General features: G+C 67.7%; 109 protein-coding genes, 4 tRNA genes, 1 other RNA gene, 2 pseudogenes and 1 riboswitch (2 of these 117 cut by a window edge). Of the genes and pseudogenes, 65 read left to right on the top strand and 51 right to left on the bottom strand.

Translation table 11 applies throughout. From position 1 onward, the window contains the following. Positions 1–523, bottom strand: the 5' portion of a protein-coding gene (gene hutG / locus QK291_RS01185) for a formimidoylglutamase (protein ID WP_282378296.1). It extends 428 nt beyond the left edge of the window; 523 of the gene's 951 nt are visible here — the first part of the coding sequence; it begins with the start codon at positions 521–523; the stop codon falls past the left edge of the window. A gap of 170 nt (positions 524–693) precedes the next feature. Continuing rightward, the gene (locus QK291_RS01180; RefSeq protein WP_282378929.1) at positions 694–2,136 is read right to left on the bottom strand and encodes an NCS2 family permease; all 1,443 of its coding nucleotides are present in this window, start codon (positions 2,134–2,136) and stop codon (positions 694–696) included. A 119-nt stretch (positions 2,137–2,255) separates the two neighbouring features. Between QK291_RS01180 and QK291_RS01175 the strand changes: the two genes are divergently transcribed. After that, positions 2,256–2,849, top strand: a complete 594-nt coding sequence (locus QK291_RS01175) for a copper resistance CopC family protein (protein WP_282378294.1) — start codon at positions 2,256–2,258, stop codon at positions 2,847–2,849. Between the two features lie 128 nt (positions 2,850–2,977). Here QK291_RS01175 and QK291_RS01170 read toward each other — a convergent pair whose 3' ends face one another. Then, a complete protein-coding gene (locus QK291_RS01170) occupies positions 2,978–3,580 on the bottom strand; it encodes an FAD-binding protein (protein WP_282378927.1) in 603 nt (200 codons plus the stop codon). A 481-nt stretch (positions 3,581–4,061) separates the two neighbouring features. On the opposite strand from QK291_RS01170, the gene QK291_RS01165 reads away from it, so the two are divergent. The 5 genes from QK291_RS01165 to QK291_RS01145 all read left to right on the top strand — a co-directional run bounded on the left by QK291_RS01165 (position 4,062) and on the right by QK291_RS01145 (position 11,035). Then, positions 4,062–5,099: a universal stress protein gene (locus tag QK291_RS01165; RefSeq protein ID WP_282378292.1), complete on the top strand. Its 1,038-nt coding sequence runs from the start codon at positions 4,062–4,064 to the stop codon at positions 5,097–5,099. Between the two features lie 142 nt (positions 5,100–5,241). Then, positions 5,242–7,950 (top strand): PEP/pyruvate-binding domain-containing protein, encoded by a 2,709-nt coding sequence (locus tag QK291_RS01160; RefSeq protein WP_282378925.1) that lies wholly within the window; start codon positions 5,242–5,244, stop codon positions 7,948–7,950. Positions 7,951–8,033: 83 nt separating this feature from the next. Beyond that, a complete protein-coding gene (locus QK291_RS01155) occupies positions 8,034–9,161 on the top strand; it encodes a hypothetical protein (protein WP_282378290.1) in 1,128 nt (375 codons plus the stop codon). 43 nt (positions 9,162–9,204) lie between these two features. Further along, entirely contained in the window at positions 9,205–10,194 is a 990-nt protein-coding gene (locus QK291_RS01150; RefSeq protein ID WP_282378288.1) for an ATP-binding cassette domain-containing protein, read from the top strand. Then, positions 10,184–11,035, top strand: a complete 852-nt coding sequence (locus QK291_RS01145; RefSeq protein WP_282378286.1) for an ABC transporter permease — start codon at positions 10,184–10,186, stop codon at positions 11,033–11,035. The genes QK291_RS01150 and QK291_RS01145 overlap by 11 nt, the downstream gene beginning before the upstream one ends. Before the next feature lie 34 nt (positions 11,036–11,069). Here the strand turns inward: QK291_RS01145 and QK291_RS01140 are convergent, their stop codons facing one another. The 4 genes from QK291_RS01140 to QK291_RS01125 form a co-directional block, all read right to left on the bottom strand. Next, complete coding sequence (locus QK291_RS01140; protein ID WP_282378285.1) at positions 11,070–11,990, bottom strand: cation diffusion facilitator family transporter; 921 nt, start codon at positions 11,988–11,990, stop codon at positions 11,070–11,072. Between the two features lie 10 nt (positions 11,991–12,000). Then, positions 12,001–12,453, bottom strand: a complete 453-nt coding sequence (locus QK291_RS01135) for a metallopeptidase family protein (RefSeq protein WP_282378283.1) — start codon at positions 12,451–12,453, stop codon at positions 12,001–12,003. Positions 12,454–12,474: 21 nt separating this feature from the next. Continuing rightward, a complete protein-coding gene (locus QK291_RS01130) occupies positions 12,475–13,467 on the bottom strand; it encodes a DMT family transporter (protein WP_282378281.1) in 993 nt (330 codons plus the stop codon). 97 nt (positions 13,468–13,564) lie between these two features. After that, positions 13,565–14,446 (bottom strand): ArgP/LysG family DNA-binding transcriptional regulator, encoded by an 882-nt coding sequence (locus tag QK291_RS01125; RefSeq protein ID WP_282378279.1) that lies wholly within the window; start codon positions 14,444–14,446, stop codon positions 13,565–13,567. 69 nt (positions 14,447–14,515) lie between these two features. On the opposite strand from QK291_RS01125, the gene QK291_RS01120 reads away from it, so the two are divergent. The 15 genes from QK291_RS01120 (at position 14,516) to QK291_RS01050 (ending at position 23,867) form a co-directional block, all read left to right on the top strand. Next, positions 14,516–15,118 (top strand): LysE/ArgO family amino acid transporter, encoded by a 603-nt coding sequence (locus QK291_RS01120; protein ID WP_282378278.1) that lies wholly within the window; start codon positions 14,516–14,518, stop codon positions 15,116–15,118. Between the two features lie 55 nt (positions 15,119–15,173). Beyond that, entirely contained in the window at positions 15,174–15,812 is a 639-nt protein-coding gene (locus QK291_RS01115; protein WP_282378276.1) for an FMN-binding negative transcriptional regulator, read from the top strand. A gap of 158 nt (positions 15,813–15,970) precedes the next feature. Next, positions 15,971–16,043: transfer RNA gene (locus QK291_RS01110), tRNA-Glu, on the top strand. Between the two features lie 96 nt (positions 16,044–16,139). Beyond that, a tRNA-Asp gene (locus QK291_RS01105) sits at positions 16,140–16,213 on the top strand. A gap of 48 nt (positions 16,214–16,261) precedes the next feature. Next, positions 16,262–16,337 (top strand) — tRNA-Phe (locus QK291_RS01100). Between the two features lie 207 nt (positions 16,338–16,544). Then, positions 16,545–17,009, top strand: a complete 465-nt coding sequence (locus QK291_RS01095; protein ID WP_282378275.1) for an Asp23/Gls24 family envelope stress response protein — start codon at positions 16,545–16,547, stop codon at positions 17,007–17,009. Further along, on the top strand, positions 17,006–17,197 hold the full coding sequence (locus QK291_RS01090; RefSeq protein ID WP_024367397.1) for a hypothetical protein: 192 nt from the start codon (positions 17,006–17,008) through the stop codon (positions 17,195–17,197). Before QK291_RS01095 ends, QK291_RS01090 begins: the two co-directional genes overlap by 4 nt. Continuing rightward, positions 17,194–17,574: a hypothetical protein gene (locus tag QK291_RS01085; RefSeq protein ID WP_282378271.1), complete on the top strand. Its 381-nt coding sequence runs from the start codon at positions 17,194–17,196 to the stop codon at positions 17,572–17,574. The genes QK291_RS01090 and QK291_RS01085 overlap by 4 nt, the downstream gene beginning before the upstream one ends. A gap of 107 nt (positions 17,575–17,681) precedes the next feature. Then, on the top strand, positions 17,682–18,245 hold the full coding sequence (locus QK291_RS01080) for a DUF6286 domain-containing protein (RefSeq protein WP_282378922.1): 564 nt from the start codon (positions 17,682–17,684) through the stop codon (positions 18,243–18,245). After that, positions 18,242–18,853, top strand: a complete 612-nt coding sequence (locus QK291_RS01075; RefSeq protein WP_282378269.1) for a hypothetical protein — start codon at positions 18,242–18,244, stop codon at positions 18,851–18,853. The genes QK291_RS01080 and QK291_RS01075 overlap by 4 nt, the downstream gene beginning before the upstream one ends. 232 nt (positions 18,854–19,085) lie before the next feature. Then, the gene (locus QK291_RS01070) at positions 19,086–20,372 is read left to right on the top strand and encodes an ABC transporter substrate-binding protein (protein ID WP_282378267.1); all 1,287 of its coding nucleotides are present in this window, start codon (positions 19,086–19,088) and stop codon (positions 20,370–20,372) included. A gap of 6 nt (positions 20,373–20,378) precedes the next feature. Then, positions 20,379–21,416 (top strand): sugar ABC transporter permease, encoded by a 1,038-nt coding sequence (locus QK291_RS01065; protein WP_282378265.1) that lies wholly within the window; start codon positions 20,379–20,381, stop codon positions 21,414–21,416. Next, a complete protein-coding gene (locus tag QK291_RS01060) occupies positions 21,413–22,300 on the top strand; it encodes a carbohydrate ABC transporter permease (protein WP_282378263.1) in 888 nt (295 codons plus the stop codon). Before QK291_RS01065 ends, QK291_RS01060 begins: the two co-directional genes overlap by 4 nt. A 10-nt stretch (positions 22,301–22,310) precedes the next feature. Continuing rightward, positions 22,311–22,565 carry a hypothetical protein gene (locus tag QK291_RS01055; protein ID WP_282378919.1) on the top strand — a complete coding sequence of 85 codons (255 nt, stop codon included), beginning with the start codon at positions 22,311–22,313 and terminating at the stop codon, positions 22,563–22,565. Positions 22,566–22,721: 156 nt separating this feature from the next. Beyond that, the gene (locus tag QK291_RS01050) at positions 22,722–23,867 is read left to right on the top strand and encodes a LacI family DNA-binding transcriptional regulator (RefSeq protein ID WP_282378261.1); all 1,146 of its coding nucleotides are present in this window, start codon (positions 22,722–22,724) and stop codon (positions 23,865–23,867) included. A 52-nt stretch (positions 23,868–23,919) separates the two neighbouring features. Here the strand turns inward: QK291_RS01050 and QK291_RS01045 are convergent, their stop codons facing one another. Both QK291_RS01045 and QK291_RS01040 read right to left on the bottom strand, forming a co-directional pair. Then, complete coding sequence (locus tag QK291_RS01045) at positions 23,920–24,816, bottom strand: hypothetical protein (RefSeq protein WP_282378260.1); 897 nt, start codon at positions 24,814–24,816, stop codon at positions 23,920–23,922. A 31-nt stretch (positions 24,817–24,847) separates the two neighbouring features. Continuing rightward, positions 24,848–25,654, bottom strand: coding sequence for an exodeoxyribonuclease III (locus tag QK291_RS01040; RefSeq protein ID WP_282378259.1), 807 nt, complete (start codon positions 25,652–25,654; stop codon positions 24,848–24,850). Between the two features lie 163 nt (positions 25,655–25,817). On the opposite strand from QK291_RS01040, the gene QK291_RS01035 reads away from it, so the two are divergent. The 4 genes from QK291_RS01035 to QK291_RS01020 all read left to right on the top strand — a co-directional run bounded on the left by QK291_RS01035 (position 25,818) and on the right by QK291_RS01020 (position 30,238). Beyond that, positions 25,818–27,317, top strand: a complete 1,500-nt coding sequence (locus tag QK291_RS01035) for a CoA-acylating methylmalonate-semialdehyde dehydrogenase (protein WP_282378257.1) — start codon at positions 25,818–25,820, stop codon at positions 27,315–27,317. Next, positions 27,317–28,390 carry an enoyl-CoA hydratase/isomerase family protein gene (locus tag QK291_RS01030; protein WP_282378255.1) on the top strand — a complete coding sequence of 358 codons (1,074 nt, stop codon included), beginning with the start codon at positions 27,317–27,319 and terminating at the stop codon, positions 28,388–28,390. Before QK291_RS01035 ends, QK291_RS01030 begins: the two co-directional genes overlap by 1 nt. Further along, complete coding sequence (mmsB, locus tag QK291_RS01025) at positions 28,383–29,396, top strand: 3-hydroxyisobutyrate dehydrogenase (RefSeq protein WP_282378250.1); 1,014 nt, start codon at positions 28,383–28,385, stop codon at positions 29,394–29,396. Before QK291_RS01030 ends, mmsB begins: the two co-directional genes overlap by 8 nt. A 62-nt stretch (positions 29,397–29,458) precedes the next feature. After that, a complete protein-coding gene (locus tag QK291_RS01020) occupies positions 29,459–30,238 on the top strand; it encodes an enoyl-CoA hydratase (protein ID WP_282378248.1) in 780 nt (259 codons plus the stop codon). Between the two features lie 140 nt (positions 30,239–30,378). On the opposite strand, the gene QK291_RS01015 is transcribed toward QK291_RS01020, so the two are convergent. After that, positions 30,379–30,807, bottom strand: a complete 429-nt coding sequence (locus tag QK291_RS01015) for a DUF1761 domain-containing protein (protein ID WP_282378246.1) — start codon at positions 30,805–30,807, stop codon at positions 30,379–30,381. A 172-nt stretch (positions 30,808–30,979) separates the two neighbouring features. Here QK291_RS01015 and QK291_RS01010 point away from each other — a divergent pair, with 172 nt between their 5' ends. Continuing rightward, positions 30,980–32,377 carry an MFS transporter gene (locus tag QK291_RS01010; RefSeq protein ID WP_282378244.1) on the top strand — a complete coding sequence of 466 codons (1,398 nt, stop codon included), beginning with the start codon at positions 30,980–30,982 and terminating at the stop codon, positions 32,375–32,377. Between the two features lie 113 nt (positions 32,378–32,490). Here the strand turns inward: QK291_RS01010 and QK291_RS01005 are convergent, their stop codons facing one another. From QK291_RS01005 to QK291_RS00995, 3 genes are all read right to left on the bottom strand, one after another. Beyond that, positions 32,491–33,345, bottom strand: a complete 855-nt coding sequence (locus tag QK291_RS01005) for a LuxR C-terminal-related transcriptional regulator (protein ID WP_282378243.1) — start codon at positions 33,343–33,345, stop codon at positions 32,491–32,493. Positions 33,346–33,423: 78 nt separating this feature from the next. Further along, a complete protein-coding gene (locus QK291_RS01000) occupies positions 33,424–33,930 on the bottom strand; it encodes a MarR family transcriptional regulator (RefSeq protein ID WP_282378240.1) in 507 nt (168 codons plus the stop codon). Between the two features lie 36 nt (positions 33,931–33,966). Next, positions 33,967–35,718, bottom strand: a complete 1,752-nt coding sequence (locus QK291_RS00995) for an AMP-binding protein (RefSeq protein WP_282378238.1) — start codon at positions 35,716–35,718, stop codon at positions 33,967–33,969. 263 nt (positions 35,719–35,981) lie between these two features. On the opposite strand from QK291_RS00995, the gene QK291_RS00990 reads away from it, so the two are divergent. Then, positions 35,982–37,148, top strand: a complete 1,167-nt coding sequence (locus QK291_RS00990) for an acyl-CoA dehydrogenase family protein (RefSeq protein ID WP_282378916.1) — start codon at positions 35,982–35,984, stop codon at positions 37,146–37,148. Between the two features lie 118 nt (positions 37,149–37,266). Here QK291_RS00990 and QK291_RS00985 read toward each other — a convergent pair whose 3' ends face one another. Together QK291_RS00985 and QK291_RS00980 are read right to left on the bottom strand one after the other, a co-directional pair. Continuing rightward, positions 37,267–38,454: an acyl-CoA dehydrogenase family protein gene (locus QK291_RS00985; RefSeq protein WP_282378236.1), complete on the bottom strand. Its 1,188-nt coding sequence runs from the start codon at positions 38,452–38,454 to the stop codon at positions 37,267–37,269. 135 nt (positions 38,455–38,589) lie between these two features. Then, positions 38,590–39,498: a LysR substrate-binding domain-containing protein gene (locus QK291_RS00980; RefSeq protein ID WP_282378234.1), complete on the bottom strand. Its 909-nt coding sequence runs from the start codon at positions 39,496–39,498 to the stop codon at positions 38,590–38,592. Positions 39,499–39,742: 244 nt separating this feature from the next. On the opposite strand from QK291_RS00980, the gene QK291_RS00975 reads away from it, so the two are divergent. From QK291_RS00975 to QK291_RS00945, 7 genes are all read left to right on the top strand, one after another. Then, positions 39,743–40,921, top strand: coding sequence for a CoA transferase (locus QK291_RS00975; protein ID WP_282378232.1), 1,179 nt, complete (start codon positions 39,743–39,745; stop codon positions 40,919–40,921). Next, positions 40,914–41,378, top strand: a complete 465-nt coding sequence (locus QK291_RS00970) for a thioesterase family protein (RefSeq protein WP_282378230.1) — start codon at positions 40,914–40,916, stop codon at positions 41,376–41,378. The genes QK291_RS00975 and QK291_RS00970 overlap by 8 nt, the downstream gene beginning before the upstream one ends. A gap of 38 nt (positions 41,379–41,416) precedes the next feature. Further along, a complete protein-coding gene (locus tag QK291_RS00965; RefSeq protein WP_282378913.1) occupies positions 41,417–42,571 on the top strand; it encodes an acyl-CoA dehydrogenase family protein in 1,155 nt (384 codons plus the stop codon). Between the two features lie 83 nt (positions 42,572–42,654). Beyond that, a complete protein-coding gene (fabG, locus tag QK291_RS00960; protein WP_282378227.1) occupies positions 42,655–43,431 on the top strand; it encodes a 3-oxoacyl-ACP reductase FabG in 777 nt (258 codons plus the stop codon). After that, positions 43,431–44,624 carry an acetyl-CoA C-acyltransferase gene (locus tag QK291_RS00955; protein WP_282378225.1) on the top strand — a complete coding sequence of 398 codons (1,194 nt, stop codon included), beginning with the start codon at positions 43,431–43,433 and terminating at the stop codon, positions 44,622–44,624. The genes fabG and QK291_RS00955 overlap by 1 nt, the downstream gene beginning before the upstream one ends. Beyond that, positions 44,625–45,077 (top strand): MaoC family dehydratase, encoded by a 453-nt coding sequence (locus QK291_RS00950; protein WP_282378222.1) that lies wholly within the window; start codon positions 44,625–44,627, stop codon positions 45,075–45,077. It abuts the gene before it with no gap. A gap of 87 nt (positions 45,078–45,164) precedes the next feature. Continuing rightward, positions 45,165–46,541: an MFS transporter gene (locus tag QK291_RS00945; RefSeq protein WP_282378219.1), complete on the top strand. Its 1,377-nt coding sequence runs from the start codon at positions 45,165–45,167 to the stop codon at positions 46,539–46,541. A 153-nt stretch (positions 46,542–46,694) separates the two neighbouring features. On the opposite strand, the gene QK291_RS00940 is transcribed toward QK291_RS00945, so the two are convergent. Further along, complete coding sequence (locus QK291_RS00940; protein ID WP_013599688.1) at positions 46,695–46,898, bottom strand: cold-shock protein; 204 nt, start codon at positions 46,896–46,898, stop codon at positions 46,695–46,697. A 158-nt stretch (positions 46,899–47,056) separates the two neighbouring features. Here QK291_RS00940 and QK291_RS00935 point away from each other — a divergent pair, with 158 nt between their 5' ends. Beyond that, positions 47,057–47,800, top strand: coding sequence for a glycosyltransferase family A protein (locus QK291_RS00935; RefSeq protein ID WP_282378218.1), 744 nt, complete (start codon positions 47,057–47,059; stop codon positions 47,798–47,800). Positions 47,801–48,186: 386 nt separating this feature from the next. Here QK291_RS00935 and QK291_RS00930 read toward each other — a convergent pair whose 3' ends face one another. The 8 genes from QK291_RS00930 to QK291_RS00895 form a co-directional block, all read right to left on the bottom strand. Further along, complete coding sequence (locus QK291_RS00930; RefSeq protein ID WP_282378216.1) at positions 48,187–49,125, bottom strand: alpha/beta fold hydrolase; 939 nt, start codon at positions 49,123–49,125, stop codon at positions 48,187–48,189. Between the two features lie 59 nt (positions 49,126–49,184). Next, positions 49,185–50,318 (bottom strand): alpha/beta hydrolase, encoded by a 1,134-nt coding sequence (locus tag QK291_RS00925; RefSeq protein ID WP_282378213.1) that lies wholly within the window; start codon positions 50,316–50,318, stop codon positions 49,185–49,187. 115 nt (positions 50,319–50,433) lie between these two features. Continuing rightward, positions 50,434–53,094, bottom strand: coding sequence for a PEP/pyruvate-binding domain-containing protein (locus tag QK291_RS00920; RefSeq protein ID WP_282378211.1), 2,661 nt, complete (start codon positions 53,092–53,094; stop codon positions 50,434–50,436). Between the two features lie 9 nt (positions 53,095–53,103). Further along, positions 53,104–53,421, bottom strand: a complete 318-nt coding sequence (locus tag QK291_RS00915; RefSeq protein WP_282378209.1) for a hypothetical protein — start codon at positions 53,419–53,421, stop codon at positions 53,104–53,106. Between the two features lie 88 nt (positions 53,422–53,509). Next, a complete protein-coding gene (locus tag QK291_RS00910; protein WP_282378207.1) occupies positions 53,510–54,565 on the bottom strand; it encodes a zinc-dependent alcohol dehydrogenase family protein in 1,056 nt (351 codons plus the stop codon). Between the two features lie 269 nt (positions 54,566–54,834). Next, a complete protein-coding gene (locus QK291_RS00905; protein ID WP_282378205.1) occupies positions 54,835–56,031 on the bottom strand; it encodes an acetyl-CoA acetyltransferase in 1,197 nt (398 codons plus the stop codon). Continuing rightward, positions 56,028–56,738: a CoA transferase subunit B gene (locus QK291_RS00900; protein WP_282378203.1), complete on the bottom strand. Its 711-nt coding sequence runs from the start codon at positions 56,736–56,738 to the stop codon at positions 56,028–56,030. Before QK291_RS00900 ends, QK291_RS00905 begins: the two co-directional genes overlap by 4 nt. A gap of 32 nt (positions 56,739–56,770) precedes the next feature. Then, positions 56,771–57,508 (bottom strand): CoA transferase subunit A, encoded by a 738-nt coding sequence (locus QK291_RS00895; RefSeq protein WP_282378201.1) that lies wholly within the window; start codon positions 57,506–57,508, stop codon positions 56,771–56,773. A gap of 198 nt (positions 57,509–57,706) precedes the next feature. Here QK291_RS00895 and QK291_RS00890 point away from each other — a divergent pair, with 198 nt between their 5' ends. Continuing rightward, complete coding sequence (locus QK291_RS00890; RefSeq protein ID WP_282378200.1) at positions 57,707–58,483, top strand: IclR family transcriptional regulator; 777 nt, start codon at positions 57,707–57,709, stop codon at positions 58,481–58,483. A gap of 211 nt (positions 58,484–58,694) precedes the next feature. Here QK291_RS00890 and nadE read toward each other — a convergent pair whose 3' ends face one another. Continuing rightward, entirely contained in the window at positions 58,695–59,516 is an 822-nt protein-coding gene (gene nadE, locus QK291_RS00885; protein WP_282378199.1) for an ammonia-dependent NAD(+) synthetase, read from the bottom strand. Between the two features lie 215 nt (positions 59,517–59,731). Here nadE and QK291_RS00880 point away from each other — a divergent pair, with 215 nt between their 5' ends. The 5 genes from QK291_RS00880 to QK291_RS00860 all read left to right on the top strand — a co-directional run bounded on the left by QK291_RS00880 (position 59,732) and on the right by QK291_RS00860 (position 64,350). Continuing rightward, a complete protein-coding gene (locus QK291_RS00880) occupies positions 59,732–60,973 on the top strand; it encodes an FAD-dependent oxidoreductase (protein WP_282378197.1) in 1,242 nt (413 codons plus the stop codon). A 100-nt stretch (positions 60,974–61,073) separates the two neighbouring features. Further along, the gene (pyrE, locus tag QK291_RS00875; RefSeq protein WP_282378196.1) at positions 61,074–61,658 is read left to right on the top strand and encodes an orotate phosphoribosyltransferase; all 585 of its coding nucleotides are present in this window, start codon (positions 61,074–61,076) and stop codon (positions 61,656–61,658) included. Between the two features lie 92 nt (positions 61,659–61,750). Then, entirely contained in the window at positions 61,751–62,524 is a 774-nt protein-coding gene (locus QK291_RS00870) for a GAF and ANTAR domain-containing protein (RefSeq protein ID WP_282378195.1), read from the top strand. Between the two features lie 95 nt (positions 62,525–62,619). Then, positions 62,620–63,225, top strand: coding sequence for a hypothetical protein (locus QK291_RS00865; RefSeq protein WP_282378193.1), 606 nt, complete (start codon positions 62,620–62,622; stop codon positions 63,223–63,225). 84 nt (positions 63,226–63,309) lie between these two features. Next, positions 63,310–64,350 (top strand): thioesterase domain-containing protein, encoded by a 1,041-nt coding sequence (locus QK291_RS00860; RefSeq protein WP_282378190.1) that lies wholly within the window; start codon positions 63,310–63,312, stop codon positions 64,348–64,350. A 10-nt stretch (positions 64,351–64,360) separates the two neighbouring features. Here QK291_RS00860 and QK291_RS00855 read toward each other — a convergent pair whose 3' ends face one another. After that, entirely contained in the window at positions 64,361–65,215 is an 855-nt protein-coding gene (locus tag QK291_RS00855; RefSeq protein WP_282378187.1) for an HAD-IIA family hydrolase, read from the bottom strand. 94 nt (positions 65,216–65,309) lie between these two features. On the opposite strand from QK291_RS00855, the gene QK291_RS00850 reads away from it, so the two are divergent. The 3 genes from QK291_RS00850 (at position 65,310) to QK291_RS00840 (ending at position 67,594) form a co-directional block, all read left to right on the top strand. Next, positions 65,310–65,966, top strand: a complete 657-nt coding sequence (locus tag QK291_RS00850) for a TrmH family RNA methyltransferase (RefSeq protein ID WP_282378911.1) — start codon at positions 65,310–65,312, stop codon at positions 65,964–65,966. A gap of 177 nt (positions 65,967–66,143) precedes the next feature. Next, positions 66,144–67,163, top strand: coding sequence for a class II fructose-bisphosphate aldolase (fbaA, locus tag QK291_RS00845; RefSeq protein WP_282378184.1), 1,020 nt, complete (start codon positions 66,144–66,146; stop codon positions 67,161–67,163). Positions 67,164–67,165: 2 nt separating this feature from the next. After that, a complete protein-coding gene (locus QK291_RS00840) occupies positions 67,166–67,594 on the top strand; it encodes a DUF3151 domain-containing protein (protein WP_282378181.1) in 429 nt (142 codons plus the stop codon). Positions 67,595–67,752: 158 nt separating this feature from the next. Here the strand turns inward: QK291_RS00840 and QK291_RS00835 are convergent, their stop codons facing one another. Further along, on the bottom strand, positions 67,753–68,385 hold the full coding sequence (locus QK291_RS00835) for a uracil-DNA glycosylase (protein ID WP_282378176.1): 633 nt from the start codon (positions 68,383–68,385) through the stop codon (positions 67,753–67,755). A 171-nt stretch (positions 68,386–68,556) separates the two neighbouring features. After that, positions 68,557–69,372 (bottom strand): annotated as a pseudogene (locus QK291_RS00830) (epoxyalkane--coenzyme M transferase); the annotation flags it as partial. Positions 69,373–69,435: 63 nt separating this feature from the next. Further along, positions 69,436–69,540: riboswitch (SAM riboswitch) on the bottom strand. A gap of 286 nt (positions 69,541–69,826) precedes the next feature. Between QK291_RS00830 and QK291_RS00825 the strand changes: the two are divergent. The 4 genes from QK291_RS00825 to QK291_RS00810 all read left to right on the top strand — a co-directional run bounded on the left by QK291_RS00825 (position 69,827) and on the right by QK291_RS00810 (position 73,305). After that, positions 69,827–71,116, top strand: a complete 1,290-nt coding sequence (locus QK291_RS00825) for an adenylosuccinate synthase (protein ID WP_282378173.1) — start codon at positions 69,827–69,829, stop codon at positions 71,114–71,116. Between the two features lie 347 nt (positions 71,117–71,463). Next, positions 71,464–71,955, top strand: coding sequence for a hypothetical protein (locus QK291_RS00820; protein ID WP_282378170.1), 492 nt, complete (start codon positions 71,464–71,466; stop codon positions 71,953–71,955). Positions 71,956–72,046: 91 nt separating this feature from the next. Then, the gene (locus tag QK291_RS00815; RefSeq protein WP_282378168.1) at positions 72,047–72,595 is read left to right on the top strand and encodes a sigma-70 family RNA polymerase sigma factor; all 549 of its coding nucleotides are present in this window, start codon (positions 72,047–72,049) and stop codon (positions 72,593–72,595) included. Continuing rightward, positions 72,592–73,305, top strand: a complete 714-nt coding sequence (locus tag QK291_RS00810; protein ID WP_282378166.1) for a hypothetical protein — start codon at positions 72,592–72,594, stop codon at positions 73,303–73,305. Before QK291_RS00815 ends, QK291_RS00810 begins: the two co-directional genes overlap by 4 nt. Before the next feature lie 133 nt (positions 73,306–73,438). On the opposite strand, the gene QK291_RS00805 is transcribed toward QK291_RS00810, so the two are convergent. The 7 genes from QK291_RS00805 to QK291_RS00775 form a co-directional block, all read right to left on the bottom strand. Next, on the bottom strand, positions 73,439–73,936 hold the full coding sequence (locus QK291_RS00805) for a CoA-binding protein (RefSeq protein ID WP_282378164.1): 498 nt from the start codon (positions 73,934–73,936) through the stop codon (positions 73,439–73,441). Beyond that, entirely contained in the window at positions 73,933–75,342 is a 1,410-nt protein-coding gene (locus tag QK291_RS00800; protein ID WP_282378162.1) for an O-acetylhomoserine aminocarboxypropyltransferase/cysteine synthase family protein, read from the bottom strand. The genes QK291_RS00805 and QK291_RS00800 overlap by 4 nt, the downstream gene beginning before the upstream one ends. Then, the gene (sfnG, locus tag QK291_RS00795; protein ID WP_282378160.1) at positions 75,342–76,583 is read right to left on the bottom strand and encodes a dimethylsulfone monooxygenase SfnG; all 1,242 of its coding nucleotides are present in this window, start codon (positions 76,581–76,583) and stop codon (positions 75,342–75,344) included. Before sfnG ends, QK291_RS00800 begins: the two co-directional genes overlap by 1 nt. Then, positions 76,580–78,571 carry an acetate--CoA ligase gene (gene acs / locus QK291_RS00790; protein WP_282378157.1) on the bottom strand — a complete coding sequence of 664 codons (1,992 nt, stop codon included), beginning with the start codon at positions 78,569–78,571 and terminating at the stop codon, positions 76,580–76,582. Before acs ends, sfnG begins: the two co-directional genes overlap by 4 nt. Then, the gene (locus QK291_RS00785; RefSeq protein ID WP_282378155.1) at positions 78,562–79,374 is read right to left on the bottom strand and encodes an ABC transporter permease; all 813 of its coding nucleotides are present in this window, start codon (positions 79,372–79,374) and stop codon (positions 78,562–78,564) included. The genes acs and QK291_RS00785 overlap by 10 nt, the downstream gene beginning before the upstream one ends. After that, positions 79,374–80,417: an aliphatic sulfonate ABC transporter substrate-binding protein gene (locus QK291_RS00780; protein WP_282378152.1), complete on the bottom strand. Its 1,044-nt coding sequence runs from the start codon at positions 80,415–80,417 to the stop codon at positions 79,374–79,376. Before QK291_RS00780 ends, QK291_RS00785 begins: the two co-directional genes overlap by 1 nt. A 138-nt stretch (positions 80,418–80,555) precedes the next feature. Beyond that, positions 80,556–81,410, bottom strand: coding sequence for an ABC transporter ATP-binding protein (locus QK291_RS00775; RefSeq protein ID WP_282378150.1), 855 nt, complete (start codon positions 81,408–81,410; stop codon positions 80,556–80,558). A 392-nt stretch (positions 81,411–81,802) separates the two neighbouring features. Between QK291_RS00775 and QK291_RS00770 the strand changes: the two genes are divergently transcribed. The 8 genes from QK291_RS00770 to QK291_RS00735 all read left to right on the top strand — a co-directional run bounded on the left by QK291_RS00770 (position 81,803) and on the right by QK291_RS00735 (position 85,654). Then, the gene (locus QK291_RS00770; RefSeq protein WP_282378148.1) at positions 81,803–82,228 is read left to right on the top strand and encodes a CoA-binding protein; all 426 of its coding nucleotides are present in this window, start codon (positions 81,803–81,805) and stop codon (positions 82,226–82,228) included. A gap of 129 nt (positions 82,229–82,357) precedes the next feature. Continuing rightward, complete coding sequence (locus tag QK291_RS00765; protein WP_282378145.1) at positions 82,358–82,768, top strand: MmcQ/YjbR family DNA-binding protein; 411 nt, start codon at positions 82,358–82,360, stop codon at positions 82,766–82,768. Next, on the top strand, positions 82,765–83,310 hold the full coding sequence (locus QK291_RS00760; RefSeq protein ID WP_282378143.1) for a DUF1990 domain-containing protein: 546 nt from the start codon (positions 82,765–82,767) through the stop codon (positions 83,308–83,310). The genes QK291_RS00765 and QK291_RS00760 overlap by 4 nt, the downstream gene beginning before the upstream one ends. 13 nt (positions 83,311–83,323) lie before the next feature. Further along, complete coding sequence (locus QK291_RS00755; RefSeq protein ID WP_282378141.1) at positions 83,324–83,572, top strand: hypothetical protein; 249 nt, start codon at positions 83,324–83,326, stop codon at positions 83,570–83,572. Continuing rightward, positions 83,566–83,817 carry a hypothetical protein gene (locus tag QK291_RS00750; RefSeq protein ID WP_282378139.1) on the top strand — a complete coding sequence of 84 codons (252 nt, stop codon included), beginning with the start codon at positions 83,566–83,568 and terminating at the stop codon, positions 83,815–83,817. Before QK291_RS00755 ends, QK291_RS00750 begins: the two co-directional genes overlap by 7 nt. 140 nt (positions 83,818–83,957) lie before the next feature. Beyond that, positions 83,958–84,275 (top strand): putative quinol monooxygenase, encoded by a 318-nt coding sequence (locus tag QK291_RS00745; protein ID WP_282378137.1) that lies wholly within the window; start codon positions 83,958–83,960, stop codon positions 84,273–84,275. 79 nt (positions 84,276–84,354) lie between these two features. Next, positions 84,355–84,648 carry a DUF503 domain-containing protein gene (locus QK291_RS00740; RefSeq protein WP_069950535.1) on the top strand — a complete coding sequence of 98 codons (294 nt, stop codon included), beginning with the start codon at positions 84,355–84,357 and terminating at the stop codon, positions 84,646–84,648. Positions 84,649–85,039: 391 nt separating this feature from the next. Further along, positions 85,040–85,654 carry a hypothetical protein gene (locus QK291_RS00735; protein ID WP_282378131.1) on the top strand — a complete coding sequence of 205 codons (615 nt, stop codon included), beginning with the start codon at positions 85,040–85,042 and terminating at the stop codon, positions 85,652–85,654. 93 nt (positions 85,655–85,747) lie between these two features. Here the strand turns inward: QK291_RS00735 and purL are convergent, their stop codons facing one another. From purL to purS, 3 genes are read right to left on the bottom strand one after another with little or no spacing between them, the layout of a single operon-like run. Beyond that, positions 85,748–88,087, bottom strand: coding sequence for a phosphoribosylformylglycinamidine synthase subunit PurL (gene purL / locus QK291_RS00730; RefSeq protein WP_282378129.1), 2,340 nt, complete (start codon positions 88,085–88,087; stop codon positions 85,748–85,750). Then, positions 88,084–88,836 (bottom strand): phosphoribosylformylglycinamidine synthase subunit PurQ, encoded by a 753-nt coding sequence (gene purQ / locus QK291_RS00725; RefSeq protein ID WP_282378127.1) that lies wholly within the window; start codon positions 88,834–88,836, stop codon positions 88,084–88,086. The genes purL and purQ overlap by 4 nt, the downstream gene beginning before the upstream one ends. 1 nt (position 88,837) lies before the next feature. Next, on the bottom strand, positions 88,838–89,089 hold the full coding sequence (gene purS / locus QK291_RS00720) for a phosphoribosylformylglycinamidine synthase subunit PurS (RefSeq protein ID WP_011690410.1): 252 nt from the start codon (positions 89,087–89,089) through the stop codon (positions 88,838–88,840). Between the two features lie 285 nt (positions 89,090–89,374). On the opposite strand from purS, the gene QK291_RS00715 reads away from it, so the two are divergent. Then, complete coding sequence (locus tag QK291_RS00715) at positions 89,375–89,560, top strand: hypothetical protein (protein ID WP_282378125.1); 186 nt, start codon at positions 89,375–89,377, stop codon at positions 89,558–89,560. A 471-nt stretch (positions 89,561–90,031) separates the two neighbouring features. Next, positions 90,032–93,097 (top strand): S8 family serine peptidase, encoded by a 3,066-nt coding sequence (locus tag QK291_RS00710; protein ID WP_282378123.1) that lies wholly within the window; start codon positions 90,032–90,034, stop codon positions 93,095–93,097. 122 nt (positions 93,098–93,219) lie between these two features. Here QK291_RS00710 and QK291_RS00705 read toward each other — a convergent pair whose 3' ends face one another. Genes QK291_RS00705 through QK291_RS00690 form a run of 4 tightly spaced genes read right to left on the bottom strand, consistent with a single transcriptional unit; the run spans position 93,220 to position 95,586 of the window. Continuing rightward, positions 93,220–93,582 carry a serine protease inhibitor gene (locus tag QK291_RS00705; RefSeq protein WP_282378121.1) on the bottom strand — a complete coding sequence of 121 codons (363 nt, stop codon included), beginning with the start codon at positions 93,580–93,582 and terminating at the stop codon, positions 93,220–93,222. Next, the gene (locus QK291_RS00700; protein WP_282378908.1) at positions 93,579–94,532 is read right to left on the bottom strand and encodes a 3-methyladenine DNA glycosylase; all 954 of its coding nucleotides are present in this window, start codon (positions 94,530–94,532) and stop codon (positions 93,579–93,581) included. The genes QK291_RS00705 and QK291_RS00700 overlap by 4 nt, the downstream gene beginning before the upstream one ends. A 1-nt stretch (position 94,533) precedes the next feature. After that, on the bottom strand, positions 94,534–95,085 hold the full coding sequence (locus QK291_RS00695) for an SSI family serine proteinase inhibitor (protein ID WP_282378119.1): 552 nt from the start codon (positions 95,083–95,085) through the stop codon (positions 94,534–94,536). Between the two features lie 27 nt (positions 95,086–95,112). Beyond that, positions 95,113–95,586, bottom strand: a complete 474-nt coding sequence (locus QK291_RS00690; RefSeq protein WP_282378117.1) for a MarR family transcriptional regulator — start codon at positions 95,584–95,586, stop codon at positions 95,113–95,115. A gap of 80 nt (positions 95,587–95,666) precedes the next feature. On the opposite strand from QK291_RS00690, the gene QK291_RS00685 reads away from it, so the two are divergent. Both QK291_RS00685 and QK291_RS00680 read left to right on the top strand, forming a co-directional pair. Beyond that, the gene (locus QK291_RS00685; protein ID WP_282378115.1) at positions 95,667–95,900 is read left to right on the top strand and encodes a hypothetical protein; all 234 of its coding nucleotides are present in this window, start codon (positions 95,667–95,669) and stop codon (positions 95,898–95,900) included. Positions 95,901–96,127: 227 nt separating this feature from the next. Beyond that, complete coding sequence (locus QK291_RS00680) at positions 96,128–96,334, top strand: hypothetical protein (RefSeq protein ID WP_282378906.1); 207 nt, start codon at positions 96,128–96,130, stop codon at positions 96,332–96,334. An 85-nt stretch (positions 96,335–96,419) separates the two neighbouring features. Here QK291_RS00680 and QK291_RS00675 read toward each other — a convergent pair whose 3' ends face one another. The 5 genes from QK291_RS00675 to ffs all read right to left on the bottom strand — a co-directional run bounded on the left by QK291_RS00675 (position 96,420) and on the right by ffs (position 102,618). After that, the gene (locus QK291_RS00675; protein ID WP_282378112.1) at positions 96,420–97,778 is read right to left on the bottom strand and encodes an aspartate kinase; all 1,359 of its coding nucleotides are present in this window, start codon (positions 97,776–97,778) and stop codon (positions 96,420–96,422) included. Between the two features lie 295 nt (positions 97,779–98,073). After that, positions 98,074–98,679, bottom strand: coding sequence for a GNAT family N-acetyltransferase (locus QK291_RS00670; RefSeq protein ID WP_282378110.1), 606 nt, complete (start codon positions 98,677–98,679; stop codon positions 98,074–98,076). 17 nt (positions 98,680–98,696) lie between these two features. Then, positions 98,697–99,296: a recombination mediator RecR gene (gene recR, locus QK291_RS00665; protein WP_282378108.1), complete on the bottom strand. Its 600-nt coding sequence runs from the start codon at positions 99,294–99,296 to the stop codon at positions 98,697–98,699. Between the two features lie 51 nt (positions 99,297–99,347). Continuing rightward, positions 99,348–102,494 carry a DNA polymerase III subunit gamma and tau gene (locus QK291_RS00660; RefSeq protein ID WP_282378106.1) on the bottom strand — a complete coding sequence of 1,049 codons (3,147 nt, stop codon included), beginning with the start codon at positions 102,492–102,494 and terminating at the stop codon, positions 99,348–99,350. Between the two features lie 27 nt (positions 102,495–102,521). Beyond that, positions 102,522–102,618, bottom strand: an RNA gene (gene ffs / locus QK291_RS00655) — signal recognition particle sRNA small type. A 329-nt stretch (positions 102,619–102,947) separates the two neighbouring features. Here ffs and QK291_RS00650 point away from each other — a divergent pair. Further along, positions 102,948–103,032, top strand: a tRNA-Ser gene (locus QK291_RS00650). A gap of 199 nt (positions 103,033–103,231) precedes the next feature. Here the strand turns inward: QK291_RS00650 and QK291_RS00645 are convergent. After that, positions 103,232–104,143, bottom strand: coding sequence for an oxygenase MpaB family protein (locus QK291_RS00645; protein WP_282378105.1), 912 nt, complete (start codon positions 104,141–104,143; stop codon positions 103,232–103,234). 575 nt (positions 104,144–104,718) lie between these two features. On the opposite strand from QK291_RS00645, the pseudogene QK291_RS00640 reads away from it, so the two are divergent. Beyond that, positions 104,719–105,072: pseudogene (locus tag QK291_RS00640) on the top strand (M23 family metallopeptidase); the annotation flags it as partial. 74 nt (positions 105,073–105,146) lie between these two features. On the opposite strand, the gene QK291_RS00635 reads toward QK291_RS00640, so the two are convergent. Then, on the bottom strand, positions 105,147–105,923 hold the full coding sequence (locus QK291_RS00635) for a hypothetical protein (protein ID WP_282378961.1): 777 nt from the start codon (positions 105,921–105,923) through the stop codon (positions 105,147–105,149). An 86-nt stretch (positions 105,924–106,009) separates the two neighbouring features. On the opposite strand from QK291_RS00635, the gene QK291_RS00630 reads away from it, so the two are divergent. The 3 genes from QK291_RS00630 to QK291_RS00620 all read left to right on the top strand — a co-directional run bounded on the left by QK291_RS00630 (position 106,010) and on the right by QK291_RS00620 (position 109,078). After that, a complete protein-coding gene (locus QK291_RS00630) occupies positions 106,010–106,495 on the top strand; it encodes a glutathione peroxidase (RefSeq protein ID WP_282378103.1) in 486 nt (161 codons plus the stop codon). A 224-nt stretch (positions 106,496–106,719) separates the two neighbouring features. Further along, on the top strand, positions 106,720–107,931 hold the full coding sequence (fdhA, locus tag QK291_RS00625; protein ID WP_282378101.1) for a formaldehyde dehydrogenase, glutathione-independent: 1,212 nt from the start codon (positions 106,720–106,722) through the stop codon (positions 107,929–107,931). A gap of 205 nt (positions 107,932–108,136) precedes the next feature. After that, on the top strand, positions 108,137–109,078 hold the full coding sequence (locus QK291_RS00620) for a phosphodiesterase (RefSeq protein ID WP_282378100.1): 942 nt from the start codon (positions 108,137–108,139) through the stop codon (positions 109,076–109,078). A 3-nt stretch (positions 109,079–109,081) separates the two neighbouring features. Here QK291_RS00620 and QK291_RS00615 read toward each other — a convergent pair whose 3' ends face one another. Next, positions 109,082–110,716, bottom strand: a complete 1,635-nt coding sequence (locus QK291_RS00615) for a stealth family protein (protein ID WP_282378098.1) — start codon at positions 110,714–110,716, stop codon at positions 109,082–109,084. 119 nt (positions 110,717–110,835) lie between these two features. Next, positions 110,836–111,680, bottom strand: the 3' portion of a protein-coding gene (locus QK291_RS00610) for a hypothetical protein (protein WP_282378096.1). 70 nt of this gene lie beyond the right edge of the window; 845 of the gene's 915 nt are visible here — the last part of the coding sequence; its start codon lies beyond the right edge, outside the window; its stop codon occupies positions 110,836–110,838.

The following is a 111,680-nucleotide window of genomic DNA, read 5'->3' as shown; positions in this document are numbered from 1 at the left end:
GTGTCCCGGAACTGGGCACGGCCTCGTCGCGGAGGTCGAAGTGCGCGTCCAGGTTCAGCACCCCCACACGCAGGCCCTCGCGGACCGCCGCCGAGCCTGCCACGCCCAGGTAGCTCGCGTAGGCGGTCTCGTGCCCGCCGCCCAGCACCACGGGAAGCTGCCCGGCGTCGAGCAGGCCGGTGATGGCGAGCCCGGCACGCGCCTGACCCGCCTCCAGGGCGTCCCCGGCCACGGTGACGTCGCCGGCGTCGTGCACCTCCCGTGTGAGGTGGAAGGCGAGCGGACCGAGGGCGGCACGGATCGCGGCGGGGGCCGCGGCGGCACCGGTGCGGCCCTTGTTCCGGCGCACCCCGGCGTCGCTGCCGAAGCCGAGAATCACGGCGGGGCGTGCGGCGGTCTGGACGCGGCGCTGGGCATAGGGCGTGACGGCCTGCCACCAGCGGCGGTGCTCGGGGCCGTCGCCGTCGAACCGTCCGGTCCAGGGCTGCGGCGGGACATCAACGGCGGGCACGGGGGAAACCATGCCCCTAGCTCACCGCAGCCCGGGCCGGAAAACCAGCCGCGCCGCCGTCGGAGTGTCCGTAATCCCGGAATTCACGCTTAAACACCGCCGAGGTGACACTTCGCGCCCATGCTTGTCCAAAACATGGGCGCGAAGTGTCACCTCGGCGGCGGCGGGGGGAGCGGAGGTGCCTAGTGCATTCCCAATGCGGCCTCGATGGGGCCGATCGCGAAGAACAGCAGGAACGCCGCGGCCACAGCCCACATCAGCGGGTGCACCTCGCGTGCGCGGCCCTGGAAGGTGCGGATCAGGACGAAGGTGATGAAGCCGGCACCCAGGCCGTTGGCGATCGAGTAGGTGAACGGCATCAGCGTGAAGGTCAGGAACGCCGGGATGGCGATGCCCAGGTCCTGCCAGTCGATCTTGCCGACCTGGGAGACCATCATGAAGCCGACGACGACCAGCGCCGGGGCCACCGCCTCGAACGGCACCAGGTTGATCAGCGGGGTGAAGAACATGGCCACGAGGAACAGCAGGCCGGTGACGACCGAGGCCAGGCCGGTCCGGGCGCCTTCGCCGATGCCGGCGCCGGATTCGACGTAGATCTGGTTCGAGGAGACTGAGGCGCCGCCGCCGATGATCGCGCCGAGCGCGTCCACCTGCAGCACGCGGTCCACATTGGGGATGTTGCCGTCCTTGTCGATGCTGCCGGCCTCCGTGGCCAGGCCCACCATGGTGCCCATGGCGTCGAAGAAGATGCTGAGCAGGATCACGAACGCCAGCAGGGTCGCGGCGACAAAGCCGAGGTGCTCAAAGGCGCCGAACGGGTTTGCCTGCCCGATCAGCGACAGGTCCGGGGCCGCCCATTCGGAGAACGCCGGCGCCACGAGGGACCAGCCCTGCGGGTTGTAGGTCGTGCCGTCGAAGCTGGGGCCGATGTGCAGCGTGAATTCCAGGATCACGGACAGGACCGTCGAGGCGACGATGCCGATCAGGATCGCGCCCTTGACCTTGCGGACCACGAGGGCGATGGTGAGGATCAGGCCGAAGATGAAGACCAGGGTGGGCCAGCCCGTCAGCTTACCGTCGAAGCCCAGGCCGACCGGCACTGTGGTGCCGGCAACATCGGGGATGCGGCGCACGAAGCCCGCGTTGACCAGGCCGATCAGGGCGATGAACAGGCCGATGCCCACCACGATCGCAGTCTTCAGCCCTTCCGGGACCGCCTTGAAGACCGCGGTCCGGAAGCCGGTGAGAACCAGGATCAGCATGGTGATGCCCGAGAGCATAACGAGGCCCATCATGTCCGGCCAGGTCAGGCCGGGGTTGGTGGCCACCGTGACGGCGACGAAGGCGTTGACGCCCAGGCCCGTTGCCAGCGCGAAGGGGTGCTTGGCCCACGCGCCCATCAGGATGGTCAGGATGCCGGCCACGAAGGCGGTGACGGCGGCCACGGCGGGGAAGCCGAGGGTGGCGCCGGAGGAATCGGGACCGGAAAGGATCAGCGGGTTCAGCACCACGATGTAGCTCATGGCGAAGAACGTGGCGAACCCTCCCCGGATTTCCCGCGAGACGTTCGACCCCCGCTCGGAGATCTTGAAGTACCGGTCGAGTGCAGAGCCCTGCTTGAGCATTAGTTCTTGCATTAGTCCTCCGGGAGTGATGTGTGGTGTCTATCCTATTTGGCGCCCGACGGCCAAGCCCGCGTTTTCGCCTAGTCTGTAAGGAAGCCAACACTAGGAGCAGCTTTTCCATGCGCCTCATCCGCCAGCTTTTGAGTGCCCTCCTGGGCTCCCTGATCCTTGCCGCCGCCTTGCTGGGCGCGGTTACACCGGCCTCGGCCCACGATGCCGCCGAATCCACCAGCCCGGCCTCCGGCGCGACGGTGGCGGCGCCCCCGGAACAGGTCTCGGTCACCCTCAACAAGAATCCGCTGGCGCTGGGGTCGCAGATCCTGGTGAACGATGCCGCCGGCACGAACTGGTCCGACGGCGCCGTCGAGATCGTGGACAACGTCGCCTCGCAGAAGCTCAAGGCGGGCGCCCCGGCCGGGGCCTACACAGTGTTGTGGCGCGTCGTCAGTTCGGATTCCCACCCGATCGAAGGCAGCTTCACATTCACGGCCACAGCCGGAGCGGCGGGCTCGACGGCGGCAGCCGCGGTTCCCTCGATGGGAACCGCCCAGCCGGGCATCACGCCGGCCCCGGCGCAGCCGGTCAGTTCCGCGGAGCCGTTCCCCTGGAGCATCGTGATCTTTGTCGGAACGGCCGTCGGCATCCTGGTGGTCCTGGCCCTGATGGCCAAGAGCCGGCTCAAATCGGACTCCGGCAGCGGCACCGAAAGCTGACCCCGCGTTGCTTCCGGTCACCGCGCAAATCCGGCAGCGCAGGACTCCGGGGGGCGGCGGGACGTGCGCTGCGGGACGAGGCCCTGCCGGACGATGCGCTGCGGCTAGGCCGGCGCGGCGAGGGCTAGCTAGCCCGGGAGGGCGGCGGGAAAACCGCCGGGGTGGACCTTGGCGGAGATCGCCTGGCCCACGACCTTCGCCTGGCGCAGCACTTCCTTCGGCGACGGTGTGATGAGTCCGCCCACGCCCACAAGGTACATCCCGAGGGCGTGCATGGCCGCCATCAGGTTCTGCCCCGCGGTCATGCCGAGCTCGGAGAGCATCCGGCGCAGCTGGCTGTGGGCACAGCGCGTCAGGACGAGGTGGTCCGCCAGGAGGACCCCGCCGGGGGTTCGGACAGCCCATTGCTGGGTGGGTCCGCTGACGCCGGCGTCGACGTGGTCCAGTTGCAGGGCCCGGATGTTGTTCCGGACGTCCAGCTTGTGGCTGGCGGCGTAGTTGCGCAGGTGCCGGAGGATCTCGTTGCGCTCCCGGAGGCTGCCGGCGTCGGCCGCGTCGCAGCGCTGCAGGGAAGAGGTGTTGGCCGGCTGCCCGGCGCCCAGCAGATCGAGCCCGTCCACAATGATGGAGTCCACGCCGCGTCGCTGCAGCTCGCTGGCGACCGCCAGCCCGGACAGGCCGGTGCCGATCACGACGGCTGAGGTCCGTTCGGTAGCACCGGACATAGGCATGGTCGACACTGCTGGGTCCCTCCTCGAATGGTGCCAGTCGCGGGGCCGATGCCCCGGACGCTTTCCGATTCCTGCCCCGAACTCGGCTCTCACCGCATCTACAGCGGGATCCGCGTTCTGAAACACGAGTCTCGGTTCAGCACGCCTCGAAGACTACCTAACATTTCCGGCCTTGGATAGAGCAGCCGCCACATCGGCCCTTCCGGGAATTCCCGGGCTGTTCCGGCGGCGCTGCGGGCTTTTTCCGGCGTCCTCCGGGGCTCCCGGAAGCCGTGTAAACAGTCCGTAAAACCTGCGTGACGACCGCCGGTCCGGAGGCCCTCGAGGGCGCTTGCTAGTTCCCCGAAAACCGAGAATAGTTGTAAAAACCAGGGGTTCTGGCCCGCGGTTTCTTCGGGCGCGTCGCCGGTGGACGCTGCACGCGCACACGTCTGGCAGAATGGCCGCAACATCAGGCAAGAATCGCGAGGAGGCGGACCCCATGGGCCGAGAACAGGTGCATCCGGATTCGGCAGGGGATACCCCCGGCGGGTCCGCGGCTCCCCGGGGGATCGTGGTCGGCGTCGACGGTTCAGACCACAGCAAGTGCGCCCTGGTATGGGCCGCCCGCGAAGCCGAGCGCCGCAATCGTCCGCTGCACATCGTGACCGCCTATTCGGTTCCGATCTTCGCGGCGTCAGGGCTCGACGGCGGCTACGCCACCGTTGATGATTCGGTGATCCGCGAAGGCGCGGAGGCCATCCTGAAGCAGGCCGTGAACAAGGTGGCCGGATACCTGATCGACGTCGACGCCTCCGTCGAGAACGGTGATGCCTCCGGCGTCCTGCTGGAAATGTCCGAAACCGCCGAACTGCTGGTCTTCGGCACCCGGGGACGGGGCGGTTTCGTCGGCCGGCTGCTGGGCTCCGTCAGCAGCGCCCTCCCCGCACACGCCAAATGCCCCACGGTCACCGTGCCCCTGATCTGCGCCGACCGCCTGGGCGAGACCACCGACGACAAGCATGTCCTCGCGGAGCGGGCGAAGTCAGGTCGCGTCCCGGTTGAAAACGTCGTGGTGGTGGGGGTCGACGGCTCCGAACAGGCCCGCGTGGCGGTATTGGAGGCAGCGGCGCAGGCCGAGCGGCTCTCGGCACCGCTGCGCGTGGTGTGCGCGGTCCCGCAGTACAGCGGTTCGCTCGCCTGGGTTCCCGCGCCGATGGACCGGGACGCACTTTTCGCCGACATCAGGGCGCAGCTTGAGGCCGGCACCGCCTGGATCAGGAGCCATTTTCCCCGCCTCACGGTGGAAACGCAGCTCGTGGACGGCTCGCCCGTGGACATTCTCGTCGAGGCCAGCCGGCATGTGGAACTGGTGGTCGTCGGCACCCGCGGCCGCGGCGGCTTCGCCGGGATGCTGCTCGGATCCACCTCGGACGGCATTCTGCACCACGCGAAGGGCCCCGTAATGGTGGTCCCGGACCGGGATGATCCCCGGCTGGCGGACCGCGTGAACTTCGGTCCCATCCTCGGCGATTCATAGCCCCGACCGGCCCGGACCCGGGACGGATCCGGACCCCGGCCGGAACGGAAGGCGTCCTGGCTGAAGGGAGGGCAGGCAGGTGGAGCAGCTCCCCAGCCAGGGTGCGGCGCGGCAGGAACCGTCGCAGGATTCGTCGCAGCTGGTGCTCGCACTGGAACTGGCCGGCCCGGAGCTGCTGCCCGACGTCGGCGGCAAGGCGGCCAACCTCGGGGAACTGCTGCGGGCCGGCCTGCCGGTTCCGGCCGGTTTCTGCCTGACCACGCAGGCCTACCGGCGTGCCACGGCGCCCGCCGGGCTCGAGGTCATCCACGCCGGCCTGGCCGCGACCGCACCGGAAGACCTTCCGGGGCTCGCCCGGCTGGCCGCCGCCGCCCGCGCCCTGGTCCTGGCCGCTGACATCCCCGCTGACATAGCCGGGGCCGTCCGGGCCGCCTACACGGCACTGGGACCGGACGCCCCGGTGGCGGTACGCTCGTCCGCGACCGCCGAGGACCTGTCGTTCGCCAGTTTCGCCGGCCAGCAGGACACCTTCCTGAACGTCGTGGGCGCCGACGCGGTCCTGGCCGCCGTCCGGCAGTGCTGGGCGTCGCTTTGGACGGACCGCGCCGTGAGCTACCGCGCCACCCACGGGATCAGCCCCGCGACGGTGTCGCTCGCCGTCGTGGTCCAGCGGATGGTGGACGCGGCCGTGGCCGGTGTCCTGTTCACCGCGAATCCGTTGACCGGTCGCCGGCATGAGGCGGTCATCGATGCCAGCCCCGGGCTGGGCGAGGCCGTGGTGTCCGGGGCCGTCAACCCGGACCATTTCGTCATCGACAGTGCCACGCGGCGAATCCTCGAGCGCCGGACCGGGAGCAAACAGGTGGCCATCAGGCCACTGCCGGGTGGCGGAACCGAACGGATCGAGCAGCGCGGTTCCGGGTCCCGGCCCTGCGTGGACGATGCCCAGCTCCTGGTGCTGGAGCGCCTTGGCCGGCGCGCGGAGGTGCACTTCGGCGCGCCGCAGGACCTCGAGTGGGCCATTGACGGCGGCGGCGGAGCGTGGCTGACGCAGTCGCGGCCCATCACCACCCTCTACCCGCTGCCGGAACCGCGTCGAGCCCGGGACGGGACACGCGTCTACCTGTGCTTCAGCCTGGCCCAGGGACTGACCCGCCCGCTGACCCCGATGGGGCTGGCAGGCTTGCGGCTGATTGCCTCGTCCGTGGCACGGGCTGCGGGGTTCGACGTTCCCGTGCCGCACGACGGGCCGACACCGTACGTCCAGGCCGGCCAGCGCCTCTTCTTCGACCTGACCCCCGTGGTGCGCAGCGCCGTGGGACGGGCCATCGTGCCGCGGGTGTTCGACGTTATGGAGGCCCGCTCCGCCGCCGTGCTGCGGCGGCTGTTTGCGGACCCCCGCTTTTCGGTCACCAGCAGGTCCCCCTGGCGGGTGCTGCGGCACGTCGGCCCGGTGGCGGCGCGCGCCAGGGTCCCGGAGTCGTTGCTGCGTGCCCTGTTCCGGCCCGAGGCCGCGCTGCGCCGGGCGGAACGGTTCGGCGAACGGTTCCGCGAAGCCCTCGTCGTGCCGGCCGGGTCCACCCCGGTGCAGCGGCTGGACCACGTGGAACGCATCCTCGGGCAGGAGCTCTTTCCGGTGGTACCGAACATCCTGCCGCTGCCCGCCTTGGGCTTTGCCCTCCTGGCGGCCGCCGGCCGGCTGCTGGGACCCGCCGCCGGCCCCGGGGCACTGCAGCCGGTGCTGCGGGGACTGCCCAACAACGTGACCACCGAAATGGACCTGGCACTCTGGCAGCTCGCCGCGGCCATCCGGGCCGACGCCCCCGCCACCGCCGTGTTCGAGGGCGCGGTGTTCGGTGAAACAGGGGTGCCGGAGCTGGTCCGGCGCTACCGGGCCCGTGAGCTGCCCGCCGTCGTGCAGTCCGGACTCGCCGGCTTCCTGGGCCGCTACGGGCACCGTGCCGTGGCGGAAATAGACCTTGGGATGCCGCGCTGGTCCGACGACCCGGCCCATATCCTCGGCGTCCTGGCCAACTATCTGCGGCTGGATGATCCCGGCCGGGCCCCGGACCGGCTGTTCAGCAAAGCGGCGCGCGACGCCGAAACCCAGGTGGAGCGGCTTGCCGCCGCCGCGGGAGAACGGGGCAGGCTGCGGGCAGCGCTGGTGCGGGCTGCGCTGAAACGCACCAGGATGTTTGCCGGGTTGCGGGAACTGCCGAAATACCACATCGTCGAGGCGCTGGCCGCGGTGCGCGGGCAGCTCCAGTCCGTCGGGGCCGAACTCGGGGCCGCCGGCCGCATCACGGCAGCGGACGACGTCTTCTTCCTGGACCTGGCCGAGGCCCGCGAAGGCCTCGCAGGAAGGGACCTGCACCACGTGGCGGCGCAGCGCCGCGAAGCGTACGCCCGGGAACTGGGCCGCCGGCACATCCCGCGGGTACTGCTCTCGGACGGGACGGAACCGGAGGCGCTGCAGGCCGGCGCCGCCGGGGCGGAGGCTGGATCCGCGGGCCTGCTGACGGGCACTCCGGCGTCGGCGGGGACGGTCACCGCCCCGGCCCGCGTCATCCTGGAGCCGCAGGGTGCGCACCTGGAGCCGGGCGAGATCCTCGTGGCGCCGTCCACGGACCCGGGCTGGACGCCGCTGTTCCTGACCGCCGGCGGACTGGTGATGGAAATGGGAGGCCCCAACTCGCACGGCGCCGTCGTCGCCCGGGAATACGGAATCCCGGCAGTGGTCGGGGTTCCGGACGCCACCTCGCTGATCGCCACCGGGCACAGCATCACGGTCGACGGCGCCGCCGGCACCGTTAGGCAGGGCCGCCCGAACCAATCCGCCGGGAAGGGGTGAAACAGGCCGCTCCGGGCGTAGTGTTGAACCATGAACTGCAAGGTTGGAGCGCGGTCACGATGACGCGCACATGGCTGCGTTGGATGCCCGCCGCAGTGGTCCCTGCCGTGATCGCGGCCGGCGTCCTGTCCGGATCCCTTCCCGCGAGCGCCGGAGACCCGCTGCCGGAGAAAACCCCGCGGCAGGTGCTGCTGATGGTCGCCCAGCACGGCGAGAAATCCCTGTCCGGGACGCTCGAACAGACCTCCCAGATGGGCCTGCCGGAACTTCCGAAGGCCGGTGCCGGGTCCCCGGAGACCGCCTGGCTGGAACTGCTGACCGGACCGCACACCGCCCGGGTCTACCTGGACGGGCCGGAGAAGGCCCGGGTGCAGATCATGGACCGGATGGCGGAACGGAACGCGGTCCGCAACGGTGACGAGCTCTGGTTCTACAACTCCAAGGACAACACGGCCGCCCACGCCCAGCTGCCCGCCGATGCTGACGGCCGCCACGAAGCCCGCCCGGGAACCGCGACGACCCCCGAGGAGCTGGCCGACAAGCTGCTCGCCAAGCTGGACGCGAGCACCGAGGTGACCGTCGGAACGGACGTCCAGGTCGCCGGACGGTCCGCCTACAATCTCCTGCTGACCCCGACGTCGGATGCCACCCTGGTGGATTCCGTCGCCATCGCGGTCGACGGCGAAACCGGGCTTCCGCTCGGCGTGGAAGTGAAGGCACGGGGACAGGCCGAGCCGGCCTTCAGCGTCGCCTACACCAGCCTCACCCTGGAGGCCCCGGATGCCGCCATCTTCAACTTCACCCCGCCGCCGGGGGCCACCGTGGAGGAAATCCCGGTGCCGGACCACAAGGCCGCCGCCGCGCTGCCGCCGTCGGACGCTGCCGCGGCGAAGGCTGGCAAGCGGCCGACCGTCACCGGCACGGGGTGGGCCTCGGTGCTCGAATTCCCGGCCGGGGCCGTGGCGCTGCCGGGCAAGGCGCAGGGCGGAGCCCCGGACCCTGCGACCGCCAACCCGCTGCGGCCGGGAACCTCGGACCCTGAGGGAACCCGGACCGTCGCGGCCGCCCTGCTGGAGCAGGCCGCGGTCGCCGTCCCTGGCGGGCGGCTCGTGTCGACGTCGCTGGTGAATGTGCTGATCCTCAACGACGGGCGGGTCCTCGCCGGTTCCGTGCCGCTGGAGCGGCTGCAGGCTGCGGCCACGCCGCGGTGAACCGCCCTGTGCACCACTTGGTGAACGGCCTGGTGTCCGCCGCGTGACCGCCGCCGTGCCGGCGACGGAACTGAGCATCGAGACAACCGGTCTCAGCAAGCGCTTCGGCCACCAGTTGGCCGTCGACGGCGTCGATCTGGCCGTACCCAAGGGCTCGGTCTTCGGTTTCCTGGGTCCCAATGGTTCGGGGAAGACCACCACGATCCGGCTTATGCTCGGTCTCGCCGTGCCCACCGGTGGCTCCGTCCGGCTCCTCGGCGAGGACATGCCGCGGCAACTGCACGGGGTGCTGCCCCGCGTCGGTGCCCTGGTCGAGGGACCGGCGTTCTATCCGTTCCTCTCCGGCGCGGCCAACCTGCACCGGTTCGACGCCGCTGACCCGCATGTGCCCGCGGCCACGCGGAAGGCCCGGGTCCGGTCGGCGCTGGAGCGGGTGGGGCTGACGCATGCCGCGGACAAAAAGGTCCGGGCCTATTCGCTGGGCATGAAGCAGCGGCTCGGCATCGCCAACGCCCTGCTCGCCCCCCGGGACCTCCTGATCCTGGACGAACCCACGAACGGGCTGGATCCGCAGGGCACCCGCGAGGTCCGCAGCCTGGTCCGCTCGCTCGCGGCCGACGGCGCCACCGTGTTTGTCTCCAGCCACCTGCTGGCCGAAGTGGAACAGATCTGCACCCACGCAGCCATCATGAGCGCGGGCCGGCTGGTGGCGCAGGGAACCCTGGAGGAACTGCGCCAGGGCGGGCAGGCGCGGATCCGGGTTGTGACGCCCGACGCCGGGACCGCGGCCGAGGTGCTCTCCCGGCTGGGCCTGAGTGCGGCCACAAGTCCCGGCGGTGCAGCCCCCGGCGGCGGCGGGGTGCTCTACGCGCCGCTTCCGGGGGCGGCCGGCAACGGAGAGGCGGCACCGGAGGCGGTGGTGGCCGCCCTGGTGGCGGCAGGCGTCCGGGTCCGGGGCTTCGCCATCGAGCAGGTCAGCCTGGAAGACCGCTTTGTGGCGCTGACGGGGGAGGGCTTCGACGTTGTCCAGTAGAGAATCTGCGTCCACGCCGCGGGGGCAGTGGGGCCGCGGTCTGCTCGCCTCCGAGCTAGGGGTGCTTTTCCGCCGCCGCCGGACCTGGGCCATGCTGTGCGCCTTGGCGGCCATTCCGATCCTGATCGCCGTGGCGGTGCGGCTGTCCTCTTCCGTGCCGCCGGGCCGGGGACCGGCGTTCCTGGACCGCATTACGCAGAACGGCCTGTTTGTTGGCGTGACCGCCATGCTGGTTTCCGTCCCGCTGTTCCTGCCGCTGACCGTGGGGGTGGTGGCAGGCGATACCGTGGCCGGCGAGGCCGGGCTGGGGACGCTGCGGTACCTGCTGGTGGCGCCGGCGGGCCGGGTACGGCTGCTGCTCGTGAAATACGCCGGGGCCGTGGCCTTCGCCGTCGCGGCGCCGCTCGTGGTGGCGTTGGTCGGGGCCGGCATCGGTGCGGCGCTCTTTCCCGTGGGGCCGGTCACGCTGCTCTCCGGGGATTCGATCGGGGCAGCGGAGGCACTGCAGCGGCTGTTGCTGATTGCCGCGTACCTTGCCGTGTCGCTGATGGGGCTGTCTGCGATCGGGCTCTTTATGTCCACCCTCACGGACGTCCCCGTGGGTGCGATGGCGTCCACGGTGGTGCTCTCGGTGGTCTCGCAGGTCCTCGACGCGCTGCCGCAGCTGGAATGGCTGCACCCGTGGCTGTTCAGCCACTACTGGCTGGACTTCGCGGACCTGCTCCGCCAGCCCATCGCCTGGGAGTCGTTCCTCACCAATGCACTGCTGCAGGGCGGCTACGTGGCCGTCTTCGGGGCGCTCGCCTACGGCCGGTTCGTCACCAAGGACGTGCTCTCCTGACAGCGGCCTGCGGCCAGTAGTGCGGGTCCGGTGCTCAGGCGTGCTGGTGGGATTCGTGCTCCGCGTGGGAGACCGGTTCCAGCTGGAACGTGCAGTGATCGGTGTCGAAGTGCGAGCCCAGGCAGCTAACGAGCTTGTCCAGGATCTGGTCGGCGCCGCGGGCGCCCAGGGCCGCATCCTCCACCACCACGTGGGCGGAAAACACCGGCACGCCGGAGGTGATGGTCCAGATGTGGATGTCGTGCACGGACACCACCCCCTCCACGGCAAGGATGTGCTCGCGGATCATCTGGACTTCCACGCCCTTGGGGGTCGCCTCGAGCAGCACGTCCACGACGTCGCGGAGCAGGTGCCAGGCCCGCGGCAGGATCATCAGCGCGATGACGATCGAGGCGACGGTGTCCGCCGTCTGGAAGCCCGTGACCATGATGACCACGGCGGCGGCGATGACGGCGAAGGAACCGAGCAGGTCGCCCAGGACCTCCAGGTAGGCGCCGCGGACGTTGAGGCTCTCCTTCTGGGCGCCGCGGAGGATCAGCAGGGACACGAGGTTGGCGACGGCGCCGAGGACGGCCGCATAAAGCATGACGTCGGTCTGCACCTCGGGGGCGGAGCCAAGCCGCCGGATCGCCTCCGTGAAGATGACCACCGAGATCACGATCAGGACAAGGGCGTTGGCCAGGGCGGCCAGCACCTCGGCGCGCTGGTAGCCGTAGGTGCGCTGCTCGCTCGCCGGCCGGGCGGCGATCCAGGCGGCCAGCAGGGCGATGAAGACCCCGGCCGCGTCGGACAGCATGTGCCCGGCGTCGGCCAGCAGGGCCAGGGAGCCGGAAACCAGCGCGCCGACGATCTGGATCAGGACGACGGCGAGGGTGATGGCCAGGACGGCGACCAGGCGCTTCCGGTGCTTGGCCGTTCCGGTAAGGCCGTGTGTGTGGCTGTGGTCGTGTCCCATGCCTACAAGGCTATCCCCAGCCGAGCTCGTGCAGGCGATCGTCGCTGATGCCGAAGTGGTGTGCGATCTCGTGGACCACGGTGACCGTCACCTCGTCGATGACGTCCTCGCGTGTTTCGCAGATCTCCAGGATCGGCTGGCGGTAGATGGTGATGCGGTCCGGCAGCGAGCCGGCGTCCCACCACGAGTCCCGTTCGGTCAGGGGCACGCCCTCGTAGAGACCCAGCAGCACGGTGTCCGGATCCTCGCCGGGCTGCGGGGTGTAGTCGTCCTCGATGAAGATGGCCACGTTGTTCATGGTCTTGGCCAGGTCCGGCGGGATCCGGTCCAGGGCGTCGCTCACCGCGGCTTCGAAGTCGGTCTCGGACATCGGGAACGGCGCGTGGTCGCGGCCGCCGCCCTTTCCGCCGTCGTCCGGGCTGTCCGGAATGATCGGGAGGCCTGGCGGCAGGGAAGCGGGCATAGCTGAAACTCTAGCGCCGAATCAGCGGGACCGCCGTCGCGTCAACCCCACCCCCACGAGGCAGATGCCGCCGCCGACCAGGCCCCAGATGGTGGGGATCTCGCCGAGCACCAGCCAGGAGATCAGGATCGTGGTGCCGGGCACCAGGTAGGTGGTGGCGGCGAGCCGGCCGGCGTCGATCAGCGACAGTGCATAGGCCCAGGTGGTGAAGGCGATCGCGGTGGGGAAAACGCCGAGGTAGACGAGGCCCAGGGTGGCCGGCAGCGGGGCCGCCTGCAGTTCGGAGATCAGCTGGCCGCTGAAGGGCAGGCAGCAGATGGCACCGACCATGATGCCGAACCAGGTGGCCTCGGCGGCGGGGAACTTCCGCAGCACCGGCTTCTGCACGATCACACTCACCGCGGCGAGGGCCGCCGCCAGCAGGCACAGCAGCACGCCGGCGACGTCCGCCGTCGACCGCTGGCCGGAACCCAGGGCGATCACCGCGACCCCGCCGAACGCGACGAGGCTGCCGATGATCAGCCAGCGCGGGAAGCCCTCCTTGAGGATCACGCCGGCCATGATGGCGACCAGGATCGGGTTGACGTTGATCAGCAGGGCGGCCGTGCCGGCGTCGAGGAGGTGCTCCGCCGCGTTCAGCGCCACGTTGTAGCCGCCGAACCACATGACGCCGTAGGCCAGGATGGGCCACCATTCGCGGCCGCGGGGGAGGTTGCGGGTCTTCAGGAGCCGCGGCAGCACCACCAGGCCCAGCACGACGGCGGCAATCGCCAGCCGGCCCAGGGTCAGGGAGCCGGGGGAGAAGCTCGGTCCCACGGCGCGGATGCCCACAAAGGCGGACGCCCACAGCACCACAGTGACCACGACGGCGGCGATGCCGAGCCGGCTGATCTGGCCCGGCTGCAGGGTCTTGGACGGGGGAGCGGGGGCGGGAGCGCGCGGCGGCACTTCGTGGGTGCCGTTGGGGTGGGTGCTGTCCGGCTGGGGGGAGCCTGTCTGGGCGGTTGTGGCCATGCTGCCAATCTAGTCCGCGCGGCGGCCCCGGGGCTGGCGGAAATCGGCCATGTCTAGTCGAGTTCCTGCCAGCCGGGGCGCAGCCGCGCCCGGCGGCTCACCGGAGGGGGCGGGCGGCGGCCTGGATTGCCGCTGCGACCTCATCGAGGGCCGCCGATCCGTGCCGCCACTGCTGCCAGTGGAGCGGAACGTCGACGTGCGCGGCGGGGTCCAGGGAGACCAGCGTGTTGCGCTTGAGTTCCTCCGACACTTCGATCTCGGGGAGTAGCCCCCAACCCATCCCCCAGCGGATGGCTTCGCCGAACTCGTGGGCCGCCGGGACATAGTGCCGGGGCGGCTGGAGTGCGGGGCGGCTCACTGATCGCAGGTACCGGTCCTGCAGGTCGTCCTTGCGGTCGAAGTTGATGACGGGGGCGGCGGCGAGCGTTTCCGCCGCTGCCCCGGCGGGGAACCACCGGGCGGCGAAGGCCGGCGTGCACACCGGCAGGTAGCGCATGACGCCCAGCCGCCGCGATGAACAGCCTGGTGCCGCCTTGGCCGTGGTGGTGATGGCCGCGGCTGCGGCGCCGCTGCGGAGGAGCTCCAGCGAGTAGTCCTGGTCCTCGCGCAGGATCTCCAGCTGGACCGTGTCCGCCACGGCCGCCAGCCCGGGCAGCGCCCAGGTGTGCAGGGAATCGCTGTTGATGACCAGGGTCAGCCGGACGCTGGCGGGCTGCGCGCCGGGCTGCAGCTCTTCGGCCAGATCGGCGGAGAGCATGTCCAGCTGCCGGGCGAAGCGCACCACCGCGTGGCCGGAGGACGTGAGTTCTACGGGGCGGGTCCGCTTCAGCACCGGCCGGCCGACGGCCACCTCAAGGGCGCGTACGCGCTGGCTCACCGCCGACGCTGTGACGCCCAGGTGGCTGGCGGCTGCCTCGAAGCTTCCGTGGGCCACGATGGCCGCGAGGGTCCGGGCCTGGTCCGGATGGATGTCGATCATTAGCTCATCTTATGTTGACCAAGAACTATTAACTGGTTTCATGTTCGAGGGACCTCTACCGTGGAACCCGTGATCCTCCCTCTCTTTTCGGGCCTGGCAAGCGGGCTCTCCCTCATCGTCGCCATCGGCGCCCAGAACGCCTTCGTGCTCCGCCAGGGCGTCCAGCGCTCGCACGTTCTGCTGGTTGTTGCCGTGTGTGCCCTCTCCGACCTCGTGCTGATCGTCCTGGGCGTGGCCGGGGTCGGCGTCCTGATCGAGCAGGCACCCGGCGTTCTCGAGGTGGCGCGCTGGGCCGGAGCCGCCTTCCTTCTGGCCTACGGCGGCATGGCCGCAGCGCGGGCCATCCGCGGAATGCAGGCGTCCCAGCCGGTGACCGGGCAAAAGGGAACGTGGGCGGCCGCGCTGGGGACCTGCCTCGCGCTGACCTGGCTCAACCCGCACGTCTACCTGGACACCGTCCTGCTGCTGGGGTCCCTGGCCGGCACCCACGGCCCGGACGGGCGGTGGTGGTTTGCCGGCGGGGCCGGCCTGGGAAGCGTCGTGTGGTTCGCCGCCCTCGGCGCCGGTGCCCGGTTCCTCGCGCCGGTGTTCGCCCAGCCGGGCAGCTGGCGGGTGCTCGACGGCGGCATTGCCCTGGTTATGGTCACCCTGGCTGTCATGCTCGTAGTCTGAGCTCGTCAGCCGGCCAGCACCACTCCGCACAACACAACCGACAAAGGAAGCCACCATGTACGTCCCCTCGCACTTCGCCGCCGACCAGGAAGCCGTCAACGAACTGCTCTCCAATCCGGGCGCGGCCAACCTGGTGACCTCCACGGAGCGCGGACTGCTCGCGACGCTGCTGCCGTTTGTCTATGATCCGGAGGCCGGCGAGCACGGGGCGCTGCTGGGCCACCTCGCCCGCAACAACGACCAGTGGCTCTTGCCGGCATCGGGGGAATCCCTGGTGATCATCCAGCGCCCCGACGCGTACATTTCCCCGTCGTGGTACCCGTCCAAGGCAGAACACGGCCGGGTGGTGCCCACGTGGAACTACACCACGGCGCACGTGTACGGCCGGCTGGTCATCCACGACGACCCGGCCTGGGTGGAAAACCTGGTCCGGCGGCTGACCACACTGCACGAGGCGTCCTCGGCGGAGCCGTGGACCGTCGACGATGCACCCGCGCGTTTCACCGCCGGGCAGCTCCGGGCGATTGTCGGCGTCGAACTTGTCATCGAGCGGGTGGAGGCGAAGCGGAAGCTGAGCCAGAACCGGCCGGCGGCTGATGTCGACGGCGTCATCGCGGGCCTGCGGGCCAAGGGCGAGTCGGCGGCGGCCGGCGACGTGGAGCGGGCGCAGCAGGAACCGGGCCGGCGTCGTTAGGCGCCCCGGACGGCAACAACCGGCGATTTTGGATAATCCGGGGGTCTGCCCTTATAGTTTTATAGTCCAGTTCGGAGGAACCCGAAAGGACAAAAACGAGAGGCCTCGGCCCTTAATTTTTGTCTTTGTTTCAGCGGTTTTATCCGAATGGCGTTCTGGCCCCCATCGTCTAGCGGCCTAGGACACCGCCCTTTCACGGCGGCGGCACGGGTTCGAATCCCGTTGGGGGTACGCAAGGAACTGGTCAGGCCGGGTGTGAAAGTCTGGTAGGCTAAAGGCCTTGAAAAATTGCAGTAGCGATACTGCAGAGAAGCAAGAAAACAGCAAGGCCCTGTAGCGCAGTTGGTTAGCGCGCCGCCCTGTCACGGCGGAGGTCGCGGGTTCAAGTCCCGTCAGGGTCGCTCTGATTGCCAGAAGAAATTCCGGCTCTCATGGTGACGTGTCACCTAGGCTCTGTAGCTCAGTTGGTAGAGCGTTCGACTGAAAATCGAAAGGTCACCGGATCGACGCCGGTCGGAGCCACCACTGGGAAGCATCAGTTCTTCGGAACTGGTGCTTTTCTTCTTTAACCCCATCGGTTGCTCCGCAACTGCCCTTCTGGCGGGGCAAAAGGGCAGTGCTGGAGCAATCGATCAAAGGTCGACGGCGGCGACGGCGGCCAATCACGCCCCAAGCGGCCACCTTGTCGTTGGCAGGTACTAGGGTGGTCACAAAGAGAAGGGGGAGTGCCTTATGGAATACCAGAATTCCCAGCCCGCAGCGGCCCCGGTGCCCGGGTTCGCCGCCGAGCTGCCGCTGCCCGGCGCAGGCCGCACCGTCATTTCCGAAACCGCCGTCGCGAAGGTCGCGGGCATCGCCGCCCGCTCCGTTCCCGGCGTGTACTCCCTGGGCAGCGGCCCGTCCCGCGCGCTCGGCGCGTTCCGGGACGCCGTCGGCAGCTCGGACCACGCCGCCGGTGTCCGCGCGGAGGTCGGTGAAACCCAGGTCGCCGTCGACATTGACCTGGTGGCGCTGTACGGCACACCCCTGCACGCCCTGGCGGACCAGATCCGCGCCGCCGTGTACGCGGCGGTCGAGGAACTCGTCGGCCTCCAGGTCATCGAAGTCAATATCGAGATCAACGACGTCTACGTGCCCGGCCCGGCGAAGCCCGGCACCCCGGCCGAGGCCCGGCCATCAAGGGAGGCAATCCAGTGAATCTGACGGTTGTGGGGATCGCAATGGGCGCCTTCGTCGCGTTCATGTCCTTCCAGTTCGGCGTCTGGGGTTTCCTGGGTGCCCTGCTGTTCATGGGAATCGGTGCCCTGCTGGGCCGAGCCGCGGAAGGGAAACTGGACCTGCGCAGCGTGCTGGATGCCCTGACGGGCCGGCGTTCCTCCTCATGAGCGCGACAGCTGGTGCGGTCCGCGCCGCAGCGATGGCTGGACACACCAGGATCAGCACCCAGGCGCTCACCAGCGTGGCCCGGGCTGCCGCGGCAGAAGCCCTCGGCGTTCCGCCGCATGACGTGCGGGCCGAGTGGTCCGACGACGACGGGCTGCTGGCGCTGTCCCTCGTCTCGCCCATCACCCTCCCGCCGCTGGCCGCAGTCCTGCGGGACCCCGGACGCGTCGCGGGCTCCGGCGGCTCCGTGTGGGACCGGGCCGTGGCCGCCAAGGCCGACATCCTGCGCCGCGTGACCGAACTGAGCGGCGCCCGGCTGAGCCGGGTCGATATCCGGATCAGCGGCGCCAGCGTGAGAGAGGGAGGGCGGGTCCATTGAGCCACACCACCGACCGTCATTCCAGCGAGGGACGCCACGTCCCGCCCGCTCCCAGCGCCGCACCGTACACCGCGAACCCGGCAGCTGCCGGGACGGGTGCCGCGGGCGTGGAACAGACCCTCAAGCGCGAGACGCACTCCTCCAGGGCTACGGCCTCGATCATCGCCGCCGTGCTCGTCATTGCCCTGTGCCTCTATGCGCTGCTGGAAACCGCGGTCCGGGCCGTCGGCCAGCCGCCCTGGCTGGTGGACCCACAGACTGCCGCGGAGAAGGTGGTGGCACTCCCGAGCGGGGTTCCGCCGCTCCTGCTCGGCGTCGTTGGCGCGGTGCTGGTCATGGCCGGGCTGTACTTCTTCCTGAACGCGGTACTGCCGGGACACCGGGCCCGCCACGTCCTGCTGGACCGCCGCGCCGCCGTCGTCGTGGACGACGAAGTGATCGCTTCCGCGCTGGCACGGCGTGCGCGGCTGGCCGCCAATGTGAGCCAGGAACAGGTGATCGTGACGGTGTCCCGGCAGCAGATCGAGGTCAACGTCCGGCCTACCTCCGGCGTGCCGTTGAGCCGGGGTGCCGTCCTCGCGGCCGTCCAGGATGAGCTCCGGGAGATGGGGTTGTCCCCGGCGCCGGAGGTCCGGATCAACGTGGCCTCGGCCGGGGTGGTCGGCGCATGAACGGCACCCCCCGAACCCTCAACCGCATCCTGATCGGGATCCTCGGCCTCAAGCTGCTCGCCATCGGAGTAATGCTCATCCTCCTGGCGACAGTGCCGGCGGTCGCCGCCTGGTGGCAGGGCTGGGCCGCCGGCGTCTGGAGCATCTGGCGGGATCTCTTCGAGCGCACACGCTTCCCCGGCCGCGCCGAGAGCTGGCTCTGGATCGTGATGGTCCTGTTGCTGCTCCTCGTAATCGGTGCCATGGTGGCCTGGGTTGCCCAGCAGGGCAAGGGCCGGGCCAACACGCTCCTGTCCGAAGAGGATCCCGGCGAGGTGCCCGGCAACGTCAGGATCGGCAGCGGAGTGGCCGAGCAGGCACTCCGGGCCGCCCTGGCAGACCGGCCGGACCTGACCGGCACGACTGTTGCGACCTACGAATTCCGCGGCGAACCGGCCCTTAGAGTCAGGATCCAGCCGCGCCATGGCGTGGCACCGCACCGGCTCGCAGCCGAGGTGTCCGGCCTCGTGGAGGCGCTCGACGTCGCGCTCGGAAAACGCACCCTGGTGCTCATCCACATCGCCTCGGGTGCCCGGTCGAGGTTTGGCCGGGCCGAACGGGTCCGCTGACCGCTGTGAGCTTTCGCCAACATCTTCTGCCGGCACGCTGGAGGCGCCGCGTGGCCGGAGTCCGTTGAATCGGCGCGGACCGGCTCACAGAAAAGGCTCCGGAACAAGGGTCTCCTTTCTGTAAAGGTTCTATGTAAACGCTTGCATTCCTCACCGCGTGGTGATTAGTGTGATGGGCACCATACGAACGCACCGCCGTTTTTGACCGGTACTCAGCGAGGAGCCCCACAGTATGAAAACACCGAAGTTCCTACTTCCCGTCGCCGCAGCAGGCGCTCTAGCCCTGACGCTCTCCGCCTGTGGCGGCGGAGGAGGGGGCGCCACCGCCACCGGCGGTGGCGACGCCGCGAACGGCCTGGATGCGCGCGGCCCCATCACCTACGTCCAGGGCAAGGACAACAGCAACGTTGTCCGGCCGCTGATCGAAAAGTGGAATGCGGCCCACCCGAACGAGAAGGTCACGTTCAAGGAACAGACCGACCAGGCCGACCAGCAGCACGACGACCTTGTGCAGAACTACCAGGCCAAGAACCCCAACTACGATGTCGCGAGTGTCGACGTCGTGTGGACTGCAGAGTTCGCCGCGAAGGGCTGGCTGCAGCCGTTGAAGGACAAGATGGCAGTAGACACGGCGGGCATGTTGAAGCCCACCGTTGAAGCTGGCTCTTACAAGGGGACGCTCTACGCGGCTCCGGTGTCGTCCGATGGCGGCATTCTTTACTACCGCTCTGACCTCGTCCCCACGGCTCCCAAGACCTGGGACGAGATGATGGGCATGTGCTCCATCGCCAAGGAGAACGGCATCGGCTGTTTCGCCGGCCAGTACGCCAAGTACGAGGGCCTCACGGTGAACGCCTCCGAGGCCATCAACTCCGCCGGCGGTTCCGTGCTCAACGCGGACGGCAAGCCGAACCTGAACACCCCCGAGGCCAAGGAAGGCCTCCAAAACCTCGCCACGGCCTACGCCGACGGCAACATCCCCAAGGAGGGCATCACCTTCCAGGAGGAACAGGGCCGCCAGGCCTTCCAGGACGGCAAGCTCCTGTTCCACCGCAACTGGCCCTACGTCTACAACCTGGCCGTGACGGAAGGTTCCTCCAAGGTCAAGGACGTTCTCGGCATGACGGCGCTCCCCGGCAAGGATGGCCCCGGCGCCTCAACGCTGGGCGGACACAGCGCGGCCGTCAGCGTCTACTCCAAGAACAAGGCCACGGCCCTGGACTTCGTAAAGTTCCTCGTCAATGAAGAGAACCAAAAGTTCTTCGCCACCCAGGGCTCACTGGCCCCCGTTATCGAGGCCTTGTACGAAGACAAGGAACTCGTAGCCAAGCTGCCGTACCTTCCGGTGCTGAAGACCTCGATCGAGAACGCCGTGCCGCGTCCTGTCACCCCGTTCTACCCGGCCGTCACCAAGGCCATCCAGGAAAATGCATACTCGGCCATCAAGGGTGAGAAGACCGTGGACGCGGCTTTGTCCGATATGCAGAAGTCCATCGAGTCCGCTAGCGCGGGACAGTAGCTAACCATGGCAACCGAATTGGGCCCGACGCCGGTCAAGGAACCGGCGTCGGGCGGTGCCCCGATCCACCACAAGCCTAAGGGCGTCGGGGAGGACAACGCGATTGCGAGCCAGGGCAAGTGGGCCGCATGGCTCCTGGCTCCGACCATCTTCGCACTGGCGATTGTGATCGTTTACCCGATCATCAGCGCCATCGTGATGTCGTTCCAGAAGGACGCCGGCCTTGACCCCGCCACGGGGCTCTTCACCGAAGGCGGCCCGGCTGGATTCTCGAATTACACGAACTGGATTTTCCAGCAGTGCGCCGCCCCGGACGGCGGAACCGTAGCGTGCCCGCCAGGTACCCTCGGCGCTCAGTTCTGGTCCGCCACCGGTACGACCTTCTACTTCACCATCATCACTGTGACGCTGGAGACGATCCTCGGCTTCTGGATGGCGATCATTATGGCGCGTACGTTCCGCGGACGCAGCCTGGTCCGCGCGGCCGTGCTGGTGCCGTGGGCCATTCCCACGGCTGTTACGGCCCAGCTGTGGCTGTTCATCTTCGCCTTTGAGGGCATCGGCAACAAGCTGTTCAACACGACGATCCTGTGGACGGGCAGCGAAATCCCGGCCCGGTGGGCCGTCATCATCGCCGATACCTGGAAGACGACGCCGTTCATGGCGCTGCTGATCCTGGCCGGGCTGCAGATGATTCCGGCCGAGGTCTACGAAGCGGCCAAGGTCGACGGGGCATCCGCGTGGCAGCGGTTCCGGATGATTACCCTGCCGCTGGTGAAGCCGGCCCTCATGGTAGCGATCCTCTTCCGTACGCTGGATGCCCTGCGGATGTTCGACCTCCCGTACATCCTGACGGAGGGCTCCAACAACACCACCACGCTCTCCATCCTGGTGGTCAACCAAATCAGGCAAGGCTTCAACTCCGCCGCAGCCCTGTCCACCATCACGTTCATCATCATCTTCATTGTGGCCTTCATCTTCGTTCGCTTCCTCGGAGCAAATGTCGTGGAGCAGCAGACCGGCGCAGGTAAGGGGAAGAAATGACCGCCGCGACCGAACTACGAGCCCGGCAGGACCGGGGCCGCAAAGTGGCGCAGAATCGCGAGAAGTGGGCGAGCGTCCGTACGTATGTCAGTGCGGCAGTCATCCTGTTCTGGTGCCTTGCACCGGCGTACTGGATGGTGGTCACGGCATTCCGAGACGTGGGCTACACCTACGACACCTCGCTCCTGCCCACCCACGTGACGCTTGACAACTTCAAAACAGCCTTCGATACATCGTTCGGCAACAGGTTCGGCCAGGCGCTGCTGAACAGTCTGTTCATCGGCGTCACGGTAACCGTGATCTCGCTGGTGGTCGGCGTTTTCGCAGCCTACGCGCTGGCCCGGCTGAACTTCCGGTTCAAGTACCTGGTGCTGGGCTTCATCCTGGGGGCGTCCATGTTCCCCGGGGTCGCCCTCATCACCCCGCTGTTCCAGCTGTTCACCAATATCGGCTGGATCGGCACCTACCAGGCGCTGATCATTCCGAACATCTCCTTCGTCCTCCCGTTGACTGTCTACACGATGACGTCGTTCTTCCGGGAAATGCCGTGGGAGCTTGAGGAAGCCGCGCGGGTCGATGGCTGCACCCAGGGGCAGGCGTTCCGGCGGGTCATCATGCCGCTGGCGGCACCGGCCATCTTCACGACAGCAATCCTGGCGTTCATCTCCTCATGGAATGAGTTCCTGATCGCCAGCCAGCTCTCCAACGATGCGACCCAGCCGGTGACGGTGGCCATTGCCAACTTCGCCGGGGCCCAGCCGCAGCAGATTCCCTACACGGCCATCATGGCCGCCGGAACGATCGTCACAATTCCGCTGGTGATCCTGGTGCTGGTCTTCCAACGTAAGATCGTCGCGGGCCTCACCGCCGGCGCCGTGAAGTGACGGCTTGGCGATGAAGGGCAAGTCCAGCGGTGGTCTGGTGCGCAGCGAATACCGCCATGTCCGTTCCGGGGAGGATTTCGACATCATTATTGGGCTCCTCGGGTTCTGGGGACTTGTGCTGCTTATCATCACCGTCTGGATGGAGGTCACCGGCCAGCCCGCGCTGGGCTGGGCCCTGGGCCTGCTGGCCATGGTGCTCGCCTTGTACGGATTGATCCGGCTGCGCCGGCGCCTGCCGGAAAGGACGGCGTCCCGGCGCAAGTGAACGCGGGGTCACCTAGCGCCCATCCCGAGGGGGTTTATGGGCGGCAAGTGACCCCACGTTGCTTGGGAGGGGCATTTGTTGCCGTGGGCGAGGCAGGCTAATGGAGTACTTCGGAGGCCGCGGGTTGCCTCCGAGGCCAGTCGACAAGGGGACACGGTGGCAAGGACAACAGACAGGGCACAGCGCGGCGGCCACTCCGGGGTCAGCATCGAAGACGTGGCCGCCGCCGCCGGAGTGTCCACCGCCACCGTGTCCCGCGCCGTCCGCGGCCTGCCCAGGGTTTCGCCCGCCACCCGGGAGAAAATCCTGGGCATCGCCGCAGACCTGGGCTACGTCGCCTCCTCCTCGGCGTCCGGGCTGGCCACCGGGCGCACCAAGACCATTGGCGTGTTGGCCCCCTTCGTCAGCCGCTGGTTCTTCTCCAAGGCCATCGAGGGCGCCGACCGTGAACTGCACGCCCGCCAGTACAACCTCTCGCTCTTCAACCTGGGCGGCCACGGCAGCAACCGTGAGCGGCTGTTCAGCAAGACCATGGTCTATAAACAGATCGATGCGCTGCTGGTGCTGTGTATGGCACTGACCCATGAGGAAATCGAGCACCTGCAGAAGATCGACATCCCGCTGGTCGTCGTCGGCGGCCACGTAGAGGAATGCCCCTACATCGGGATCGACGACTACGCCGCCGCCGCCACGGCCGTGCGGCACCTGATCGACCTCGGCCACACGGAGATCGCCCTGCTGCACGGCGACGACGAAACCGACCTTAACTTCGACGTCCCCCGGGTCAGGATCCAGGGCTTCCGGGATGTCATGGCCGAAGCCGGCCTGAACGCGCGGCAGGAATGGGACGAATGGGGCGACTTCACGGTCCGCAGCGGCCAGGACGCCTTCCACCGGCTCTGGGACAGGCCCGGACCCAAGCCCACGGCAATCTTCTGCGCCTCGGATGAGATGGCCATGGGGATCATCTTTGAGGCCAACCGGGCCGGGGTGAAGGTCCCTGAGGACCTCTCTGTTATCGGGATCGACGACCACGACTTTTCGGAGGCCATGGGGCTCACCACGGTCCGGCAGCGCCCGGACGAGCAGGCCGAACTGGCCACAAAGATGCTGCTGGACGAGCTCGACGGGATCGCCGGGTCGGTGCGCTCGACGGTTGCCCCGCACCAGCTGATTGTTCGGAGCACGACGGCGCCGCCCGCGGATGCGGAGGCCGCGCCCGGAAAGGCGCCGCGCCGGGAACTCCCACCCCCCAGGCCAGCCGCCCGTAGCGCCGGCCGCCCTAGCGCCGGCAGCGTTTAGCACCCGCTGGCAGCGGCCGTTAGCACGAACCGCCCGACCGCCGGCGGTCCAGTCAGGACGCCCGGGCCAGCTGCCGGATCGGGATCCAGCGGGACGCCAGCCGGCGGTAGGCCGCGGCGGCCCCGGTCATGTCCCCTTCGGCGAGGCACTCAATGCCCAGCCGGACGTCCATGGGCGAGTCGTCCGGGTAGACCTTGTCCGCCACGGCGCCGTAGTCCAGTTCCACCATGGACCCCGGGTGGAAGAGTTCCAGCCATTCGGTGAGCTGGGTGAGGTCCTCGAGCATGTCCAGATCCGGGGCGGCCAGGGCCAGATGGGCCACGGCGTAGCGGACCCGCTCGAGGGACTCGCCGATCGTCGTGCGGATGCGCACGGTGACGATCCGACCCTCGGATTCCACCACGTCCGTGGGGTCCGATTCCTTGAACAGGCAGAACCAGCTGAAGGGGATGCCCCAGGTGGACGCCCGGGTGTGCACCCGGCCCAGCCCGGAATGCGCCCGCACTTCATCGATGCGCCCCTGGTGCCGGTCCCGCTGCTCCTCCGGGATAAGCAGCTGGGCCAGCGGCCCGTGGATGCCCTCCATCAGGGCGTTGGCCGCCAGCCCGGCCCGGAGCACCAGCTGGCTGGGGCAGTACAGCAGCCGCTCCGGCGCCCGGGTGTCGGGAGTGCCGGCGTCCGGGGCCCCGGTGTCGGGTCTCCGCGGGACGGCAAGGATCCTGACCAGATCCGTCGCCCCGGTGGGGAACGGGTCCCCGCCCGGGCGGGTGATGCGGCCGAGTGAGGCCAGCAGCTCGGCGTTTTCAACGGCGGCCCGGGAAGCGCTCCGGGCCCCCGCCGCGCGCAGGGCGCCCTGCTGCTCCTCCGGGAACGCCTCCAGGGGTTCGTAGACGCGCAGCGCGGACGAGAACGGCAGCCCGGCCTGGCCGCGGTAGAGGTTTCCCGTCATCGCACCACGTCACTTCCCTGGGCTGTGCCCATCAGTCGCCCAGCTCCACGATCACGGGGGCGTGGTCCGAGGCGCCCTTGCCCTTGCGTTCCTCGCGGTCGATGGCGGCGCCGGTGACCCGGGCAGCCAGAGCCGGGGAGGCCAGGACGAAGTCGATCCGCATGCCTTCCTTTTTCGGGAAGCGCAGCTGGGTGTAGTCCCAGTACGTGTAGACACCGGGACCGGGGGTGTGCGGGCGGACCACGTCCTGGAACCCGGCGTTCTCAAAGGCGTGGAAGGCCGCGCGTTCCGGTTCGCTGACGTGCGTGAGGCCCTCGGTGCGGAAGTAATCGACGTCCCAGACGTCGTCGTCCTGCGGGGCAATGTTCCAGTCGCCCATCAGGGCAATCTGCGCTGCGGGGTCCTTCCGGAGCCAGCCCTCGGCGTGGGTCCGCAGGGTATCCAGCCAGCTGAGCTTGTAGGGCATGTGTTCATCGTCGAGGGCCCGGCCATTGGGAACATAGAGGCTCCAGACCCTGATCCCGCCGCAGGTGGCGCCGATGGCGCGGGCCTCCTGCACGGCATCCTTGCCGCTCTTGCCGAAGGCGGGCTGGTCCAGGAAAGTGCGTTCGACGTCGGCGAGCCCCACCCGGGAGGCGATCGCCACGCCGTTCCACTGGCTCAGGCCAAAGTGCGCCACCTCGTAGCCCAGGTTCTCGAACAGCTCCCAGGGGAAGTTGTCGTCCTTGCATTTGGTTTCCTGGATGGCCAGGACATCACAGTCGATGCGCTGGAGCCAGGCTTCCACACGGTCGGCACGGGCACGGAGCGAGTTCACATTCCAGGTAGCTATCTTCACAATCCCTAACTTACCGAACTTGACTGCCGGACGAAGCGGCGGTCCGACCACGCCCTCTGGAATTTAGTAGGAAGTCCGAGTATATTCGGGAGCAGAAGATGTCGTGGGTCACATGGCCCGGCCGTCACTTCGGCAATCACACGGTGCAAAGGAGCATTCCATCATGGTTCGCGAACTATCCCATTACATTGACGGACAGCATGTTGAAGGCACCTCGGGGCGCTTCAGCGATGTCTACGATCCGTGCACCGGCGAGGTCCAGGCCAGGGTGCCGTTGGCCAGTACCGAGGAAGTCCGCAACGTGGTCTCCAACGCGGAGAAGGGCCAGCTCGAATGGGCGGCCATGAACCCGCAGCGCCGCGGGCGGATCCTGCTCAAGTTCGTCGACCTGGTCAACCAGAACCTGGACGAACTCGCCACCCTGCTGTCCTCGGAGCACGGCAAGACCTTCCTCGACGCGAAGGGTGACATCCAGCGCGGCATCGAGGTCGTGGAATTCGCCGCAGGCGCCCCGCACCTGCTCAAAGGCGAGTTCTCGGACAACGCCGGAACCGGCATCGACGTGCACTCGCTCCGCCAGCCGCTCGGCGTCGTCGCCGGAATCACGCCGTTCAACTTCCCGGCCATGATCCCGCTCTGGAAGTCAGGCCCGGCGCTCGCCGCGGGCAACTCCTTCATTCTCAAGCCGTCCGAACGGGACCCCTCCGTGCCGCTGCGGCTCGCGGAGCTCTTCACCGAGGCAGGCCTGCCCGCCGGTGTCTTCAACGTCGTCAACGGCGACAAGGAAGCGGTCGATGCGCTGCTGGAGGACCCCCGCGTCCAGGCCATCGGCTTCGTCGGCTCCACGCCGATCGCGCAGTACATCTACGCCACGGCCGCCGCGAACGGCAAGCGCGCCCAGTGCTTCGGCGGGGCCAAGAACCACATGGTGATCATGCCGGACGCGGACCTGGACATGGCCGCGGACGCCCTAATGGGCGCCGGCTTCGGCTCCGCCGGCGAACGCTGCATGGCCATCTCGGTGGCCGTGCCGGTCGGCAAGGCCACCGGCGACGCGCTCGTCGCGAAGCTGGAGGAGCGGATCGCGGACCTCAAGGTCGGCCACAGCCTGGCCAAGGACTCGGACTTCGGCCCGGTTGTGGCGGCCTCCGCCAAGGAACGGATCGAAGGCTACATCCAGGCCGGCGTCGACGAGGGCGCCACCCTGATCACCGACGGCCGCGGCCTCAAGGTCGAGGGCTACGAGGGCGGCTTCTGGGTCGGCCCCACCCTCTTCGACAACGTCACGAAGGACATGACGATCTACAAGGAAGAGATCTTCGGCCCGGTGCTGAGCGTGCTCCGCGCGGAGGACTACGACGAGGCCCTGCGCCTGTGCAGCGAGCATGAGTTCGGCAACGGGGTGGCCATCTACACCCGCGACGGCGACTCCGCCCGCGACTTCGCCAGCCGGGTCCAGGTGGGCATGGTGGGCATCAACGTCCCGATTCCGGTGCCGATTGCCTACTACACCTTCGGCGGCTGGAAGGCTTCCGGCTTTGGCGACCTCAACCAGCACGGCACCGACGCCTTCCGCTTCTACACCAAGACCAAGACGGTCACCACCCGCTGGCCCTCCGGCATCCGCACCGGTGCCAGCTTCGTGATGCCGGAAGGCAGCTGATGGCGGGGAAGCATTCCTCCGACGCCGCAACGGCGGAGGTGCTGTTCGAACGGCGCGGCCGGCTGGGCGTGGTCACGCTCAACCGGCCCCAGGCCGTCAACGCGCTCACCGCGGGCATGGCCTCAGCCGTGCTGGAGCAGCTCACCCTCTGGGCAGACGACGACGCCGTGGCGGCGGTGCTGGTCCACGGCGCCGGTGACCGGGGCCTGTGCGCCGGCGGCGACATCGTGGCCATCTACAAGGACATGCTCGACGGCGGCGACGCCACGGCGGACTTCTGGGCCGAGGAATACCGGATGAACGCGCTCATTTCGGGCTACCCGAAGCCGTACGTGGCGTTCATGGACGGCTTGGTCCTCGGCGGCGGAGTGGGGATCTCCGCACACGGCTCGGTCCGGATCGTCACCGAACGCACCCGGATGGGCATGCCGGAGACCACCATCGGGTTCGTGCCCGACGTCGGCGGCACCCTGCTGCTCTCCCGCTCACCGGGGGAGTCCGGAACCCATGCGGCCCTCACCGGCGCGCACCTGAGCGGCGCCGACGCCCTGTTCCTGGGGCTCGCGGACCGCTTCGTCCCGTCCGCGAAGCTCGCGGCACTTGCCGAGGCGCTGGAGAACGAGGCAGCGGACGACGCCGTCGCGCGCTTCGCCGAGGAGGCCCCACCCTCCGTCCTCGCAGCGCAGCAGGAATGGATTGACGCCTGCTATTCAAGCGGCGACGCCGTGGAGATCGTGCGCCGGCTGCGGGCAGTGGGCGGGGAAGCCTCCGACGCCGCCGACACCATTGAGGCCAAGTCGCCGACCGCCGTGAAAGTGGCGCTGGAATCACTGCGCCGGGTCAGGGGACTGGGCCTCGAGGAAGCCCTGGAACAGGAATACCGGGTGGGGCTGCGGTTCCTTGCCGGTCCCGATTTCCGCGAAGGCATCCGAGCCCAGGTCGTGGACAAGGACCGCAACCCGCGCTGGCGGCCCGCGACGCTGGCGGAGGTCAGCCGCGGCGACGTCGAATCCTATTTTGCGCCGCTGGGCGACCGTGAACTGATGCTTTCGAAGGAGCGCGACAATGTCTGAACCATCGACGCTTGAATCCGGCCTGCCCGGGGCGCAGGCCGGCCCGATCGCCTTCCTCGGTCTGGGCCACATGGGCGGGCCGATGGCCATCAACCTGGTCAAGGCCGGCTACACCGTGACCGGCTTCGACCTGGTGCCGGCCGCGCTGGAGACTGCCCGGGCGCACGGCATCGCCACCGCTGGCACCGCCGCCGAGGCCGTGGCCGGGGCCGCCGTTGTCCTCACCATGCTGCCCAGCGGCAAGCACCTGCTGGACGCCTACCGCGGCACCCCGGGACAGCAGAGCCAGCCGGGACAGCAGAGCCAGCCGGGACAGCAGAGCCAGGCGGGACAGCCCGGCCAGCCGGGCCTGCTCGCCACCGCAGCCCCCGGCACCTTGTTCCTGGACTGCTCCACGATCAATGTCGACGAGGCCCGCGAAGCGGCCGAGCTCGCCGTGGCGGCGGGGCACCGGGCCGTGGACGCCCCGGTTTCCGGCGGCGTCGTGGGCGCCGAGGCGGGCACTCTGACCTTTATGGTGGGGGCGCTTCCGGAGGATTTCGAGGCGGTCAGGCCGATGCTCGAGGTGATGGGCAAGCGAGTGGTCCACTGCGGGGAACATGGTGCCGGACAGGCCGCGAAGATCTGCAACAACATGATCCTCGGCGTCTCGATGATCGCCGTCAGCGAGGCCTTTGTGCTCGGCGAGAAGCTGGGCCTGACCCACCAGGCGCTGTTCGACGTCGCCTCCGCGGCCTCAGGCCAGTGCTGGGCGCTGACCACCAACTGCCCCGTGCCGGGGCCGGTGCCCACGAGCCCCGCCAACCGCGACTACCAGCCCGGCTTCGCCGGAGCCCTGATGGCGAAGGACCTCAAGCTGGCGCTGAACGCGCTCCAAAGCACCGGCGTCGCCGCACGGCTGGGTCCGCTCGCTTCCGAAATCTACGATAGCTTTGCCGCAGAAGGCGGGGCGGGCCGGGACTTCTCCGGCATCATCACTGACATCCGGGACAGATCCGAACACTAGCCGGGTCTGAAGACCGACCGGCCGGATGCCAAGACATTTTCTGAACAGCTGAGGGGACAGGCATGAGAGAGCAGTACACAAACATTCTGGTGGAGCGTCGTGGCCGGGTGGGGCTCGTGACGCTCAACCGGCCCGAGGCGCTGAACGCCCTCAACAAGGCCACCATGGACGAACTCGTGGCCGCAGTGTCGGCCATGGATGCCGACCCCGAGGTGGGAGCGGTCGTGCTGACCGGCTCCGCCAAGGCCTTCGCGGCCGGGGCGGACATCAAGGAAATGCAGTCCAAGGGCTACATGGACATGTATGCGGCGGACTGGTTCCGCGGCTGGGAGGACTTCACAAGGCTGCGCATCCCGGTGGTCGCGGCGGTGTCCGGGTTCGCCCTGGGCGGCGGCTGTGAGCTCGCGATGATGTGCGATTTCATCATTGCCGGGGACAACGCCAAGTTCGGCCAGCCGGAAATCAACCTGGGCGTGCTGCCGGGCATGGGCGGCTCGCAGCGCCTCACCCGGGCGGTGGGCAAATCCAAGGCGATGGACATGATCCTGACCGGACGCTTCATGGACGCAGGGGAAGCCGAACGAGCCGGTCTCGTGTCCCGAGTGGTGCCGGCCGCGGACGTGGTGGACGAGGCCCTCACGGCCGCCGCGGTGATTGCCTCCAAGTCCAAGCCGGTCGCGATGGTGGCCAAGGAAGCTGTCAACGCCGCGTTTGAGACCGGGCTGGCCCAGGGTGTGCTGTTTGAACGGCGGGTTTTCCATTCGCTGTTCGCCACCGAGGACCAGAAGGAAGGTATGGCAGCCTTCACCGAGAAGCGCGAGCCGGACTTCATGCACCGCTAACACCTGCGGACGTTGCTGCGACGCGGGAACCGTCCCATGACGCGCCAAAGCCCTGACGCTGCCGTATTCCGGAAGCGCCAGGGCTTTGGCGTGTCGCCAGGCCGGACCCGCCGCGCGGGGCTGCCGACGCACTCGGGACATCAGGCCGCGCTGATGCCGAACAGGCCGATGATGAGGGCCATCACCATCAGGGTCACGAGTTCGTGCGCGCAGTTCAGTACCGTGAGTCCGGCCGGGCGGCCTTCGAAGGCATCGTGCGTGATGAAGCGCGCCGCCGTGAACCCCGCCCACAGGATCAGTGCGGTGACCAGGGTGTTGACCAGGAAATTCCCGCCGTAGAAGTGCTGCGAGATGGCGGCGGACCCGGCCAGCACCCACGCGCTGACGAAGCTGACCACCAGGGTGATCAGGATCGGTTTGACGGCGTCCTTGGCGTCCCCGCTCGGGGTGACCTTGGCGACGCGCATCCAGTAGTTGCCGAACACCTTCGGTGTGTACCAGACGGACCCCACCACCATGCTGGACAGGGTGGCCAGCAGTACCGCCCAGATGTTGATCTCCGGGATCATCGCGCTCCTCAGGTTCAGGGTTGGTTTCTTTCCGAAGTCTAGGGGGACTGCCCTTGAGGTCCCGCGCTTTCGGAACTACCTCTTTTGGGAGGTAGTTGGATGTCCACGCTTTTGACTACGGTGAGCTAAGTCACAAAGCCGCGCATCGAGGCAGACATCAAAGGAGATTGCCATGACTTCAGTTTCACCGACTTCGCCGGCCGGGCTGCAAGCGCCGCCCAGCAAGAAGACGCTGCGCAAGGTTGCCTTCGCCAGCGCCGCCGGAACCACCATCGAGTTCTACGACTTCTTCATCTACGGCACCGCTGCCGCCCTGGTCTTCCCGGTCGTGTTCTTCCCGGCTCTGGGCGCCGCAGCCGGCACCATTGCCTCCTTCGGCACGTTCGCCGTCGCCTTCTTCGCCCGTCCCGTCGGTGCGATCATCTTCGGCCACTTCGGAGACCGGATCGGGCGGAAGAAAACCCTCATCACCACGCTGCTCATGATGGGCATCGCCACCGTGATGATCGGCCTGATTCCGGACGCCAGCACCATCGGCGTGGCCGCCCCCATCCTGCTGGTGGTGCTCCGCTTCGTGCAGGGCCTCGCCGTTGGCGGGGAATGGGCCGGCGCCACGCTCCTCGTAGCCGAATATGCTCCCGTGGGAAAGCGCGGGCTGTTCGGCTCCTTCCCGCAACTCGGCCCGTCGGTTGCCTTCGCCCTGGCCAGTGGCACGTTCCTCCTCACCAACCTGACGCTGGGGGACAAGTCCGAGGCATTCATCACGATCGGATGGCGGGTTCCGTTCATCCTCAGCGCAGTGCTGGTCCTCGTGGGCCTGTGGGTGCGGCTGAGCATCGAGGAGACGCCGGTATTCAAGAACGCCGCCAAGGTTACCGATACCGGCACCAAGCTGCCCATCCTCGAGTCCGTCAAGCGCCAGCCGCGCGAAATCCTCCTCGCCGGCGGCTCCCTGACTCTCCTGTTCGCCTTCTTCTACGTTGGCACCGCCTACCTCACCAGCTTTGCCACGAGCCCCACCGGCATGGGACTGAGCCGCGTTGAAGTGCTGAGCACGGGCATGGTCTCCTCGCTCTTTGTCGCCGCCGCCACCCTGGCCTCCGGCGTTCTCTCGGACCGCTTCGGCCGCAAAAAGGTCATCGCCACCTCGTGCATTCTCGCTGTGCCGTGGTCGCTCATGCTGTTCCCGATCCTCAGCGCGAACACCGTGTTCGCCTTCGGCTTCGGCCTCACGGTCACCCTGGTGATCTTCGCCATCGCCTACGGCCCTGCCGGGGCACTGCTGCCGGAGCTCTTTGAGACCCGCTACCGCTACACCGGCGCCGGCATGGGCTACAACCTGGCCGGCGTCGTCGGCGGAGGCATCGTCCCGCTGGTGGCAGCGCAGCTTGCCGTCACGTCCGGTGCGTGGTCCATCGGGATCCTGCTCGCCGGGATCGGCGTATTCAGTGTGCTCTGCACCCTGGCTCTGCCCAACCGCGAAAAGCAGGGGCTGGAAGACGGCGGTCCGCACACCTCCTCGAAGCATGTGGACGACGCCGCATTTATCGCGCCCGTCGCAGGTCCCTAGGGACCTGCCCCGAGCCAATCGGGCCTGCGGATTCCGTTCGTTGGGGGATCCGCGGGAAGGGCGGGGCAGCCGGTGAAAACCGGCAGCCCCGCCCTGTTGGGATTAGTCCCGCCCTACGGGATGAGCCCCAGCCGGCGGGCCGCGGACACGGCCTCGAGCCGGTTGTGCGCAGATAATTTGGACATGGCGTTCTGCAGGTAGCTCTTGACCGTCACGGCCTTCAAGCCGAGGCGTTCGGCGGTTTCCTGGTACGAACAGCCCAGCGCCACCTGCGCCAGCACATCGAGCTCACGGCGGGCCAGCCGGGCCGTCGGATGGATGCCGACGGCGGACGGCGGCGCCAGATGGCTGCCGATGATGTCCAGCTGCCGCGCCAGATGGGGATCTGACACCGTGCCGGCCAGGGACCGCAGCTCGGCGTGGGCTTCCCGGACGTGCTCGAGCCAGCTGCGGTCCTGGACGAGGGCGGGCGCGGCCCTGGCGGTATCGATGATCGAGACCCTGCGGTCCACCTCGTCCCGGATCCGCAGTTCGGCGGCGATTTCGGCGGCCGCCTCCATCGCCTCGCACACGGCGTTTTCGCCCAGCGGGGCGCTGTCCCTGCTGGCGATGTACAGCACCGCCCGCGACCGTCCCTGGACCACCACGGGAACGGCCGCCATAGAGGTCAGGCGTTCCCGCCGGACGGCGAGGTCGTACTCATGGGTAATTCCCTCGGAGGCGATGTAGTCCTCGACGAGGTAAGGCCGCCGCTGGGTGAAGACGCGGCCGCCGAGGCCCGCGCCGGGGACGACGACCAGCTGTTGCAGGCTGGATGTGGCGGTGCCAAGGAAGTCTGTCAGCTGCAGCAGCTCACCGCTGGCCAGCCCGGCGAAAAGCACGGCGGGCCGGAACCTGCCGGAGAGCAGGCGCAGGGAGGCCCGGAGCAGCTCCCGGTCATCGGGGCGGGAATAGGCGTTCGGCTGCATGAGTCGTCTCCTGGTGCCGCGGAACCCGTCACTGCATTGTGACGGGAAGTCAGTTCTGTTGGGGCCCTCCGGCCGGGGTTATTCGCTGAAATCGCCGGCGTTGCGGCGGAAGGTGCCAAGGATCCGGATCAGCTGGTCGACATCCTGCTCCGCGAACCCGGACTGGGCGAACACGTCGGAGTTCAGTGCCGCCGTCGCTCTTTTAGCCAGCGTACGCCCTTCCTGCGTGAGTTCAATCAGGGTGGTGCGCCCGTCCGTGGGATGCGGAGAGCGGATCACCAGCCCCGCGCCCTGCAGCCGGTCGACGGCGTTGGTCACCGAGGTGGGATGGACCTGCAGCAGCGCGCTCGCCTTGTTCATGGGCAGCGCGCCGCTGCGGGCGAAGCTCAGCAGGGCGAGCAGCTCGTAGCGGGCAAACGTCAGCCCGAACGGCTTCAGGACACCCTCGATCCGGGCCAGCAGGATCTGCTGGGTCCGCATGATGGCGGTGATGGCCGCCATCGGTGCGGCGACGTCGGACCAGCCGTGCCGCTCCCAGTTCAGCCGGGCGTCGGCGATCGGATCACGCGGCAGCGGCGTTGCCACGGCACCCCCAGCGTCTCGTCCCGAATCTCATACGGTTCAGCCTAGCTTTTCGGCGGGGCTTTTCAGACCGGGGAAGTCGGCTTCGGAGTATTCCGTGCCGAGCCCGGCCGGGACCGTCCCGCCGCCGTGGCGCAGTTCTTCGCTGTGCCGCAGCTCCACACGCCGGATCTTGCCCGAGATGGTCTTGGGCAGTTCCGCGAACTCCAGCCGGCGGATCCGCTTGAACGGGGCCAGATGGTCCCGGCAGTACCGCAGGATGTCCTCGGCAAGTTCCGGGCCGGCCACGTGCCCGGCGGCCAGGACCACAAACGCCTTGGGCACCGAGAGCTTGAGCGGGTCCGGGGAGGGGACGACGGCGGCCTCGGCCACCGCCGGGTGCTCGATCAGCACGCTTTCCAGCTCGAACGGTGACAGCCGGTAATCGGAGGACTTGAAGACGTCGTCGCCGCGGCCCACATAGGTGATGATGCCGCGCTCGTCCCGGCTGGCCATGTCGCCGGTGTGGTAGTAGCCGTCGCGGAATGCCTCCGCCGTCTTTTCGGGATCACCGTAGTACGCCTTCATCAGCCCGACCGGGCGGGGGTCAAGGCGCAGGCAGAGCTCGCCGTCGTCGCCCTCGTCTCCCGTCGCCGGGTCCACGAGCACGACGTCGTAGCCGGGCAGCGGCTTGCCCATGGCGCCGATCTTGATCGGCTGGCCGGGGGTGTTGGCGATCTGCACCGTGGATTCGGTCTGGCCGAAGCCGTCGCGGATGGTCTGTCCCCAGGCGCGCTGGACCTGGTCGATCACCTCGGCGTTGAGCGGCTCGCCGGCGGAGACCACCTTGGTGGGCGGGTTCTTCAGCAGGGTCAGGTCGGCCTGGATGAGCATGCGCCAGACCGTGGGAGGGGCGCAGAAGCTCGTCACCGACTCGCGGTCCATCTGCTCCATGAGTGCCTTGGCGTCGAAGCGTTCGTAGTTGTAGATGAACACGCAGGCTTCGGCGATCCAGGGCGTGAAGACGTTGGACCAGGCGTGCTTGGCCCAGCCGGGCGAGGCCACGTTGAGGTGCACATCGCCGGGTTCCATCCCGATCCAGAACATGGTGGACAGGTGGCCCACCGGGTAGGAGGTGTGCGTGTGCTCGACCAGCTTGGCCTTGGAGGTGGTGCCCGAGGTGAAGTAGAGCAGCAGTGTCTCGTCGGCCCGGGTCGGAGCGTCCGGGGTGAAGGCCTCCGGTGCGCCGGAGGACTCCGTGTACTGCAGGGCGGCCGTGTCTATGCCGGCGTCGCCGCCGCCGCCGCCGCCGATTTCGATCAGGGTGTAGTCGCCTGGGACCTCGGCGAACTTGCCGATATTGGCGCTCCCGACGGCGGCCCAGTTCGCGCCGCCGCGCTCCACCCGGTCCTTGAGGTCCGCGGGCCCCATCAGGGTGGTGGTGGGGATCATGACGATGCCCAGCTTGATGCCGGCGAGCATCAGTTCCCAGAGTTCCACCTGGTTGCCGAGCATGATGATCATCCGGTCACCGCGCCGCACACCCTGGCTACGGAGCCAGTTGGCCAACTGGGCCGAGCGCCGGGACAGGTCCGCGTAGCTGCGCCGCGTGGCGGAGCCGTCCTGCTCGACGATGACGAGGGCCGGGTTGTTCGCCTTGGCCGGGTCTGCCGCGATCTGGTCGAACCAGTCGAGGGCGAAATTGAAGTGCTCAAAGCGCGGCCACTGGAATTCGCTGCGCGCCGCCTCGTAGTCCTTCCGGAGGTCAAGCATGCGGTCGCGTGCTACGCGGAATTCCTCAGTGACTGTCATGGTGCACCTTTCGAAGTCTGGTGGCGCAGCCGTTTCAAGCCCGGCGCCGTTGCCCGGTGATCACGGGGTTGCCCAGTGATCACCATCACTATGCAATATACTAGGACATCCAAGGGTTTGGAAGAGCCGACCCGGTTCAGGACCGGATCACTACGAAGGGATACCTGCCCGTGCAGCCACAAGGACGTGCCAGCGGACCGACCCTCACAGCAGAGCCCAGACAGCGGCAGCCCGCCGCGTCAGCAGCGGAGAGCGCGGCCGGTATGGCGGCGCCGCCGTTCCCGGACGCCGACCTGATGTACATCGTCGACCTGCTTTCCCCGGAGGAGCAGTCCCGCTACCAGGAAATCCGAGGCTTCCTCCAGTCCCGGATCCGGGCGGCCTCGATCGAGTACTGGAACCGTGAGGAATTTCCCTTCGGGCTGGTCGCCGAGCTCGGCAAGTACGGCCTGGGCGCCCTGCAGACGGATGGGACGTCCAAGCTGTTCAAGGGCCTGATGTACGTCGAGGTGGCCCGCGCAGATGTGTCCCTCTCTGCCCTCGTGGGGATCCACAATGAGCTGATCGTCGGCATGATCGACCAGCTCGGCTCAGAGGAGCAGAAGGCGCGCTGGCTGCCGGGGCTTACGGCCCTGACGCAGATTGGCGCCTTCGCCCTGACCGAACCGGAGCACGGCTCGGACATCGCGGGCGGCCTGGCCGCCACGGCACGGCTGGACGGCGGGGAGTGGGTCATCAACGGCGCCAAGCGCTGGATCGGCGCCGGCACCATTGCGGACTTCGCCGTGGTGTGGGCGCGGGACGTCGCGGACCAGCAGATCAAAGGCTTCATCGTGGAGACAGACCGCCCCGGCTACACCGCCACCAAGATCGCGAACAAAATCGGTCTGCGGATCATGCAGAACGCCGATATCGTGCTCGACGAGGTCCGCATCCCGAAGTCCAACCTGCTCCCCGGGGCCACGGACTTCTCCAAGGCCAATGAGCTGCTGCGCGATTCGCGCGCCTGGGTGGGCTGGCAGGCCGCCGGTATCCAGCTGGCCGCGTTCGACGTCGCGCGGGCCTATTCACTGGAGCGGAAGCAGTTCGGCAAGGAACTGGCGCGCTTCCAGCTGATCCAGCAGCAGCTGGCCGAGATTCTGGGCAACGCCTCGGCGTCGTTGTCGCTGATGGCGCAGCTGTCCAGGATCCAGGAGGACGGCAAGCTCGAGATGGCCCAGGCCGCGATGGCCAAGTCCACCACCACCCGGCTGGCCCGGGCATCGGTGGCGATGGGGCGCTCGCTGATGGGCGGCAACGGGATCAGCAGCGACTACGAGATGGGCAAGCTTTTTGGTGATGCCGAGATCCTGTACACCTATGAGGGCAGCTACGAGATCAACTCACTGATCGTGGCCCGGGCCGTGACGGGCAAGTCCGCGTTCGTGTAGGGAAGGCCGGGCCCGCGGCTCCCGCGGGGCCGCGGCTCCCGCGGGGCCGCGGCTCCCGTGGCTGCCATCTCACAGCGTCGGCCGCAATGGCGCCAGGCGTGCGTCGCCGTGTAGGGCGCTAGCCCTGGCGGAACGCTGAGATACCAGTGATGTGCTGTCCCAGTATGAGGGTGTGGACCTCGTCCGTGCCCTCATAGGTGCGCACGGATTCGAGGTTGTTGGCGTGACGCAGCGGCGAATAGTCCAAGGTGATGCCGTTGCCGCCCAGGATGGTGCGGGCTTCGCGGCAGATATCGATGGCCTCGCGGACGTTGTTGAGCTTCCCCACGGAGACGTGGACCGGCTCGAGCGCACCGGCATCCTTCAGCCGGCCCGTATGGAGCGCCAGCAAGGTTCCTTTCTGGATCTCCAGGAGCATATTAACCAGCTTCTCCTGGGTGAGCTGGTAGCCGGCCAGCGGCTTGCCGAACTGGAGCCGCTCTTTGGAATACTCAAGTGCGGTTTCATAAGAGTCCCTGGCCGCGCCCATGGCGCCCCAGATGATCCCGTAGCGGGCTTCATTGAGGCAGGCGAACGGGCCGCTGAGTCCACGAGCGCCCGGAAGCAGCGCGGTAGCTGGCAGGCGGACAGTGTCGAGCCTGATGTCGCATTGGATCGAGGCCCGCATGGACAGCTTTGAGCCGATGGGTGTCGCGACGAAACCGGGTGTGTCCGTCGGCACGATGAACCCGCGGACGCCTTCTTGGGTGTTGGCCCAGATGATCGCGATCTGGGCAACGGAAGCGAGTCCGATCCAGCGCTTTGCGCCGTTTATGACCCAGCCGCCGTCGCCGTCCGGCTCCGCGAAGGTCGCCATGCTGGAGGGATCGGAGCCGGCGGTAGGTTCGGTCAACCCGAAACAGCCAATCTTTTCGCCACGCGCCATCGCCGGCAGGTGCTCGTTCTTTTGCTCCTCGGACCCCCACTTGTGGATGGCGCTCATGGCCAGGGACCCCTGGACGCTGATGAAGGTCCGAAGCCCCGAATCTCCGGCCTCCAGTTCCATGGCGGCGAGACCATATTCGACGGCGCTGCGGCCCGGGCAGCCGTAGCCCTTCAAATGCATCCCGAGGACTCCCAATTTTCCGAGTTCAGGAACGAGCTCCAGCGGAAAATGGGCGTCCTCGTACCAAGTGGCGATGTTGGGGCGGATGCGTTCGTTCACGAAGTCCCGGACGGTGCCGCGCAGCAGCAACTCTTCAGGGCTCAGGAGGCCGTCCAGGTTTAGAACGTCTTGGGGGACCAGTGTGAGTTCGTTTACGGTCACGGCTTTATTCTCCTGGCGTGTCATGCCGCTGGTCAGCGGCGGGCCGGCTTGGGGCCGGGGGTCTCCGACCACTGTGCCAGCTGGATTACGCCAGATCCAATACCAAATTAGGCCTCGAATAATACCCGAGGGGTATCAAGAATCTGTATCGGCGGGCGACGGCAAGACGTCTTCGGAAAGCCGAAGGACCTCCCTCAGCGCCGGGCTGGCGTTGTCTTTCCGCCAGACAAGTCGCAGCTGAATGACATCGACCGTGTCTTCCAGCGGCAGGAATATGACCCCGGGATGGCTGAAGTTTTCCGGGACGGATGACACCGTCAGGGCGACACCTATTTCGGCCGCCACGAGGGCCATGAGCGTCTGGGAATCCGGGGCCACCTGCACAATTTCGGCGGCGTATCCGGCCGCCCCGGACAGCCTCCGGAGGTGGTCATGGAGGATCGAGCCAGGATGCTCGGGCAGGGTCACGAATGACTGGTCCGCGAGGTCGGAGGCGCGCAGCGAAGATCGGCCACGCAGGGGATGGGTCTCGTACAGGGCGACCACAAGTCGCTCGTTGGCCACCACCCGTGAGTCCAGAGCCGCCGGGATGAAGTTCCAGCGGCCCAGGCCAACTTCCATGGCGCCGCTGAGGACCTTGTCCATGGCCGGCAGGGCGAAGTTGGAGCTGGACAGCTCGAAGTCGATGCCGGGATGCGTCTCCCTGACGCGCTTGGCGAGCTTTCCCACCATGACATGCGAGGACACACCAGCGAAGGCGACCCGCACACGCCCGGTTTCGCCGCGGCCCACTGAGGCGACCGCCAGTCGCGAGCGCCGGCAAGCCTCCAGGATTTCCCGGGCCGGCGCCAGCAGCGCCTGCCCTTCTGCCGTCAGTTGGACCGTGCGGGTGCTGCGGACAAAGAGCGGCGCCTTCAGTTCGTGCTCAAGCCGCTGGATGGACCGGCTCAGGGGCGGCTGGGCCATGTGGAGCCGAAGCGCGGCCCTGCCGAAGTGCAGCTCCTCGGCCACAGCCAGGAAGGCCCGGATCTGTTGTAGTTCCACCCCGGTCAGCTCCCGCTCGGGTAAACGTCATTGTTCATACGCCCAAGATACCCAACAAGGCGAAATCGTCACTGATCCCCTGCGGGTATCAATTCCGCACCCAATGCGCATTGGACGCGAACCAATCCGCTTGCAAGGGTAGGTGATGCAGACCACACACCGGAGGAACTAAATGACACACCCGAGCAGTCAAACGGCACCCGGCGTCCGCAATCGTCCGGCCCAAGAGGGGGGCCGGCCGGGCGTGGACGCACTGGGCCGCGAAGGCACCGGCCCCCTCGCGGGCGTCGTCATCGCAGACTTCAGCCGGGTATTGGCTGGGCCTTACGCCACCATGCTGTTGGCTGACATGGGCGCCACCGTGATCAAGGTTGAGGGCCCCGACGGCGACGATACCCGCACCTACATGCCCCCGGTCCGCGACGGTGAGGCCACGTTCTTCCTGGCGGTGAACAGGAACAAGCACTCCATTGCCTTGGATCTGAAGGACCCGCAGGATCTCGACGTGGCCCGTTCGCTGATTCGCTCCGCGGATGTCATGATCGAAAACTTCAAACCAGGCAACATGGCTCGGCTAGGTTTGGACTACGCGGCCGCCGCGGAGCTGAAACCGGATATCATCTACGCTTCCATCACCGGGTTCGGCACCGGCGCCGGTGCGCACATCCCGGGTTATGACCTCCTCGTGCAGGCCGCCTCGGGGATGATGAGCCTGACCGGGGACCAGGACACGCAGCCGTACCGGGCCGGAATCGCCCTCTTTGACGTCATCACCGGCCTGCACGCGGCCATAGGCGTCCTCGGCGCCCTGCACCATAAGGACCAGACCGGCGAGGGCCAGTTGGTGGAGTTGAACCTCCTGACCTCGGCCTTGTCCGGCATGGTTAACCAGTCCGCGGCTTACGTGACCGGCGGTGTGGTGCCGACCCGCATGGGTAACGAACACCCCAGCATGTACCCGTACGCTCCGATGCAAACAGGCGACGGCATGCTCATCGTTGCGACCGGCAATGATGCCCAGTTCGTGCGGCTCTGCGAGGCGCTTGGCCTTCCGGCGGTCGCCCGGGATCCGAAGTTCTCCAAGACCCTGCAACGCAACGAACACCGGGACGAACTCCGGAAAATTCTTCACGCGACGCTGGCCACTCAGTCCGCCGCGCAGTGGTTCAGCGAACTCTCCGCGGCCGGGCTACCGTGCGCGCCGATCCAGGACGTCCGCGGCGGCGTCGAGTTCGCGCAACAGCTGGGACTGCAACCCGTCGTGCTGGCCGGAAAAGGCGAGCGAAAGATTCCTACCGTGCGGCATCCCGTTGAGTACTCCCGCACGCCGGTGGATTACTCCCTCGCCCCTCCCGAGCTGAACGAAAGTTCCGAGCTGGTCCGAAGCTGGCTGCTGCACCAGAAAGCGCTGGCCCATGCCTGAGGTGTACCGGACCAGCGTCTCCCCGCGGTGGTCGGACCAAGACCTGAACGGACACGTCAATCACGCCGCCGTCGTGACACTTCTGGAGGAGTCGAGGATCAAGTGGCGGGCCGCGATGCCGGGAATCCGCCCGGCCGAAGCGACCCCCACGGTGGTGGCTGCCCTCGAACTGAACTATCGGCGGCCGATCCACCACGGCGAAGACCTTGATATCGAACTCACGGTCGGCAGGATCGGCAGGAGCTCCTTCAGCCTCGAATTCACCGGCGCTCAGAACGGCGCAGCCGCCGTAGACGGCAGGACCGTGCTTGTTTCAGTCTGGCCGGAGACCGGCAAGGCCAGGCCCCTTGCGGAACAAGAACGGCGATGGCTCGCCGGATACCAGCCCACGCAAGCAAGCACGGAACCCCGTGAACCGCTGATCCCCCATCGACCACACCTGGAGCTGACCCAGTGACACCGCAAACGACCGAACAAACCACGGACTTCTACCTCATGGACGATTTCCTCACCGCTGAGGACCGGGCCCTCCGGCTGAAGGTCCGCAGCTTCGTTGACAAAGACCTGCTGCCCGTCATCAACGGCTACTGGGAACGGGCCGAGTTCCCCTTCGAGCTGATTCCCAAACTCGCCGCCCTCGGCATCGTGGGAACCACTATCACGGGCTTCGGCTGCCCCGGGCTGAGCCGGCTCGCGGCCGGGATTGTCGCTGCAGAAGTCTCCCGCGGCGACGGTTCCGTAAACACTTTCCTCGGTGTCCAATCCGGTTTGGCGATGGGGACCATCAACATGCTGGGCAGCGGGGAACAGAAAAAGCGCTGGCTCCCCGCGATGGCGACGCTGGAGAAGATCGGCGCCTTTGCTCTGACCGAACCTGAACACGGGTCAGATTCCGTGGCCTTGGAGACGAGCGCGCGGCGGGACGGCGACAGCTACATCATCAACGGGCGCAAGCGCTGGATTGGCAACGCCAGCATGGCCGACGTCGTCATCCTCTTCGCCCGCGACGAAGCGGACGCCAAGGTCAAGGCCTTCGTGATGGAGCGCAACGACGACGGCAGCTACCCGGAGGGGTACTCCACCGACGTCATCACAGGCAAGATCGGCAAGCGGGCGATCCTCCAGCCGGACATCACCCTCCACAACCTCAGGGTGCCGGCGGCCAACCGGCTCACCGAATGCCACTCATTCAAGGACGTTACCCGGGTCCTGACGTCCACCCGTAGCGGAGCGTCCTGGGAATCCCTCGGCCACGCCATGGCTGCGTACGAAATCGCGGTGGACTACGCGAAGACCCGGCAGCAGTTCGGCAAACCGATCGGCAGTTTCCAGCTCGTGCAGAACAAACTGGCCAACATGCTCGCCGAGCTGACGGCCATGCAACTCATCTGCTTCCGGCTGGCGGCCCTGGCCGAGAACGGCCGGATGACCGGGCCGATGGCCTCGCTGGCCAAGATGCACACGGCCCAGAAAGCCCGGTGGATCTGTTCCGAGGCACGGGACATGCTCGGCGGCAACGGCGTCCTGCTGGAGCATCACGTCGCCCGGCACATGACCGACATGGAGGTCGTCTCGACCTACGAGGGCACCGACTCCATCCAGTCCCTGCTCGTCGGTCGCGAGATCACCGGTCTCTCCGCTTTCAGCTAGGTCCCGGCCGGGCGAGGCCGCGCAGGCAACAGGCAAGCGCCACACAGGCAACAGTCAAATTCCATGCAAGCGAAGGAAACACCATGAGCAATTTCATCAACCGGGTGGCAGTTGTCACCGGTGGCGCACAAGGGATCGGCGCCGCCACCGCATTGAAGCTGGCCGCCGGAGGCGCCACCGTCGTCGTCCTGGACCTCAACGAGGACGGCGCCAAGGACACCGCGCAGTGGATTTCGGAGCACCAGCACGTGCTCGCGGCCGGCGGCAAGGCCGCGTCTGTTGCCTGCGACGTCACGGATGAGGAGGCCGTGGACCGCGTCTTCGATGAAATTTACCGGGAGTTCGGGCGGCTGGACATCCTGGTCAACAATGCGGGCATCACCCGAGATAACCTGTTCTTCAAGATGGATCGGCCGGACTGGGACTCGGTCCTGACCACCAACCTCACGAGCGCCTACCTGTGCTCCCGAGCCGCTCAACGGTACATGGTCCCGGCGAAGTACGGGAAGATCGTCTCGCTGAGCAGCCGCAGCGCCCTGGGCAACCGGGGTCAGGCCAACTATGCCGCCGCGAAGGCCGGCATCCAGGGCCTGACGGCGACGCTTGCCATTGAACTTGGCCCGTTCAACATCACGGTGAATGCCGTGGCCCCAGGCTATATCGCCACCTCGATGACCGCGGCTACGGCCGAGCGCGTGGGCAGCAGCGCGGCCGAACACCAGGAGGCGGTGGCGGCCCGCACCCCGCTGGGCCGCGTGGGGCAGCCGGAGGAAGTGGCCGCCGCCGTGGCCTTCTTCGCCAGCGACGACTCCTCGTACGTCTCCGGCCAGACCCTCTACATCAACGGCGGGGCCCGCTGATGCGCGAGGCATTCCTGGTCGGCGGCGTTCGCACCCCGGTGGGCCGTCACGGGGGCGCGCTCGCCACGGTTCGGCCCGACGATCTGGCCGCGCTGGTGCTGCAGGCTGCCGTGGCCCGGGCCGGTGTCGACCCTGGGAGCCTTGACGAGGTCATCCTGGGCTGCGTGAACCAGGCCGGGGAGGACAACCGGAACATTGCCCGGATGGCGGTGCTCCTGGCCGGGCTGCCCGACGCCATTCCGGCTGTCACAGTCAACCGGTTGTGCGCCTCCGGTCTGACAGCCATCAGCATGGCGGCGCAGTCGGTGCGCAATGGCGACGCCGACCTTGTGGTTGCCGGCGGTGTCGAGTCCATGACCCGCGCGCCCTGGGTGCTGGCTAAGCCGGAGAAGCCCTTCGCCAAACCCGGGGAACTGGCGGACACTTCGATTGGTGCGCGGTTCGTGAACCCGCGGATGGGCGCCAGCGCCCGGTACTCGATGCCCGAAACCGCCGAAGAAGTGGCCAGCCGCGAAGGGATCTCCCGCGCCGACGCGGACAGCTTCGCACTGCGTTCGCACGAACTGGCCCTGGCAGCGATCGACGCGGGCCGCTTCAGCGACGAAATCGTCCCCGTCTCGGTCACTGGCCGGCGCGGTGAAGTAACGCTCGTGGACACCGACGAGGGGCCCCGGCGCGGGTCAACCGCCGAAGCCCTGGCCGGCCTCCGGCCGATCGTGAAGCCCGGCGGGGTCGTCACCGCAGGCAACTCCAGTTCCCTCAACGACGGCGCCTCCGCATTGGTGGTCGCCAGTGGCGAGGCAGTGGCACGCTATGGCCTGACGCCTCGGGCGCGCATCGTCACAAGCCAGGCAGCCGGCGTCGCCCCGGAAGTGATGGGCATCGGCCCGGTCCCGGCCACCCGGAAGGCGCTGGCCAAGGCGGGCTGGAGCCTGGACGATGTGGGCGCGGTCGAGCTCAACGAGGCCTTTGCCGCGCAGTCGCTGGCCTGCATGCGGCGGCTCGGGATGGATGCCGGTACGGTCAACAACGACGGCGGCGCAATCGCCCTTGGACATCCGCTGGGTTCCTCCGGATCAAGGATCGTGGTGACACTGCTGGGCCGGATGGAACGCGAAGGCGCCTCCCGGGGCCTGGCCACGATGTGCGTCGGGCTTGGCCAAGGCGTGGCCATGCTGCTGGAAAGGGTTTAAATGAGACTGTTCGAAGACGCCGCCGAGCTGGCAAGCATGACAGGGCAGGAAATCGGGGTGAGCAGTTGGCACACCGTGGATCAAACCCAGATCCAGGCCTTCGCCGATGCAACCTTGGACCAGCAGTGGATCCACACCGACCCGGAACGGGCCCTCGCCGGGCCGTTCGGCGCAACGGTGGCCCACGGCTATCTCAGCCTGTCGATGCTTCCGTACCTCGCCAGTCAGATTTACCGGGTCCACGGGGCGGCGATGATCATCAACTACGGCCTGAACAGGGTTAGGTTTCCGGCGCCGGCCAGGGTGAACTCGCGCATCAGGGACCGGCTGACACTGAATTCGGTGACCGACACTGCCAACGGCCAGCAGTTGCAGTTCCACCACCTGATCGAGCTGGAAGGCTCGGAAAAGCCGGCCTGTATCGCGGAGACCGTTTCCCTGCTCCGGAGCTGAACGGGTTCCGCTGCAACCTTTCACCGCATCCGAACAACGACGTTACGGCCGAGCCTGCCTGCAGGCTCCTCACTAGGGAGACACCCCGTGGTTACTGAAAACATGAACGTGAAATACGCAGAGGCGGGACCAGCGAGCGTTGCGTCCGATCCGGAGGTTTCGCCGGCGGAACTGCGCCGGACCTCGATCTCATCCTGGCTCGGCTCGGCGCTGGAATACATGGACTTTACGCTTTACACGCTGGCGGCCGCACTGGTCTTCGGGCCGCTGTTCTTTCCGAACGCGGACCCGGCCATGGCGCTACTGGCCAGCTTCGCAGCCTACGGTTCAGGTTTTCTGGTCCGGCCCCTGGGCGGGATCTACTTCGGCTACCTGGGTGACACGTACGGCCGGAAGCATGTCCTCATCATCACGCTGGCCATGATGGGGGTGGCCACCCTGGGCATGGGCCTGCTGCCAACGTACGCCCAGATCGGCGTGGCGGCGCCGATCATGCTGGTGCTGCTGCGGTTGATCCAGGGGTTTGGTGCCGGCGCGGAGCTCTCAGGCGCTTCGCTGCTGCTGGTGGAGTCCTCGCCCCACGGACGCCGCGGCTTCTACGGCGCGGTGGTGGCCATGGGGACGGCCACGGGCGTCCTGCTGGCCAGCACTATGTGGCTGCTACTTTCACAACTTCCCAAAGACCAGTTCCTGAGCTGGGGCTGGCGCATTCCGTTCCTGCTAAGCATTGTCACCACCCTGGTGGCCTTGTATCTGAGGCGCTCCATCAGCGAATCCCCGGTCTTCGAGCAGATCAAGGAACGCCGGGCGGCGCTGCGTGCGGAAGCGAAGCAGCAGAGCGTGTGGCGGGATGTAGCTGATGCCAAGAAGCCGTTCCTCGTTTCCCTGGGCATCAAGCTGGGTGAGAACGGCTCGGTGTACCTGGTGAAGGGTTTCCTGATCGGATGGACCGTGTCCGTGGTCAAGATGGATGCCAACGTGGTTACCACGGGTGTCATGCTCGGTTCGATAATGGGTATCGCCACAGTCCTGCTCACAGGCAAGCTCACGGACAGGTTCGGCCGCAGAATAGTATGGCTGTGGCTTTCAGCGTTCCAGTTTGCATTCACGATTCCGGCCATGCTCCTCATCGAAACCCGGAACCCGGTGTTGGTGGCACTGGTGTTCGTGATCTATATTGGCGGCCCCATCCCCAACATGTACGGTGTTGAGTCCACTTGGCTGGTGGAGATGTTCGGTTCCAAGCGCAGGTTCTCATTTATGACCACAGTCAAAGAAGTGGGATCAGTGCTGTCCGGCGGGCTGGGTCCGATAATGGCCGCCGCTGTGGTGGCTGCCACCGGCCCTGGTTGGATCCCGGTGGCAGCGATCCTCATGAGCTACGCAGCCATCGGTTGGGTGGCCGGGTTCTTCGCACCCGAAACCCGCGGCCGGGACCTGAACGCTGAGGCGGACGCCTGCTGAGCCGGAGGTGACCAGATGGCCGTGGGTCCACGTCGGCTGACAGCACGGCGCCCCCGCAACGACAGACGCCCCGTCCGAGAAACCTCGGGCGGGGCGTCTGTGGTCTTGGGGAAAGCATGGCGGCCGGCTGGCCGGTGCTGCTATCCGGAGTATTTAGAGCGGGCGGATGTTCTCGGCCTGCGGGCCCTTCGGACCCTGGGTGACGTCGAACTCGACCTTCTGGTTCTCGTCCAGCGAGCGGTAGCCGCTGCTGGCGATTGCCGAGTAGTGGGCGAAAACGTCGGCTGACCCGTCATCCGGGGCAATGAAGCCAAAACCCTTTTCGGCGTTGAACCATTTAACTGTGCCTGTAGCCATGCCATATCCTTCTGAAATGCTGCTGATCTCCGGCGGCCCGGGGGCCAACGGCTGCGGAGACATTCGTCCGCTGTTGCTCAACCTACGGGGCCGGGGGCCGCGGTGCAAGGGCCCAACGGGGGTATTTCGTCCCGTTCCCGGACTATAGTCGGGGCAATATGACAACAGTCTCGGTGGTTATCCCGACCCGGAACGACGCTGACATGCTCGGCGAGTGCCTCGCGGCACTCGCCCTGCAGACCCGGCCGGCTGATGAAATCGTCGTTATAGACAACACCAGCACGGACAACACCGCGGAGGTCTGCGCCGCCGCCGGGGCCCGGCGGATCGTCGTCGAACTCCCGGGTATCGCAGCGTGCACCGCGTACGGATTCGACGCGGCACGCTGCGAGCTGATTGCCCGGCTGGACACGGACTCGATCCCGCCGGCGGACTGGCTAGAACGGCTCGAAGCCATCCTGGAACAGGCGGGTCCGTTGTCCGCAGTTTCCGGTCCCGGCGACTTCTACGGCGAAACCCAGCTCGCCCGGTGGGTGGGTACGCGCGTCTACATTCCCGGGTATTTCTGGGCGATCGGGTGGCTGCTGGGTCATCCTCCGCTGTTTGGCTCGAACTTCGCCCTGCGCTCGGACGTCTGGGACCGGATCCGGAGATCGGTGCATCGGGGCCTCCCGGCGGTGCACGATGATCTGGACATTTCGTACCAGATCCCACCCGAGGTGATGGTGATCGCCGACCCCACCCTTCGCGTGCAGGTCTCCGCGCGGCCGCTGGCGAGCTGGCACTCCGTCCGGCGTCGGCTGTCGATGGCGTGGACCACTTTCGGTATCGAGTTCCGGCAGGAGGGCCCGTTCCGGCGGCGGCGCCGCCGTCGTCAATGGGAACGCGAGCACCCGCGCTAGGAACGCGACCACCCGCGCTGGGGTAAGTTGCCGTGACCGCCCTCCGAGGTTAAGGACGTCCGCGACTTCGAGATCGGTCATGGCGACGAGGTCATCCACGAACGGTCGGCCGACGTCAACCGGCTGCGGTGACAGCTAGCCCATCCCAACCGGCCCGGCCCACGCGCCGGGGCCGCCGCCTCCGCGGTCGTCGTCTTTGCCGCAACGTTTACAGCGCTTGTATAAGGCGCCGTCGTCAGCGTGTTCAAGATGCCAATCGTGCCGGATGTTCAGCTTGCACAGCCAGGCCTTGAGCATGGTCTTCTCCGATCGAATCGAGCCGGCGGAGGTCGGTCATTCAATCATCGCCTTCGTGCCGCCGCAGCAGAAGACCTAAAGCTGGATTCCTAGGCGGATCCGTAGAGCGCGATCAGGTCCCGGCTCATCTGGTGCGGCGAGGTCTCACTGGGGCTGTGCCCGCCCCGGTACACCGCGATGCGCGCGCCGATGGCCTGCGCGAAGCGGCGGTGCAGCGCCAGCGGCCAGAGGTCGTGTTCCCCGACGGCGACGAACTTCGGCAGCGACGCCACCGCCAGTACGCACCTCAGATCCGGCGCGTGCTGCATCAGTCCGACGATGTCGCGCACCGAACTCCGGCGGGTGAAACGGAACCGGTGATTCACGAACCGAATCCGGTTGGGCGGTACGCGCGCGACGTTGAGGCGGATGCCCCAGATCATCAGCGCGGCGCCGACCCTCGGGCCGACCCAGCCGCTGAACCGTCCGATGCGCTGGACGCCGCGGAAGCTCTGGCCGGGCTCGGGCGGGCAGCTGAGCAGGGTGAGGCTGCGGAATTTTTCCGGCCGCCGGGCGAAGGCCGCCTGGGCGACGATCGCTGCGAAGGAATACCCGATGACGTGAGCGGCCCCGTCGTCGGCGTCGAGCATGGCGAGCAGGTCGTCGGTGAACAGCTCGAAATCGTAGTGCGCCCGGGGCGGCACGAGGTTTTCCGGGCCCGCAGCGGCGGATTCGTACTGGCCGGCAATGTCGCAGCTCAGGACGAAATACCCGGCAGCGGCGAGCTCGGGCAGCATCAGGACGAAGTCTTCCTTGGACCCTGTGGCCCCGGGGATCAGGAGCACCCGGGGGTTGCCGGGGGTGCCCATGGAGAGGGTGGCGAGCGGGCCGCTGGGGGCCCGGAAGATGCCCCGGATTGCACCCTCGGGCAGGGCTGTCCAGTCCACGTCGCCCAGGGCGGCATCCCGGCGGGCGGCTTCGTCAACCAGCGCCGATCCGAATCCCTCAGGATCCCGGTCGCCCTGTGCGTTGCTATCGGCAGACACCATGGACTTAACATAGCCCCGAGCGGCGGCTGACGGGACCCGGTCGGGCGGAGCAGCAGCCTTCAGGCCACGTTGCGCACGAAAGCGTGCAGCCGGCGGTACACTTCCTGCGATTCCGGGTAGCGGAAGTCCTGTTGCCAGGTGTGCTCGGTGTTGGAGTTGTCCCAGTCGTAGATGAGGCTGTCCACGGGGACGGAATGTTCGCGCAGCCGGGCAATGAAGTTCATGTTGGCGGCGTAGAAAAAGTCCCGTTCCGACGTGGTCACGAACACCGGCGGGAAGCGCGAGTCCAGCCATTCGATCGGGGAGAGGAACCCGGCGCCCTTGCGAAGGGCCTCGCGCCGGCTGGGGCCGACGCCGGCGAACCTGCTGCCAAGGCCGCTGCGCATGCCCCCGCCGATGCCGCGGTTCCGGCCGCCGGAAGGGAGGCAGGGAAGCAGCATGCGGATGAAGTTCAGGCTGAGTACGAAGCCCTTTTCGAAGAAAACGGAAAAGTCCACGACGCTGCAGTGCTGGACCAGCCCCTTGAAATCGGACGCCGGGACGGCGGGTGTGAAGCCGTGGTGCCTTGCCAGTTCCGGCCGGAAACTGGCTGCGGTCAGGAGTGCCGCGATCTGCCCGCCGGCGGAGTCGCCGCCGAGCACGATGCGCGATCCGTCGCCGCCGTAGCCGGCGATGTTCTCCCGCACCCAGGCCAGCGCGGCGTTGGCGTCCGCCAGCACGTGGGCCATCTGGAAACGCGGAGCCTTCCGGTAGTTGACGTTGACCACCACCATGCCGCCCTCGGCCTGGCTGGCGCAGTACTTGGTCAGCGACGCCTTGTCCCCGGACGTCCAGCCGCCGCCATGGAAGTACACGTAGACGGGCAACGCCCCCGGCGAGCCGGCGCCGGCTGCTGGTGTGCCGGCGGGAAGCTGCGGGGTGATGACGTCGAGGCGGTGCGCCCGGATGCTGTCGCCCACGAAGTCGATGTCATGGAAGTAGTCGACGCCGGTGATCGGGTCGACGTTGAAGCGGGAGTTCTCGCTGGTCTTCACCGAGTGCATCAGCACCCGCCACGTCCACACCGGAACCCGCTGCAGGACGGTCCTCGCCCTGCGGGCCAGGGCGAACGAGCCACGGGAGGGTTGCGGCCGTTGCCGGGACAACTGAAAGGACGGCTGGTGGTGCGTTGGCTGGTGGGCCGGTGTGGTCATCATCTGATTCTATCTGGCACACCTGTGCTATTGCCGTGAGGGCAGCCTGCCCTGGGCCGCAGCACGGTGCAGGCTGCGGCATTGCAGGCCCGGTTCACGGTACCGCCAGCCCGAGTCACGGCTCCTCGCGGATGGTGCCCGCCGCGCCGTCGACGGTGACTCTCTGGCCGTCCCGCAGCCGGGTGGTGGCGTCCGGGACGCCGACGACGGCCGGGATGCCGTACTCGCGGGCCACCACGGCCCCGTGGGATATGACGCCGCCCATTTCCATGACGAGCGCGCCGGCGGTCAGGAACAGCGGCGTCCAGCCGGGGTCTGTCGAGGGGGCGACCAGGATGTCGCCGGGCTCCAGATGAGCGCCCACCGGGTCCATGATCACCCTGACCCGTCCGGTGGCGGTGCCGGCCGACGCCGGTGTCCCGGTCAGGGCCCCGGACGGCGGAGACTTCGCCATCATGGCGGCCTCGACGATTCCCTGCAGGTCCGCGCCGCGCAGGCCCACGCGGATCTCGTCGAAGTCGAGGAAGAACACGTCCTCGGCGGCTGCGATCATGCCGGCCGATGCCATGTCCGCACCGATCCGCAGCAGCTGCCCGTGCATCTCGCCGAGCACAAGCACGATGTAGAACTTGGGCAGTTCCCGCAGCCCCGCCAGTTGCCGCACACGGCGCAGACAGAGCTCCACCGCCCGGGCGCGCCAGGGGCCCCGGACCCGCGCCCGCTCCACCAGGCTGCGGATCCGGTCCTCCGCATGCTCGGCGGCCCGGGCAAACTGGCGGTCGGGAGCCTGCTCCGGATCCTCGACCCGGAGGTAGTTCGAGATCATGCCGAGGATATGGTCGGGCTGTTCGGACCAGCGGGGCATGCCGAGGTCTATTTCCGCCACGGCGCGGTGGCCGTAGCGGGCGAGGAAGCCGCGCACCCCGGCCTGGGCCTGGGGCGGCAGTGAGCCGGCGAGATATTCGGCGGACAGCTCCTCAGGGCGTTTCGCCAGGAACTCCCCGCGCGACACCGGGTCGTCGCCGATGGAAACGGCGAGCTGCCAGAGCTCCAGGTCCATTTCGGTCGTGATGTTGTGGGGGAGGCCGCGCAAGACAGCTTCCAGCTCCCGGGGCGGGGCGATGCCGCGCAGCAGCCGCCGGGCTACGGCCAGCATGATGTAGCCCACGGACGGGCCCGGCAGCGTGGCCCGGATCAGCCCGTCAACCGTCCGGCCAAGGATCTGCTCGGCGTATTCGAGCCGCGTGGCGGAGGTCGCGGGTTCGGCCAGCCGGAGCTCGGCCTCGAGCCCCCTGCCGTAGTTTTTGGCTCGCCGCAGCTCGGCGGCGGGCCAAAGCGCGGGGCGGATCATCCCAGGAATGAGCCCCAGGATGAGGCCAAGGCTGGCCGATTTCTCGGTGCTGCCGGTGCTGCCGGTGCGCCGCGGCGGCGGGACGCGGCGCGCGGGCCCGCCCCTGCGCAGGCGGGCCCGGAAGGGGTGCTCGATGAGGCTGAACCTGGGGTCCTCAAGCAGGGCCGGCATCACGGCACCGGATCTGCCGTCCGCCAGGGGGAGTACCCGCAGCAGGTAGGCGCGGCCGGACTTGTTGCGGGCCACCGCCGTGAGGTCAACGTACATCCGCAGGCCCGGATTGACGTACCGCCAGGGCCCTTTGCTGTTGCGCATCATCTCGAGGACGGCCAGCCCCATCGGCGTGATCGGCCGGGTCAGCCCCTGGAACAGGGTGCCGCACAGGTAAACCCGGGTGGGCGCGGCGGCGCCGGCGGCGACGTCTTCGGGCGCGGGCTCGGGCAGCGGATACAGTGTGGTGATCGGTCGTGACTGGGTGAGCCAGATCCTGCCGGCGGTGTCGACCGCCCATTCGATATCCTGGGGCGCCCCGAGGAGTCGCTGGACGCGGTCTCCCAGCGCCGTGAGTTCTCGCAGCCGGGGCTCGTCCAGGACCGGGCCGCGGCCGGGGACCGTCCCTCCCGGCGTTCGAAGCCTGACCGCGCCGGCCGCCGTGTCCAGCACGAACTGGTCCGGGTTGACCGCTCCCGAGACCACGGCCTGCCCCGAGCCCGGGCTCGCGTTGATGACCGTCTCGGTCCGGGTTCCGGTGACAGGGTTGGCGGTGAACAGCACCCCGGCCGTGGCGGCGTCGACCATGGCCTGAATGACGACGGCGAGTCCCACGTCGCTGTTGCTGAACCCGTTGGCGGACCGGTACGCCACCGCCCGGTCGCTCCAGAGGGACGCCCAGCAGCGCCGGACCGCCTCGACCACGGCGTCGGCGCCGACGACGTCGAGGTAGGAGTCCTGCTGGCCGGCGAAACTGGCGAAGGGCAGATCCTCCGCTGTGGCGGAGGACCTGACGGCCACTGCCAGGGTGCCGCCCATGTCCGCGTAGGCGGTGCGGACGGCGGCATCCACCGCGGGCGGGATCGGCGCGTCCTCGATCAGTGCCCTGGCCCGCCCGGCCGCCGTGACCGGCGCTGCGGTGACTGGCGTTCCAGTGCCCCGCGCTGCCCCGGATGCCGCTGTTCCCGCCCCCGGTCGCGGTGCGTCGAGCTCGGCTGCGAGGGCAGCGAGTCCGGGTGGTTCCGCCAGTTCGTAGGCGACGGTGGTCAGGCAGAACCCCTGAGGCACCGGCAGGCCGGCGGCCAGGAGTTTGCCGAGGTTCAGGGCTTTGCCGCCCACGAACTTCAGGGGCGCCGTGCCGGTCCCGCTGAGGTCCAGCACGAGGGGTCCTGCGGGGGAACTGCCGGGCGGCGTGTCAGGACGTACAGCATCCACGGCGGGCCCCTAGGGCACGTCCGTTGGACTGTCGGTATCCTCCCACATCACGTCCAGGTTCCGGAACACCGGCGGCCCATCGCAGAGGGCCGCCATCTGGGCGGCGAAGTCGGAGGTCTCCGGCCGCGCGGAGTTCTCCATGGCCGAGTCGTAGGAATCGAATTCGACCAGGGTGAGATAGGTTCCGGGGCGGTCGCGGTCCGCGGTGGCCAGGATCCGGCGGAAGGTGGGCGGGGTGCTTCCCTCGGTCCTCGACGGCCGGCCCAGCGCCTCAATTTCCTCGATGCGGGAGGTCTGGAACTCGATGATCTGCACAAACCTGGCCATGACGGCTCCTCGACGGCGGCGGATGCTGATGCGCTCACGGTAGACCCGGTCCCCTCGGTAGAACAAGGGTCAGAAAGAGGGCGCTTCCCTATGGGGTCAGCAGGACCTTGATGGCGCGCCGTTCGTCCATCGCGCGGTAGGCCTCCGCGGCCTCCTCGAGCGGCATGACGACGTCGAAGACGCGGCCCGGGTTAATCGTGCCGTCGAGGACGTCCGCCAGCAGTTCCGGGATGTAGGTGCGCGCCGGGGCCATACCGCCGCCGATGGAGATGTTTGTGTCGAAGAGGTAGCGCAGGGGGACCTCGCTGCCGCCGGTGGGGACCCCGACAAACCCCAGCGCCCCGCCCGGGCGGGTGCAGTTCAGCGCCTGGTCCATGGATTCCTTGGTCCCGACACACTCAAGCACGGAGTCGGCCAGCACACCGCCGAGGAGTTCACGGACCCTGGCGACGCCGTCGTCCCCGCGCTCCGCCACGATGTCGGTGGCCCCGAATTCGCGGGCGATCGCCTGGCGGTCGGCGTGGCGCGACATCGCGATGATCCGTTCCGCCCCGAGCCGCTTGGCGGCCAGCACCCCGCAGAGTCCGACGGCGCCGTCGCCCACCACCACGACGGTGCGGCCCGGACCGGCTTTCGCAGCGAGGGCCGCGTGGTGGCCGGTGGCCATCACGTCGGACAGCGTGAGCAGGCTTTTCCGGAGGGCGTCATCCGGCTCGGTGATGCCGGGAACCTTGACCAGGGTGGAGTCGGCCAGCGGGACGCGGACCGCCTGGCCCTGGCCGCCGTCGACGCTCAAGCCCGTGTCGTCCTTGCCGCCCCAGCCGGCCAGATGGTCACAGGCCACGGTAACGCCGTTGAGGCACTGGGGGCAGGCCCCGCAGCTGATCACGAACGGTGCGATCACGAGGTCACCGACGGCCAGTCCGATGATGCCGGAGCCGATGCTCTCCACGGTGCCGATGAACTCGTGGCCGATCGCGGTGGGCCGGCGGGTGGGCCGCACGCCCCGGTAGGGCCACAGATCCGAGCCGCAGACGCAGGAGGCGGTGACCTTCACGACAGCGTCGGTGGGCAACTGGACCGTGGGATAGTCGCGGTCTTCGACCCGGATGTCGCCGGGGGCGTGGATGATTGTGGCGCGCATGGGGGCTCCTCGGAAGAGTGGTGGGCGGGCTAGGACCGAGTTTAGTCCTCCCGGCCCGCCGGCCCGCCCGCCAACATCGAGGACCCGCCCATGACCGTCGTCGGCGGGGGAACACTGGGCCGGCGCATCGCCTTGATGCTTTCGCTCCAGGCGATCAAGGGCGAGCCGCTGCTGGTCCTCCCAGACCCACGGCCCCCAAGCAACGCGGGGTCAGGCACGGCCCATAAAGCCGCCCGGCAACGGCCGTAACTGACCCCGCGGTGGCTTTCCTAGACGGCTTCAAGCACGCTGACGTAGTTGGCGATGCCGACCCCGCCCATGTTCTGCACGGCCCCCCGGCGCGGGTTCGGCAGCTGCATCGCGCCGGCAGTGCCGGTGAGCTGCATCGCGGCGATGACGTGCTGCGAGACGCCGGTCGCACCCACGGGGTGGCCCTTGGCCTTGAGCCCGCCGGAGACGTTGACGGGCAGCTTGCCGTCCTTGAAGACCCAGCCTTCCTTGATGGCACGGGAGCCCTGGCCCGGTTCGGTCAGTCCCATGGCCTCGTACATGAGCAGTTCGGCGATGGTGAAGCAGTCGTGGACCTCGGCGAAGTCCAGCTCATCGAGCCCGACGCCGGCCATCCCCAGCGCGCGCTGCCAGGAGGCGCGCGTCGCGGTGAAGGCGGTGGGGTCGCGGCGCTCGGTGGGGAAGAAATCGTTCGCGTGGCCGAACCCGGCAAGCCGGACCGGGGCGGTGGCGCCGCCCGTCGGGGCGACGCTGAGCACGACGGCGGCGGCGCCGTCGGACACGGGCGAGCAGTCGGTGCGGCGCAGCGGGTCGGCGACCATCGGGTTCTTGTCCGAGACGGTGCGGCAGAACTCCTCGCCGAGGTCCTTGCGGAGCTGGGCGTAGGGGTTGTCCACGCCATTGCGGTGGTTCTTCGCGGCGATGGTGCCCAGGACGTCCGACAGGTTCCCTGCGCCAGCGCCATAGCGCTTCTCGTAATGCTTGGCGACCTCGGCGAAGAGCCCGGTGAAGCCGGTGCTGGAGGCCTTGCCGGCCATGTCGTAGTCGGCGCCGAGCAGGGCGGCCCCGACGACGTCGGCCCCGGCGTGGGTCATCTTTTCGGCGCCGATCACGAGGACGGTCTTCGCGGTACCGGCCAGCAGCGACTTGGTGCCCTGCTGGAAGGCGGCCGATCCGGAGGCGCAGGCGTTCTCGACCCGGGTGGACGGGACGTTGGCCAGCTGCTCCGAGACCTGCAGGGCCAGCGAGGACGGGAACGCCAGCGGCATCATGCCGGAGTTGAACTGGCCGAGGTAGATCTCGTCGATCTGGCCCGGCTCGATCCCGGCGTTGCCGATCGCCTCCGTGGCGACCTTGACGATCAGGGACTCAAGGGTTTCGTCCGTGAGTTTGCCGAAGCGGCTGTGGCCCCAGCCGGTCAGCAGGACGTCTTTGCCGAACTGTTCGCGCAGGCTCATGCGGTTGCCCCTTCCAGGGTGCTGGCTTCAAGGGTGGGGGTGTCCAGGGAGGGGGCGACGTCGAACCGGGCCTCGGTCTTCCCGCGGAGTTCCTCCACGGTGACGCCCGGGGCGAGGCGGGTCAGCGTGAGCTGCCGGACGCCGCCTGCAACGTGTTCATTCTTCACAAGGTCGAACACCGCGAGGTCGCTGATGATGCGGTCCACGCAGCTCAGCCCCGTGAGGGGCAGGGTGCATTCCTTGACGATCTTGGCGGTACCGTCCTTGGCGTTGTGCTCGGTGAGGACCACGACGCGCGGGGTGCCGGCGACGAGGTCCATGGCCCCGCCCATGCCCTTGACCATCTTCCCGGGGATGGTCCAGTTGGCGAGGTCGCCGTCGCCGGATACCTGCATGGCGCCGAGGATGGCGACCTTGACGTGCCCGCCGCGGATCATGCCGAAGGAGGCGGCGGAGTCGAAGATGCTGCCGCCGGGCAGGACGGTGACGGTCTGCTTGCCGGCGTTGATGAGGTCGGCGTCCTCCTCGCCCTCGTAGGGGAACGGCCCCATGCCGAGCAGGCCGTTCTCGCTCTGCAGCACGACGCGGACGCCCTCGCGCAGGTTGTTGGCGACCAGCGTGGGGATGCCGATGCCGAGGTTGACGTAGTCGCCGTCGTTGAGCTCTTCGGCCGCGATGGCAGCCATTTCATTCCGGGTCCAAGCCATGATGTTTCTCCTGAAGAAAGTAGGGGCGGCGCTTAGGCCGGAACGGAAGCGGCGGCGGTGTCGGCGGCCTCGGTGCGGGAGCGGACCGTGCGCTGTTCGATGTCCTTGACCCGGCCGCTGGCCTGGACCAGGCGCTGGACGAAAACGCCGGGGGTGGTGATGTGGTTGGGGTCCAGGGCGCCGGGCTCGACGATGACCTCGGCCTCCGCGACGGTCACGGCGCCGGCAGCCGCGACGACGGGGTTGAAGTTCTGCGCGGTGTAGCGGTAGATCAGGTTGCCGTCGGTGTCGGCGGTGTGCGCGTGCACCAGGGAAACGTCGGCCTTGATGGCACGTTCCAGGACGAAAGTCTCGCCGTCGAACTCCGCGAGCGGTTTGCCTTCAGCGACCAGGGTCCCGACGCCGGTCTTGGTGTAGAACGCCGGGATGCCGGCGCCGCCGGCGCGGAGGCGTTCTGCCAGGGTGCCCTGGGGTGTGAACTCCACCTCCAGCTTGCCGGCGAGGTACTGCTCGGCGAAGAGCTTGTTCTCGCCCACGTAGGAGGCGATGACCTTGCGGACCTGGCCGGCTTCAATCAGCACGCCGAGGCCCTTGCCGTCCACGCCCATGTTGTTGGACACCACGGTGAGGTCCTTGACGCCCGAATCGCGCACTGCCTCGATCAGATCGGCCGGGATGCCGCTGAGGCCAAAGCCTCCGACGGCGAGCGTCATGCCGTCCCGCAGAACGTCCTGCAGCGCGGCGGCCGCTCCGGATTTCAGCTTTGACATCGCATCTCCTCATTGAGCTCTTGACGCAATCCACTTTGTGGACTGTTCCTCTGGTGTTGGAGCCTACGGTGCCGAAATACGGACTGTCAATGGATGATTTTGGCTTCAAAGGTGCCGATATTACAGTGTGGACGGTAGGCTGTGGACTATCCACAATGTGGATAATCCAGGAACATTAACATCAGGTTTTGAGGAATTGTGACTTCACCACCGGTCCAGGGCGCCCAAGTCGTTAGCCGCGTCGCGTCCCTGCTGCGCATTGTCGGTCGCAAGCCGGAGGGCTCCCCGCTCGTGGAACTCGTCAAAGAATCCGGACTCACTCGCCCCACCGTGCACCGCCTGCTCAGTTCGCTGGCCGCCGAGGGGTTACTGGACCAGGACCCGGCCAGCGGCAACTGGGTGCTGGGACCGGAGATCCTGCTGATGGGTTCGGTGGCCTCGGCGCGGTTTCCGCTGGAGGACCTCGCCCGGCCCAGCCTCCGCCGGCTCGCCGAGGAGACCGGCGAAAGTGCGTTCTTCTCCATCCGGCGCGGCGCCGAAACGGTGTGCCTGCTCCGGGAGGAGGGCAGCTTCCCGGTGCGGTCCTTTGTGCTGCACGAGGGCGTCCGCTTCCCGCTGGGGGTCGCCTCGGCCGGGACCGCCATCATGGCGTTCCTGCCCGAGGCGGAGCAGGAAGAACTGCTGGCGGGCTGGGCCGCGCACGCGGGCAGTTTCGCGGCAGCACACACCGAGGCCCGGGTCCGCGCCAACCTGGCTGCGACGAGCCAGACCGGCTATTCGGTGAATCCGGGGCTGGTGCTGGAAGGCAGCTGGGGGATGGGGGCGGCCGTGTTCGACCCGCGCGGCCGGCCGGCCTGGGCGCTGTCACTGACCGGCATCGAGCCGCGTTTCAAGGGAGAGCGCCAGGCGATGTTGGGCCGCCTGCTGATGGAAGAAGCGCACCGGGTTTCCACGCGGCTGCAGGGCACCACCTAGTCGCAAGGCACCATCTGGGCCCCGGCCGCCTGGCCCGGTCGCCTGCGGGACCCTTGCGGGCCCGGCAACGTGAGTCCCGACGTCGGGCGTTACTGGCCTTCGGACGTCCGGGGGCACATTGGCACGGATACGCCGGCCCTGGCGTCCGAAGCCGTCCGGCCAGGGCTCAAAGTGCCCCCGGACGGACGGACCGCTGACTAGCTGGGGCCGGCTACGTCCACCAGGTGTCGAAGATGGTGACCGGGACGGTGCGCTTGTGCCGGGTGCGGAGGTATTTTTCTTCGATGAGCTCGGCTGCGGCCACCGGGATGTCGCGGCCCTCAAGGTAGTCATCGATCGTGTCGTAGCTGAGGCCCAGTTCGTCCTCGTCGGTGCGGCCGGGCTGGCCGTCGAGGAGATCGGCCGTGGGCACTTTCTCCCAGATCCGGGCCGGGGCGCCCAGTTCGGCAAGTAGGGCACGGTTCTGGCGCTTGTTCAGCCCGAACAGCGGGAGGATGTCCGCGCCGCCGTCGCCGTACTTGGTGAAGAAGCCGGTGACCGATTCCGCGCCGTGGTCGGTGCCGATGACCAGATAATTGTGCTCGCCGGCGAGGGCGTACTGCGCGATCATGCGGGTGCGGGCTTTGGTGTTGCCCTTGTGGAAGTCGGAGATCCCGTTGCCCACGGTCTTCTCGAATTCGTCCTCAAAGCCATCCACGGCCGCGGAGATGTTGAACGTCCACTCGGTCTTGGCCTGGATGAAGTCCAAGGCCGCCTGGGCGTCGTGCTCGTCGTGCTGCACACCATAGGGGAGCCGGACGGCGACAAAGTTCGCCTCCACACCTTCGGCCGCGAGCTCTTCGACGGCCAGCTGGGCCAGCCTGCCGGCGAGGGAGGAGTCCAGCCCCCCGGAGATTCCGAGGACGAAGCCCTTGGTGTGGGTCGCCTTCAGGTAATCCTTGAGGAACGTGACGCGTTTACGCACCTCCCCGGCGGGGTCTATCCGGGGCAGCACGCCCATTTCTTCGATGATCTTCGCCTGGAGTTCACGCATGACTCAAAGCCTAGCCAGCAGTGTCAACCGCGCTCAACTGTGTCCGTCCGGCTGGCGCTGTGGATTTCGGGCGGCGCTGCGCTTTCGGACCGGCGCTACGCGGATCTCGGCCGCGCCGGTCTGAAACGGCCGCGCCGGTCTGAAACGGCCGCGCCGGTCTGAAACCGCCGCGAAAACCCCTCCCTCTTCACCGTGCGCAGGCGTAGCGTATGGCCATGGAGAAGACCGGATGTGTGGTGGTCGGCGGCGGGCCGGCGGGCATGATGCTGGGACTGCTGCTGGCGCGGGCCGGTGTGCAGGTCACTGTGCTGGAGAAGCACAATGATTTCTTCCGGGACTTCCGCGGCGACACCGTCCATGCCTCCACGATCCGGTTGATCGATGAGCTGGGCCTGGGCGAGGAGTTCCGCCGGCTGCCGCAAAGCCGGCTGAGCAACGTCGCCTTCCCGGTGCCCGGCGGTCCGCCCGTGACCGTGGGCAACTTCGATACGCTCCCGCCGCCCTACAACTACGTGGCCATGATGCCGCAATGGGACTTCCTGAACTTCCTGGCCGACGCCGCCGCCGAGGAACCGTCCTTCAGCCTGCGGATGGGCCACAAGGGAACGTCGCTGGTCCGCAACGGCGGCCGGGTCATGGGGGTCCGCTACCGGACCGCTGACGGGGCCGGGGGAGAGATCAGGGCGGATGTGGTGGTGGCGACGGACGGGCGCCATTCCGCACTGCGCGCCGCGGCGGGTCTGGCCCCGAAAGAGTATCCCGTGCCGTTCGACGCCTGGTGGTTCCGCCTGCCGCGCTACGCCTCCGAGCCTGGCGCCGTGGCGGGGATCGTTCCCGCCTTCGGCCGGGGTGAGGCCCTCGTGGCGCTCAACCGCACCGACTACTACCAGATGGGGTATCTGGCACCGAAGGGAACGGACGCCCGGATCCGCGCCGAGGGCATTGAGGGCTTCCGACGCCGGATCGCAGCGCTCCGCCCGGACCTCGCCGACCGAGTGGACGCCATCGCGTCGCTGGAGGATCTGCGCTGGCTGGACGTGCGCCTGGACCGGCTCCGCCAATGGCACATCAACGGATTGCTCTGCATCGGCGACGCCGCCCATGCCATGTCCCCGGCGGGCGGAGTCGGGATCAACCTTGCCGTCCAGGACGCCGTGGCCACCGCGGATATCCTTGCCCCTGCGCTGCTCCGCGGTCAGGTGCCACGCGCCGAATTGGCCAAGGTCCAACGGCGGCGTCAGAGACCCACGGTGATTGTCCAGACCGTACAGCGGATCATGCACCGCCTGATTTTCGGTCCGATCATGACCGGAAAGCGGGCGGGGGCGCCGGCCGTCCTGCTGTTCCTGGGCAGGCGCATCCCGGCCATTGGCAGGGTGATGCCGCGCTTCATCGCGTTCGGACCGCGGCCGGAGCACGCGCCCTCATTCGCCCGCCGCGCCGCGCAGCACTCGTAGCCCGAGCGCCCCGCGGTCTCAGCGCACCGTCGGGCGGCGGGTCCGACATCAAAGTGTCCGGCTGGGGATCCGGTGCCGGCCAGCCACTAAACTGGGTCCCATGACTGCCAACAGTGCTCTCGAAGCTGACACCGCTGCCGCCCGTGCCCGCCTGCTTGAACTCATCAAGGAGCTGGCCGTCGTGCGCGGCAAGGTCATCCTCTCCAGCGGCGCCGAGGCCGATTACTACATCGACCTGCGCCGGATCACGCTCCACCACGAGGCCTCCAGGCTTGTCGGCCAGGTCATGCTGTCGATGCTGGACGACGCCGGCATCGACTTCGAGTGCGCCGGTGGACTCACCATGGGTGCCGACCCGGTGGGCACCGCCGTGATGCACGCCGCCGTCGACGCCGGACGCCCTGTGGACGCGTTCGTGGTCCGCAAGGCGCAGAAGTCCTATGGCATGGGCCGCCAGGTGGAGGGCCCCTCGGTCGATGGCCGCAGGGTGCTGGTGCTGGAGGACACCTCCACGACCGGAGGCTCCGCGCTGACCGCCGTCGAGGGCGTCCGCCGGGCCGGCGGCAACGTGGTCGCCGTCGCCGTGATCGTGGACCGCGACACGGGTGCCAAGGAAAAGATCGAGGCAGAGGCCGGAGTTCCCTACCTCTTCGCCTACGGCAAGGACGAACTCGGCCTAAGCTAGGGGTCCACCCGTCAGCGGACGCGTGTGGACGGCGGATTGACCGTGAATTATCATTTTCAGATATCCACCCCACCCTCCGGAGACCAAGCGCCATGCTCCTGCCCGAAGAAATCCTCGAATCTGAGCCCCTCAGCACCGTCGACCAGATCCAGAACCTCATCCTGGACAGCGCCGATTTTGAGGACTTCCTCAACGAACTCGCTCGTTTCTCTGCCCACCAGGTCGCCGGCACCGGCGACGATGCCCTGTGCGGCATCACCCTGCTGCGCGACCGCAAGGCCGCGACCATCGGCTGGAGCAGCGACTCCGCCCGCGAAGTGGACGAAATCCAGTACCGGCTCTCGCAGGGCCCGTGCCTGACGGCGGCCCAGGAGGAACGGGAAGTCTACGTTCCGGACCTGTTCGATGAGGACCGCTGGGGTCCGGACTATGCCAACGCCGTCGCGTCGCACGGCCTTCGCTCGGTGCTTTCGGTCCCGTTCCACCTGCAGGGCGAGGCCCAGGCGGCGCTGAACCTGTACTCCGACGTGCCGCACAAGTTCGACGGCGACGTTGCCGCCCGGGCGCGCGGGTACACCCGCGAGATCTCGCAGGCCCTCCGGCTCGCGGTCCGCTTCTCGCTGCACACTGACAGTGCGACTAACCTCCGGGCCACCCTCGAGTCCCGCACCGTGATCGACACGGCCATCGGGATCGTCATGGCGCAGAACCGCTGCAACCAGGAGACAGCCGTCCGGATCCTCACCGACGCGTCCAGCAACGGCAACGTCAAGCTGCGTGACATCGCCGCATCCCTGGTCCAGACTGTGGGCGGCACCGCATCGCGTACCCACTTCGAGGAGCCCGGCCGGAGAGAAACCGGCTAACCGGTACCGGCGTATGACTTGTGCGCCCCTCCGGCTGCCCGATACGCTGATCGAGGTTGAGCCGTCGGCCGTAGACACCCTTTTTTGGAGTACCTATGGACACCTCGTTGAACGCCCACGCCAAGCTGGACATCGCCTCGGATGTTCTCCGGATCGATGTCCGGGGCAGCCTGACGCAGCACTCCCGCCCCGCTTTGATGCAGCTGATCCAGCGCGTCCGCCGGATGGGCATCACATCCCATATCCGGGTGAATCTCGGGCACGCAGCCTTCGTGGAATCCTCGGCCCTGGCAGGCCTCCGCAAAGACCTGAACACGATCGACGGCGCCGCCGCGCTCGGACACGCCGGCGGAGCCCTGCCGAGCTCCGCCGGCGTGTCCCTTGAGCTGAGTCCGTCCCTGCGTACCGACGTCACCGCGCTGCCGTCCCTCGACCTCTCAGCGGATTTCACCGCATCCATTGACACCTCCGGGACCCGGCCGCTGAACGTTTTCTCCGATGCCGAACTGCTCGCCGCGAGCGACTCTGTGTTCGGCCTGCTGGACAATCCGGCGGACATGGCCCGGTCGCAGCTCCTCGCGACTTACGACGAGATCGGCCTCGAAATCAGCCGCCGGCAGGCCGGACTGGAAACCGTCGGCCTCGACGTCGGGCTCGAAATCAGCCGCCCCGGGATGGGCCGGGAACCGGAACCGGTGTAGGCGGCGCCGGCAGGACCAGGCTGTAACGGAGCTGTTATCCGGTGCTGTTGCTGATCCGCGTTCCCCGGTGGCTACGGTAGAGATGTGCCGAGTGAGCCCGAAGTTGAGGATGTGGGCGGGGCCGGCGATGCCGACGCCCGTGTGCTTCGGCACGCCGCCGAACTCCGGCGGTTCTCCCGGCGGGGCTTTCTGACCGGTGCCGGCGCCGCCTCCGTGCTGGCGGCTGATATGCTGCTGACCCGGCGTGTGCAGGCCGAACGACGCGTTCACAGGATACTCCCGGTCCCGGACGAGACCGCCGAACGGTACTTTCCCAACGCCAGCTGGTTCCTCTTTCCCGGCTACAAGACGAGCTGGGAGGAAGCCCTGTGGATCCTGAACGCGCTGCGTGGTGCGCTGAACAAGCGCGGCCAGCTCGCCGCCGTCGGCTATTCCAATGTGGGCCTCGACATCGACCAGATCGTGATCGCCGTGGTCGAGCACGCGAGGGCGCATCAACTGTCCACGTTCTACTTCTACGGCCACAGCTTCGGCGGCATGGTGGCCACCCAGGTCGCCGCCCGGCTCCGGGAACTGCACGGGATTGAAGTGGCGTTTATCCTGCTGGACTCCAGCCCGTACAGCAAATACGACGTGCTGGACCAGAGCTGGTTCGAGGGGGTTGTGTTCCTCTACGAGAGCGGCTTCCGGTTCCCCTCGGTGCTGCGCGGCGGTTACGAACTTGGTGAGCGGATGATGCACAAGGACGAGCGCAGCTGGGGTCAGGTCGTGGACCAGACCCTGGAACAGCTCTCGCCGATTGCACCCTCCAGCGTGCTGATCCAGTCCGAGTCCGCCTACATCTACCACTACGACGCGACCCGCTTCGCCGGAAAACTCGGCGGGACCCGGATGGCCTTCATCGGCAACCCGCGGGACCGGACGGTCGACTACGAGACGGCCCGTGACTCGTGGTCGCTGACCTTCAAAGCCAACATGGCCGCGGACTCGCTGCGGACCGACGGCGCCCAGCCGGCGCACGCCAGCCCGGGCTGGAACCCGTTCATCTACCGGCCGGTCATCGAGGAGCTGCAGGACCAGATCCTCCCGCTTCCCTCCGGCGGAGGCAAGAAGACCGCCTTCTAGGGGACAGGACTCAGATCTGGTTCTTCAGGTCGGCCACGGAGTTCAGGATCTGGTTGGGACGGAACGGGTAGGCGGCGATGTCGTCCTTGTGGGTGATGCCGCTGAGCACCAGCACCGTGTGCAGCCCCGCTTCCATCCCCGCGATGATGTCAGTGTCCATCCGGTCACCGATCATGGCCGTGGTTTCTGAATGCGCGTCGATCTGGTTCATGGCCGAGCGGAACATCATCGGATTCGGCTTGCCCACAATGTAGGGTTCCCGGCCGGTGGCCTTCGTGATGAGCGCCGCGATCGCCCCGGTGGCCGGCATGGGGCCGTCCTTCGAGGGGCCGGTGGCGTCCGGGTTCGTGGCGATGAACCGCGCCCCGCCCAGGATTAGCCGGATGGCCATGGTGATGGCTTCAAAGGAGTAGGTCCGGGTTTCGCCGAGCACCACGAAGTCCGGGTCCTGGTCGGTGAGGATGAAGCCGGCCTCGTGCAGCGCCGTCGTCAGGCCCGCCTCGCCGATCGTGTAGGCGCGGTTGCCGGAATCCGAGCCGCGCACCTGGTCCTTGAGGAACTGGGCGGTGGCCAGGGCCGAGGTCCAGATGTTCTCTTCGGGGATTTCCAGGCCCGAGCTCTTCAGCCGGGCGGCGAGGTCCCGGGGTGTGAAGATCGAGTTATTGGTCAGCACGAGGAAGCGCCGGGACGTGTCCACCCAGCGCTGGATGAGTTCCGCGGCGCCGGGGATGGGCTGGTTTTCGTGGACCAGGACACCGTCCATGTCGGTCAGCCAGCACTCGATCTCCTGGCCGCTGCGGTACACGGACTTGAATGAACGCACGTGGTCCGCGTCGTCGCTGTGCTCTGCCTGCTGCTCCGCCATGCTGTCCTCCGCTGATAGGGTGCCGATGCCAGTCCCAGTCTAGTGTTGAGTCGTGACTGAACCCGAGACCCCCAGCGAAACCCTTTCCGGCAGCTTGACCGCAGGAGAGGGCAGCCGGGAGCCGGCGGCGGAGCCTAAGGCCGAGGTCGGCGTCGGGCCCTGGGAGGGGGAACTGCCGGAAGGCGCGCACTGGGACGCGGACCTCCTGGCGGACGGGGACCGCCGCAACGTGGTGGACAAATACCGCTACTGGAAGCACGAGGCGATTGTCGCGGACCTGGACTCCAAGCGGCACAACTTCCATATCGCGATCGAAAACTGGCAGCACGACATGAACATCGGCACTGTCGTGCGCAGCGCCAATGCTTTTCTGGCCAAGGAAGTCCACATCATCGGGCGACGCCGGTGGAACCGCCGCGGGGCCATGGTCACCGACCGGTACCAGCACATCCGGCACCACCCGACCGTCGCGGACTTCGTGGCGTGGGCGCAGGGGGAGGGCCTGGCGATCATCGGCATCGACATCTTCCCGGACTCCGTCCCGCTGGAAACCTATGAACTGCCCCGGGACTGCGTGCTGGTGTTCGGCCAGGAAGGCCCGGGGCTGTCCCCCGAGGTCCACGAAGCGGCGGTGGACACCCTGTCGATCGAGCAGTTCGGCTCCACCCGCTCGATCAATGCCGCCTCGGCCGCGGCCATCGCGATGCACGCATGGATCCGCCGGCACGTGTTCAACCAGCTCCCGGGGTAGCGGCAGGGCCTGCGTGAGGTGGAAGTTGTGCGAACGTGATTCCGCGCGGCGAGTATTACAGGCCCGAGTGACCGTAACCACTGCCCGGGCGAAGGAATGGCTAGGATGGTTCCTAGCCGACGAGGTTCACTCCAGGGTGAGCCCAGCCCGCAGACGAAACTCACTTTAGGAGTCAGCATGCCCATTGCAACCCCAGAGATCTACTCCGAGATGATCGACCGCGCTAAGACGGGTGGCTTCGCGTTCCCCGCCGTCAACGTCACGTCCTCCCAGACCCTCAACGCGGCCCTCCGCGGCTTCGCCGAGGCCGAGTCCGACGGCATCGTCCAGGTCTCCACCGGCGGCGCCGCCTACTGGTCCGGTGCCTCCACCAAGGACATGGTGGCCGGTTCGCTCGGCTTCGCCGCGTTTGCCCGCGAAGTCGCCAAGAACTACGGCGTCAACATCGCCCTGCACACGGACCACTGCCCCAAGGACAAGCTCGACGGTTTCGTCCTGCCGCTGCTGGCGGCCTCCGAAGCCGAGGTCAAGGCCGGGCGCAACCCGCTCTTCAACTCCCACATGTGGGACGGCTCCGCCGAGACCCTGCCGGAAAACCTGCGGATCGCCCGTGAACTGCTGGAGCGCACCGCTGCAGCCCGGATGATCCTTGAGGTCGAGATCGGCACCGTCGGCGGCGAGGAAGACGGCGTCGAGAACGCCATCAACGACAAGCTGTACACCACGGTCGAGGACGCCCTCGCCACCATCGACGCCCTCGGCGCCGGCGAGAACGGCCGCTACATCACGGCGCTGACCTTCGGCAACGTGCACGGCGTCTACAAGCCCGGCGGTGTCAAGCTCCGCCCGGAGATCCTCAAGGACATCCAGGAGCAGGTCGGCGCCAAAATCGGCAAGGCCAACCCGTTCGACCTGGTCTTCCACGGCGGCTCCGGCTCCTCCGAGAAGGAGATCGCCGACGCCGTCTCCTACGGTGTGATCAAGATGAACATCGACACCGACACGCAGTACGCCTACACGCGCCCCGTGGCGGACCACATGTTCCGCAACTACGACGGCGTGCTGAAGGTCGACGGCGAGGTCGGCAACAAGAAGCTGTACGACCCGCGCGTCTGGGGCGCCTCCGCCGAGGCCGGCCTCGCGGCCCGCGTTGTCGAGGCTGCCCAGCAGCTCGGCTCCACCGGCAAGACGTTCTAGGCATGTCGGAAGAGTTCCGCAAGAACCTGATGGGTCCCGAGCCCACGCTCCTGCCCGCCGAGACCGCGGTCTACGCGGCGCTGGACGCGGGCCAGGAAGCCCTGGACCTGGTGGAAAAGCACCCGACGTCCTCGCTGCTCTGGGCCGTGCTGGCCGAGGAAGCGTGGAGCGAGGGACGGACCATCGATTCCTACGCCTACTCCCGCGTCGGCTACCACCGCGGCCTGGATTCGCTGCGCCGCAACGGCTGGCGCGGCGTCGGACCCATCCCGTGGGAGCACGAACCGAACCGCGGCTTCCTCCGTGCCCTGTATTCGCTGGGCCGGGCCTCCGCTGCGATCGGGGAGGCCGAGGAGCCGGAGCGGATCGAGAAGTTCCTTAACGACTCGGACCCCTCCGCCAAGGCAGCCATCGAAGCCGAAAAGCGCTAACCACCAACCACAACGCGGGGTCACTCCCGGCCCATCCCGCACCCTGGGATGGACCGGGAGTGACCCCGCGTTGTTCGTTAAGCCCCGCGTTGTTGGTTAAAGTGCGACGGCGGGCGTCCACCAGTGAGGTGGGCGCCCGCCGTCGTTGTTGCGGGAAACTAGCTGGTCTTGGCCAAGCCGGTGCGGGCCATGGCATCCGCGTAGACGGTGCCCATCTCGTCGAGGTACTGCTCCTGGCGGGCCGGGGTGCCGGCGAAGGCGCGGCCGCTGAGCGAGCGGACCTTGTAGGTCTTGAGGCCGCGGCGCCAGATCATCGGCACCTCAGTCTTCAGGAGCAGGTTCGCGAGGCGGTTGGCTTCGGTGCCGTGAGCGACGATCACCGAGGCGCGGGGCACGACGGCGAGGAACTTCAGCAGCGGCTTCAAGCCTGCGGAAATCTGGTCCGGCGTGAACTTGCCGTTGGGCTCGCCCGGCACGTACCAGGGGTGGACGTTCCAGGGCATCACGTACTCGGGCCGCAGGCCGAGCTTCCACTGGACGCCGAGCAGGCGGGTGGCCGCTTCCTCGTCACCGGCAGTGATGAACCCGGACTCGTCCTCGGTTCCGATGTTCGAGAAGAGGCTGATGATCCGGCACTCGTCGACGTCGTGCAGCGGGTCCACATACGGGACGTTCGTGCCAGCTTTGGTTGCCTGCAGCGTGTCGCACAGTTCGTTGACGGCTGCAACGCTAGGTTCGTAGCGGCGGCTCAGAAGCTGTTCGCGTGAATTTTCAGTGGCCAAGGCTGTCATATATTGCTGAGTCTCCTGCGGGATTGGTAAAGCTGCCAGACCCTACTCGGCATGCCGGGCACCGGGGCATGCCAAGTTACGGTGTGGTTTGAAAATGTGGTGTGGACCGATTCCTGGTCGATCCTTATTAGTCTATCAAGCCCTGGGAAATGACGTTTCTGTCGAGGCCGGTTACCAGAGCCGTGCGGTGGCGCGGCGGGCGCCTTCCCCCAGGGATTCCAGCTTGGCGAAGGCGATTTGCGGGTGCACTCGGCCGCCGAGGCCGCAGTCTGTGGAAGCAATCACATTTTCCCGGCCCACCAAGTTGGCGAAGCGCACGATCCGGTCCGCCACCAGATCGGGGTGTTCTACGACGTTGGTGGCATGGGACACGACGCCGGGGATGATGACCTTTCCATCGGGGAGCCTGGTGTCCTCCCAGACGCGCCATTCGTGCTCGTGGCGGACGTGGGCGGCCTCGAAGGAGTAGCCGCCGGCATTGATCTGCAGCACGGAGCCGATGATGTCCGCGAAGGGGATGTCCGTGGTGTGCGGGCCGTGCCAGGAGCCCCAGCAGACGTGCAGCCTGATCTGCTCCTGGGGGAGGCCGAGCAGGGCCCAGTTGGTGGCTTCGACCCTGAGCTGGATGAATGTGAGGTAGTCCGTCAGGCTCGGTTCCGGGTTGATCTGGTCCCAGCTTTCGGCCAGCGACGGATCGTCGAGCTGGATGGTGAGTCCGGCGTCGATGATGGCCTTGTACTCCTCGCGCATGGCGTCCGCGCAGGCGCAGAGGAGTTCCTCATCGGTCTTGTAGTACTCGTTGGCGACGCGGGCGCAGGAGCCGGGGGAGAGGGACGCTACGAAGCCCTCTGCCAGTCCGGCGGCGGCCAGGCCGGTTTTGAGGTTGGCGATGTCCGAGCCCACGAGGGCCTGCCCGGTGTAGTGCAGCGGGCCGGCAATCTTTGGCTGCGTGACACTCTTGCAGTGCGCCAGGATCCCGGAGGACGGGCCCGTATTCGCCGTCGTTGGGGATATCGATGCCGAGGTCCTTCTGGCGCATGTGGCGCTTCCTTTCCATCGGTCCTGGCGGTAGCACCCTTGCCGTCACTAGGTCCTGTCCGGGCAGGGTTGCTGCGGCGTCAACGGTCCAGGTCCCTCGGCCGCTCGGGATGGTCAACTCTCACCTAATTCCACCCGGCCGGCCGGCGCAAGTGCGTGCGCCGAAGTTCCGCGGGCTGGACGCCGGGCCGCGGGCCGCGGCCGGCGGGAAGTCCATTGGATGGTCAAATGAACTGCCGCGACCGTGATCGGCTAAACTTGGGTGGTAAGAGCCCCGGACTCTGGCGTTGATGGTAAGAGCAACAGCGGTAGATTCGGGGCATTCTCATGAACGGCGCTGAGTTCCGCTGACCACCCTGGTGGGTCATGCGGACTTCGGCCCGAACGAATGGGGGAGGATCCCATGCCAGCAATCGTGATCGTCGGAGCCCAATGGGGCGACGAAGGCAAAGGTAAGGCCACTGACCTGCTTGGTGGCCGAGTCGACTACGTCGTCAAGCCCAATGGCGGCAACAACGCCGGGCACACCGTCGTCGTAGGCGGTGAGAAGTATGAGCTCAAGCTCCTTCCGGCCGGCATCCTGAGCCCCAACGCGATTCCGATCATCGGCAACGGCTGCGTGGTGAACCTGGAAGCCCTGTTCCAGGAGATCGACGGGCTGGAGGCCCGCGGCGCCGACACGTCCAAGCTGCGGGTCTCCGCCAACGCCCACCTCGTGGCGCCCTATCACCAGGTCCTGGACAAGGTCACCGAGCGGTTCCTCGGCTCCCGCGCCATCGGCACCACCGGCCGCGGCATCGGCCCGGCGTACATGGACAAGGTGGCCCGCCTCGGCATCCGCGTCCAGGACGTCTTTGACGCCTCCATCCTGCGCCAGAAGGTCGAAGGGTCGCTGCGGCAGAAGAACGAACTCCTGGTCAAGGTGTACAACCGCCGCGACATCGAGGTGGACGAGATCGTGGAGTACTTCCTGTCCTTCGCCGAGCGGCTCCGCCCGCTGGTCATCGACAGCACCTATGTCCTGAACACCGCCCTGGACGAGGGCAAGGTGGTCCTCATGGAGGGCGGCCAGGCCACGTTCCTGGACGTCGACCATGGCACCTACCCCTTCGTGACCTCCTCGAACCCGACGGCCGGCGGCGCCTCCGTGGGCTCCGGCATCGGCCCCACCCGCATCTCGCGCTCCATCGGCATCATCAAGGCGTACACCACACGGGTGGGCGCAGGCCCCTTCCCCACGGAGCTGTTCGACGAGATGGGCATGTACCTGCAGAAGACGGGCGGCGAGTTCGGCGTCAACACCGGCCGGCCGCGCCGCTGCGGCTGGTACGACGCCGTGCTGGCGCGCCATGCCTCGCGCGTCAACGGGTTCACGGACTACTTCGTCACCAAGCTGGACGTGCTCACGGGCATCGAGCAGATCCCGGTCTGCGTGGCCTACGACGTCGACGGCGTCCGGCACGATGAAATGCCAATGACGCAGACCGAGTTCCACCACGCCAAGCCGATCTTCGAGCATTTCGAAGGCTGGACCGAGGACATCACCGGCGCCCGCACCCTGGAGGACCTCCCGGAGAACGCCAAGAACTACGTGCTGGCCCTCGAGAAGCTCTCCGGCACGCGCTTCTCGGCGATCGGCGTCGGCCCGGACCGCGACCAGACGATCGTGATCAACGATTTGATCCTTGACTGACACTGTCTGACACTTCGACAGCAGACGCACGACGGCGGCGGGTCACCTGGGAAGGTGGCCCGCCGCCGTCGTTAAGACTTTTTGGGTGCCGGGAGCTGTCGGCCCGGCAAGAAAAAACAGAAACTTCCGCCCGGTGCGTAACCTTTTGGGGCGCCCCGGCGATTACCCCTTTGTAAGCGCCTCCGGAGGATGGACCCATAAGACTCGGGCTGGCCTTCCACTGCAAGTGCAGACCGGCGTCCGCCCCCATGAGGCGCTGGCCGGCCTTCCACCGAAGGCGCGGGCTGTTGGCTGCCCATCTGGCCGCAGCCGGCCTTCACACAAAAAACAAAGGATGTACGTTTCTTATGAAGAGTGTTAGCAAGACCACCAAGATTGCTGTCGGCGCCGCGATTCTCGCTGTTGGAGGATTCTCAGGAGTCGGCCTGGCCAACGCGGCCCAGGTTTCGAACACCCAGCAGGCTGAAGTGTCCCCCGCTACTCCCGCCGTCCCGGCAACCCCCGCCATTCCGGCTGTCCCCGCCGTCCCCGCGGTTCCGGGGACCCCAGAACTTCCCGCCGTCCCGGCTGTCCCCGCGGTTCCGGCGTCCCCGTCCGTCGACGGCTCTGCCGAGGGCGACACCAGCGTTGCGGGCGCCGAAGCATCCGTTGCCGCTGACAAGGGCGGGGCCTCCGTCGAGGGTGCAGCAAATGCCAGGGGCGCTGCCGAGGCCGAAGCCCACGCAGACGTGACCGTCGCTGTTCCTGCCCTTCCCGGCGCCAAGGCTGTCCCCGCTGTCGCGGCCGTGCCGGCCGTTCCCACCCTGCCGTCGGACGAGCTTCCCGAGCTCAACAAGTAGGCATCAAACGCCTCCCTTGGAGGCATCCCGGGGTGCGGCCGCTACACTTGCCGGGGCCGCACCCCAGCAGTAACCGGAAGGACAGCCTCTCTTGGCAGAGCAGCTAAACGATGATGAATTGTCAGCAGCCTTGGCTGGCGACCCATCAGGTTTTGGCGCGGTCTACTCGGTCATTTCACCGGCGGTGCTGGGCTATTTCCGGGCCCGCGGGGTGGACGACGCCGAGGCGCTCACCCAGGATGTCTTTGTCGACGTCCTGCCGAAACTGGCCAACGTCACCGGCGGCCATACCGGGCTGCGGACCTTCATTTTCTCCGTCGCCCATGCCCGTCTGGTGGACTACCACCGGCGGGCAGAACGCACCCCGTACCTGGCAGAGTACGACCCCCGGGATGACTCGCGGTACTTCCCCTCCGCCGAGGACGAGATGCTCAGCTCGCTGGGCGGCATTGCGGATTCACTCTCCCGGCTCAACGAGGAGCAACGGGAAGTGCTGGTCCTGCGGATCGTCGCAGACCTCTCTATCGAACAGGTGGCCCGCATCATGGACAAGTCGCCGGGTGCCATCAAACAGCTTCAACGACGCGGGCTCAGCGCCCTGCGCGAACTCGTCACCGAAAAGGACCACGCAGCATCATGACCGGCACACGCGAACCCCAGCAGGAGGGCCCCATCCAGGCGATGCTCCATGATGCCGGCCTTGAGGCTTCCACGGAACTCCGCCGCTGCCTGGAAGAGCTCAGCGCCGTGGTCCCGGATCGGGCCCCCGCGCCCCGCGCCGACCTCGCTGCGCTGCTCGCTCTACCGTCAGTGCCGGCTTCCGGCGAAGAGCCCCTTCCGGCGGGCGTTACGAGCCTCGCCGAGCGCCGCGGACGCAAGCGCAGGCTGGCTGTCGTCAGCGGCGCCGTCCTGGGTGCGATGACACTTGGGGCCGGTGCTGTGGCCGCATCCAGCGAGGCCTTCCGCGAAAACGTGGGCCACACCGTGGGTACCATCTTCCAGCCGCCCGCCGTGACGGCTGATACGGCTCCGAAGCCTGCCCGCCCGTCGCCGGCGGACATTCCGGCAGCCCCCGTGCCGTCGAAGGCGCCTGGCGACACGACTGCTCCCGCGGCCGCCGATGATCCCGCGGCACCGGGACCCGTTCCTGTCGTTCCCGCGGAGCCCGGCGCTGCTGCCACTCCGCCTGCTGCGGTACCCGACAGAGTCCTTCCGACGCCCTCCCAGCGTACGGTCACGCCGGAGACACTCCGGCTCCCCGGCTCTAGCGGGGACCGAGGCATTCCCGCGGTTCCGCTGCCGGCCCCGACGTTTCCCGGCGTGCTGCCCGTGGTTCCCGGCCAGCCCTAATCCTTTGGCGGTCCGCCCGCGGTCGCGGGTAACGTGCGGGCTCGCCGTTTCGTTACGGCGAGCCCGCAGGTTACCCGCGATTTCGGCGTCCGGACCCGCGGGCCAGGACCGGCGTCCGGACCCGCGGGAGGCGCTAGGCCAGGATCTGCCGCTTGGAGGAAATGACCCCGGTGTCGAAGCCGGCCAGGTGCAGGCCGCCGTGGAACCGGGCATGCTCAATCTTCACGCAGCGGTCCATCACGACGTCGAGCCCGGCGGCTTCCGCTTCCTTCGCGACGTCCTCGTGCCAGGAGCCGAGCTGCAGCCAGAGCGTCCTGGCGCCCGCGGCGATGGCCTCGTCCAGGACGCCCGGCAGGTCATCGTGCTTGCGGAACACGTCCACGATGTCCGGGCTCTCCGGCAGGTCCGCGAGGGAGGCGTACGTCGGCTCGCCCAGGATCTGTTTGACCACCGGGTTCACGAAGTACACCTTGTAGCGCGTGGAGGACTGCAGGTAGGTCGCCACAAAGTAGCTCGCCCGGGACGGCTTGTCCGAGGCGCCCACAATCGCGATCGATTTCGCCTGCCGCAGCAGGTTCAGCCGTTCCGGCGCCGACGGTCCGGCCCAGGTGCGGGTTTCTTCGCTGCTCAAGACAGTGCTCCGATCGTGCAGGTGTCAGCCTCTGATGCGTCCGCGGAAGCGGCGCATCGCGCCGCCGAGGAACGAGGCGGTGTGTCTAAGCCGCGTGCGGACGCGTCCGAGGCTGCCTCGCCGACGGAGGCAACGTCCAGGGCCTGGTCAAGGTCCCAGAGGATGTCCTCGATGTCTTCCAGCCCGATCGAAATCCGGATCAGGTCCTCGGGGATACCGGCGGATTCGAGCTGTTCGGGGCTGAGCTGCTGGTGTGTGGTGGAGCCGGGGTGGATCACCAGGGTCCGTGAGTCGCCGACGTTGGCCAGGTGCGAGGCCAGCTGCAGGGACTCGATGAACTTCTGGCCCGCGGCCCGGCCGCCCTTCACCCCGAAGGAAAACACCGAGCCCGGTCCGAGCGGCAGGTACTTCTTCGCCCGCTCGAAGTGCGGGTGCGAGGGCAGGCCGGAGAAGTTCACGTAGGCCACACGCTCGTCCGCCTCGAGCCATTCCGCGACGGCCTGGGCGTTCTTGAGGTGTTCGTCCAGGCGTTGCGGGAGGGTTTCCACGCCCTGCAGGAGCTGGAACGCGGACATCGGCGACAGTGCGGGTCCGATGTCGCGCAGCTGCTCGCAGCGGAGCTTGGTCAGGAAGCCGTACTCGCCGAAGTTCTCCCACCAGGAGACGTTGCCGTAGGACGCCACCGGTTCGGTCATCGTGGGGAACTTGCCGTTGCCCCAGTTGAAGCGCCCGCTTTCGACAATCACGCCGCCCAGGGTGGTGCCGTGTCCGCCGAGGAACTTGGTGGCCGAGTGGATCACAATGTCGGCCCCGTGTTCGATCGGCCGCACGAGGTAGGGCGTGCTCAGGGTGGCGTCGACGACGAGGGGGATGCCGGCGTCGTGCGCTGCTTTAGCGAGACCCTCCAGGTCCTGGACTTCCGAGGACGGGTTGGCCACCACCTCGACGAAAATCGCCTTGGTATTCTCGCGGACCGCCGCGGCGTAGTCCGCCGGGTCGGTGCCGGGCACGAACGTGGTGTCCACCCCGAAGCGGCGCAGCGTGACGTCCAGCTGGGTGACGGTGCCGCCGTAAAGCTGGGAGGCGGCGACGATGTGGTCGCCGGTCTGGGTGAGCGCAGCGAAGGTGATGAACTCCGCGGCCATGCCCGAGGACGTGGCCACCGCGCCGATGCCGCCCTCCAGGGAGGCAATGCGTTCCTCGAACGCGGCGACCGTGGGGTTGCCGATCCGGGAGTAGATGTTGCCGTATTTCTGCAGCGCGAAGAGGTTGGCGGCGTCCTGGGTGTCCTTGAACACGAAGGAGGTGGTCTGGTAGATCGGCACGGCCCGGGCGCCGTGCTCGGCGTCGGGCGTTCCGCCGGCGTGCAGGGCGCGGGTGCGGAAGCCGAACTTGCGGTCGGCCATTACGCGTTCACCAGCCCGCTGGTTGAGCCGGCGTTGGCCGCCGGGGTGCCGGACAGGTTCAGTTCCGTGCCGTTCTTGCGTGCTAGGTCCGCTTCGAGATCGCGGACGATCGGCAGGATGTCCTGGCCGAAGGCCGCGACCTCCTCCTGGAAGTGCAGGTAGCCGGTGAGGAACAGGTTCACGCCGATCTTCTTGAACTCCACGATCCGCTCGGCGATCTGCTCCGGGGTGCCGATCAGCTGGGTCTTGAAACCGTCGTTGTACTGGACCAGGTCCTCGAAGCTGGAGTCGGCCCACATGCCCTTGCCGTCCTTGGTGGACGCCCCGGCTTCCTGAACCGCGGCACGGAAACCCTCGACGGCGGGCTTGTGCGCCTTCGCGACGATCTCGCGGAGGGTGTCCCGGGCTTCCTTCTCGGAGTCGCGGGCGATCACGAAACCGTTCAGGCCAAACCTAGGTGCGGGGAGTGCGGGGAGGTGGGAGGATAACGCGGCCGGGAGCGCACCCTCGGTCCCGCGGCGGGTCTCGCCGGCCGCGGCGACCACGCCGGCGATGTTCTCCTTGAAGCCTTCGAGGTCCTTGCCGTTGGAGAAGTACCAGTCCGCCACCCGGCCGGCCGTGGCCTGCGCTGCGGTGGAGTTGCCGCCGAAGAAGATCTCCGGGTGCGCACGGCCCGGCACGTCCACCGGGGCCGGCTGGAGGGTGAAGTCGGCGATGTTGTAGTACTTGCCGGACTGGCTGAAGTCCTGCTCGGTCCAGAGCCCGCGGAGGACCTTGATGAACTCCTCGGTGCGGACGTAGCGTTCGTCGTGCTCGAGCCATTCGAGGCCGAAGTTCTCGAACTCCGCCTTGAGCCAGCCGGAGACGATGTTCACGGCGGCGCGGCCGTTGGAGATGTGGTCCGCGGTGATGATGAACTTCGCCAGCACGCCGGGGTGCCACATGCCAGGGTGGACGGCGGAGATCACCTTGAGCCGTTCGGTGGCGGCCAGCAGCGCGAGGCTGAACGAGGTGGCCTCGTGCTGCTTGTCCGCGCCGTAGGAGGCGGCGTAGCGGGTCTGGGTGAGGGCGTATTCGAAGCCGGAGTTCTCCGCGATCCGGGCCAGTTTCTTGTTGTACTCGAAGTCCCAGCCGGTGCGCTGTTCGATGGTGGAGACCACGAGGCCGCCGGAGACATTCGGAACCCAGTAGGCGAACTTGAGCGGATCGGAAAGACGGGCGACGTTGCTGATTTCAGTCATGGATGTTCCTTACTTCTGGGTGTTTCGGGTGTGTCATTGCGTTCACGCAGGACGGTCTGGATGCCGGCGATCGACGGTTCGTTCTGCAGCGAGGTCGTGTCGCCCAGCGTGGTTCCTTCGAACAGCTGGGTCAACAGCCGGCGCATGATCTTGCCGCTGCGGGTCTTCGGGACATCAGCAACGACGACGACGTCGCGCGGCTTAGCGATCGGTCCGATCTCCCTCGCGACGTGCGCCTTCAATGCGGACGCGATGTCCTCGGTGGCCGCCGAACACTTCAGCACCACGAACGCGACGACGGCGTGGCCGGACTTCGGGTCCGCGACCGGGCAGACGCCGGCCTCCACGACGTCCGGGTGCGAGACGAGGGCCGATTCGATCTCGATCGTGGAGAGCAGGTGACCGGAGACGTTCAGGGTGTCGTCCACCCGCCCGAGGATCCAGATGTCGCCGTCGTCGTCGTACTTGGCGCCGTCACCGGCGAGGAACCAGCCCTGCTCGGCGTACTGGCGCCAGTACGAGTCGAAATAGCGTTGCGGGTTGCCCCAGACGGTGCGGGCGATGGCGGGGCCGGGGCCGTCCACCACAATGAAGCCCTGGACGCCCGGCGGGACCGTGTTGCCGGCGGCGTCCACGATCCGGGTACTGACACCGGGCAGCGGGCGGGCAGCGCAGCCGGGCTTGAACTCGGTGTCAGTTGGTGCGGGGGAGAGGATGGTGGCCCCGGTTTCGGATTGCCACCAGGTGTCCACCACCGGAGCCGTGCCGGACCCGACGTTCTTCCGGAACCAGCGCCACGCCTCGGGGTTGACGGCCTCGCCGACCGTGCCGAGCAGGCGGATGGAGGAGAGGTCGTAGCCGGCCGGGACGCCGTCGGGGAACCAGCCCATCAGCGAGCGGATCAGGGTGGGAGCGGTGTAGTACTGCGTGACGCCGTAGCGTTCGATGATTTCGAAGTGCCGGCCCGGGTGCGGGGTGTTGGGCGTGCCCTCAAAGATCACCTGGGTGGCGCCGTTGGAGAGCGGGCCGTACAGCTCGTAGGTGTGGGCCGTGACCCAGGCGAGGTCGGCCGTGCACCAGTGGACATCGCCGTCGCGGAGGGCCGGATCCGGGTTGCTGAAGAGGTGCTCGAAGCTCCAGGACGCCTGGGTGAGGTAGCCGCCGGAAGTGTGGACCAGGCCCTTGGGCTTGCCGGTGGTGCCGGAGGTGTACATGATGAACAGCGGCGTCTCGGCGTCGAACGCTTCCGGCGTGTGGTCCGCGGAGGCCTGCCCGACGGCGTCATGCCACCAGACGTCCCGGCCCGCGGTCATCGGGACGGTGTCCAGGTCCTCCGGTGCGGTGGTGCGGTTGACCACCAGGACATGCTCGATCGCGTTGTCCCCGGCGACGGCAGCGTCCGCGTTGTCCTTGACCGGCACGGGGACGCCGCGGCGGAACTGCCCGTCGGTGGTGACGAGCAGTTTGGCGCCGGTGTCCTCCACCCGGAACCTGAGTGCCTCGGCGGAGAATCCGCCGAAGACGAGCGAGTGGATGGCGCCGATGCGGGCCACGGCCAGGGTGATGATCACGGTTTCCGGGATGACCGGAAGGTAGATGACCACCCGGTCGCCCTTGGTGATGCCGAGCTCCAGCAGGGCGTTGGCGGCCCGGGAGACCTCGCGCTGTAGTCCGGCGTAGGTGATGGTGCGGCGGTCGCCCGGCTCGCCCTCGAAGTGCAGGGCCACTTTGTCCCCGCGTCCCGCCGCGACATGGCGGTCGACGCAGTTGTAGGCGACGTTGAGCCGGCCGCCGTCGAACCAGGTGATGTTCGGGCCGGTGCCGGCGCTGACGTCGGCCGGGACCCGGCGGTGGGTGGTGTGCCAGGCCTTGTCCTGCCCGGGAACGTCCTCCCAGTCGAGCCGGAGGGCCGCTTCCTCCCAGAAGGAGAGGCGCTCGTCCTCCGTGACCGGGTGGCTGGTCGGGTCCGTCTGTGTGGTTAGGCCCATCGTTTGACCGCCCATTTCTCGGCAAGGCCCAGCAGGGCGTCGGTGATTTTTCCGATGACGGCGAGCAACACGATGGCCAGCAGGAGCCGGTCCGTGCGGCCGTTGTTCTGCGAATCCGTGAGCAGGAAGCCGAGCCCCATCGAGGAGGCGATCAGTTCGGCGGCCACGAGGAACAGCCAGGCTTGGGCCAGCGCCAGCCGGAGGCCGGAGAAAACGGCCGGCACCACGGCCGGCAGCTGCACCGTGGTCAGCAGCCTGACGCCCCTGAGACCGAACGCGCGTGCCGCTTCCACCAGGTTCCGGTCCACATGGCGCAGGGCCAGGGAGACGGTGGTGAATACCGGGAAGAACGCGCCGATCAGGATCAGCGTGATCTTGGAGTCCTCGCCGATCCTCATCCACAAAATCAGCAGCGGCACCCACGCCAGCGAGGGGACGGCGCGGAGGGCGCCGATGGTCGGCGCGAGCAGGGCGTCGGCGAACCTGGACAGGCCCACCAGCGCGCCGAACACCAGTCCCAGGGCCGCGCCGGCGGCGAAGCCAATCAGTGCCCGCTGGGTGGAGATCGCGATGTGCTGGCCGAGCTGCCCGCGCTGCAGGAGGTCGGCTGCGGCCTCCAGCACCATGGCCGGCGGGGGGAGCTGGACCACGCTGAAAACCCCGGCAGCGGTGGACAGCTGCCAGGCGGCCAGCACCGCGGCGGGAATGATCAACCCAAGGAGCAGACGCGCCCAGCCGTTGGCTGCAGCGCGCCCGTCTGCAACATTAGTACCGGTGGCGGCGGATGTCCTTAGCTGTGTCATCAGGAAACCTTGATGGCGGATGTGTCCGCCTTCCTCACCAGCGAGTCATCAAGAAGGGAGGCGACGGCGTCGTCGATCTGCTGCTGGCTGGCGACGTCGCCGGTCTCCACGAACGTGGGGCCGATCTTCGCCAGGACCTGCCGCTGGGCCTCGCCCGGTGCCGGATCCACGTCCAGGTTGCTGCGCTCCAGCACCACGGTCTTCGCGACGGCCAGGTCCAGGCCGGCGACGTCGGCGAGGATCCGGGCCGTCTCGTCCGGGTTGGCGGCGGCCCAGGCGCGTGCCTTCTCGTAGGCGTTGACGACGGCCTGCGCCTGCTGCGGCCTGGCCTTCAGGAAGGATTCCGTGGCGTTGAGGAAGCCGTAGGTGTTGAACGAGAGGTTCCGGTAGAAGAGTTTGGCGCCCTTCTGCTCCGCGCCGGCCATGATCGGGTCCAGCCCCGACCAGGCATCCACCGAGCCGTTTTCCAGCGCGGCCCGGCCGTCCGCGTGCTGCAGGTTCTGCACCGTGACGTCCTTGGCGGAGATCCCGGCGTCGGAGAGCGACTGCAGCAGGAAGAAGTACGGGTCGGTGCCCTTCGTCGCGGCCACGGACTTGCCCTTGAGGTCCGCCACGGTGGTGATGCCCGAGGACTCCTTCGCCACCAGGGCGGCCCATTCCGGCTGCGAGTAGATGTCGATGGTCTTGATCGGGGAACCGTTGGCGCGGGCCAGCAGCGCGGCGGACCCGGCGGTGGAACCGATGTCGATCGCGCCGGAGCGCAGCGCCTCGTTGGCCTTGTTGGACCCGGCGGACTGGACCCAGTTGACGGTGCCGCCCTGGTCCTTGAGGGAGGCCTCAAGCCAGCCCTTCTCCTTGATGACCAGGCTCAGCGGGTTGTAGGTGGCGAAATCGATGTTAAGCGTGCCGCTCTCGACGGCGGCGTTCGCGGCGGGGGACCCGCCGGACCCTTCCCCTGGGACGCAACCCGTGAGGACGAGAGCGGCGGAGACGGCGGCGGCACCGAGAACGGATCGGCGGGTGGCTGTGCGGGCGAATGACATGGGGATCCTCTGGGGTATGAAGCGATTGAAGCGATTGAAGCGATTGAAGCGAACGGGAGTGACGGTGGAGCAGGCAGGCGGACGCGGCGGCGGCGTCCGCGGCGGGGCCAACCCGGGGAGACCGGGTCGGCGCGGCGGCTAGTGGCCGTCGACGCCGAGGGTCGCCAGGAGGGAGGCGCGCAGCCGGGCGAGGTCCACGGAACCGCGGTCCCGGGGGCGCTCGCCGGGCACGGCCACGGTGCGGACGATCGTCGCACCGGCCGCGGAGGCTCCTGCGCCGGCGGAAGCGTCCTTGCCCAGGACGATGATGCGGTCGGCAAGCTGGAGGGCCTCGTCGACGTCGTGGGTGACCAGCAGGACCGTGGTGGGCTCGGCCCGGTGGATGTCCAGCAGCAGGTCCTGCATCCTGATCCGGGTGAGCGCGTCGAGCGCGCCGAACGGTTCATCGAGGAGCAGGACGCCGGGGTTGCGGGCGAGGGCCCGGGCCAGCGAGGCGCGCTGGGCCATGCCGCCGGAAATTTCCCGGGGGCGGTGCTTGGCGAAGTCCGTGAGCCCGACGAGGTCGAGCAGCCGGGCCACCTTCGCCTTGCCGTCCCGGGCGCTGATGCCGGTGGGCAGGCCGATCGCGATGTTGGCCTGCAGGGTGTGCCACGGCAGGAGGCGCGGTTCCTGGAAGGCGAAGGCGCACCGGGAGTCAATGCCCTGGACGGGGGTGCCGTCGATATCAACGCTGCCCGCGGTGGGGGAGTCGAGTCCGGCGGCGGCCCGGAGCAGCGTGGACTTGCCGCAGCCGGAGGTGCCGAGGATAGCCAGGACCTCCCCGGCGCGGATCTCGAAGTCAACGTCGCGCAGCACGTTGTGGGCCCCTGCACCGGTGCCGAAGGTCCGGCGCAGGCCACGGAAGGCAACCGGCAGGGCGGGGGTGCGGGTGGCGGATCCGGCGCGGGAGTCCAGGGACGGCTCAGGCGCGGAGGGGGACAGGACAGCAGTCATAGGGATACTCCATCGGTCCTGGCAGTAGCACCCTACGGAATGAGCCTTTGTACCGGGTGGTCAGTCCGGCGGTTCCCTTGGCTCCATACCTTGCTATCGCCGGCATCCAGGGACGGATAACGGCGACCAGGGTTGCTGCGGCTTCATCGATCCAGGTCTCTCGGCCGCTCGGGATGGTCGCTTCCCACTAAAACGGAATCGGCGCTTTTTCCCAAACGGGGCTGGTTGTCCGGCGTAATATTCGGTCTTGCCCAGCCCGCAGGCCATGCGCCGGTCGATTATTCGCACCGGGTACCTCGACCGGTCCGTGGCCGGCGGCGGTCCGGCGGCTGCCCGCCGGGCGTGCGGGGTCCTTGCCGCCCCGGCGGCACGGGGGCGGTTAGGCTGTGCTCATGGCCCAAGTCAACGATCCGGCAGTCCTCGAAAAGCTCATGCGCACCAAGGGGCGGTGGGCCATTGTCGGCCTGTCCACAAACCAGTGGCGTGCCGCCTATGACACGTCCCTGTTCATCCGGGACCGGCTCGGGATGGAAATCATCCCGGTGAATCTGCCGGCCGATCCCGTGCACGGGGAAACCGGCTACGCCGCGCTCGCCGACATCCCCGCCGAGAAGCGGCCGATCGACGTCGTCGACTGCTTTGTGAATTCCCGGAAGGTGGGGGCCGTGGTGGATCAGGCGATCGCCGTCGGCGCGAAGGCTGTCTGGATGCAGCTCGGTGTCATCGACGAAGCGGCCGCGGCCCGGGCGAAGGCCGCCGGGCTCGACGTCATCATGAACGCCTGCCCGGCCCAGGACGCCAGGCGCTTCGGCCTCTGACTGAACTTCCGCTGGGCTGGAGCTGCCGGCGCTGGAGCTGCGGCGGTGGAGAGGCGCCGTGCCGGCGCGGCCGGGGGCCGACGGCAAGGGCGCCTGCACAATGTCCGGCCCGGCCAGTAGGCTCGGAGCATGGATGCAGCTGCACTCCGGGGAATCTGCCTGAGTTTTCCGGGCGCCTTCGAGGACTTCCCGTTCGGGCCGGAGACGTCGGTCTTCAAGGTGCGCGCCGCGGTGGCCGGCGGCGCCCGCCACGACGCCAAGATGTTCGCCCTCTCCGCCCTGGCGGCGGCCGACTTCTCCGTCAGCCTGAAGTGCGAGCCCGCCCTGGCCGAACAGCTGCGCGCGGCGCACCCGGAGATCACCGGCGCGTGGCACATGAACAAGAAGCACTGGAACGGGGTGCGCCTGGACGGGGCCCTGCCCGATGCGATGGTGCGGGACATGGTCGAGGATTCCTACGACCTGGTGGTGGCCTCGCTGAGCCGCCGCCAGCAGGAGCAGCTGGGCTGGGCGCGGCTGGCCGACGGCGGCCGGGCATGACCGCGCGGATCGCCCGGGGCGAACTCAACTATCCCGGCATCGGGTTCACCAGCGAGGGCCGGTCGCCGGAGGGCTTCGCCCGGTCCCGGGCCAGTGCCCATGTGGGCGAGGGCTTCGAAACCTACCGCCGAGTCGCCGACGGGATCCTCAACTGGCAGATCCAGCGCCGGTCCGGGCTGCGGGTCCGGACCGAAACCGAGGCGGTGGAGTCCGGCTCCCGGATTGTCAGCGGATTCGGCATCGGGCCCTTCCGGATCAACGCGCCGTGCGAGGTCGTGTGGGTCCGGCCCCCGGCCCCCGGAACCTCGGCGCAGTCGGCAGGGTTCGGCTACGGCACGCTCCCCGGCCACCCGGAGCGCGGCGAGGAGGCATTTGAGGTCTCCATCGATGCAGCCGGCGCCGTCATCTTCACCATCACCGCCTTCAGCCGGCACTCCAACTGGTTCTACGCCGCCGGCGGGGCAGTGGCCAAGGCCGCCCAAAGACTCGTCACTTCCCGATACATTGACAGTGCACATCAACTGGCTGCAGGTGAGAGCTGATCAGGAGCAGGCAATGCTGAACCAAGCCACCCTTGATGACCTCTGGAATTTTGAGGACCCGCAGGCCTCGGAAGCCCGTTTTCGGGCGGCCGCGGCCGATCCGGCCTACGACGCCGACGAACGCGCCGAGCTGACCACCCAGCTTGGCCGTGCCATCGGCCTGCAGGGCCGGTTCGAGGAAGCGGACGCGCTGCTGGACGCGGGCGACGGCGACGAACCCACCGTGGCCGTCCGGGTGCTGCTGGAACGCGGCCGGTGCTGAACTCCAGCGGGCACGCGGAGACGGCCGTGCCGCTCTTTGAACACGCCGCCGAACTCGCGGACCCCCTGGGCGAGGAATTCCTGGCCGTGGATGCCCTGCACATGCTCGCCATCGCCGATTCGGCCCACGACGCCGGGCGCTGCACCGAGGCGATGGTGGAGTTCCAGCTCGCCGCGCAGTGGGCGGAACGCATCGGCACTCCGCGGCAGCAGGAACTGGCCCGCGAGGCGATCGAGTCCTGCTGACCCCCGTCCCTCCTACTCCAACGCGGGGTCACTGCCGGCCCATCAATGCCCACGCAATGGGCCCGGTGTGACCCCGCGTTGTCCTGTTGCAAGAATGGAACACTGTCCCGCCCGTTCCGCCGCATCGAAAGGCAGTTCCCGTGATCTTCATTGTCGTTAAATTCAAGGTCAAGCCCGACTGGTCTGACCGCTGGCTCGGCCTCGTGCAGGACTTCACCCAGGCGACCCGCCAGGAACCGGGCAACCTGTGGTTTGACTGGTCCCGCAGTGTGGAGGACCCCAACGAATTCGTCCTGGTCGAGGCCTTCAAGGACGATGCCGCCGGGGACCACGTCAACAGCGCACACTTCAAGCAGGCCATGGCGGATATGCCCCAGGCCCTGCGGGAGACGCCCCAAATCATCAGCCGCCAGTTCGACGGCGAGGGCTGGGACCGGATGGGCGAGCTCACCATCTAACCCCCCCCGTCGAGTGCTCCGTAACCGCCCTTTTGGCACCCCAAAACGGCAGTTACGGAGCACTCGCTAGGATAAATGCATGTGGATCGGCTGGATCGAATTCGATGTCCTCCTCGGCGACGTCCACAGCCTGAAGGAGAAGCGCTCCGTGGTGCGCCCGGTGCTCGCCGAGCTCAAGCGCCGCTTCGACGTTTCCGTGACCGAGGCCGGACTGCAGGACCAGTACCGCCGCACCGTGATCGGCGTCGGGCTGGTCGCCGCGGACCGGGCGCACCTCGTCGAGGTGCTGGCCGCCGTCGAACGCTTTGTCGCGGCACGGCCGGAACTGGAACTTCTCAGCGCCCGCCAGCGCGAGCTCCGCAGCGACGACTGAATCCATCGGTTGCTCCGCAGGTGCCCTTTTGAGGCGTCATAACGGCACCTATGGAGCAGCGGATTGGGTGGTGTGGATAACTTCTGCGGGTTTCCCGCGGTTCTGGTCTCATGAAGCCATGAAAACCGCACGCCCGCTGCCGGACGATTTCCGTGGACGCCCCTTCACCGTTGTGGAAGCCGCCGAGGCCGGAGTGTCGCCCAAGCGGCTCCGCCACCGCTCCCTCTCAGCGCTGGGGAGGGGGATTCGTTCCCAGAGCCCGACGCCGGGGATTCCGTTAAGCGTGAGGGTGCGGCCATTCATTGAGGTCAATGAGCGATGCGCCGCGTCGCACCTCACCGCGGCGGAGCTTGGTTCGCTTCCGGCGCGGCGTCAGAAGGAGGGACCGCCGATGTATCACGTGATCAGGCCCGAGGGTGCAGCCCATCTCAACCGTCCGCATGTCATCGTTCACCGGATGAAGCTCTACGACGACGAGATCACGCTCCTGGACGGGATTCCCCTCACCACGCCGGAGCGAACTTGGCTTGATCTCGCCGAAATGCTGACCGTGGACGAACTTGTTGTGGCCGGCGACAGCTGCGTCCGCGTCCCCCGGCTCGAGTTCGAGGGCAGGGACATGCCGTTATGCAGCCTCGCGGACCTACAGCGGATGATCGACCGCCACCGGGGAAAGCGTGGAATCCGCAAGGCGCGGGAGGCCATAAAACTCATACGGGTGGGCTCGGATTCGCCGCAGGAGTCACTGCTGAGACTTGCCATTGTCCGGGGCGGTCTTCCGGAACCGGAACTGAATGTGCCGATCGTCGACGCCGCAGGAACGCGGCACCACGAACCCGACTTGTCGTATCGGAAATACAGGATCGGCATCGAGTACGAGGGCGAGCAACACGGTGAAGAGGGACAGATCGTCAGGGACATCGCCCGATCCGAGCGGTACACGGCTCTCGGCTGGACCGAGGTCCGGTCCGCGCTGGTCCAGGCTGGCTGGCGTCCGGGCCGTTAAGCCACATCGACTGCTCCGAAACCGCCGTTCTGAGGGTTCAAAAGGGCCGTTGCGGAGCAGTCGATGGTGGTGGCAGCGGGTGGGGCGGTGGGGCTAGCCGAAGTACTTCGGCAGGGTGGCCTCGTGGGCCTCGCGGAGGGATTCGAGGTTCATGGTCTCGACGCCGGTGATCTCCAGCGTGCCGCCCTCAGCGTCCACGACGCCGATCCGCAGATGCGGGAAGCCGCGGGCGGTGCACATGTCCGTGAAGCGGATCTCCTCGGAGCGGGGCACAGCCACAATGGCGCGGCCCTGGGTCTCGGAGAACAGTGCCGTGAACAGGTCCACGCCGTCGCGGTCCAGGACATCCTGGAGCGCGACCCGGGCCCCCACCCCGTAGCGCAGCGAGGACTCCACGAGGGCCGCCGCGAGGCCGCCTTCGGAGAGGTCGTGCGCGGAGTCCACCATGCCGTCGCGGGAGGCGTTGATCAGGATCTCGCCCAGGGCCCGCTCGGCGTCGAGGTCAACCTTCGGCGGCAGGCCGCCGAGGTGTCCGCGCATGTTGGACCATTCAGAGCCGTCCAGTTCCGCCTCCGTCGTGCCGAGCAGGTAGATGGCCTGGCCGTCTTCCTTCCAGCCCGACGGCGTGCGGCGGGCGACGTCGTCGAACTTGCCGAGCACGGCGACCACGGGGGAGGGGTGGATGGGGGTACTGCCGGTCTGGTTGTAGAGCGAGACGTTGCCGCCGGTAACCGGGATGCCGAGCACCATGCAGGCGTCCGACAGACCGCGGATGGCTTCAGCCAGCTGCCACATCACATCGGGGTCCTCTGGGGAGCCGAAGTTCAGGCAGTCGCTGACCGCCATCGGCACGGCACCGGAGGTGGCCACGTTGCGGTACGCCTCGGCCAGCGCCAGCTGCGCGCCGTGGTACGGGTCGAGGTAGGTGTAGCGGCCGTTGGCGTCGGTGGCCAGGGCCACGCCCAGACCGGTTTCCTCGTCCACCCGGACCACGCCGGCGTCGTCCGGAAACGCCATGGCGGTGTTGCCGCCGACGTAGCGGTCGTACTGGTTGGTGATCCAGGACTTGTCGCACATGTTTGGTGAGGCGACGAGTTCGGTGATGGCGGCGGCCAGTTCCGCGGGGGCGGACGGGCGGCCGGCATCCTGCACGGACCCGGTGAAGGCATCGGCCTGCACGGCGTCCTGCCATTCGGGGCGCGCGTACGGACGGTCGTAGACCGGACCGTCGTGGGCCACGGTGCGCGGGTCGACGTCGACGATCACGTCGCCTTCCCAGGTGATGATGAGGCGGCCGGTGTCCGTCACCTCGCCGAGCCAGGAGTGCTCCACGGCCCACTTGTGCATGACCGCTTCAAAGGCGGCGACGTTCTCCGGGGTGACGACGGCCATCATGCGTTCCTGCGACTCGGACATCAGGATTTCGCCCGGGGTCAGGGTCGGATCGCGGAGCAGGACGGAGGTCAGCTCCACTTCCATGCCGCCGTCGCCGTTGGAGGCGAGCTCGGACGTGGCGCAGGAGATGCCGGCGGCGCCGAGGTCCTGGATGCCGTCCACCAGGGAGCCCTTGAACAGCTCGAGGCAGCATTCGATCAGGACCTTCTCGGCGAAGGGGTCGCCGACCTGGACGGCGGGGCGCTTGGACGGCTTGGTGTCGTCGAAGGACTCCGAGGCCAGCACGGAGGCGCCGCCGATGCCGTCGCCGCCGGTGCGGGCGCCGAAGAGCACCACCTTATTGCCCTTGCCGGAGGCGTTGGCGAGGCGGATGTCCTCGTGCCGCATGACGCCGACGGCGAGGGCGTTGACCAGCGGGTTGCCCTGGTACACGGAATCGAAAACCATTTCGCCACCGATGTTCGGCAGGCCCAGGGAGTTCCCGTAGCCGCCGATGCCGGCCACGGCGCCGTGCATGACGCGGGCCGTGTCCGGGTGGTCAATGGCACCGAACCGCAGCGGGTCCATAACGGCCACCGGGCGGGCGCCCATCGAGATGATGTCGCGGACAATGCCGCCGATGCCGGTCGCGGCGCCCTGGTACGGCTCCACGAACGACGGCGAGTTGTGGGACTCGATCTTGAACGTCACGGCCCAGCCATCGCCCAGGTTGGTCACACCGGCGTTTTCGCCGATGCCCACCAGCATGTCTTTCTTCATCTCGTCGGTGACCTTTTCGCCGAACTGGCGCAAGTGGTTCTTCGAGGACTTGTAGGAGCAGTGCTCGCTCCACATCACGGAGTACATGGCGAGTTCGGCGCCGGTCGGGCGGCGGCCCAGGACCTTGACGACCTCGTCGAACTCGTTCTGCTTCAGGCCCAGCTCGGCCCAGGGGAGTTCGACGTCCGGGGTCTTGGCCGCGTTCTCGACGGTGTCGATGTTGAACTTCTTGGTCTCGGTGGCGGTGCCGGCCGTCCGGCCAGTCGACGTCTCCGTCATTTGGTGTCTCCCACGATCTTGTTCAGTACAGAGGTGAAGAAGCCCAGGCCCTCGGTGCCGGAGCCGTTTTCGGGTCCAAACCCTGCCTCCACGGCGTGCTCCGGGTGCGGCATGAGGCCCACCACGTTGCCCGTGGCGTTGGAGATGCCGGCGATGTCGCGGCGGGAGCCGTTCGGGTTGAAGCCGACGTAGCGGAACACCACGCGCCCCTCCGCCTCCAGGGCATCGAGGGTCTTTTCGTCCGCGATGTACTGGCCGTCCTGGTTCTTCAGCGGCACGGTGATTTCCTGGCCGACGGCGTAGTCCCGGGTCCAGTCGGTGGTGTTGTTCTCCACGCGCAGGACCTGGTCGCGGCACATGAATTTCAGGTGATCGTTCTTGATCATCGAGCCGGGCAGCAGGTGCGATTCGGTGAGGATCTGGAAGCCGTTGCAGATGCCCAGGACTGGCAGCCTGGCGTCCGAGTGGGCGGCGTCGATGATCCTGGCCATGAGGGGCGCGAACCGGGAGATGGCGCCCGCGCGCAGGTAATCGCCGTAGGAGAATCCGCCGGGAATCACGACGGCGTCGACGTCGCCGAGGGTGGTGTCGGCGTGCCAGAGGGGCACCGCGGTGGCGCCGGCCAGGCGGATCGCACGGACGGCGTCGCGGTCGTCCAGGGTGCCGGGGAAGGTGACGACGCCGATCTTCGCACCTATGAGCTGGGCGGGCGCGGCGACGGCCTCGCCGATTAGGGGGAGTTCAGTCATCTCAGGCCTCGACGACCTCGACGTTGACGACGTCCTCGATGACCGGGTTGGACAGCAGGGTCTCGGCGGCGTTCCGGGCCTGGGCCAGGATCTCCTCCGTCACCTCGCCATCGACCGTGAGTTCAAAGCGCTTTCCCTGGCGGACAGAGCTAAACGCGGTGAAGCCCAGGCGGGGCAGTGCACCCACGATGGCCTTCCCCTGCGGGTCGAGAATCTCGGGCTTGGGCATGACGTCGACAACGATCCGGGGCATCCGGCAACTCCTGTGCGTGAGCATTGGGTAAGGGCGCAGCGGAGTGATGCCGTCTCACGCCAATCCGCTGTGTGGTGAGGACAACGTGACAGAGCGCTCCGCGAGCTTGCATGCCCATTCTACCGGCCGCGGCGCGTCCGGCCGCATTCGGGCGGGGAGTGTGAACGCTGCCCGCCCGGACGCCGGGACGGTGGGCGGCGGACACGTCCGGCGAGGGGCGCTGTGGCCCGGCGCGGTCTGCGCCGATCTCTGGTCACCACGGTGCGCGGTCAGTAGGATGTGCGCATGTCCGAGAAATCGAAATCCATGGTCCTGCCCGTCGTCGCTGCCGCCGTTTTCGCCGGCCTGGGCCGGATGGTGCTGCAGAAGATCAAGGCGGACCGCAAAGCCCGGGACAGCAATGTCGCCGGGCCGCTGGATGACAAGACGCGCGCGTGGATCAGCGAAGTGGTCAGAACCCCCCGCCAGTAGCGGGCGCCGGAGTTCGGCGATTCCCGCGGCCGGCCCGGCAGGGCCGTCCGCGCCCCACCCGCGCCCCACCGCGCCCTCCGGCGACTCTTCGGCGCCCCTCCCGCGCACCTGGACACGGCCGATCCGCCGGGTCTTGTCGAATTGATTGACAAATTTGGATTTGCCCTTTGTGGGCTATGTCATATCTGGCTCTCAGTCTGTACTGTATGAATCGGCTGGTATCCGTCGGGCCGTGAGAGTCTCAGCTCTTTCTGTCCGGCCAGTCCGTTGACCCGGCACCACCGTCGGGACCGTTCCTTATGAAAGGTTCAACCACACGTGAAATCACCAGGAAAGAGCTTCCTTCGAAGCGGGGGACTCCGGAGGGCCGTGGCACTGACCCTGGGCTTGCCGGTTCTCTTGTCAACAGTCGCGATCGCGCCCGCCACCGCGGTACCGGGATCCACCGTTGCGGGAGTCGCACAAAAGAAGATGGATCCGAGCAGCTTCAAGGACGGCCGCTACATCGTTGTCCTGGCCGAGAAGCCGGCGGCGACCTACGACGGCGGGACGCCCGGACTCGCTTCAACCAAGCCGGAATCGGGCAAGAAGCTCGATACCAAGCGTGCCGAAGTCCAGAAATACGAGGCACACCTAGAGCAGAAGCAGGCAGCGGTTGCAGGGCAGCAAAACGTCCAGATGAAGCGGCAGTTCACGGCGGCTGTCAACGGCTTCAGCGCTAACCTGACAGCGGATCAGGCCATCAAGCTGGCCAAGGACCCCGGCGTGCTGGTTGTCGCGCCGGACACGGAAAACGCTCCCGACTACTCCAGCACCGATTTCCTGAAACTCAGCGGCCCCAACGGCACCTGGAACACAAAGTTCGGTGGCCAGGACGCGGCGGGCAAGGGCGTCGTCGTCGGCGTCATTGACACCGGGTACACGCCCTCCAGCCCCTTCTTCGCCGGCGAACAGGTCAAGCCGCTCGTTGGCAATCCCGTCGTCGGAGTCCCTTACCGCACGGACGACGGCAAGATTGCGATGCTCAAGTCCGACGGCGACACCTTCGTCGGCGAGTGCCAGACGGGCCAGGACTTCGACGGCTCCGCCTGCAACTCCAAGGTCCTCGCCGCGCACTACTTTGCCGACGATTTCCTCACGTATGTTCCGGCGGGCAACCGATCCCCGATCGAGAAGATCTCCCCGGTCGACGTCGACAGCCACGGCACCCACACCGGCAGCACTGCCGTGGGCAACGCCAACGTCGAGACCTTCGTCGACGGACGCAGTTTCGGACTGACGAGCGGCATCGCCCCCGCGGCGAAGCTCTCCGTCTACAAGGTCTGCTGGGAGGACACCGACCCCAACACCGGCGGCTGCTACAGCTCCTCCTCGGTTGCCGCAATCGACCAGGCCATCTACGACGGCGTCGACGTCCTGAACTACTCGATCTCCGGCTCAACGACCACCACCACCGATCCGGTCTCCATGGCGTTCCTTTCCGCAGCCTCCGCTGGCATCTTCGTCGCGGCCTCGGCAGGAAACTCCGGCCCGACCGCAAGCACCGTCAACCACGGCGCACCGTGGGTCACCACGGTTGCCGCCAGCAGCTTCTCCCAGGAGCTCCAGGGCACCGTTGAGTTCTCTGACGGCAGCAAGTTCCGCGGCGCCAGCATCATGAACCGCGAGGTCACGGGCGCCGGCGTCGTACTGGCCGCCAAGGCGGCCATCACGGCCGGAAACGCCAACGCTGCACGGTGCGGTCCGGGCACACTGGACCGCGCCAAGGTTGCGGGCAAGGTCGTGGTGTGCGACCGCGGCGTCTTTGACCGCGTCGCCAAGAGCGCCGAAGTCAAGAATGCCGGCGGCGTCGGCATGATCCTGGTGAACCTCAGCAATTCCTCCCTGGACACCGACAAGCACTCCGTTCCTACCGTCCACGTGAACCCTCCGGCCACCGAAACCATCAAGGCCAAGGTCACCGCCACCCCGGCCATCACCGTGTCCCTGGTCAACAAGGACACCACCGGCCTGCCGCTTGAGGCCCAGCCGCAGATCGCAGGATTCTCTTCCCGCGGCCCGCTGCTGGCCACCGAATCCGACCTGCTGAAGCCCGACGTTGCCGCCCCCGGCGTCGCAGTTCTGGCCGGCGTATCGCCGATCGGCACGGGCGGGGACAACTTTGGCTTTTTGTCCGGTACCTCCATGGCCGCTCCGCACGTGGCGGGCTTCGGCGCCCTGATCCTGGGCAAGAGCCCTAAATGGTCTCCGGCGACTGTCAAGTCCGCGATGATGACCACCGCCGGCGATGTCAAGAACGCGGACGGCAGCAAGAACACCGACGTCCTCGCCACCGGCGCAGGCCAGGTCGACCCGGCCCGCGTGCTGGATCCGGGCCTGGTCTACGACGCCAGCGAAGAGGACTACCTGAAGTTCATCCAGGGCACCGGGGTCAACCTCGGGATGCCGGGTCTGGGCACCACCAAGGCCCGCGACATGAACGTCCCGTCCTTCTCGCTGGGTAACCTGACCGGCAAGATCGAGGTAACCCGCACACTGACGGCACTGACCCCTGGCACCTACCGGGTCAAGGCCGACGTTCCGGGCGTCAAGGTCACCGTGACTCCGTCCATCCTGACGTTCGGCACGGCCGGTGAGAAGAAGACCTTCAAGGTGTCCTTCGAAAACCGGAGCGCGGCCCTCGGCAAGTTCGCCATGGGCTCGCTGACCTGGCAGGGTGCCAACAAGAGCGTCGCGTCACCGATCGCGGTCCGCCCGCAGTCGGTGGTCGCGTCCAAGGACGTTGCCTTCACGTCGGAGGGCGGCACCGGTTCCGGTGACATCAAGGTGGTTTCCGGCACCAATGCCCCGATCAAGATGACCCTTGATGGTCTTTCCAAAGCGGACACCTCCGCCGTGGAGCTCGTTCCGGGTCCGTTTACGGGCGAGTCGGATGCCTCGAACTTCGTCAAGACCGTTGAGGTACCGGCCGGCAGCCCGCTGGCCAAGTTCTCGGTCCTTTCCTCGGACGAAAACGCTGATTTCGACATGTTCGTCATGACGCCCAGTGGCCCGCTCACGGTGGCGACCTCCTCGGCGAGTGAGTCAGTATCCCTGCCCAACCCGGAAGCCGGGACGTATACGATTTACGCGAACCTCTACGCCAGCCCCAACGGGCGGCTGACCAAGGGCAGTGTGGACGCATCGGTCCTCGTTCCGAATGTGGGAAACGCGAGCCTGACGCCTAACCCGCTGCGGCTCGCCAACGGCCAGTCCGGCGTGGTCACGTTGAACTGGACGGCTCTGGCTGTTGGCTCGTACATCGGACGCGTGACCTTCGCCGGGGCCAGTGATCCGACGTTCGTCAGCGTGCTGGTGACGCCGGCCGGCGCCGTCGTGGTTCCACCGACGTCCGAGGACCAGGGCAGCAATGTCGGTCCCGGTGCCAGCGGCGACGACGGCACGAAGAAGGAAAAGAAGGATAAGGGCAAGAAGGTGAAGCAGGAGCAGTCCAAGTTCCTGAACCCGGAGCTGGACCGCCCGAACAACGCCATCTAGTAGGCGGAGTCCAACCCTGACAGCAATGACCAGGGGCCGGCGGTTCCCACCGCCGGCCCCTGGCCGTTAACCTGCCATTCAGACTTCCGGCGAGGCCAGCACTAACGTTCCGCGGCGGCGGTTCAGATGGCGCCGGTCGAACCCGCAACCCCACCCAGCAGCGGCGCCATGGCGCGCCAGCGGGCGATCTCGCAGCCGTCGGTGCGGCTGAACCGGCTGCTGACTTCCCGGCCCAGGAACCAGCCCGTCACCACGGCGACCTGCGGGCCGCCGTACTGCTGGGTGCACAGCTTCGGCGGGCCCGGCTTGGGGAAGAATATGTCCTCCCCGTGCTCCGTGACAGCCGCGAGGGCGGCGGCGGAATCCGGCAGGGTGCACCCCTCGGCGAGGACGCCGCGGCTGGTCTCCAGCCGGAAGACGTGTTCCGGGGCGCCGGGGGCCTCGGTCAGGTGGATGGTGAGTTCAATTTCGTGGGTGGCGGTCATTGCCGTCCTTTCGTGGTTTCGGGGGCAGGGCCGGGGCCGGAACCCACGGACTGAAGCAGGGGCGTGAGCTCCCGCAGCAGCCGGTGCCGCAGCTCCTGCGATTCGTCGGAAAAGGCCCGCTGCTGTTCAACGTACTCGGCCTTTCCTTCGGCCGTTTCGATCAGGATGGCGGGATAGCCCCATTCCTTCAAGTCGTAGGGTGACGCCTGCATGTCCATTGCCCTGATCCGCCAGGAAAGTTCGAAGCAGTCCATCACCAGCTCGCTGGGCAGCAGCGGAGCGAGTTTGTAGGCCCACTTGTACAGGTCCATGTTGGCGTGCAGGCACCCCGGCTGCTCCATGCTGCGCTGGTTCTCCCGGCTCGGCGTCAGGCTGTTCAGCGGCACGGCGTCGGGCGTGTAGAAGCGGAAGGCATCGAAGTGCGAGCAGCGGATCCGGTTCTCCTCCACCACCTCGTCGGTCCGACCGGAACCAAGGCGGAGCTGGAGGTACTCGTGCCGGAGCCGGAATTTGTCCTGCCGGTAGACCATCGCCCACTCGTGCAGCCCGAAGCAGCCGAACTGCGCCGGCCGCGCCGCCGTCCCGGCCAGGATGGTCCCGGCGAACTGCAGCGCCTCACGCCGGTCCCGGACAAACGTCTCGACGTCGACCGTGACGGCCGCGCTGCCCGGGGGCAGGCCGGTGGCGGCGAGTTCGCCGTCGTCGGGCGTGCGGTAGTACTTCCAGCCGGTGCGCTCTGCCGCCGCGGGGCCGGAAAGGACGACGCCGGCACCCGGGTGCCAGCGCAGCAGCTGGCCCGGCTTCTGGGTGTAGTAGGTGAAGAGGAAGTCCTCGACCGGGTGCTTCCGGCCGGCGGACCGACGGGCGAGATAGGGATCGGCATAGCGGCGGACTCGCGCCTGATAAGCGGCCTGGCGCTCCAGCCAGGCTCCCTGCGGGAGGCAGTGCAGCTTAGACAGCCCCTCCGGTGGAGCCAAGGACGTCCTTGGCGGCATTCCAGGCCGCGATCTCGCAGCCGTCGCGCAGCGTGAAGGTCGTTTCGACCGGCCGGCCGTCCACCACGCCCGTGACCGTGGCCTCCTGCGGGCCGCCGTACTGCATGGTGCAGGCCTGGTCCGTTGGCCGGGGCGCGGGACTGAGCAGCGCCGCGTTGTTCTTTACGGCCAGGCAGGCCGCGGCAGCGTCGGGATGCTGGCTCTCGGCGGCCGGGACCCCGTCCACGCAGACGAGGGTGAAGTTCGCGGGTGTACCTGTCGCGGACGGCTTGACCATGATCGCGAGTTCGGCGTTGCCTTGCCCTGGGCCGGAGGTGGCGGGGGCGGCAGACGGCGAGGGGGCAGGGGTCTTCGTTTCGGTGTCCGGCGAGGGGGTGGCCGTCGCGCTTGCCCCCGTCGAACCGGGGGACGTGGCCGACGGCGACGGTGTTCCGCCGCCCGGCGAGCAGGCAGCCAGTCCGGCAACCGCCATCAGAACGAGCGCCGCGTGGCTCAGTTGCTTGCGCATCAGCAGTCCTCCTGTGTTTTGCACAGTCTACCGCCGGGGCGGGCCGTTGGGACCAGACCTCGTGGCCGCAATCAGGTCCATCATGGCGGCGTGCAGTTGGCTGACCTGTTCGCGGGTCAGGCCCAGCCGGTCCATCATGGTGCCGGGCACTGCGGTGGCCTGCTGCCGCAGCGCGGCTCCTTGCGGGGTCAGTCCCACGGCAAGGGTCCTTTCGTCGCCCGGAACCCGCTGGCGCGTGATGAAACCGGCCGCTTCCAGGCGGCGCAGCAGGGGCGAAATCGTTGCCGGTTCCTGCGCGAGGGCCTCACTGATGTCCCGCAGGGAGCGTGGGCTGGATTCCCAGAGGCACAGCATCACCAGGTACTGGGGGTGGGTCAGCCCCAGCCTGTCCAGCACGGGCTTGTACGCGCCGACGACGCTGCGGGAGGCCACCGTGAGGGCGAAGCAGAGCTGGTGCTCCAGCAGAAGGTCGTCCTGGGTTCCGTCGGTCACATCCGCCACGTGGGCCCTCCCGAAATAGTTAGTGCACTAATCATCAGCGTACACTGGTGGGAACGTCTCGTTCTTAGGAGTGGATAGTGATGGCCAAGGAAAAAGCCGAAAACGCCTCGCAGAGGTTCATGCGCGCCACGGGCAAACTCCGGATGATTTTCGGACCTGCCAACCGCAGCGCCCTGGGACACGAGATGACAGAGCAGAACCGTGAGCTGCTGGCCCGGCGCGAAGCCGAAACCCAGCAGTGGGAGACCCTTCACCGCCCCGACGGCAGCAGCTACGTCGTGCCGCGCAACCCCGGGGACAAGTCCCTGCGGTAAGCCAAGGCCGCCGCCGGGGGTGCGCCCCCGGCCGTGCGTTCCGGGCGTTTCCCGGCGAAGTTGCCGGGCCGGCCACACGCCTTTTCCGGACGTCGGCACCCATGCCTTTCACCGGCGTCGGGCGTAAAATGAGGTCACTGGCACCAGCACTGGCCGCGGCCGTTCCCCGTGGCCCGGACGCGGGAGAGGAGGTGGGAATTGTGGCACTTCCACTGAGGAAGGCTGCCTTGGGGCAGCACCTGCACCCGTCGTATTGGGCACGCTTCCTTTTCGGCCCTGCCTCACGGGGGGATTACTCCGCACCGGTCGTTCACAGGCATGACGACTTCGAGACGGCCTCTGAGGCGGAGCTCGCCGGTTTCGAAGTGGAGACCGACGCTCACGGACATCACTACGCTGTCCGGAAGGAAGACCTCCCGAAAGAGCAGGTCTGAGCAGCGCCCCGCGAGGGCATAACGAAGGGAGCGGCAGTCGCCGCTCCCTTCGTTATTTCGTTCCGGGCTGATCCCGGCGGTGGGCTCAGCGGCCGGTACCGCCGTGCACCGTCGCCTCATCCTCGCTGTCCAGGTCGAAGGCCTTGTGGATGACGCGCACGGCGTCGTCGAGCAGGTCCGCGTGCGTGACGACGGAAATCCGGATTTCCGAGGTGGAGATCATGTTGATGTTGATCCCGGCCTCGGACAGCGCCGCGAAGAACCGTGCCGAGACGCCCGGGTGGGAACGCATGCCGGCGCCGATCAGCGACAGCTTGCCGATCTTCTCGTTGTACTCGATGCTCTCGAAACCGATCCGGTCCTGCGCGGCGTGCAGGGCGGCCAGGGCGTCGGCGCCCTCGACGATCGGCAGCGTGAAGGAGATGTCGGTCCGGCCCGTGCCATGGGTGGAAACGTTCTGGACGATCATGTCGATGTTCGAGTGCGCATCGGCAATGACCTGGAAGATCGCCGCGGCCTTGCCCGGGATATCGGGAACACCGACAACCGTGACCTTCGCTTCGGAACGGTCATGTGCAACACCGGAGATGATTGGCTGCTCCAAGGCAACTCCCTCTTGGGTTGTGATTTTGTCGTCGGCGCTGGGCATGACCCAGGTGCCTTCGTTCTGGCTGAATGACGAACGGACGTGCAGCGGGACGCCGAAACGGCGGGCGTACTCGACGCAGCGCAGGTGCAGGATCTTTGCGCCGGACGCCGCCAGTTCCAGCATTTCCTCGCTGGAGATCCGGTCGATTTTGCGGGCGGACGGCACGACGCGCGGATCGGCGGTGTAGATCCCGTCGACGTCGGTGAAGATCTCGCACACGTCCGCGTCGAGGGCGGCGGCCAGCGCCACCGCCGTCGTGTCCGAGCCGCCGCGGCCCAGGGTGGTGATTTCGTTCGTGGTGCGGCTCATGCCCTGGAAGCCCGCGACGATCGCAATGTGGCCCTTGTCCAGGGCGGTGCGGATGCGGTGCGGGTCGACGTCGATGATCCGGGCCTTGCCGTGGATGCCATCGGTGATCATGCCGGCCTGGGAGCCGGTGAAGGACTGGGCGGACGCGCCGAACTTGTTGATGGCCATGGCGAGCAGTGCCATCGAGATGCGCTCGCCGGCGGAAAGGAGCATGTCCATTTCACGGGCCGGTGCGGAGTCGGTGACCTGGGCCGCGAGATCGAGCAGCTCATCGGTGGTGTCGCCCATGGCGGAGACAACCACGACCACTTCGTCGCCGGCGTTCTGGGCATCCACGATCCGGCGGGCCACGCGCTTGATGCCCTCGGCGTCCGCCACGGAGGAGCCGCCGAACTTCTTCACCACAAGGTGCTTCGTCATGGCGGCAGCAGCGGGCAGTTCCTGTGGCTGCGGTCCGGGGTGGACTTCGGTAGTGGGCAAACTCATGCGCGCACCCTCACTGGATTATCGGGTCTGGGCCAAGCAACCAAACGGCGCGACGGCGTAACTTCTCAGCCCAGTTTATCGCCGGGAGCCCTTGGTTGCTGAATTGTGACCGCATGCCAGACAGGCCTGCGTCCGGCCCGCTGGACATGCCCTCCGCTGCGGGCAGGGGGCGGGCATGTGCTCCCGCCCGTTGTGGACATGCCCTCCGGCGCGGCCGGGTGATGGGCATGTTGGCCCTATGTCCATCCGTGGGCGCGGAGGCTGGGCATGCCCGCCCTGGGCTGGATCCGGAGGGCTAAGGGCCCGGTTTCGTGGCCGGCCGGGGGCCAGTTTCATACGAGTTCCGGTCCAGCCTGTAGCGCCAGGACGGAAGGTTCTTGCCCGTAGTGTCCTGCGAGGAGGTGAAATGGCGGTCCTGCCGGAAGCCCAGGCGCGCCAAAAGCCGTCTGGAGGGGAGATTGGATTCATACACGCCGGCGAACACCGCATGCATTCCGCGTTGTTCGAAAAGCCAGCCGACCAGGGCTCCTGCCGCCTCGCGGCCCAGGCCGCGACCGTGGTGTCCGGGATGGAGAATGTACCCGAGGCTCCCGCAGTCGGCGGGTATGTTGCCCGGCGCCGGCGGCTCTGCCGAGTTCCACGTCCGGCCATCACCAATGACCTCGCCCGTCTCGCGGAGCTCAATGGCCCAGCCGAAATTGAACCAATCCAGCCCGGACGAGCCAGCGGCTTCGACCAGCTGCCGGAGTCTGGCGGTGTTCTCGTCTGGACTCAGGGGGCCGTGGGACAGATACTGCGTCGCAATGGGGTCACCGCGGAACCGAAGGACCGCCGCCGCATCTTCGATTGCCAGCGGACGCAGCACCAGGCGTTCGGTGCGGATTGGGGCCGGTGGAGACATGACGGGCCCGCCTCCGATCAGCCCAGGGCGTTGCGGCGGCCCTCGAAGGCGCGGCCGAGGGTCACTTCATCGGCGTATTCAAGATCACCGCCCACGGGCAGGCCGGAGGCCAGCCGGGTCACGGCGATGCCAATCGATTTGAGCATCCGCGCAAGGTAGGTCGCTGTGGCCTCGCCCTCCAGGTTGGGGTCGGTGGCGATGATGATTTCCTGGATGGCGCCGTCGTTGAGGCGGGTGAGGAGTTCCCGGATCCGGAGCTGCTCGGGCCCGATGCCCGCTATGGGGTTGATCGCCCCGCCGAGCACGTGGTACCGGCCCCGGAAGGAGCGTGTGCGCTCCACCGCGAGAACGTCCTTGGATTCCTCGACAACGCAGATGATCGAGGGGTCCCGGCGGGGGTCGCGGCAGATGTTGCACAGCTCCTGTTCCGTGACGTTGCCGCACGCGGTGCAGAATTTGACGCGTTCCTTGACGCTGGTGATGGCGTCGACAAGTCGTTTCATGTCCTGCGGGTCGGCCTCGAGGATGTGGAAGGCCAGCCGCTGGGCGGACTTGGGCCCGACTCCGGGAAGGCGTCCGAGCTCGTCGATCAGCTCTTGAACTGCACCTTCATACACTGTGTCCTCGTTCGTTTGGGGTGGTGGCGGGTCGTGGACCCGGCGGTGCGGCTAGGAGCGCGGCGGCAGCGGGCTTCCGTCCAGTGACCGCTCTTCAACAAGTTTTCCGCCCAGGATGCGCTCGACGGCGGCCCGCCCGAAGACGCCTGATTCCTCGATCGTTTCGTCATCCGCGCTGGGGACGTCCTGGACGTAGGTGGTCGTGGCGGCAGCGGCCCGGGCAGGGGCTTTGGCGCGGCCGGCTTCGGCCTCCGGGCTGTTGGAGAGCCGTTGATAGAGGCTCTGCCGGCCCGTCGAAGGTGGCGCCGCCGGGGCTGCCGTGGCCACAGCCGGTGACGGGGTGGGCGGTGTCCGCGCAGCGGTCGGCGCGGCGGCTGCTGAGGACGCGTGCGCAGCCGTCGGCGCGGAGTTTGCTGAGGCTGAAAGGGATGGGGCGCCGACCGCCACCAACTCCGCGGAGTCTCCCCATCCGTTGGATGACGAGGAGTCGACTGGCTCGTAGACGGCGGTAGCAGGCACCGCTGCGGCGTAGTGGGGGACCTGGGCCGCCGCAGGTGCGTAGTGCGGCGGTTCCGGTTCCGGCTCCGGTTCGGGGGTCACGGGCGTCCCGGGAGCGTAGCTTCCGACGTTGGAGTCCGAGCCGATCGTCCAGATTCCGGGGGCCTGCTCGACGGCGCGGGCCCACGGGTCGTTGGCGGTGTCCGGCACCGGCGCTGCCGGAGTGACGGCCGGGGGAGTCGCGGCAGCAGCGGCCGAGCGCGCCGGCGAAGCAGCCCTTTTGCGGGCGGGCGCGGCGGACTGCTGGGCGAGGGCCGGCTGGGCGGCGCGCGCCACGACGGGGGACGCGGGGTCCCAGTCCATGGGCGGTTCCTCGTCCAGCGGCGGAGCGTCCTCGTCCCGCGGCGGGCCCCAGTCATCGTCGGGGTAGGCGTAAGATCCGGCGGCCTCCGGGGAGGATCCCGGCTGTTCGCCTGCGGCCTCGGCTGCCGGAACATCGGCCGGCGGTTCCTCGCGGGCAACAGGTGCCGGAACGGGCGTCGGCGCCAAAGCAGGCGAGGTGGGTGCGGAGTCGGATGTCTGGACCGGAGCGGCCTGAGTGACAGGTGTCTGGGCTGGAGCGGCCGGTGTGACTGGACCGGTTCCCGGTGCCGCTTCAGCCTGCGCAGAATCCGGCCCGGCAGTGACGCCCCCTGCTGCCCCGGAAGGAGCCGGAGCGGCGGCCGGGGCCAGACCCCAGTCCGCGTCGGTGGACGTGGCCGGAACGTCCCGGCTAACGGGTGCTTTTGGGTTTGGTTCAGAGCTCGCTGCGCTGTTGCTTCCGCTGGCCACTGCATTGATCTGGCATTCGATGCCTATGGTCTTGTGGATCGCCTGCCGCAGATTCTCGGAGTGATCCGCCCGGCCGAACGCGCCGGCCAGGCCCGAGGTGGTGAAGGCGAGCGTCAGGACATGGTCTTCGAAGTGGCCCACCTGGGCGTTCGGCTCGACCAGGGCCCAGGTGCTCCGCTTGATTTTTGTCAGCGTCTGCAGGATCTCCGGCCAGGCGCGGCGGAGGACTTCGACGTCGGGCCCGGAGCCGGTGGCCGCGGCGCGCGCGGGTGCGGGAGCGGCGGGGGACGGCTGGTTCTGGGCTACTGCGGATGGGGCCGGTATGGCCGGTGCCGGGGTGGACGGGACCGGGGGTGCCGGCTGCACCGGCGCGGCCGTCCGGGGTGCGCGGGACTGCCCGGGCTCGGCGCGGTTGACCGCGTCGGACTCGTCGACGGGCCAGTCTCCGGTGCTGACGCGCGGCGGGGTGAGTGTTTCCCTGGCCGGTTCGGCATCGCGCCCGGGTACCGCGGCAGGTGCGGATTCTGCCGCGGCTGCGGGTACGGCGGCAGGTGCGGATTCTGCCGGGGCTGCGGGGACCGCGGCGGCCGGCGCTGCAGTTGCAGGAACCGGTGCCAGGGGGGCCGGGACGGCTACGGCGGGAGCGGCTGTGGCCGGGATCGCCGGCGCGGCGGCGGCGGGAGCCCCGACGTCGTTGCCGGCGTAATTCAGGCGGCGTTCCACCCTGTCGATCCGGGCGGCAATGCCGCGCTCGGTCTGCTCGGAGGACGGGAGCAGGATGCGGGCGCAGAGCAGCTCCAGGTGGAGCCGCGGCGACGTGGCGCCGGTCATTTCGGTGAGGGCCGTGTTGGTGACGTCAGCCGCGCGCGACAGCTCGGCCGCGCCCAGGTTGTGGGACTGGTTCTGCAGACGCGCGATCTGGTCCGCGGGCATGCCGCGGAGGATCGAGTGGGCGCTCTCCGGCATGGCCTGGACAATGATGAGGTCACGGAAGCGCTCGAGCAGGTCCTCCACGAAACGGCGGGGGTCATGCCCGGTCTGGATGACACGGTCCACGGCCCGGAACACAGTGGCGGCGTCGGACGCTGCGACGGCCTCGACGACGTCGTCGAGCAGGGAAGCATGGGTGTAGCCGAGCAGCGCGACGGCGAGTTCGTAGTCCAGGCCGTTGGGTCCGGCGCCCGCCATGAGCTGGTCCAGCACGGAGAGCGAGTCACGCACCGAACCGCCGCCGGCGCGGATGACGAGCGAGAGCACGCCGGGCGCCACCGGGACGTTCTCCTGTGTGCATAGCAGTTCGAGGTACGCCATGAGCGGTTCGGGCGGCACGAGCCGGAACGGGTAGTGGTGCGTGCGGGAGCGGATGGTGCCGATGACCTTGTCCGGCTCCGTGGTGGCGAAGATGAACTTGATGTGTTCCGGCGGCTCTTCGACGATCTTGAGCAGGGCGTTGAAGCCGGCAGAGGTGACCATATGGGCCTCGTCGATGATGAAAATCTTGTAGCGGTCGCGGACGGGGGCGTACGTGGCCCGTTCGCGCAGGTCACGGGCGTCGTCGACGCCGCCGTGGCTGGCGGCGTCAATTTCTATGACGTCGAGTGACCCGGAGCCGCCGCGGGCGAGTTCAACGCAGCTGGGACACTTGCCGCAGGGGGTGTCCGTGGGGCCCTCGGCGCAGTTCAGGCAGCGGGCCAGGATGCGCGCGGACGTGGTCTTTCCGCAGCCGCGAGGGCCCGAGAAGAGGTAGGCGTGGTTGACGCGGTTCTTGCGCAGAGCCGTCATCAGCGGCTCGGTGACGTGTTCCTGCCCGATAACGTCCGCGAACGAATCGGGGCGGTATCTGCGGTAAAGGGCGGTTGTAACAGTCACAGATAAACCCTACCAATCGGCACAGACATAAAAGACCCCCCATGCACCCGCCAGAGCCCATCTACCCTTGCTACCTTCCGGTCCTGGGGGAGTTCAACAGGATGACGCCACATGAGGGGCCGTCAGCAAGTTTACCCGACGATTGAGTGTGCCCCGAATCGCGTTCCTCGCGGCCGAAAAATCCCGCGGGACATGCCCATTTTCCGCGGCTCTGAGTGGGCATGCCGGGCTATGTCCAGTGGCCGGGGGGAGGGTGGGGCATGCCCCGTGGGGCGGGGGGAGTGTGCGTGTGGACATGCCCAGTCTTCGCGGCTCTGAGTGGACATTTCGGGCTTATGTCCAGTGGCCGGGGGGAGGGTGGGGCATGTCCCGTGGGGCGGGGGCCGAGGGGCCAATTGGGCGATGCCGGGAAGTTCAGGTATTCTAGTATCTGCTTTTGATTCAGAAGCTACTGGAGAATTCGCCTAGCGGCCTATGGCGCACGCCTGGAACGCGTGTTGGGTTAATGCCCTCGGGGGTTCAAATCCCCCATTCTCCGCGGTCGGCCCCGGTCCCTTGGACCGGGGCCTTTTGCGTCCTCCGGAATCCCGGAATCCGCCGAGTGGTCCGCTGAGTGGTCCCGCGCTGGGGTTAGCGGCGGGTTAGCGGGCAACGTGTTCCCGGCGCCGGAACCCGGGTCCCGGGTCAGCGGCCGAAACGTACCAGCTTTTAGGCCGCTGGCCTTGTCCGGTCCGGCCTCACCCCGCGAGGCCCAGCCGGCGAAGGCGGGCGCGGGCGGCCTGTTCGCTGGGACCCACCCGACCCAGGGCAAGATGGACGACACCGAGCGCTACGCTCGTGGCCAGCCTCACCGGCAGCGGGATGGGGCCCAGCCGCGCGGTCCGCAGGCCCAACAGGTCGCGGTACTTGGGTTCGAGACTTGCCACCGCCGCTGCGAACAGCACCCGGTAGCCTGGCCTGAGCACTGGATGGAGCGGCGGATTGCGGATGAATGCCACCGTCTCGGCGACCCTTTCGTCGGAACGGAGCTCGCCGGCGTCGTGCCACTGGTCCAGCTGCCGGCGCATTTCCGCCTCGCTGAGTGGCGGGGACTCCACTCCCATGAGCTGGCCGGCCTGCGCCCACTCACGCACGTAGGCGTCGGGGCCGCCGGGAATCGGCCTGCCCCAGATCTTGTGCGCCGAGAGGAAGGCGTCGGTGAAGGCAATGTGCACCCAGCGGAGCAGCTCCGGATCGTTGGCCGCGTAGCTCCGAGAGACGCCATGTCCGTCCACGTAATCCCCGCGCACCGATCCATGGAGACCCAGCACCCAGTCGGAGGCTGCCCGGGCCGCGGCCGTTGAACCGTAGGAAACCGTAAAGATCCATCGGATCGTTCCGGCAAGCCGGCCCAGCGGGTCCTCGCGGAAGCGGGAGTGGTCATGGACGCCCGCCAGAGCACCGGGGTGCAGAGCCTGCATGAGCAGGGCGCGTATTCCCGCCACGATCGTCGCCATGTCCCCATGGACGGCCCAGACCGCGGACCCTGGCAAGTGGTAGCCGGGGTCGTCGCCTTCCGCCAGGCGCGGAACCCAGTCCGGCACGGCGTCCCGGGTCCCGGTGAACGTCTGCTTGAGTTCGGCCTGCCATTCCTTGAGGAGGTTGCGCATACTCCATTCTCACCCACCGCTGCGCCGCCCGGTACCTGCCCGCATCACGAGTACTACTGGTCCACCACCTGTAGTTGGAATGGGGTAGTTTTTACGGTTCCCAGGTCCCTCTGATTGTGGTCCCATAAGAACCTGAGTCCGCGAAAATTGGGGACCGGCGAACAGGATGCGGGAGTCACATCGTGGGAAAACACTGGGGAAACTCATCGAGTGAGCGAGCAGTCAGAACGCGAACAATTGCCGTGCGCTGTTTGTCCGGCGGCTTTTGCCTCTCTCTTGCGGTCCTGACTTTCGGGGTCCAGGGACTGTCGGGAAGCGGCACCGCCGTTGTCCCGGCCCCCTCGCTGGCATACGGCGTGGTGGGACCGGGCACGCTGGATCCGGACACCCCGGGCACAGCTGGGGCCCGCACCGTTCCGGCCGCCGACCCCCTGGCGCCGGTAGCCTTCACAGCGGATGCCCTTGCGCTCGTTGCCTACACCCGGTCAACGGTCGAGACAACCTCCAAGGACGGCGTTCCAGGGGAACTCAACGTGGCGTCTGCCGGACTGAAACGCCCCGCCGAAGGGTTCCTGATGGCCCCACTCGAATCACTTCGGGAGTCTTCGCCCTTCGGGCTGCGAACCAGCCCCATCTCGGGGTCATCCGGGGAATTTCACTGGGGCCAGGACTATGCCGCGCCGTGCGGTACCCGTGTCTACTCGGCCGACGCCGGCGTCGTGCGGGCTGTCGGCTGGCACCCGTGGGGCGGCGGGAACCGCGTGGAAATCGACCACGGCAACGGTCTCATCACCACCTACAACCATCTTGAAGCGATCGCCGTCAAGAAGGGCGACTCGGTGCGGGTTGGCGAGGTCATTGCCCGGGTGGGAACGACGGGATCCTCCACCGGCTGCCACCTGCATTTTGAGACCATCCTGAACGGCTCCCACAAGAATCCGCATGACTGGATCCTTCTTCCGATCGTGCAGACGGACGAGCTGAGCGCCCTTGAGATGGTCAGCTACGGACCAGACGCCGGCAAGTCCTCCAACAATTCCCTTGGCTGGGCGATCCCGGTCTCTGAAGACAGGACGCACGTAGTTGCTGGCGGCAGCCAGGAAGTTCCCGCCGCAGCGCTGCCGGGAACGCCGTTCGCCTCTTCCCCGGCCCCCGCGCCCACACCGTCCATCTGGGACGGGCTGTCGCCGACCAAGACGCGCTCGGACACGCCAACGCTCGAACCCAGCCAGCCGCCGAGCGGGTCCCCGAGCGGGACCACGACGACGGCGGGCACACCGACGCCGACCAGCCCGCCTCCGTCGACGCCGACCAACACGCCGCCTCCGTCGGATCCGAGTACCGCGCCCGCGCCGCCACCGTCGGAGACCACCGCACCGCCGCCTCCCTCGGAGCCGAGCACCGCGCCCCCGCCACCGTCGGAGACCACCGCGCCCCCGCCACCGTCGGAGACCACCGCGCCCCCGCCGCCGTCTGAGACCACCCCACCGCCTCCTCCACCGCCTCCTCCGCCGCCGGAGACCACCGCGGCGCCTGCGCCTCCGCCTCCGCCGGTCGTGGCGCCCGCACCGCCACCTCCGCCTCCGCCGGTCGTGGCGCCCGCACCGCCACCGGTGGTGGCTCCGCCGCCGCCCCCGCCCGCGCCCACCGAGGAACCTGCACCGCCCGCGCCCACCGAGGAACCTGCACCGCCCGCGCCCACCCCGACCGCTGAACCGTCGGCGACCACGGACCCGTCGCTGACCCCTGGCCCGTAGCCGGCACAAACCCATACCTCCACGCGTTGGTATCGAATGACAGTCGTGACGACTTCCGGAGCGCCGCTCCGGACACGAACTTCATGACCACTTCGCGAGGAACCTTCTCATGACCTCTCTCCACAGCATTCCGCTCACACTCATCGACGGCACAGACAGCGATTTTGGCCGCTTCAAGGGAGAAGTGGTGCTGGTCGTGAACGTTGCTTCACAGTGCGGATTCACGCCGCAGTACGCCGGCCTCGAGGCGCTGCACAACAAGTTCCGCGGGCAGGGCTTCCAGGTGCTCGGTGTGCCCTGCAACCAGTTCGCGGGCCAGGAACCCGCCGCCGACTCCGAGATCGCTGAATTCTGCGAACGGAATTTCGGCGTGACCTTCCCGCTCACCACCAAAGCCGACGTCCGCGGCAAGAGCCAGCACCCGCTCTACGCCGAGCTCACCAAATTCAAGAACAGCTTTCTGCCGGGATTGGTGAAATGGAACTTTGAGAAGTTCCTGGTGAACCGCGACGGCGAGGTGGTGGCGCGTTTCGCCCCCACCGTGGAGCCCGACTCACCAGAGATTATTGAAGCCGTACAGTCCGCCCTTGCCTGAGAGCCGGCTCCCAGAGCACAAGGGGACAATGACCCCTATCCCTAAGTATGCTTACCGCCTAGACTGGCCGGACCTTCCAAATCAACCGGGCACACGCACGGCGCAGACACGCGTGTGTGAGCTGGCGGCCCTGCCGTCACGGGCCCGGGGACGGTGCATCAGCACGCTTCGTGAATCACAACTGGACACTCATATTGGGGGTCCGTGAAACCAGGAGGAAAGTGATGACAGGGAACAAAGCCGTTGCCTACAAGGGGCCGGGCAAGGTCGAACTGATCGACATTGACTACCCCAGCTTCGAACTCAAAGACGGCCCGGGGGTCAACCCCGCCAACGTGGGCCGTTCGGTGCGCCATGGCGTGATCCTTAAAACCGTTGCCACGAACATTTGCGGCTCCGACCAGCACATGGTTCGAGGCCGCACCACAGCCCCCACTGACCTGGTGCTGGGCCACGAAATCACCGGCGAGGTCGTGGAAGTCGGACCGGACGTTGAGTTCATCAAGGTGGGGGACATCTGCTCGGTCCCCTTCAATATCGCCTGCGGCCGCTGCCGCAACTGCAAAGAGCGGAAGACCGGCATTTGCCTCAACGTCAACCCCGCCCGGCCGGGTGCCGCCTACGGGTACGTGGACATGGGTGGCTGGGTCGGCGGCCAGGCCAATTACGTCCTGGTGCCGTACGCAGACTGGAACCTGCTGAAGTTCCCGGACAGGGACCAGGCCCTCGAGAAGATGATGGACCTGACAATGCTGTCGGATATCTTCCCGACGGGCTTCCATGGCGCCGTCAGCGCCGGCGTGGGCGTTGGCTCTACGGTCTACATCGCCGGCGCCGGTCCGGTCGGGCTGGCCGCGGCCACCAGCGCGCATCTGCTGGGTGCCGCCGTCGTGATAGTCGGCGACCTGAACGCCGACCGCCTTGCCCGGGCACGCAGCTTCGGCTGCGAAACCATCGATCTGACCGAAGGCGGGCCGGCCGAGCAGATTGAACAGATCCTGGGCATTCCGGAAGTCGACTGCGGTGTCGACGCCGTCGGTTTCGAAGCCAGGGGGCATGGCCACGACGCCAAGGAAGCTCCGGCCACGGTCCTCAACTCGCTGATGGATATCACGGCCGCCGGCGGTGCGCTGGGTATTCCGGGACTCTACGTCACCGGGGACCCGGGCGGCATCGACGAGGCCGCCAAGAAGGGCGCTCTCTCGCTCAGCCTCGGCACCGGCTGGGCCAAGTCGCTGAGCTTCACCACCGGCCAGTGTCCGGTGATGAAGTACAACCGCCAGCTGATGATGGCGATCCTGCATGACAAGGTCCACATTGCCAAGAACGTCAACGCCAAGGCAATCTCCCTGGAAGACGCACCGAGGGGTTACGCGGAGTTCGACGCCGGCGCAGCCACAAAGTACGTGCTGAATCCGAACGGATACCTGAGCTAACCGCACGGAATCCGAGTAGTGATAATCCGGCGGGCACGGCCGGCCCTTGGCAGGTCAGGTATGTGTCCGCCGGATTACTCGGTTATTGCCTCTTTTCGAACATGCCTACTGGAGTTTGCACATTGTTGGCCGAATGTCTGGTTGGATAGACATTACTGAGAGGGACGCTGGAGGCAACCGCTTCCACCCAACCAGGAAGGTAGCAATGGAGCTCATCGAGGCCGAGCACCCCCGGCCACGTCATTTCTTACTCCATCTGAGTGACCCCCACCTGCTGGGAGGTTCGGCACCATTGCATGGTGTGGTTGACAGCGACGCCCTGCTCCAGCAACTCTTTGACGAAGTCCGGGCTTCCGGAGCGCGCCCCGAAGCGGTCATTTTCACCGGCGACCTCGCCGACCGGGGAGAACCCGAGGCCTATGCCAAGTTGCGGGCCATCGCAGAGCCCGCCTGCAAGGCCATGGGCGCGAAAGTCATCTGGGCGATGGGCAACCACGACAACCGGGCCCACTTCCGTGCCGGCCTGCTGGACCTGCCGGCCGACGACGCCCCCGTGGACCACACGTACTTCATCAACGGTCTGCGGATCATCACCCTCGACACGTCAGTCCCCGGTTTTCACCACGGCGAGCTGAGCCCCGATCAGCTGGAGTGGCTCGCGGCCGAGCTCGCCACTCCCGCCCCGGACGGAACCATCCTTGCCCTGCACCACCCGCCGGTGCCCTCGGTACTGGACCTCGCCGTCCTGGTGGAGCTTCGGAACCAGACGGCATTGGCCGGTGTCCTGCGGAACTCCGACGTCCGTTCGATTCTGGGCGGCCACCTGCACTATTCGACGACGGCGACGTTCGCGGGGATCCCGGTGTCCGTGGCATCGGCCACCTGCTACACGCAGGACCTCAACGTTCCGGTCGGCGGAACCCGGGGACGCGACGGCGGGCAGGCCTTCAACCTGGTCCACGTCTACGAGCACACGATCGTGCACTCCGTGGTCCTGCTCGGCGACACTCCGGCAGTGGGCGAACTCGTCTCGGCCGCGGAAGCCCAGCGGCGGATCACCGCTGCAGGGATCCGCATCCCGGTCAAGGCGAAGCTCGAAGACCCGGCCAGGACGCCTGGCCACCGCCGGCTGACGGCCAGCAACTGACCCCTACTTCTCCCAGGGAGCCTTGATGGGGTAGTACTTCTCCAGGAAGTCCGTCACGAGTTCGGCCCGTTCAGCGGCCGGGACCTCCGGGAAACTGCCGTCGTTGAGGCAGAAGAAGTCCATGTTCCGCTTGGCGAGAAGCTTGGGCAGGTAGTTGAGTCCTGCCCGTGCGGTGGTGTCCACGTAGCGCACCTTAGCCGCCGTCTGGGTGACGGCGCGGCCGGTGAGCAGCGCGTAGTAGTGGTAGAACGAGTTGGTCACCGAGATGTTGTCCGCGGCGCGGAACGTGCTGGCCGCCGTCTTGGCGAATTCCGCCGGAAACTCCTGCTCCATCTGGGCGACGACGCTGCGCCGCAGCGGCGCAGCCGTGTGCTCCAGGTGCCGGGTGGTGATCCGGCCGAAACGGTCCCAGAGCAGCTTCCGGTTCACCCGGGCTGCGTTCTCGAACCCGCTGCGTTCCGTGTCGTTGTCCCCGAGCCCGATCCGGGTTTCCGCCTCGATGAACTTCGTGATGCCGCCGGGGGTGAAGAACATGTCCGGTCCGACGGCGCGGCCGAAGAACATGTCGTCGTTGGAGTACAGGAAGTGCTCGGACAGGCCCTCGATGTGGTGGAGCTGGCACTCCACTGCCTGCGAGTTGTGGGTGGGCAGCACGGAGGGGTCCGCGAAGAACTCCTCGCTTCGGACGATCGTGACACCCGGGTGGTCCGCCAGCCAGGAGGGCGCGTGGGAGTCCGTGGCAATGAAGATGCGGCGGATCCAGGGAGCGAACATATAGATCGAGCGCAGCGCGTACTTGAGTTCGTCGATCTGGCGGAAGCGGGCCTCGTGGTCGTCACCTTCGCCCACGACGACGCCGGCCATCCGTGCGCGCCGCGCCGCAATGTACTCCGGGGAGCTGCCGTCCACCCAGGAAAACACAAGATCGATGTCGAAGCTGATGTCACTGGCGTGGTCCGCGAACATGTTCTCGATGGTGGGCCAGGTGTGGCCGTACCGCTCCACGGTGCCGCGGACGGCGTCCTGGGCCAGCAGCGTCCGGCGGGTCAGCGAGTTCTCGATCGGGAGGATCAGCTCGTCGCCGTCGAAACTCCACAGTTCAAGCTGCACCCCGGCTGAGGCGCCGAACTCGAAGCCGCCTTCCGGTTCGACCCGGGGACGGTACAGCCGGAAGATCCGCGACTGCCGGTTCGGGGAGAGCTCGCCGTCGGCGACCAGCACCGAGGACTTCTTCTTGGCGTCGACGCTCATCGAGTAGAAGGGCTCATCGTGGCAGGCCTTGACGAGCGCGGCGCGGAGTTCCTTCCGGTCCTTCCAGTCCACCGCGATAACGGGCCGGTCGGTGTTGCCGCGGACCAGAAGGTAGTCCAGGCCGGCGCCGTCCAGCACCGAGCGGATGAACATCAGGTCCTCGACCATGGCCTGGTACGGCGTGCGGTTCTCGTTGATCAGGCCGTACCGGCCCCGGCGGCGGACAACATCCTGGCGCGCCCGGAATCTCGCGACGGCAGCCGCGGAGGTGACCTCATCATGGGCGTCTACCGATGCCTGGCTGCCGTAGTAGATTTCGTCCTGGACCAATGCGTCTGTAATTTCAGTTCTCCGTGATTGTTTGCGTGAATGTGTCCCTACTTGCATAATAACGCCCGCCCCAAAATCGACCCGAATTTCCGCGGCTGAAACGCCGCCAGCGGCGGCCGCGGGAGCCCCCGCCCGCCCTCGGAATCCCGGGTCCGGGAGTGCTGCAGCCCGCTGGTTCAGCCCAGCAGGGCCGCGCGCCAGCTGCGCAGAAAAGCAGCCCCGGCATCGTCGTGGATGACATCCTCTCCGAGCCCCAGATCCGCCGCGGTGAGTACCTCGTACGGTTTCACCGGGACGCCGTCGGCGGGCCGCACGTCGACGTGCTTCACCGGATGGTCGTTGTGGTGCAGCCAGTCGGCCATGGCGTAGTCGGTGCGGGAATCGCCCACCGTGCGCCAGGCCTGCGGGGTGACGCCCTGCGCCGCCAGCAGCTCCACGGCCCGGCTCGCGCCAAGGTCCTTGCCGAGCCGGACCGACTCGATGTCGGTGGAGATGATGGTCGGATCCACCCGGTAATCGATCCGGTCATCGGAGTCCGGGGCATGGTGGTCCAGCCGCACCACGCCGAGGCCGTGCCGGCCCATCAGCTCCATGGCATCGGCGTCGAACAATTGCTGCTCGGCGCGGTAGTCGGAGTTCTCGACGGCGATGTGCTGCTCCACGGAGACCATGGCCAGCTTGGTCTCGTCGAAGAACATGTGGCCGGCGTAATCCTCGGCCACCAGGCGCCGGACGTCGTCGCCGAAGGTCCGCGGGATGGCTAACTCGTGATCGACATGGTCCGGCCCGGGTCCGGCGGAGGTGTAGCTGAACCAGACGGCACCCTTCTCGCACACGGCATGGATAAGGGTTCCGTCCGGCATTCCGGCGGCGATCATCGGCTCCATCACCTGTTCGCGGATGAAAGCAGCCGATCGGCCGGTGTTGAAGACGACCGGGATCCCCGCCGCGGCCAGTGCCAGCAGGTCCGCGATGATCACCGGCTGAACCGCACGGGTCACGGGGCTCGCCACGGGACCGT

Source organism: Arthrobacter sp. AL12, assembly GCF_029960645.1.
Lineage (GTDB): Bacteria > Actinomycetota > Actinomycetes > Actinomycetales > Micrococcaceae > Arthrobacter.
This window is presented reverse-complemented; position numbering and strand designations above follow the sequence as displayed.

Excerpts from the sequence above, each read along its gene's own strand:
- QK291_RS00835 (WP_282378176.1), bottom strand. The coding sequence starts at position 68,385 with ATGACAGCCTTGGCCACTGAAAATTCACGCGAACAGCTTCTGAGCCGC.
- QK291_RS01165 (WP_282378292.1), top strand. The coding sequence starts at position 4,062 with ATGGGCCGAGAACAGGTGCATCCGGATTCGGCAGGGGATACCCCCGGC.
- QK291_RS00710 (WP_282378123.1), top strand. The coding sequence starts at position 90,032 with ATGGATCCGAGCAGCTTCAAGGACGGCCGCTACATCGTTGTCCTGGCC.
- QK291_RS01055 (WP_282378919.1), top strand. The coding sequence starts at position 22,311 with ATGAAGGGCAAGTCCAGCGGTGGTCTGGTGCGCAGCGAATACCGCCAT.
- QK291_RS01035 (WP_282378257.1), top strand. The coding sequence starts at position 25,818 with ATGGTTCGCGAACTATCCCATTACATTGACGGACAGCATGTTGAAGGC.
- QK291_RS00645 (WP_282378105.1), bottom strand. The coding sequence starts at position 104,143 with ATGCGCAACCTCCTCAAGGAATGGCAGGCCGAACTCAAGCAGACGTTC.
- QK291_RS01115 (WP_282378276.1), top strand. The coding sequence starts at position 15,174 with ATGTACGTCCCCTCGCACTTCGCCGCCGACCAGGAAGCCGTCAACGAA.
- sfnG (WP_282378160.1), bottom strand. The coding sequence starts at position 76,583 with ATGACTGAAATCAGCAACGTCGCCCGTCTTTCCGATCCGCTCAAGTTC.
- nadE (WP_282378199.1), bottom strand. The coding sequence starts at position 59,516 with ATGCGTGAACTCCAGGCGAAGATCATCGAAGAAATGGGCGTGCTGCCC.
- QK291_RS01085 (WP_282378271.1), top strand. The coding sequence starts at position 17,194 with ATGAGCGCGACAGCTGGTGCGGTCCGCGCCGCAGCGATGGCTGGACAC.
- QK291_RS00940 (WP_013599688.1), bottom strand. The coding sequence starts at position 46,898 with ATGGCTACAGGCACAGTTAAATGGTTCAACGCCGAAAAGGGTTTTGGC.
- QK291_RS01155 (WP_282378290.1), top strand. The coding sequence starts at position 8,034 with ATGCCCGCCGCAGTGGTCCCTGCCGTGATCGCGGCCGGCGTCCTGTCC.
- QK291_RS00685 (WP_282378115.1), top strand. The coding sequence starts at position 95,667 with ATGGCCAAGGAAAAAGCCGAAAACGCCTCGCAGAGGTTCATGCGCGCC.
- QK291_RS00905 (WP_282378205.1), bottom strand. The coding sequence starts at position 56,031 with ATGAGCCTGCGCGAACAGTTCGGCAAAGACGTCCTGCTGACCGGCTGG.
- QK291_RS01125 (WP_282378279.1), bottom strand. The coding sequence starts at position 14,446 with ATGATCGACATCCATCCGGACCAGGCCCGGACCCTCGCGGCCATCGTG.
- QK291_RS00705 (WP_282378121.1), bottom strand. The coding sequence starts at position 93,582 with ATGACCGCCACCCACGAAATTGAACTCACCATCCACCTGACCGAGGCC.
- acs (WP_282378157.1), bottom strand. The coding sequence starts at position 78,571 with ATGGGCCTAACCACACAGACGGACCCGACCAGCCACCCGGTCACGGAG.
- QK291_RS00765 (WP_282378145.1), top strand. The coding sequence starts at position 82,358 with ATGGATGCAGCTGCACTCCGGGGAATCTGCCTGAGTTTTCCGGGCGCC.
- QK291_RS00915 (WP_282378209.1), bottom strand. The coding sequence starts at position 53,421 with ATGGCCAGGTTTGTGCAGATCATCGAGTTCCAGACCTCCCGCATCGAG.
- QK291_RS01135 (WP_282378283.1), bottom strand. The coding sequence starts at position 12,453 with ATGCCCGCTTCCCTGCCGCCAGGCCTCCCGATCATTCCGGACAGCCCG.
- QK291_RS00620 (WP_282378100.1), top strand. The coding sequence starts at position 108,137 with ATGGAGCTCATCGAGGCCGAGCACCCCCGGCCACGTCATTTCTTACTC.
- QK291_RS00670 (WP_282378110.1), bottom strand. The coding sequence starts at position 98,679 with ATGTCTCCACCGGCCCCAATCCGCACCGAACGCCTGGTGCTGCGTCCG.
- QK291_RS00880 (WP_282378197.1), top strand. The coding sequence starts at position 59,732 with ATGGAGAAGACCGGATGTGTGGTGGTCGGCGGCGGGCCGGCGGGCATG.
- fabG (WP_282378227.1), top strand. The coding sequence starts at position 42,655 with ATGAGCAATTTCATCAACCGGGTGGCAGTTGTCACCGGTGGCGCACAA.
- pyrE (WP_282378196.1), top strand. The coding sequence starts at position 61,074 with ATGACTGCCAACAGTGCTCTCGAAGCTGACACCGCTGCCGCCCGTGCC.
- QK291_RS00895 (WP_282378201.1), bottom strand. The coding sequence starts at position 57,508 with ATGTCAAAGCTGAAATCCGGAGCGGCCGCCGCGCTGCAGGACGTTCTG.
- QK291_RS01070 (WP_282378267.1), top strand. The coding sequence starts at position 19,086 with ATGAAAACACCGAAGTTCCTACTTCCCGTCGCCGCAGCAGGCGCTCTA.
- QK291_RS01175 (WP_282378294.1), top strand. The coding sequence starts at position 2,256 with ATGCGCCTCATCCGCCAGCTTTTGAGTGCCCTCCTGGGCTCCCTGATC.
- QK291_RS01180 (WP_282378929.1), bottom strand. The coding sequence starts at position 2,136 with ATGCTCAAGCAGGGCTCTGCACTCGACCGGTACTTCAAGATCTCCGAG.
- QK291_RS00735 (WP_282378131.1), top strand. The coding sequence starts at position 85,040 with ATGTATCACGTGATCAGGCCCGAGGGTGCAGCCCATCTCAACCGTCCG.
- QK291_RS00865 (WP_282378193.1), top strand. The coding sequence starts at position 62,620 with ATGGACACCTCGTTGAACGCCCACGCCAAGCTGGACATCGCCTCGGAT.
- QK291_RS00760 (WP_282378143.1), top strand. The coding sequence starts at position 82,765 with ATGACCGCGCGGATCGCCCGGGGCGAACTCAACTATCCCGGCATCGGG.
- QK291_RS00840 (WP_282378181.1), top strand. The coding sequence starts at position 67,166 with ATGTCGGAAGAGTTCCGCAAGAACCTGATGGGTCCCGAGCCCACGCTC.
- QK291_RS00800 (WP_282378162.1), bottom strand. The coding sequence starts at position 75,342 with ATGGCCGACCGCAAGTTCGGCTTCCGCACCCGCGCCCTGCACGCCGGC.
- purQ (WP_282378127.1), bottom strand. The coding sequence starts at position 88,836 with ATGACTGAACTCCCCCTAATCGGCGAGGCCGTCGCCGCGCCCGCCCAG.
- QK291_RS00930 (WP_282378216.1), bottom strand. The coding sequence starts at position 49,125 with ATGGTGTCTGCCGATAGCAACGCACAGGGCGACCGGGATCCTGAGGGA.
- QK291_RS00695 (WP_282378119.1), bottom strand. The coding sequence starts at position 95,085 with ATGCGCAAGCAACTGAGCCACGCGGCGCTCGTTCTGATGGCGGTTGCC.
- fdhA (WP_282378101.1), top strand. The coding sequence starts at position 106,720 with ATGACAGGGAACAAAGCCGTTGCCTACAAGGGGCCGGGCAAGGTCGAA.
- QK291_RS00755 (WP_282378141.1), top strand. The coding sequence starts at position 83,324 with ATGCTGAACCAAGCCACCCTTGATGACCTCTGGAATTTTGAGGACCCG.
- QK291_RS00615 (WP_282378098.1), bottom strand. The coding sequence starts at position 110,716 with ATGCAAGTAGGGACACATTCACGCAAACAATCACGGAGAACTGAAATT.
- QK291_RS00780 (WP_282378152.1), bottom strand. The coding sequence starts at position 80,417 with ATGTCATTCGCCCGCACAGCCACCCGCCGATCCGTTCTCGGTGCCGCC.
- QK291_RS01005 (WP_282378243.1), bottom strand. The coding sequence starts at position 33,345 with ATGCAGCCGAACGCCTATTCCCGCCCCGATGACCGGGAGCTGCTCCGG.
- QK291_RS00785 (WP_282378155.1), bottom strand. The coding sequence starts at position 79,374 with ATGACACAGCTAAGGACATCCGCCGCCACCGGTACTAATGTTGCAGAC.
- QK291_RS00825 (WP_282378173.1), top strand. The coding sequence starts at position 69,827 with ATGCCAGCAATCGTGATCGTCGGAGCCCAATGGGGCGACGAAGGCAAA.
- QK291_RS01095 (WP_282378275.1), top strand. The coding sequence starts at position 16,545 with ATGGAATACCAGAATTCCCAGCCCGCAGCGGCCCCGGTGCCCGGGTTC.
- QK291_RS01010 (WP_282378244.1), top strand. The coding sequence starts at position 30,980 with ATGACTTCAGTTTCACCGACTTCGCCGGCCGGGCTGCAAGCGCCGCCC.
- QK291_RS01140 (WP_282378285.1), bottom strand. The coding sequence starts at position 11,990 with ATGGGACACGACCACAGCCACACACACGGCCTTACCGGAACGGCCAAG.
- QK291_RS00740 (WP_069950535.1), top strand. The coding sequence starts at position 84,355 with ATGTGGATCGGCTGGATCGAATTCGATGTCCTCCTCGGCGACGTCCAC.
- QK291_RS01030 (WP_282378255.1), top strand. The coding sequence starts at position 27,317 with ATGGCGGGGAAGCATTCCTCCGACGCCGCAACGGCGGAGGTGCTGTTC.
- QK291_RS00820 (WP_282378170.1), top strand. The coding sequence starts at position 71,464 with ATGAAGAGTGTTAGCAAGACCACCAAGATTGCTGTCGGCGCCGCGATT.
- QK291_RS01130 (WP_282378281.1), bottom strand. The coding sequence starts at position 13,467 with ATGGCCACAACCGCCCAGACAGGCTCCCCCCAGCCGGACAGCACCCAC.
- QK291_RS01075 (WP_282378269.1), top strand. The coding sequence starts at position 18,242 with ATGAACGGCACCCCCCGAACCCTCAACCGCATCCTGATCGGGATCCTC.
- QK291_RS01020 (WP_282378248.1), top strand. The coding sequence starts at position 29,459 with ATGAGAGAGCAGTACACAAACATTCTGGTGGAGCGTCGTGGCCGGGTG.
- QK291_RS00675 (WP_282378112.1), bottom strand. The coding sequence starts at position 97,778 with ATGAGTTTGCCCACTACCGAAGTCCACCCCGGACCGCAGCCACAGGAA.
- mmsB (WP_282378250.1), top strand. The coding sequence starts at position 28,383 with ATGTCTGAACCATCGACGCTTGAATCCGGCCTGCCCGGGGCGCAGGCC.
- QK291_RS00955 (WP_282378225.1), top strand. The coding sequence starts at position 43,431 with ATGCGCGAGGCATTCCTGGTCGGCGGCGTTCGCACCCCGGTGGGCCGT.
- purL (WP_282378129.1), bottom strand. The coding sequence starts at position 88,087 with ATGACGGAGACGTCGACTGGCCGGACGGCCGGCACCGCCACCGAGACC.
- purS (WP_011690410.1), bottom strand. The coding sequence starts at position 89,089 with ATGCCCCGGATCGTTGTCGACGTCATGCCCAAGCCCGAGATTCTCGAC.
- QK291_RS00810 (WP_282378166.1), top strand. The coding sequence starts at position 72,592 with ATGACCGGCACACGCGAACCCCAGCAGGAGGGCCCCATCCAGGCGATG.
- fbaA (WP_282378184.1), top strand. The coding sequence starts at position 66,144 with ATGCCCATTGCAACCCCAGAGATCTACTCCGAGATGATCGACCGCGCT.
- QK291_RS00900 (WP_282378203.1), bottom strand. The coding sequence starts at position 56,738 with ATGGCTTGGACCCGGAATGAAATGGCTGCCATCGCGGCCGAAGAGCTC.
- QK291_RS01170 (WP_282378927.1), bottom strand. The coding sequence starts at position 3,580 with ATGCCTATGTCCGGTGCTACCGAACGGACCTCAGCCGTCGTGATCGGC.
- QK291_RS00990 (WP_282378916.1), top strand. The coding sequence starts at position 35,982 with ATGGCGGCGCCGCCGTTCCCGGACGCCGACCTGATGTACATCGTCGAC.
- QK291_RS01060 (WP_282378263.1), top strand. The coding sequence starts at position 21,413 with ATGACCGCCGCGACCGAACTACGAGCCCGGCAGGACCGGGGCCGCAAA.
- QK291_RS00935 (WP_282378218.1), top strand. The coding sequence starts at position 47,057 with ATGACAACAGTCTCGGTGGTTATCCCGACCCGGAACGACGCTGACATG.
- QK291_RS00770 (WP_282378148.1), top strand. The coding sequence starts at position 81,803 with ATGGCCCAAGTCAACGATCCGGCAGTCCTCGAAAAGCTCATGCGCACC.
- QK291_RS00995 (WP_282378238.1), bottom strand. The coding sequence starts at position 35,718 with ATGACAGTCACTGAGGAATTCCGCGTAGCACGCGACCGCATGCTTGAC.
- QK291_RS01065 (WP_282378265.1), top strand. The coding sequence starts at position 20,379 with ATGGCAACCGAATTGGGCCCGACGCCGGTCAAGGAACCGGCGTCGGGC.
- QK291_RS00910 (WP_282378207.1), bottom strand. The coding sequence starts at position 54,565 with ATGCGCGCCACAATCATCCACGCCCCCGGCGACATCCGGGTCGAAGAC.
- QK291_RS00775 (WP_282378150.1), bottom strand. The coding sequence starts at position 81,410 with ATGACTGCTGTCCTGTCCCCCTCCGCGCCTGAGCCGTCCCTGGACTCC.
- QK291_RS01045 (WP_282378260.1), bottom strand. The coding sequence starts at position 24,816 with ATGACGGGAAACCTCTACCGCGGCCAGGCCGGGCTGCCGTTCTCGTCC.
- QK291_RS00855 (WP_282378187.1), bottom strand. The coding sequence starts at position 65,215 with ATGGCGGAGCAGCAGGCAGAGCACAGCGACGACGCGGACCACGTGCGT.
- QK291_RS00715 (WP_282378125.1), top strand. The coding sequence starts at position 89,375 with ATGTCCGAGAAATCGAAATCCATGGTCCTGCCCGTCGTCGCTGCCGCC.
- QK291_RS00630 (WP_282378103.1), top strand. The coding sequence starts at position 106,010 with ATGACCTCTCTCCACAGCATTCCGCTCACACTCATCGACGGCACAGAC.
- QK291_RS00965 (WP_282378913.1), top strand. The coding sequence starts at position 41,417 with ATGGACGATTTCCTCACCGCTGAGGACCGGGCCCTCCGGCTGAAGGTC.
- QK291_RS01015 (WP_282378246.1), bottom strand. The coding sequence starts at position 30,807 with ATGATCCCGGAGATCAACATCTGGGCGGTACTGCTGGCCACCCTGTCC.
- QK291_RS00870 (WP_282378195.1), top strand. The coding sequence starts at position 61,751 with ATGCTCCTGCCCGAAGAAATCCTCGAATCTGAGCCCCTCAGCACCGTC.
- QK291_RS00950 (WP_282378222.1), top strand. The coding sequence starts at position 44,625 with ATGAGACTGTTCGAAGACGCCGCCGAGCTGGCAAGCATGACAGGGCAG.
- QK291_RS00970 (WP_282378230.1), top strand. The coding sequence starts at position 40,914 with ATGCCTGAGGTGTACCGGACCAGCGTCTCCCCGCGGTGGTCGGACCAA.
- QK291_RS00925 (WP_282378213.1), bottom strand. The coding sequence starts at position 50,318 with ATGACCACACCGGCCCACCAGCCAACGCACCACCAGCCGTCCTTTCAG.